Below are 114,127 nucleotides of genomic sequence, written 5' to 3' on the forward strand. Positions count from 1 at the left end.
GCATTACTGCCAAACGCATCCCGACGAGACTCAAACCTCGACCGGAGACTGCCCATGCCTATTCGCCTTCTGCTGCTCAGCCTGTGCCTAAGCCTATTGCTCGATACAGCCACCGTGCGCGCCGCAACCTCGCTGCAGATAACCGACGAAGCCATCGCCACCTATGTGCCGCGCCACGGCCGCATACGCCCGGTGATTGCCGTGCTGGGTGAGAACCGCATGACCGAACTGGTCGACTTTGTGGTGCCCTACGGGATTCTCAAGCGCGCCGATATCGCCGAGGTGCTGGCCGTCGCCCCCGAACCAGGCACCATCAAGATGCTGCCGGCATTAAGCTTTGCCACCGACGCCAGCACGGCCGAGTTCGACGCACGCTATCCGCAGGGCGCCGATTACCTGATCGTCGCGGCGACTCACCACAACGACGATCCGAGCCTGCTCACCTGGATTCGCGCACAGGCGAGCAAGGGCGCGACTGTGCTGGGCATCTGCGATGGCGTATTCAGCCTGACCCACGCCGGCCTGCTCGATGGGCGACGCGCAACCGGGCATTGGTATTCGGCCAGCGAACGCCGTGCACAATTCCCGCAAACCCAATGGCTGGAGCAGCGCCGCTATGTGGTCGATGGCGCGATGATCAGCAGCTCGGGGGTTAGCGCCGCCATGCCGGTATCCCTGGCTTTGGTCGAGGCCATTGCCGGGCAGGCACGGGCGCAGCAGCTGGCTGCTGAACTGGGTTTGCCCGACTGGTCAGCCGCCCACGACAGCCGCCCCTTCACCCTAAACCGCGCCGACTATCTGACCCTGGCCGGCAACTGGCTGGCGTTCTGGGCCCATGAAACCCTGGCCATACCCGTGCATACCGGGGTCGACGAAATCGCCCTGGCCCTGACTGCCGATGCCCAGGCGCGCACCTACCGCTCACAGGTGCTAAGCATCGCTACGGCGCCGCTGGTGACGCGCAGCGGCCTGCGTCTGATCCCTGACCGCGCGCACAGCGAGCCGCGCATGCGCAGCCTTAGCATCGCCAACGGCCCAGCAAGCCATGCCCTGCAGCAGGCTCTGGAAAATATCGCCAACCGGCATGGCCCTGCGACTGCGCGCCTGGTTGCCCTGCAGCTGGAATACCCCAGCCCCTACCTTGGGCCGGTCTCGCCGCCTTGAGCGGCCACAACACTTGAACCAAGCACCCGCTTGGGTGCACCCTTACGGGCATTGCGGAACACAACAACAAGGACCCGCCATGTTCGAAATTACCCGCCACCCCGTGCCCGACGCCGTGCGCCAACGCGCCCACCTGGACAACGACGACTACCTGCGTCTTTACCAGCAGTCGATCGAGCAGCCGGAAATCTTCTGGGCCGAACAGGCCAAGGCCTTCCTCGACTGGAGCAAACCCTGGACCAGCGTGCAGCAGGGTGATCTGCTCAGCGGCCAGGGCTCCTGGTTCAAGGGTGGCCAGCTGAACGTCAGCTACAACTGCATCGACCGCCACCTGGAAAAGCGCGGCGAGCAGATTGCACTGATCTGGGAAGGCGACAACCCCAGCGAATCGGCGCATATCACCTACAAAAAGCTGCACCACAACGTCAGTCGCCTGGCTAACGTGCTGAAAAGCCGTGGGGTGAAAAAGGGCGACCGTGTGTGCATCTATATGCCGATGATCCCCGAGGCCACCTACGCCATGCTGGCCTGCACGCGCATCGGCGCGGTGCATTCGGTGGTGTTCGGCGGTTTCTCCCCGGACGCATTGCGCGACCGCATCCTCGACTCCGACTGCCACACGGTGATTACCGCCGATGAAGGCGTGCGCGGCGGCAAGTACGTGGCGCTCAAGGCCAATGTCGACAAGGCCCTGCAGAGCTGCCCGGCAGTCAGCACGGTGGTGGTGGTCGAACGCACCCAGGGCGAGATCGACTGGGTGGAGGGCCGCGATATCTGGTACCACGAAGCCCTGCGCGACGCCGACGGCGATTGCCCACCGGAGCCGATGGACGCCGAAGACCCGCTGTTTATCCTCTACACCTCCGGCTCCACCGGCAAACCCAAGGGGGTATTGCACAGCACTGGCGGCTATCTGCTGATGGCGGCGATGACCCACAAGTACGTGTTCGACTACCACGAAGGCGATATCTACTGGTGTACCGCCGACGTCGGCTGGGTCACCGGGCACAGCTATATCGTCTACGGTCCGTTGGTCAACGGCGCAACCAGTCTGATCTTCGAAGGCGTGCCCAACTACCCGAGCGCCTCGCGCTTCTGGCAGGTGATCGACAAACACCAGGTGAATATCTTCTACACCGCGCCCACCGCCCTGCGCGCGCTGATGCGTGAAGGCACCGGCCCGGTCGAATGCACCGAGCGCACTAGCCTGCGCCTGCTCGGCAGCGTCGGCGAGCCGATCAACCCGGAAGCCTGGGAGTGGTATTACAACGTGGTCGGTGAGCGCCGCTGCCCGATCGTCGACACCTGGTGGCAGACCGAAACCGGCGCCATCCTGATCACCCCACTACCCGGAGCCACCGACCTCAAACCCGGCTCGGCGACCCGACCGTTCTTCGGCGTACAACCGGTGCTACTGGATGAACAGGGCAAGGAAATAGACGGCCCTGGGTCAGGCGTACTGGCGATCAAGGACAGCTGGCCAAGCCAGATCCGCAGCGTCTACGGCGACCATCAGCGGATGATCGACACCTATCTGAAACCCTACCCCGGTTACTACTTCAGCGGCGACGGCGCGCGCCGCGACGAGGACGGTTACTACTGGATCACCGGCCGGGTGGATGACGTGATCAACGTTTCCGGCCACCGCATCGGCACCGCCGAAGTGGAAAGCGCCCTGGTGCTGCACGACGCCGTCGCCGAAGCCGCCGTGGTCGGTTACTCGCATGACCTCAAAGGCCAGGGCATCTATGCCTTCGTCACACCGATGAACGGCGTGGAAATCAACGATGCGCTGAAGCAAGAACTGCTGGCCCTGGTCGGTAAGGAAATCGGCAGCTTCGCTAAACCCGAGCTGATCCAGTGGACACCGGGCCTGCCGAAGACCCGCTCGGGCAAGATCATGCGGCGCATCCTGCGCAAGATCGCCTGCAACGAGCTTGAAAATATGGGTGACACCTCGACTCTGGCCGACCCGACGGTGGTCGACGGTTTGATCGAGCAGCGCCTGAACCGATAACCGCACGCTAGGATGTAGGGTGTATCGAGGCACGTAGCTGATGCTCTGTTCATCCTCCAAGGGCCCCGCGCGGCGTAGCCCCATCGGGTGGATCGCCAACCGATGGATCGATGAAGCGCGATCCACCCTAAACCAGCAAACGAACCCACCATTCCATGGAATTTCTTCGCCGCCGTATCGAAAGCCAAGTTCTTAGTCTCAGCGGTATAGCCTTGGGGCAAATCGACTTCGAAAAGCCCCAGGACGACCCCGGTCTGTTCGGCCCCGACTCGGTGAGTTGGCAGGTGCATGGCGACTTCACCAGCATGCTGATCGGCGGGATCAGCGCCCTGCTCTTGCAAGCTCTGCATCCACTGGCATTAGCCGGGGTGTGGGATCACTCAAATTTTCGTGAGGACCTGCTTGGCCGCCTGCGTCGCACCGGCCAGTTTATATCTGGCACCACGTACGGCTCGCGTGCCGATGCCGACTGGCTGATCGACAAGGTCAAGACCATTCACCTCAAAGTCACAGGCACCGCCCCGGATGGCCGCACCTATGCCGCCAGTGATCCAGCGCTGCTGACCTGGGTGCATGTGGCCGAGGTGTACAGTTTTCTCCAGGCACACCTGCGTTACCGCAACCCACAACTGAGCGAAGCCGATCAGGACCGCTACTACGCGGAAATCGCCCTGATCGCAGAGCGTCTGGGCGCCACCCAGGTGCCGCGCTCGCGCGCCGAGGTCGCCGCCTACCTGGCAACTGTGCGCCCCGAGCTGCTCTGTGATGAACGCTCGCTGGAGATCCTCCGTATCTTGCTCAACGCCCCCGCACCCAGCACCCTCGCCGCCCCGGCAGCCAAGCTGTTGATGCAGGCTGGCATCGACCTACTACCGGATTGGGCGCAGCAGATGCTCGGCCAGCAGATCAGCCCGGCCAGCAGCCGAATCATCCACGCCGGTGTACACAGCCTGGCCCCGGCGCTGCGCTGGGCGGTACGCGGCGGCGCCATCCACCGTGCGCGCAAACGCCTGAACCTGCCACCACGCTGACCGGCCAGTTCGCAAGCTGGCCGTAAACAAAGCCGCTGTGCCACCATAGCGACCTTTCGCGGCCAGCCGCGCCTGTCACTTGTGAGGATCGCGTTATGCAAGACGTCGTCATCGTTGCCGCCACCCGCACCGCCATCGGCAGCTTCCAGGGTTCACTGGCCAATATCCCGGCACCGGAACTGGGCGCTGCGGTAATCCGCCGCCTGCTGGAACAAACCGGCCTGGACGGCGCGCAGGTCGACGAAGTGATCCTCGGCCAGGTGCTGACTGCAGGCAGCGGGCAGAACCCGGCGCGTCAGGCGGTGATCCTCGCCGGCCTGCCGCACGCCGTGCCAGCGCTGACCCTGAACAAGGTCTGCGGCTCGGGCCTGAAAGCCCTGCACCTCGGTGCCCAGGCAATCCGTTGCGGCGATGCAGAGGTGATCATCGCCGGCGGTATGGAAAACATGAGCCTGGCGCCCTACGTCATGCCCGGCGCGCGCACCGGCCTGCGCATGGGCCACGCCAAGCTGGTCGACACCATGATCACCGACGGCCTGTGGGACGCCTTCAACGATTACCACATGGGCATCACCGCCGAGAACCTGGTCGACAAATACGGCATCAGCCGCGAAGCGCAGGACGCCTTCGCCGCCGCCTCGCAGCAGAAGGCCGTGGCTGCTATCGAGGCCGGGCGCTTCGCTGATGAAATCACCCCGATCATGATTCCCCAGCGCAAAGGCGACCCAGTAGCCTTCGCCACTGACGAGCAGCCTCGTGCCGGCACCACCGCCGAGTCACTGGGCAAGCTCAAGCCCGCATTCAAGAAGGACGGCAGCGTCACCGCCGGCAACGCCTCCAGCCTTAACGACGGTGCCTCTGCAGTGCTGCTGATGAGCGCCGCCAAAGCCCAGGCCCTCGGCCTGCCGGTTCTGGCGAAGATCGCCAGCTACGCCAACGCTGGAGTGGACCCGGCGATCATGGGCATCGGCCCGGTCAGCGCCACCCAGCGTTGCCTGACCAAAGCCGGCTGGAGCATCGCGGACCTGGACCTGATCGAAGCCAACGAAGCCTTCGCCGCGCAAGCCCTGGCGGTCGGCAAGGAGCTGAATTGGGACGCCAGCAAGGTCAACGTCAACGGCGGCGCCATCGCCCTCGGCCACCCGATTGGCGGCTCTGGCTGCCGCGTGCTGGTGACACTGCTGCACGAGATGATCAAGCGCGACGCCAAGAAAGGCCTCGCCACCCTGTGTATCGGCGGCGGCCAGGGCGTGGCACTGGCGATCGAACGGGCCTGATAACACCGCTCAGTTATAGCGACAAAAAAGCCGGCCCCATCAATCAGGGAGCCGGCTTTTTTATTTACCATCGACAGCAATGATGATTGCTATTGACCACCTGCGTTTCTCAAGAGTCGGGCTGCGGCGCAACATTAGCCCCGTAGCCACTTACCCCACTCTTCCGAGGACACCCAGATGAACAAGTACCTGATCGCTTCCCTGCTTGCCGCCAGCCTGACCAGCAATGTTTTCGCCGCAGACGGCGCAGAACGCACCCTGAGCAACCGCATCGCCGCTGATGGTTTTGACCGTACCAGCATCAACCGCATCGCCGAAGATGGTGCAGATCGCACCGGCGGTAACCGCGTAGCCGCTGACGGTGCTGATCGCACTGGCGCTAACCGTATCGCAGCCGACGGCTTTGACCGTACCAGCATCAAGCGTATCGCCGAAGATGGTGCTGATCGTACTGGTGGCAACCGCGTCGCTGCTGATGGCGCTGACCGCACTGGCGGTAACCGTATCGCAGCCGACGGCTTTGACCGTACCAGCATCAACCGTATCGCCGAAGATGGTGCTGACCGTACCGGCATCAACCGCGTCGTCTGACCGAATAACACTCGCAAATTAAAGGGCACCTTAGGGTGCCCTTGCTGTTTTTGCCGAGCCTGCGTCCCGGCAGGTGAATCTTGATAAACTGCGCGCCCTCCTTTTTCGAGTCGCCGCGCATGCACTCTCTCGATCAGGCGCTGCGCGCCGCACTGGATAACCGTCACGACCTGCTGGCCGAGCTACATCAGCAAGGCACCGACTGTTATCGCCTGTTTCATGGCAGCCAAGAAGGCGCCGGCGGCCTGACCGTCGACCGCTACGGCCCGCAACTGCTGGTACAGAGCTTCCACCAGAGCCTGAGCCGTGATGAGCTGCTGCAACTGGCCGAGCAGTGCCAGACCAGCCTCGGCACACAACTGCTGCTGGTGTACAACGACCGCTCCCAGGGCAACTCGCGGATCGAGCGCACTGATGCGGTCTACCAGGCCGAGCCGGCGGCGCTGGAAGACCTGATCGGCCATGAATGGGGCCTCAACTACCGCGTGCGCGGCCGCCATGCTGGGCAAGACCCGTTGCTGTTTCTCGACCTGCGCAACGCCCGCGGCTGGGTCAAAGCGCACAGTGCAGGCAAGTCGGTGCTTAACCTGTTCGCCTACACCTGCGGCGTCGGTTTGAGTGCGGCCGCTGGCGGAGCCAGCGAAGTCGTCAATCTGGACTTTGCCGAAGGCAATCTGGCGGTCGGTCGTGAGAATGGCGCGCTCAATCCGCAGCTGCAACCCATGCAGTTTGTCCAGTCGGACTACTTCCCGGCGATTCGCCAGCTGGCAGGTCTGCCAATCAATGCGCGGCGCGGGCAGAAGCTGCCGCACTATCCGCGCCTTGAGCAACGTCAGTTCGATCTGGTGCTGCTCGATCCACCCGCCTGGGCCAAGAGCGCTTTCGGCACCGTCGATCTGCTGCGCGATTACCAGAGCCTGCTCAAGCCAGCGATCCTCGCCACCGCCGATGATGGTGTACTGATCTGCTGCAACAACCTGGCAAAAGTCGCCATGGCCGATTGGCGCGAACAGGTGTTGCGCTGCGCGGAAAAACTCGGCCGTCCGGTACGCGATTGGCAGGTGCTGCCACCGGCCAGCGACTTCCCCTCGCAGGATGGTCAACCGCCGCTGAAGACCCTGATCCTGCAGTTCTGACGCTCCGCCAGCGTGAAGAAAATCCCCGCGTAGAGCCTCTGCGGAACTGCGCACGCGTGCCATACTCCAAGGCACTTCTCGTCGGGATAGATGACGTTTTTATGCTTAAAGGAATAAAGCGCGCTGCCAGCGCCATTGTTATCGCCGTTGCCCTCTACAGCCTGCTGGGTTTTCTGATTCTGCCCGGTATCGGCCTGCGCATCGCCAACCAGCAGCTTGCGCAATACGCCGAAGTACCCGCCACGCTGCAGCGCCTGCAACTCAACCCGTTCAGCCTGGAGCTCAGCCTCTGGGGTCTGCAGATTGGCGAAGCCGACCAGCAGCAGATCGCCTTCGAACGCCTGTATGCCAACCTGCAACTCGACAGCCTGTGGAGCGGCGTGTTGCACCTGGCCGATATCGAGCTGGACAAGCCGCACAGCGAAGTACTGTTCGGCAAAGACGGTCGGCTTAACCTGACCCAGCTGTTCAAAGTGCCGCCCAGCCCGCAACCTGCGGCCGAAGAACCGGCCGGCGAGCCGTTCCCGCTGCGCATCGCGCGGATCAAGCTGAGCGGCGGCAACGTGCACTTTCAAGACCTGCGCCCCAGCGAGCCAATCGAGTTTATCTACGACGACCTCAACTTCGAGCTGTTCAATCTCAGCACCCTGCCCGACGACAATGCCGACATGAGCCTGGTCGCCACCGGCCCCCAGGGCGGGCGCATCGACTGGACCGGGCGCATCAGCCTGGTACCGATCAGCTCCAGCGGCAGCCTGAAAGTCACCGACGGCAAGCTGAAAGGCGTGTGGCCCTATGTACGCGATGCGCTGCCGCTGGTTCTGGAGGACGGCACCGTCAACCTCAGCAGCGACTACAGCCTGAACCTGGCCAAAGGCACCGAACTGCTGCTGAGCAACACCCAGCTCAGCGTCAGCAGCTTTGCCATCAAGAGCCCGGCGGACAAACCGCTGTTGCGCCTGGAAAGCCTGGATATCAGCGAAACCAGCGTGGACCTGGCCAAGCAACAGGTCATCGTTGGCAAGATTCGGAGTCAGAAGCTGGAAACCTGGGCCGCGCGTGAGGCCGATGGCCAACTCGACTGGCAAAAACTGCTGGCCAGCCAACCTGCTAAACCAGCTCCAGCTCCAGCTCCAGCTCCAGCTCCAAATGAGGGTGGCGCAGGCTCGGCAGCAACAGAACCCGAGCCGCTAAAAGAGCCAAGCGAACCGACCACCGCAGAGCAATCCGCCGACCTGGAAACCGCCACTGCAGGCCAACCGCAAGAGCCCAGCAAACCCTGGCAGGTAATCCTGCGTGACGTGCAATTGCGCGACTATCAGGTGCATCTGGCCGACCGCGCCGGCGGCGCGGAAGTCAAAATCGATCTGGCACCACTCAACCTCGATCTGAGCAACTTCGACAGCCTGGGCACCTCGCCGTTTGCCCTCAAGCTCGACACTGGGGTGAACAAGAGCGGGCAGATCAAGGCCGACGGCCAGGTGCAACTGACCCCGACCACGGCCAAGCTGCAGGTTGCCACCCGCGATATCGACCTGCGTCTGGCGCAGACCTACCTGAGCCCCTTCGTGCGTCTTGAGCTGCGCAGCGGCAAACTCGGCAGCGACCTAGCGGTTGACCTGCAGAGCGTCGAACCGCTGGCCTTCAGCATTGGTGGGCAAGCCGAGATCAACCAACTGCACACCCTCGACACGCTCAAGGACCGCGACTTCCTCAAGTGGCAACAGGTCGTGGTTGAAGGGCTCGATTACCAGCACGGCAAGGGTCTGGCGATTGGCCAGGTCAAACTGCAACAGCCTTACGTGCGCTTTATCATCAACGAAGACCTGACCACCAATATCAACGACCTGCTGGTGCCCCAAGCGGCCGGCGCCACCCCAGCCAAAGCACCGGCCGAGAAGCCGCTGCCGATCCGCATCGGCGGCATCAGTATCAAGGACGGTTCGGCCAACTTTGCCGACTTCAGCCTGCGCCCCAACTTCGCCACCGCGATTGGCCAGCTCAATGGGCAAATCGGCACCCTGGATAACCAGAGCCCGAAAGCTGCCAGCGTTGATATCAAGGGCAAGGTCGACAAGTACGCGCCGGTCAGTATCAAGGGCAAGCTCACCCCGTTCGACCCGATGAACAGCCTGGATATCGCCACCAGCTTCAAGAACGTCGAGCTGACCACCCTCACGCCTTACTCCGGCAAGTTCGCCGGCTTCCGTATCCGCAAGGGCCGGCTCAACCTCGACCTGCACTACCAGATCGAGAAGGGCAACCTCAACGCCGAAAACAAATTGCTGCTCGAAGACCTGCAGCTGGGCGAAAAAGTCGACAGCAAGGACGCTATGGACCTGCCGATTCGCCTGGCCGTGGCCCTGCTCAAGGACACCAAAGGCAATATCGAGATCCAGCTGCCGGTGCAGGGCAACCTCAACAGCCCAGAATTCAGCGTGATGCCGATTGTCTGGCAGACCCTGCGCAACCTGGTACTGCGCGCAGCGCAAGCACCGTTCAAGTTTATCGGCGGCCTGGTCAGCGGTGGCAGCAATGTCGACCTCAGCACCGTGCGCTTCACTGCCGGCGAAATCGAACTCGACGCCGACGCGCAGAAAGCCCTGGATACCCTGGCCAGCGCCCTGAAGGAGCGCCCGACCCTGCGCCTGGAAATCGAAGGCATGAGCGCGCAGAGCAGCGACGGCCCGCCACTGGCGGCGGCACGCCTGGAGCGCGAATACCAGAACACCTGGTACAAGATGCTGCAACGCCGTGGCGATGATGTGCCCGCCGAGGCCAATGAACTGGTGGTGGATGAAGACGACAAAGCGGTGCTGCTCGAAGGCATCTACCGCACCCGCCTCAAGCAACAACCGCCGGCCGAATGGGCCGGACTGAAAGACGACGAACGCAGCGCGAAGATGCGTGAAGCCGTGCTGCAGTCCTGGGCGCAGAGCGAACTGCTGCAGCGTCAGCTGGCCCAGGCACGGGCGGCAGAAATAAAAAGCTATTTGGTCGAGCGCGGCGGCCTGGCCGACGAACGTATTTACCTGCTGGATGTCAACATTGCACAGGCTGACGCCGATGGCCGCGTCGCCACCACCCTGCACCTCGGCAGCGAGTAAGGTCTTCGTCATATGCGCGCTTTAGCTACCACGCTGCTCCTTGCCCTGGCGGGCGCATCGTATCTGGCTCAGGCTGAGACCTTGCGCTGCGGCAGCCAACTGGTAAGCCTGGATGACCGGCGCTTCGAGGTGCTGCAGAAATGTGGTGAGCCGGCCTTCCGCGACCTGGTCGGCTACTCCCTCGGGCCAAACGAACGCCGCGAATATCAGATCGAGGAATGGGTCTACGGCCCCGATAACGGCATGCTCAGCATTCTCACCTTCGAGGGCACGCGCCTGCGCGCCATCGAACGCCGTCGTAGCCGCTAACTAATGAAAGCCCTGATTAGCGCCCTGCTAATACTGGTGCCCGTCTGGGCACAGGCCTCATCAACGCTGCGCTGCGACAGCGGGCTGGTCAGCCTTGATGACACCACCAGCGAGGTCAACAGAAAATGCGGCGAACCACTGAGCCGTGACTTTCTCGGCTACCGCGAAGTACTGGATCAATACGGTTTCTACAATGAAGTCGCGGTCGAAGAGTGGTCCTACGGGCCGCGCAACGGCATGTACCAATTTCTGCGTTTCCAAGGCAACCGATTGATCAAGATCGACAGCAAACGCCGTAACTAGCAACACCCGACACTCCCCCAACCATAAGGACATTGCAGCATGCAACGGATAGCACTCAGCCTCACCCTGTTACTTCTGGCAACCAGCGCCCAGGCCAGTACCCTGCGCTGCGAGAAGGGCATCGCCAGCACTGGCGACCGCACTACAGAGGTCGCCAGCAAATGCGGCGAACCGATTGCCCGCGATATGCTCGGCTACACCCTGGATGCCCACGGCAATAACGAGTTTCTCGTCGAGGAGTGGGTCTATGGTCCGCGTAACGGCATGAACTACTACCTGCGATTCGAAGGCGGCCGACTGAAGAGCGTGGAAAGTAAACGCGGCAGCTAAGCCCTGCCGACCAGCCACTAAAAAGCCCCGCTGGTTATGCCAGCGGGGCTTTTTTACGCCTGATTACAGCTTGCTGCTGAAATCACGCAGCTCGTCCTGAGCCTTTTCCTTGGTCCAGCCGTAGCGTTCTTGCAGCTTGCCGGCCAGGTACTCGCTATGGCCTTCGGCGACATCCAGGTCGTCATCGGTCAGGTTGCCCCAACGCTCCTTGATGCGGCCATTGATTTGCTTCCACTTGCCTTTAATGATGTCAGCATTCATCTGATTATCCTCGTCGTTGAGTGGTTGCCAGGCGAAGTCAGCTCGCCCGGCTCACGTCCTTGGGTTACTCGGCAGTTTTCAGTGCTTCGGCGGAGACAGCGCTCACGCCTTTGATCTCGCCAGCCTTGGCGATGGCCAGATCACGTTCGGCGGAGCTGGCAACAACCCCGGAGAGCGTGACAACGCCCTGGTTGGTTTCGACCTTGATATCGATACCGCTCAAGCTGCTGTCGGCCAGGAAGGTCGACTTCACTTTGCTGGTAATCCAGGTATCGCTTACCGCGTCTTCTGCTTTATCCATGGTTTCACTGGCGGCCAGCAGGGTTGGCTGCACCGTCGGGGTGCCTGCAGCTAGAACCGGCCCGGCGAGCAACAGGCCCAGCGCGGTGGCGGTCATGGCGGTTACGGCGAAATGCTTGATTGGCTTTTTCATAAATAATGCCTCCTGCGTGTACTGAACAATCTGCAGCCTCTACGAGCTGCAGCCTCCCCAGTACCATCGCAAGCGCTATGCCAACTCACATAAAGTATTTTTACTGATAAATATCAATAACTTATAAAAATTCAAAGACAGCCTCCGTCGTGCAATCTGCATGTTGGGGCCCACTGCACAAGGCATATTGCACGACACCTGCGGCACTGCAGAGCGTTCGGTTTTTCGCAGGCAAAAAAAGAGGGCCCCGAAGGGCCCTCTGTTCTGCGCGTAAGCAATCCGGCGATTAAACGCCCGATGCCTTGGCAGCAGCTACATCCTTGATCGACAGCTTGATACGGCCGCGGTTGTCCACGTCCAGTACCAGAACTTCAACTTCCTGACCTTCTTTCAGAATGTCAGTCACTTTCTCAACGCGAGCGTCGCTCAGCATGGAGATGTGCACCAGACCGTCTTTGCCCGGCAGGATGTTAACGAAGGCACCGAAGTCGACGATGCGCTCAACCTTACCGACGTAGATCTTGCCGATCTCGGCTTCCGCGGTGATGCCCAGAACGCGCTGACGCGCCGCCTCGGCCGCTTCCTTGGTTTCGCCGAAGATCTTGATCGAACCGTCGTCTTCGATATCTATCGACGCTTTGGTTTCTTCGCAGATCGCGCGGATGGTTGCACCACCTTTGCCGATCACGTCACGAATCTTGTCCTGGTCGATCTTCATCGCGATCATGGTCGGCGCGTTAGCCGACAGCTCGGTACGCGACTGCGCGATCACCTGGTTCATCTGACCGAGAATGTTCAGGCGTGCTTCCAGAGCCTGATTCAGGGCGATTTCCATGATCTCTTCGGTGATGCCCTGGATCTTGATGTCCATCTGCAGCGCGGTAACGCCATTGGCAGTACCGGCTACTTTGAAGTCCATGTCGCCCAGGTGATCTTCGTCGCCGAGGATGTCGGTCAGCACGGCGAATTTCTCGCCTTCCTTAACCAGACCCATGGCGATACCGGCAACCGGGGCCTTCATCGGCACACCGGCGTCCATCAGGGCTAGGGAAGCACCGCAAACGGAAGCCATCGAGGACGAACCGTTGGACTCGGTGATTTCCGAGACCACACGAATGGTGTACGGGAACACGTCGGCAGCTGGCAGCATGGCGGCAATAGAACGACGGGCCAGACGGCCGTGACCGATTTCGCGGCGGCCAGTGGCGCCCATACGACCACACTCACCGACCGAGTACGGCGGGAAGTTGTAGTGCAGCATAAAGGGGTCTTTACGCTCGCCTTCGAGGGTGTCGAGCAGCTGTGCGTCACGCGCGGTGCCGAGGGTAGCGACTACCAGCGCCTGGGTTTCGCCACGGGTGAACAGCGCCGAACCGTGAGTCTTGTCCAGTACACCGACTTCGATGTTCAGACCACGCACAGTGCGGGTGTCACGGCCGTCGATACGCGGCTTGCCGTTAACGATGTTCTCGCGCACGGTGCGATATTCGATTTCGCCGAAAGCGTCTTTGACTTCGCCAGCAGACGGCTGGCCTTCTTCACCGGAGAGCTTGGCAACGATTTCATTGCGCAGCTCGCCCAGACGGGCATAACGCTCGTGCTTGACGGTGATGGTGTACGCCTGGGAGATCGCCTCGCCGAATTCGCTACGGATAGCGCTCAGCAGTGCAGTGTTCTCAGGCTTAGCGGACCAATCCCAGGTCGGCTTGGCAGCTTCAGCGGCCAGCTCGGTAACAGCCTGGATCACGGCCTGGAATTCGTCGTGGGCGAACAGTACGGCGCCCAGCATCTGGTCTTCGGTCAGCTCTTTGGCTTCCGATTCAACCATCAGCACGGCGTCTTTGGTGCCGGCTACGACCATGTCCAGGCTGGAAGCCTTGAGCTGCTCGTAGGTTGGGTTCAGCAGGTAGCCGGTTTCCGGATGGAAGGCTACGCGCGCGGCACCAATCGGGCCGTTGAACGGAATGCCGGAGATGGCCAGCGCAGCCGAAGTACCGATCATCGCAGCGATGTCCGGATCAGTCTTCTTGCTGGTGGAAACCACGGTGCAGATAACCTGCACTTCGTTCTGGAAACCTTCCGGGAACAGCGGACGGATCGGACGGTCGATCAGGCGCGAGGTCAGGGTTTCTTTTTCGGAAGGACGGGCTTCACGCTTGAAGAAACCGCCAGGGATCTTGCCGGCTGCGTAGGTTTTTTCCTGGTAGTGCACGGACAGCGGGAAAAAGCCTTTGCTTGGGTCGGCAGTCTTGGCGCCGGTTACGGCGACCAGTACGGCAACGTCGTCGTCAACGGTGACCAGCACTGCGCCGGAGGCTTGACGGGCGATACGGCCAGTCTCGAGGGTAACGGTCGATTGACCGAACTGGAACTTCTTAATTACCGGGTTCACGGTGTTTTCCTTCTCTTTGTTGCCCTTGGGGAAAGCGTTTCTTGCAACCGTTCTATCACTGCAACGTGAACAAACGGGTCTTGCAGAATGTGTGGGCGGTTACGGGAATCGGACCCGCTATCGTCCAAAACAGCTAAAGCAGAAAAGCAAAAGCTGGAAGCAGGGGCAAACCCCACTTCCAGCTTCGGCAGTCAGCTACGCGTAAGCATTGCTTAGCGACGCAGACCCAGGCGACCGATCAGGGCGCTGTAACGACTAACATCTTTACCCTTCAGGTAATCCAGCAGCTTACGACGCTGGTTAACCATACGGATCAGGCCACGACGCGAGTGGTGGTCTTTACCGTTGGCCTTGAAGTGGCCTTGCAGCTTGTTGATGTTGGCGGACAGCAGTGCAACTTGCACTTCCGGGCTACCGGTGTCGCCAGCAGCTTGCTGGTAGTCAGTTACGATCTGGGCTTTTTCTTCAACGCTGAGTGCCATGGGGCAATCCTCTCAGTTAGGCAACTGCCGAAACAGTCGCAATAGGCCGGGAATCGCTTCCCGTGTTTTTAAGTGAGGTATGACCGCGCCTATTAACAGCCACCCTCGATACACGCAGACCAGAGCCAAAACCCCCTGCCTGCGCTACGGTCATGCCGACCGAATCAATCGACGCGGCGCTATGCGCCCGTCTTCGCTCACTTCACCGATACCGATAAAGCGACCATTGTGATCTTGCACCCGTACCATGCCGAACTTCGGCGCTTCCGGGGCGCGTACCGGCTGCCCTTGCAGCCAGTAAAACGAACTGTGCTCGGAGAACTGCAGCAGCGGCCAGTGTTGCAAGCCGCTATCGACCGGTTGCAGGAACTGGTCAACCGCTTCGTTGCCACCTTCGCCATGCACCCGCTCCAGCTCTTCGAGCGTTACCGTGCGGCTCAAGTCGAAGGGGCCGGCTTTGGTTCTGCGCAGCTCTGCAACGTGTGCCCCACAGCCCAGCAGGTGGCCGATGTCTTCGACCAAAGTGCGGATATAGGTGCCTTTGCTGCAATCGACCGCCAGGCGCGCTTGCTCCGCCTCGCAGCCCAGTAATTCCAGGCGCGCAATAGTAACAGAACGCGGCTCGCGCTCCACTACTTCACCGGCACGGGCCAGCTTGTAAAGTGGCTGACCGTCGCGCTTGAGCGCCGAGTACATCGGCGGTATCTGGCTGATTTCACCACGAAAACCGGGCAGAACCGCTTCGATATCGGCGCGACCAACGGTCACCGGGCGGCGTTCCAGCACTTCACCTTCGGCATCGGCAGTGGTGGTGGTGACGCCCAGTTGCATCAGGGTTTCGTAGCCTTTGTCAGCATCCAGCAGGTACTGGGAGAACTTGGTCGCCTCGCCAAAGCACAGCGGCAGTACGCCAGTGGCCAGGGGATCAAGGCTGCCGGTGTGCCCGGCCTTCTCGGCATTCAGCAACCAGCGCACCTTCTGCAAGGCGGCGTTGGAGCTAAAGCCCTTGGGCTTATCCAGCAGGATGATGCCATCGACGGCACGACGAATACGTTTGACCTGGGCCACGCGCTTACTCCTTGGCCTCGGGTTCATCACCGTGCTGACGGTCTTCGCTGACTGCACGTTCGATCAAGGCCGACAGCTGCGCACCGCGAATCACGCTTTCGTCGTAATGGAAACGCAGGTTCGGCACGCTGCGCAGCTTCATCGCCTTGCCCAACTGCATACGCAGGAAGCCGCTGGCATCGTTGAGCACCTTGATGCTCTGCACGACGGGATCAACACCCTCTTCCGGCTCGCCACCCATGATAGTGACGAACACCTTGGCATGGCTGGAGTCGCGGCTGACTTCCACCGCCGTGATGGTCACCAGGCCGCCAAGACGCGGGTCTTTGATTTCCAGGCGGATCAACTGCGCCAGTTCGCGCTGTATCTGGTCGCCGATGCGCTGGGCCCGGCTAAATTCTTTGGCCATTTCTACTACCTTCACTCGTCACGCGGCTCAAAAAGCAGCGGACCTAAAAGCGGCAAACGCCCGGCCGCGCAAAAGCGGGGCCGGGCGCTGCATATTGCGACTCGTGCTTAGAACCAGTCTCGGATCAGCTGCGCGTCGGCGATACTGCGTTAAAAATGGCCTCGGAATGCTCATTTACAATTCGTAAACTCCGCTTCCTCAGCCATTTTTGCCTTGTCTCGCTCTAGCTCGCTTGAATCCGAAACAGATTCTTACAGGCTACGAGCCACTTGGACTTTCTCGAACACTTCGATCTTGTCGCCGACCTTGACGTCGTTGTAGCTCTTCACGCCGATACCGCACTCCATGCCGTTACGCACTTCGGAGGCATCGTCTTTGAAGCGACGCAGGGATTCCAGCTCGCCTTCGAAGATCACTACATCGTCGCGCAGTACGCGGATCGGACGGTTACGGAAGACCGTACCCTCGACCACCATACAACCGGCAATTGCACCGAATTTCGGCGAACGGAATACGTCACGCACTTCGGCGATACCCAGAATGTTCTCGCGAACATCGCTGCCGAGCATGCCGGTCAGGGCTTTCTTGACGTCTTCGATAATGTCGTAGATCACGTTGTAGTAACGCATATCCAGACCTTCCTGCTCGACGATCTTGCGCGCGCCGGCATCGGCACGCACGTTGAAGCCGAACAGTACAGCGTTGGAGGCCAGCGCCAGGTTGGCATCGGATTCGGTGATACCACCGACGCCGCCACCGACCACACGCACTTGCACTTCATCGTTACCCAGGCCGCTAAGCGAGCCTTGCAGCGCTTCCAGCGAACCACGGACGTCGGATTTGAGGACGATGTTGAGCGTCTTCTTCTCTTCCTGGCCCATGTTCTCGAAGATGTTTTCCAGCTTGCCGGCATGCGCACGGGCCAGTTTCACTTCGCGGAACTTGCCTTGGCGGAACAGCGCAACTTCACGGGCTTTCTTCTCGTCAGCCAGCACGCTCATGTCGTCGCCAGCATCCGGGGTGCCGTCCAGGCCGAGAATCTCGACTGGAATCGACGGGCCCGCTTCTTTAATCGGCTTGCCGTTCTCATCGAGCATGGCGCGGATACGACCGTAGTTGGAACCGATCAGCACCATGTCGCCTTGACGCAGAGTACCGTCCTGAACCAGCACGGTCGCAACCGGACCGCGGCCTTTATCAAGACGCGATTCAACCACCACACCACGGCCCGGGGCCGATGGAGTAGCTTTCAGTTCGAGGATCTCGGCCTGCAGCAGCACGGCCTCGAGCAGTTCGTCGACACCCGTACCGACTTTCGCCGACACCGAGACGAATGGCGTATCACCGCCCCACTCTTCAGAGGTCACGCCGTGTACCGACAGTTCGCTACGAATGCGATCAAGGTCAGCGCCCGGCTTGTCGATCTTGTTCACCGCAACCACCAGCGGCACGCCAGCAGCCTGAGCATGCTGAACGGCTTCAATGGTCTGCGGCATCACGCCGTCGTCCGCGGCAACCACCAGGATCACGATATCGGTCGCCTTGGCACCACGAGCACGCATCGCGGTAAACGCAGCGTGGCCTGGGGTGTCGAGGAAGGTAACCATGCCGCGTTCGGTTTCTACGTGGTAGGCGCCGATGTGCTGGGTGATACCACCGGCTTCGCCAGCAGCCACCTTGGCGCGACGGATGTAGTCGAGCAGCGAGGTTTTACCGTGGTCAACGTGACCCATAACGGTAACAACCGGCGCACGAGCAAAGGTCTCGCCTTCAAACTTCAGCGATTCAGCCAGGGAGTCTTCCAGAGCCGTGTCGCTGACCAGGATGACCTTGTGGCCCAGTTCCTCAGCAACCAGCTGGGCAGTTTCCTGATCCAGAACCTGGTTGATGGTCGCCGGGGTACCCAGCTTGAACATGAACTTGATGATTTCGGCGGCTTTGACCGACATCTGCTGAGCCAGATCGCCCACAGTGATGGTCTCGCCAATCTTCACTTCACGCACGATCGGCCCCGTCGGGCTCTGGAAGCCGTGAGCATTACGCTTCTTCAGCTTGGCCTTGCCACGACCACCACGACGGAAGCTGTCGCTTTCCTCGTCGATGGAACGCGGTGCGACACGTGGTGCCGGAGCCTTTTCCTTGACGGTCGGACGATGCTGGGTGGTCTTGCGCTCACCACCACGACGGTCGGCATCATCATTGCGCGCCTTGTCTGGACGGCGCGGTTCATCTTTCTTGCGCTCGTCGGCCGCAGGAGCCGCCATTACTGGCAGATCAACCGCTACAATCGGAGCTGCTTCAACTACTGCTTCGCCAGCAGCAGGTGCAGGGCGCTGCGCTTCTTCTGCAGCGCGACGCTTGGCTTCTTCGTCAGCTTTCGCCTTGGCCGCTTCAGCTACAGCGCGCTGCTCAGCCAGCTCACGCTGCTTTTCAGCTTCGATTTCTTCAGCGCTGCGCTTGACGAAGGTTTTCTTCTTGCGCACTTCGACGCTGATGGTCTTGCTGCCGGCAACCCGCAGGGTGCTGGTAGTTTTGCGCTGCAAGGTAATCTTGCGCGGCTCTTCTGTCTTGCTGTCGCCGTGACTGCTCTTGAGATGGGCCAACAGGGCCTGCTTCTCACTGTCGGTCACCGCTTGCTCAGCACTCTTGTGCGGCAAACCTGCCTCACTCATTTGCTGCAGCAGGCGTTCAACCGGCGTATTGACCACTTGGGCCAGTTCTTTAACCGTGACTTGCGTCATGCATTTCTCTCCTCAGGCCGCAACTGCTTACTCGAACCAATGGGCTCGGGCGGCCATGATCAACTTGCCGGCTCGCTCAGCGTCGATACCGTCGATGTCGAGCAGGTCATCAATCGACTGCTCGGCCAGGTCTTCGCGGTTAACAACGCCGCGCACTGCCAGTTCATGCGCAAGCGCCTTATCCATCCCCTCAAGCGAGAGCAAGTCTTCGGCTGGGTGGGCATCTGCCAGCTTTTCCTCGTTGGCGATGGCTTTAGTCAGCAAGCGATCTTTGGCACGGGCGCGGAGCTCGTTGACGATATCCTCGTCAAAGCCATCAATGCTGAGCATTTCTTCCATCGGTACGTAGGCAATTTCTTCAAGGCTGGTGAAGCCCTCTTCGACCAACACCTGGGCCAGTTCTTCGTCGACTTCCAGCTCGTCGATAAAGCGCTGCAGGATGTCGCCTGTTTCAGCTTGCTGCTTGGCCTGGATGTCCGCTTCGGTCATCACGTTCAAGGTCCAGCCAGTCAACTGACTGGCCAAACGCACGTTCTGACCGCCACGACCAATGGCCTGAGCAAGGTTGTCTGCGCCAACGGCGATGTCCATGGCATGGGCATCTTCGTCAACGATGATGGCTGCAACTTCGGCCGGCGACATGGCGTTGATCACGAACTGCGCGGGATTGTCATCCCACAGCACGATATCCACACGCTCACCCGCCAATTCGCCGGAAACTGCTTGCACGCGCGAACCGCGCATGCCGATACAGGCACCCTGCGGGTCGATGCGTTTGTCTTTGGAACGCACGGCCAGCTTGGCGCGCGAACCCGGATCACGGGACGCGCCCATGACTTCGATCAGCTCTTCGGCGATCTCTGGCACTTCGATGCGGAACAGCTCGATGAGCATTTCCGGCGCGGTGCGCGAGAGGATCAGCTGCGGGCCGCGGTTCTCGGTGCGAATTTCCTTGAGCAGGGCGCGCAGGCGCACACCGACACGAAAAGTTTCGCGGGAGATGATGTCTTCGCGCGCCAGCATGGCTTCAGCGTTGTTACCCAGATCAACGATGACGCTGTCACGGGTGACTTTCTTCACGGTGCCGGAGATGATTTCACCCAGGCGCTCGCGGTAAGCCTCGACCACCTGAGCACGCTCAGCTTCGCGGACTTTCTGCACAATCACTTGCTTGGCGGTTTGCGCGGCAATACGACCGAACTCGATGGACTCGATCTTCTCTTCCAGCACGTCACCAACTTTGGCGTTGGCTTCTACTGCACGCGGCATGTCAGTGGTGACCTGGTGTGCAGGATCATCAAAGTCACTTTCTTCAACCACTGTCCAGCAGCGGAATGTTTCGTAGTTGCCGGTCTGACGATTGATCGCCACACGCAACTCGACTTCATCTTCAAAACGCTTCTTGGTAGCCGTGGCCAAAGCCAGCTCCAGCGCCTCAAAAATTACGCTCGCCGGTACGCCCTTTTCGTTGGATACCGACTCAACAACCAGCAGTACTTCTTTGCTCATCGTACGCCTCGCCTTTCGCAATCCATTGGATCCGCGCTATCCGCGCCACTTGCGGGGGATCCGCGTCTCAATCAAACCTGGGGATAATGTTGGCCTTGTCGATCATGTCGATCGGCAACAGGAATTCATGGTCATCCACCTGCACTACCACGTCCTGCTCTTCCACACCGCGCAGAAGGCCCTGGAAGTTGCGTCGACCTTCAAAAGGCGAGCGCAGCTTGATCTTCACTTGCTCACCGGCATGGCTGGCGAACTGTTCAATGGTGAACAGCGGCCGATCCATACCTGGCGAGGACACCTCAAGGGTGTACTCGGCGCTGATCGGGTCCTCGACATCGAGCACACCACTGATCTGCCGACTGACAATTTCACAGTCTTCGATCAGTACGCCGTTAGGCTGTTTATCAATATAAATTCGCAGCAGAGAATGCCGCCCTTGTGACAGGAACTCGACACCCCAACATTGGTAGCCAAGAGCCTCGACTACCGGGGCCACCAAGGCCTGCAACTGTTCTAGCTTGCTCGACACCTGAACCCCTCGCGCATGCTGTAAAAATAAAAAATGGGCGAATCGCCCATCATCAAACCGCCCTCGAAAGGCCGGCAAAGCTGTCGCCCAGCTAGCAAAAAGCCCCTTAAAAGGGGCTCCTCTGCAACTCAATGCGGGGGCTGGTTTTACCCAGCCAGCTTCGGATTAAACACCCGAGGAGCGACCTTGCTGCTCAATCCCACATCAAAGCTGGGGCCGGATTATACGACTGAACCCCAAGCAGGGTCAATCGACACTCCAGCAACAAAAAGGCCCGCATCGAGCGGGCCTTCCTGAAAATTGGTACCGAGGAGGGGACTCGAACCCCTACAGCCTATGGCCACTACCACCTCAAGGTAGCGTGTCTACCAATTCCACCACCTCGGCAAAATCGTTTGTTGCGTACAACCTACTGCGTATTACTGCTGCTCAGGAGCCTGAGGTACGTCCGCCGCTTCGGTAGCCGGCTTAGCTGCATCAAGAACAGGTACATCTTCAACAGCTGGCTTAGCCTGTTGTACTTCCAGGACTGCTGGATCAGGCAAACCGACCTGAGCCATACCATCAGCTTTGTCTTTAGCAAAGAACGCTAAACCCAAGCTAGTCATGAAAAAAGCGGTGGCGAGTATAGCAGTAACGCGACTCAAAAAGGTAGTGGTTCCTTGACTACCGAATACGGTAGAAGAAGCACCCGCACCAAAAGAAGCACCTGCGTCCGCACCTTTACCCTGCTGCAGCAAAACCAGCACAACAACACCGATAGCACCCAGCAGATGAAGAACAACGATAACTGTTTCCAGCATTTCTTTAGCTTCCTGCGGCGCGACAGATCGCACCGAACTCACCCGCATTCAGAGAGGCTCCACCCACAAGCCCCCCATCGATATCCGGCATACCGAACAACTCGGCTGCACTGGCGGCCTTGACACTGCCGCCATAAAGAATTCTTACCTTGCCCGCCAACTCAGGGCTTTTCGCCGCCAACTGTGCGCGAATTGCCGCATGCACTTCCTGCGCCTGCGCAGGCGATGCTGTCAGACCAGTGCCAATGGCCCAAACAGGCTCATAGGCAATAACTGCACGCGCAAACACCTCAACACCCAACGCATCGGTTACCGCAGACAACTGCGCAGCAACCACATCAAGCGTTTGCCCCGCTTCACGCTGAGCCAAGGTTTCGCCGACACACAGCACTGGAAGCAAACCTGAAGACTGCGCCGCCGCAAATTTGCGCGTCACAACCTCATCACTTTCACCCAGCAGCGATCTACGCTCGGAGTGACCAACCAGCACCAGTGCACAGCTCGCGTCATGTAACTGACTTGCGGCTACTTCGCCAGTCAAAGCACCTTGCTGTGCTTCAGTCGCGCAATCTTGCGCACCTACCGCAACAGCCTTGCCTGCAAGACCATCAACCACCTGGCCAAGATGCAAACAAGACGGGAAAACCGCTACATCTACATCAGCAGGCAACACCTGCTGATTGAGACCGTTGATCAGCTCTGCGACGCTGGCGCGGGTACCGTGCATTTTCCAGTTACCAGCAACCATTGGGCGACGCATGCTTTACCTCGTCGGTCAAAGAGGGCGCAGATGTTACCCAACAGCTACCCGACTGGCAAGCCGAATCAAGCACATACATCCGCAACAACTTTAGCCAATTCATCGGCATAGCCGCGCACCTGGCCTTCATCGTCACCCTCGACCATCACACGCACCAATGGCTCGGTGCCGGATTTGCGCAGCAGCACCCGCCCACGCCCAGCCATTTGCTCAGTTACCCGCGCGCTAGCCTGCTGCACAGCAGGATGCTCCAGCGGGTCAACACCACCGGCAAAGCGTACGTTCACCAGCACTTGTGGGCACTTCTGCATACCCAACCGCGCCTCACCCAGAGTTTGCCCACGACGCTTGAGCGCCATCAGCACCTGCAGTGCAGCGATGATCGCATCACCGGTCGTGGTGTGCTGGAAACACACCAGATGGCCGGAGTTCTCCCCGCCCAGCTGCCAGTTGCGCGACAGCAACTCGGCAATCACGTAACGGTCGCCAACCTTGGCGCGGACAAACGGAATGCCCAGATCAGCCAGAGCCAGCTCCAAGCCGAGGTTGCTCATCAGCGTACCGACGACGCCACCTTGCAGCTTGCCGCGCTCCAGCAGATCACGGGCGATGATAAACAGCAGCTCATCACCATCAACTACGGCGCCAGCGTGATCGACCATCAGCACCCGATCCGCATCACCGTCGAAGGCGATACCCAGATCAGCCTGCTGCGCCAGCACTTCAGCCTGCAGCGCTTCGACGTGGGTCGAGCCGCAGTTGTCATTGATATTCAGCCCATTGGGTTGCGCTGAAAGCACAGTGACCTGCGCACCCAACTCGCGGAATACGCTAGGGGCAACCTTGTACGCGGCGCCATGGGCGCAATCGACGACGATTTTCAGCCCGGCAAAGTCGGTGCTGCTCGGCACACTGCTCTTGCAGAACTCGATATAGCGCCCGGCAGCGTCATTAATTCGCGAGACTTTACCCAGCTGCTCGGACTCGACCACGGTCATCGGCTGATCGAGCAACTCTTCGATCATCAGCTCGATTTCGTCCGGCAGCTTGGTGCCCTGCCCGGAGAAGAACTTGATGCCGTTGTCATGATGCGGATTGTGCGAGGCACTGATAACGATCCCAGCCTCGGCATGAAAGGTACGGGTCAGGTAGGCGATGGCCGGCGTCGGCATCGGGCCGAGCAGCATCACATCCGCGCCGGCCGCAGACAAGCCCGCCTCCAAGGCAGACTCGAACATATAACCGGAGATGCGCGTGTCCTTGCCGATCAGAATGCGGCACTTGCCCTGCTTGCGAAACGCCATCCCGGCCGCCCAGCCGAGCTTGAGCATGAACTCCGGGGTAATAGGGAAGTCACCGACACGCCCACGAATACCGTCAGTACCAAAAAATTTTCTACCCATCCCACAATTCCTTCTAACTTATTCGGCCACTTCAACCGCGGCGATCATCCGTACTACATCAACCGTTTGCGCCACATCGTGGACCCGCAGGATATGTGCGCCTTTGCTCAGCGCCAACGCGGCCAAGGCCAGGCTGCCATACAGGCGCTCGCCCACCTCATGCCCCAGCACCTTGCCGATCATACTCTTGCGCGACACCCCGACCAGCAAAGGCCGACCCAACGCATGCAGCGCCTGCAAATGCTTGAACAGCGAAAGATTGTGCTCCAGGGTTTTCGCAAAACCGAAACCCGGGTCAAGAATGACTCGCTCAGCGCCAATCCCTGCCGCCGCACAGGCCGCCAGACGCTCAAGCAGAAACTCGCGCACTTCCGCCACGACATCAGGGTATTGAGGGCTCTGCTGCATGGTGCTTGGTTCACCGCGCATATGCATCAGGCACACCGGCAGGCCGCTATCCGCTGCCGCATCCACAGCGCCGTCGCGCTGCAATGAGCGCACGTCATTAATCAAACCAGCACCCAGCCGCGCAGTTTCGCGAATGACCGCCGGCGTTGAGGTATCCACCGAGATGATCACATCCAGCTCGGCGGCAATAGCCTCGACGATGGGCGCAACCCGCTCCAGCTCCTCAACCGGAGAAACCGCACGAGCACCGGGGCGGGTCGATTCACCACCAACATCAATCAGCGTCGCCCCGGCCTGCAGCATCGCCTCGGCATGACGCAAAGCCGCATCACGCTGGCCATAGCGCCCACCATCGGAGAAGGAGTCGGGAGTGACGTTAAGGATGCCCATCACTTGCGGACGGCTTAAATCAAGAAACCGGCTGCCACAGGGCAGCCGGTCAAAGGTTGGCGCAACAGACATGGAAAACCTTAAAGCTCGGCGGCTGGGCCACCAATTGGTTTTTCTGCGGACTCAGCGACTTCAACTGGCGCGCTCGGCGTGCCGTTGTTGTCGTCACCGCCCTGCCAGCCTTTCGGCTCACGCGGCGCGAGGCCATTCATGATGTCTTCGATTTGCTCGGCATCGATGGTTTCGTACTTCATCAGCGCGTCAGCCATGGCATCGAGCTTGTCGCGGTTTTCCTGCAGCAGGCGCTTGGCGGTGCCGTAGCATTCGTCAATGATGCTGCGCACTTCCTGATCAATCAGCTTGGCGGTATCGGCCGAAACGTTGCTCTGGTTGCTGCCCATGCTGCGACCGAGGAAGACTTCCCCCTCTTCTTCCGCATACATCAGCGGGCCAAGTTTTTCCGACAAGCCCCACTTGGTGACCATGTTCTTGGCCAACTGGGTAGCACGCATGATGTCGTTGGACGCACCGGTGGTGACGCCATCGAAGCCCAGGGTCATTTCTTCGGCGATACGACCACCGAACAACGAGCAGATCTGACTAGTTAGTGCACGCTTGCTCAGGCTGTAACGATCTTCCTCAGGGAGGAACATGGTCACGCCCAGGGCACGACCGCGCGGAATGATCGACACCTTGTAGACCGGGTCATGCTCAGGCACCAGGCGCCCGACAATCGCGTGACCAGCTTCGTGGAAGGCGGTGTTGAGCTTTTCCTTGTCCGACATGACCATGGTTTTGCGCTCGGCGCCCATCATGATCTTGTCTTTGGCCAGTTCGAACTCTTTCATCTCGACCACACGCTTACCGGCACGGGCAGCGAACAGCGAGGCCTCGTTAACCAGGTTGGCCAGGTCGGCACCGGAGAAGCCCGGTGTACCGCGCGCAATCACTGCTGGGGCAACGTCTTCACCCATCGGTACTTTGCGCATGTGCACTTTGAGAATCTGCTCGCGGCCACGAATATCCGGCAAGCCAACCACGACCTGACGGTCGAAACGACCTGGACGCAACAAGGCAGGGTCGAGCACGTCAGGACGGTTGGTGGCGGCGATCACGATGATGCCGTCATTCATTTCGAAGCCATCCATCTCTACCAGCAACTGGTTGAGAGTCTGCTCACGCTCGTCGTGACCACCACCCATGCCAGCGCCACGGTGACGACCCACCGCGTCGATCTCGTCGATAAAGATGATGCACGGCGCGTGCTTCTTGGCCTGCTCGAACATGTCACGCACACGGGATGCACCGACACCGACGAACATCTCGACGAAGTCCGAACCGGAGATGGTGAAGAACGGCACCTTGGCTTCGCCAGCAACTGCCTTGGCCAGCAAGGTTTTACCAGTACCAGGCGAGCCCACCATCAGCACGCCACGCGGGATACGCCCACCGAGACGCTGGAACTTGCCCGGATCACGCAGGAATTCGACCAGCTCGCTGACTTCTTCCTTGGCCTCGTCGCAACCGGCGACGTCAGCGAAGGTGGTCTTGACCTGATCTTCCGAGAGCAGGCGCGCCTTGCTCTTGCCGAAGCTCATCGGTCCGCCCTTGCCGCCCGCACCACCTTGCATCTGGCGCATAAAGAACATGAACACAGCGATGATCACCAGAATCGGGAAGCTGGCGACCAGCAGCTGAGTCCAGATGCTCTGCTGCTCAGGCTGCTTGCCGACGATCTCGACGTTGTTGTCCATCAGGTCCTTGATCAGGCCATTGTCCTGAATCGCCGGACGCACGGTCTCGAACGAGGAACCATCGGTACGGGTACCACTGATGATGAAACCATCCACCGTCACCCGCTTAACGCCGCCATCCTGAACCTGCTGGATAAACTGCGAATAGTTGAGTTTGTTCGACTCAGTGGGGCTGGAAAAATTGTTCATCACCGTCACCAAGACGGCGGCGATGATCAGCCACAGGACTAGATTCTTTGCCATGTCGTTCAATTAGCTACCCTCTGAAGCAGGCCCCGTGTCGAAGCGCGCTTCGCATGACGACCAGTTATGTACCGATCTAACTTACTACACAACGCCCACCCCTGGCAGACGCCGTCTGTAACCCTTTATTTGTTGTGAGACCGCAAAGCCCCACCACAATTCGCCGCAAAGCCTGCAGCCATCAGAGGCCGCGAAAGCCCCGCGCCAGCATATATTGCTCGCGGGAGCGGTCACGCGAGGACAGCGGCTTGCGCATCTGCACCTTGTCGAACAGCTGACGCACCTGTTTGTGGTACAGATCAAAACCTTCGCCCTGGAAGATCTTGATCAGAAAATCCCCACCCGGACGCAACACTCGGGTCGACAAATCCAGCGCCAACTCACACAGGTACATCGCACGCGGCTGATCCGACTCCCTTACTCCACTCATATTGGGGGCCATATCGGAAATCACAAGGTCTACCGGGTGTTCGCCGATGGCTTCGAGAATCTGCGCGAACACCGCGTCGTCGGTGAAGTCGCCCTGGATAAAGGTGACATCAGGGATGCTGTCCATCTCCAGAATATCTGAAGCGATCAAACGCCCCTTGTCACCGATCACCCGACTGGTGACCTGCGACCAGCCGCCAGGCGCGGCCCCCAGATCGACTACAGTGATGCCAGGCCTGAGGATGCGATCCTTCTCCTGAATCTCCAGCAGCTTGTAGCTGGCGCGCGAACGATAGCCATCCTTCTGCGCCATTTTGACGTAGGGGTCGTTGAAATGCTCTTTCAGCCAACCTTGACTGGTCTTGGAACGGGCCACGCAATACCTCGAATGTGCAACGCATGAATATCTGGGCGGCCCCGAAGGCGCTCGGGTAAACTAACCGCCGTTTTTTACCAGATTAAATGCAGGAATCAGATTATGCCGCTCACTCAAGAGCAGAAGAAACAATTCAAATCTATCGGTCACCATTTGAAGCCTGTATTGATCGTGGCTGACAACGGTCTGACCGAAGGTGTGCTGACTGAACTGGAACGCGCACTGAGCGATCATGAACTGATTAAAGTGCAATTACGCATCACTGAGCGTGAAGACCGCCTCGCGGCCATCAATGAACTGTGCAAAGCCGGCAAAGCCGAGCTGGTTCAGGTGATTGGCAAAATGGCGCTGATCTACCGCAAGAACCCGAAAGTGAACAAGAACCTGTCCAACGTTCACCGTCATCACGGCTGATTGATCAGCCGTTGCAAGGCGCGTTCAGCGCCTTTGCAACCCCTACCCCGCTCAATACTGCTGCTTAGAGCCTGTGCCTGAGTTTTTGCGGCACCGGCTGCAAGACCAACAACAACCCGCAAAACGCCATGACCAGGTAACTGAACATCAACCACAGTTCAGTCTCGGGTAGCAGTTGGCGTACCGCGAAGTAACTGCCCGCCATCGCCACCACGACCAGCAGCAACTGCCCGCGGGTATCACGCCACAGGCTTGCCAGGCGCTCAGCGCGAATCAACACCAGCACCTGCAACCCGGCGCACACTGCCGCCTGGCCAATCAGCAATGGCCGCAAGGTATTGCTGATTTCCTCGACCAGCAACGAGGCCAGGCCGATCTTGGTAATTGCCGGCAACAGCAGAAAGTGCAGCAACCAGAGGCCGCCAACCCAAAGCGTCTGAGCCAGCAGCCAACTGATCGCGCCAGCATCACGCGCGCCCGGCTTAGAGATGGCGAACCTCGACAATCTCATACTCCAGCGCGCCGCTCGGCGTCTGCACCACCACCACGTCACCCTCGCTCTTGCCGATCAGGGCACGGGCAATAGGTGAACCGACGGAGATCTTGCGCTGCTTGATGTCCGCCTCGTCCTCGCCGACGATCTGGTAGGTCACGCTTTCATCGGTTTCGCAGTTGGCGATTTCCACGGTGGTGCCGAAAATCACCTTGCCGGTGTGCTCGATGGTGGTGACATCAATGATCACTGCATTCTGCAGACGACCTTCGATATCGCGCACCCGCGCTTCAACCATGCCCTGCTGCTCGCGCGCGGCATGGTATTCGGCGTTCTCCTTAAGGTCACCCAGCTCACGCGCGGTGCCGATATCCTGGCTGAGCTTGGGGCGCACGACCTTGGTCAGGTGCGCCAGCTCCTCTTCCAGGGCGCGCGCGCCCTGGACGGTCATTGGGTATTTGATCATGCCTTGATTCCTGCATGCAGATCCTGCAGCCGGCGCACGGTCTTCTCGGGACCAAACTTCAGCGCCTCACAGATCGCCTGACCCGCCGCAATGGTGGTGGTGCAGTAAATCTTGTGCTGCAGAGCGTTACGACGAATGGAGTAGGAGTCGGCGATGGACTGACGACCTTCGGTGGTGTTGATGATCAGGGTAACTTCGTCATTCTTGATCATGTCGACCACGTGTGGACGGCCTTCGGTGACCTTGTTGACGCGACGCACTGGCAAGCCAGCCGCCTCGATCAACTTGGCGGTACCGGCGGTTGCCACCACTTCAAAGCCCAGCTCGATCAGGTCGCGAGCCACGCCAGCCACCAACGGCTTGTCGTCGTCACGCACACTGATAAAGGCCACGCCGGCGTTCGGCAGCACTTCGCTGGCACCCATCTGCGCTTTAGCAAAAGCCTCACCGAAGGTATCGCCAACGCCCATCACTTCACCGGTGGACTTCATTTCCGGGCCGAGGATCGGGTCGACGCCTGGGAACTTGGCGAACGGGAATACCGCTTCCTTGACGCTGAAATACGGCGGGATGATCTCGGCGTTGTAGCCGGCTTCCGCCAGGGATTTGCCAGCCATGACGCGGGCAGCCACCTTGGCCAGCGAAACGCCGACGCACTTGGAGACGAACGGTACGGTACGCGAGGCGCGCGGATTGACTTCAATCACGAAGATATCCTCGCCCTGCACAGCCATCTGCACGTTCATCAGCCCCACCACATTGAGCTCCAGGGCCATTTTCTTGACCTGGTCACGGATCTCGTCCTGGATGTGCATCGGCAGCGAGTACGGCGGCAGCGAGCAGGCCGAGTCACCGGAGTGCACGCCAGCCTGTTCGATGTGCTGCATGATCGCGCCAATCACCACGGTTTCGCCGTCGCACACCGCATCCACGTCCACTTCAATGGCGCAGTTGAGGAAGTGGTCGAGCAGCACCGGGCTGTCGTTGGAGACTTTTACCGCTTCGCGCATATAACGCTTGAGCTCGTCTTCCTGATAGACGATTTCCATCGCCCGGCCGCCCAGCACATAGGACGGACGCACCACCAGCGGGTAACCGATGGTCTTGGAGTGCGCCAGGGCTTCATCTTCGCTGCGCGCGGTGGCGTTGGCCGGCTGACGCAGACCGAGACGCTGCACCATCTGCTGGAAGCGCTCGCGGTCTTCGGCGCGGTCAATGGCGTCTGGGCTGGTGCCGATGATCGGCACGCCAGCCTCTTCCAGGGCTCGGCAGATCTTCAGCGGGGTCTGCCCGCCGTACTGCACGATCACACCTTTCGGCTGCTCGACGCGGACGATTTCCAGCACGTCTTCCAGGGTTACCGGTTCGAAGTACAGGCGGTCGGAGGTGTCGTAGTCGGTGGAGACGGTTTCCGGGTTGCAGTTGACCATGATGGTCTCGTAACCGTCTTCACGCAGCGCCAGCGCGGCGTGCACGCAGCAGTAGTCGAACTCGATGCCCTGACCGATACGGTTCGGCCCGCCGCCGAGAATCATGATCTTGTCGCGGCTCGACGGATTGGCTTCGCACTCTTCCTCATAGGTCGAGTACATGTAAGCGGTGTCGGTGGCGAATTCGGCGGCGCAGGTGTCGACGCGCTTGTACACCGGCAGCACTTTCAACTTGTGGCGCTGGCTGCGCAGGGTCTTCTCGGTCACGCCCAGCAGCTTGGCCAGGCGAATATCGGAGAAGCCTTTGCGCTTGAGCTTGTACATCGAATCACGGTCGATACTGGACAAGGCCAGGGTCTTGATCCGCTCTTCGTCCTTGATCAGGTCTTCGATCTGCACCAGGAACCATTCATCGATATTGGTCAGCTCGAACACTTCGGCCACGGTCTTACCCGCACGGAAGGCATCGCCGATGTACCAGATGCGGTCAGCGCTTGGCACGGTCAACTCACGGCGCAGCGTGCTTTCGACTTCCGGATCGGCCAGATCCAGCATCGGATCGAGGCCCGAAACACCGACCTCCAGACCGCGCAGGGCTTTCTGCAGGGATTCCTGGAAAGTGCGGCCGATGGCCATGACTTCACCGACCGACTTCATCTGGGTGGTCAGACGGGCGTCGGCTTTCGGGAATTTCTCGAAGGCGAAACGCGGAATCTTGGTCACAACGTAGTCGATGGCCGGCTCGAACGACGCCGGAGTACGCCCGCCGGTGATGTCGTTGGACAGCTCGTCGAGGGTGTAACCCACGGCCAGCTTGGCGGCGATCTTGGCGATTGGGAAGCCGGTGGCCTTGGAGGCCAGCGCCGAGGAGCGCGACACGCGCGGGTTCATCTCGATGACAACCATACGGCCGGTGTTCGGGCAGATGCCGAACTGCACGTTGGAGCCGCCGGTTTCCACACCGATCTCGCGCAGCACCGCAAGCGATGCGTTACGCAGGATCTGGTATTCCTTATCGGTCAGGGTTTGCGCCGGGGCCACGGTAATCGAGTCGCCAGTGTGCACGCCCATCGGGTCGAAGTTTTCGATGGCGCAGACGATGATGCAGTTGTCCTTCTTGTCGCGGACCACCTCCATCTCGTATTCCTTCCAGCCGATCAGCGATTCGTCGATCAGCAGCTCGCTGGTCGGCGACAGATCCAGGCCGCGGGCGCAGATTTCTTCGAATTCTTCACGGTTGTAGGCGATACCGCCGCCAGTGCCGCCCATGGTGAAGGACGGACGGATGATGCAGGGGAAGCCAACCTTCTCCAGCACGCCGTAGGCTTCTTCCATGTTGTGCGCGATGCCGGAAACCGGACAGGCCAGACCGATGTCTTTCATCGCCTTGTCAAAGCGCGAACGGTCTTCGGCCTTGTCGATGGTGTCGGCGTTGGCGCCAATCATCTCGACGCCGAATTTTTCCAGAATGCCGTGCTTTTCCAGGTCCAGCGCGCAGTTCAGCGCGGTCTGGCCACCCATGGTTGGCAGCAGTGCGTCCGGGCGCTCCTTCTCGATGATCTTGGCCACGGTGGACCACTTGATCGGCTCGATGTAGGTGGCGTCCGCCATGGCCGGGTCGGTCATGATGGTGGCCGGGTTGGAGTTGACCAGAATGACGCGGTAGCCCTCTTCCTTCAGCGCTTTACACGCCTGGGCACCGGAATAGTCGAACTCGCAGGCCTGGCCGATAACAATCGGGCCAGCGCCGAGGATCAGGATGCTTTTAATGTCTGTACGTTTTGGCATAGCGGTTACTCGAATCCTTGGGTCGGTCGGCGAGGTTTAGCGGCGCTTGGCCATGGCTTCGATAAAACGGTCGAACAGCGGCGCCACATCGGCTGGGCCGGGGCTCGCTTCGGGGTGCCCCTGGAAGCTGAAGGCGTCCTTGTCGGTGCGTTCGATACCCTGCAGGGAACCGTCGAACAGCGACTTGTGGATGGCGCGCACATTGCTCGGCAGGCTACTTTCATCCACGGCAAAACCGTGGTTCTGGCTGGTGATCATCACCACGCCGGTTTTCAGGTCCTGCACCGGGTGGTTGGCACCGTGGTGGCCGTGGCCCATTTTCAGGGTCTTGGCGCCGGAGGCCAGGGCCAGCAGCTGATGGCCAAGGCAGATGCCGAATACCGGGATATCAGTCTCCAGCACGTCCTTGATCGCCTGGATCGCGTAGTCGCAAGGCTCAGGATCGCCAGGGCCGTTGGACAGGAACACACCGTCGGGATTCAGCGCCAGCACATCGCTAGCAGGCGTCTGCGCCGGCACCACAGTCACGCGGCAACCGCGCTCGACCAGCATACGCAGGATGTTCCACTTAACGCCGTAGTCGTAGGCAACCACGTGATGCGGCAGCTCGCTGGCCGGGATTTGCGGGTGGCTGTCATCCTTCAGGCTCCACACGCTGGAACGCCACTCGTAGCGCTCGGTGCAGCTGACCACCTTGGCCAGATCCATGCCTTTAAGGCCGGGGAAGCTACGGGCCAGTTCCAGGGCTTTTTCTTCGGTGGCGTCATCGCCAACCAGAATGCAGCCATTCTGCGAGCCTTTCTCACGCAGGATGCGGGTCAGGCGGCGGGTATCGATACCGGCGATGGCGACGGTGCCGTTTTCCTTGAGGTATTCATCCAGTGGCTGCTTATTGCGCCAGTTGCTGGAGGTCAGCGGCAGGTCACGGATAATCAGGCCAGCTGCCCATACGCGGTTGGACTCGGCGTCTTCCGGCGTGGTGCCGGTGTTGCCGATGTGCGGATAGGTCAGGGTGACAATCTGCTGGGCATAGGAAGGATCGGTAAGGATTTCCTGATAGCCGGTCATGGCGGTGTTAAAAACCACCTCTCCAATAGTCTGGCCATCGGCACCGATGGCCTCGCCGCGAAAAATACTGCCATCAGCAAGAGCCAAAATGGCAGGTTTAAGGGCTGGCTTACTCAAGAAAACCTCCGAAAATTAAATCGTGAAGCAAACGCAGATTGTAAAAAAGCGGGATGACGTATCGACCGTCACCCCGCTTTTTTATCTGATTCATTCTGCGCAACTTTAGTGGACACACTAAAGCAGAAAGCTTACAGGAAACTGCCTTTTTGGTCCACCGCCAGTTGCGCTTAAGACCCAGGCAAAAAGCACTCCTGCGACAGAATGCCCCAGTTCAACATCAATTCAGCCCCAGAACGTCCTGCATGTCGTACAGACCAGGCTTGCGCTCCTGCAGCCACAACGCCGCGCGCACCGCGCCTTTGGCGAAGGTCATGCGGCTGGATGCCTTGTGGGTGATTTCCACGCGTTCGCCATCGGCGGCGAACAGCACAGTGTGATCGCCGACCACATCACCGGCGCGCACCGTGGCAAAACCGATGGTCTCGCGCTCACGTGCACCGGTCTGGCCTTCACGGCCATAGACGGCGACCTTCTGCAGATCGCGCCCCAGGGCATTGGCCACTACTTCACCCATGCGCAAGGCGGTGCCAGAGGGCGCATCGACCTTGTGACGGTGGTGAGCTTCGATGATTTCGATATCCACATCATCACCCAGCACCCGCGCCGCAGTGTCGAGCAACTTCAGGCACAGATTGACGCCAACACTGAAGTTGGCGGCAAACACGATGGAAATCTGCTTGCCGGCCTCAGCCAGCAGCTGCTTTTCTTCCGAGGAAAAACCGGTGGTGCCGATCACCATGGATTTACCGGCCTGACGGCAGATTTCCAGGTTCTTCAGGGTGACCGATGGATGGGTGAAGTCGATCAGCACATCGAACTGATCAAGCACCGCATTCAGATCGCCGGACAGATTGACGCCAATCTTGCCCTGCGCCACCAGCTCACCGACATCCGCGCCAACCAGGCTGCTGTCGGCACGATCAATCGCCGCGCTCAGGCTTGCGCCATCGACCAACTGCACAGCCTCGATCAGGGTCTTGCCCATGCGCCCGGCGGCGCCCATCACAGCAATACGTTGCATAGCTATCAGCTCCAAGCTGTCGCCACAGGCTGCAGCCGCCGCTCAGCGACCGCGCAGCCTGTCAGCGGGATTTACAGGTCGCCAAAGAAGCGCTTAACGCCTTCGAACCAGCCATTGGCTTWCRGCGAATGCGAGCTGTCGCCTTCCAGGGTTTTGCGGAACTCATCGAGCAATTCGCGCTGACGCTTATCCAGGTGCACCGGGGTTTCCACCGCCACCTTGCACATCAGATCGCCCGCACCACCGCCACGCACGGGCGCGACGCCCTTGCCACGCAAACGGAACATCTTGCCGGTCTGCGTACCTTCCGGGATCTTCAGCTTGACCCGACCATCCAAGGTCGGCACTTCCAGTTCGCCGCCAAGGGCCGCATCAGCAAAGCTGATTGGCACTTCGCAGTACAGGTGCTTACCGTCGCGCTGGAAGATCGCGTGCTCGCGCACATTCACCACCACATACAGGTCGCCCGCCGGGCCGCCCATAGCACCCGCCTCGCCTTCGCCAGACAGACGAATACGGTCGCCGGTATCGACGCCAGCCGGCACTTTTACCGACAGAGTCTTGTGCTCCTCTACCCGGCCATGGCCATGGCAGGAGCCGCACGGGTCGGTGATCATCTTGCCGCTGCCGTGGCAGCGCGGGCAGGTCTGCTGCACCGAGAAGAAGCCCTGCTGCATACGCACCTGGCCAATACCGCCACAGGTGGTACAGGTCACCGGCGTAGTGCCCTTCTTCGCGCCCGAGCCATCGCAAGGTTTGCAATTAACCAAAGTCGGTACGCGAATGGTCACCGTAGTGCCACGCACCGCTTCTTCCAGATCCAGCTCCAGGGTGTAGCGCAAGTCACTGCCGCGCTGTGCGCCGCCCCGCTGACCGCCGCGCCCACCGCCGCCGAAGAAATCACTGAATACATCGCCGAAGATGTCGGAGAAGTTCGCCCCACCCGGGCCGCCACCGCCGCCACCCATTTGCGGGTCGACACCGGCATGCCCGTACTGATCGTAGGCCGAACGTTTGGCCGCATCGGAAAGCACTTCGTAAGCCTCGTTGGCTTCCTTGAACTTCTCTTCGGCGGCTTTATCGTCCGGGTTACGGTCAGGGTGATACTTCATGGCCAGACGGCGGTAGGCTTTTTTCAGCTCCGCTTCGCTGGCGCCGCGCTCGACACCGAGCACCTCGTAAAAATCGCGTTTAGCCATAAGTCTTCAACACCTTTAAATCGTCTACTCCAGACACGCCAACGCGGGAGCAAGCTCCCGCGCGGCGGATCATGCCGAACGCGACTCGCGTCACGCCCGGCCAGAGTGGCATAAGCTTGCGCCTATTTATTTGTTGTCTTTGACCTCTTCGAACTCAGCGTCGACCACGTCGTCGCCTGCGTCCTTGGCTTGCTCAGCACCCGGGGCTTGCGCACCTGGCTGCGGCTGCTCGGCGTACATCTTCTGCGCAAGCGGTGCGGTCACTTCGGACAGCGCGGTCATCTTGGCGTCGATTTCGGCTTTGTCGTCACCCTTGATCGCCACTTCCAGTGCGCTCAATGCGGTTTCGATAGCAGTCTTCTCGTCGGCAGTGGCCTTGTCGCCGGCCTCGGTGATCATCTTGCGGGTGGCGTGCACCAGCTGATCGCCTTGGTTACGTGCGGTCGCCAGCTCTTCGAACTTGCGATCTTCCTCGGCGTTGACTTCGGCATCACGCACCATCTGCTGAATTTCTTCTTCAGACAGACCGGAGTTGGCCTTGATCACGATCGACTGAGTCTTGCCGGTGGCCTTGTCTTTCGCGCCGACGTGCAGAATGCCGTTGGCATCGATATCGAAGGTTACTTCGATCTGCGGTACGCCACGCGGAGCTGGCGGAATCTCGGCCAGGTCGAATTTGCCCAGGGACTTGTTACCGCTGGCTTGCTTGCGCTCGCCCTGCAACACGTGAATGGTCACCGCACCCTGGTTGTCGTCGGCAGTCGAGAATACTTGCGATTTCTTGGTCGGAATCGTGGTGTTTTTCTCGATCAGCGCAGTCATCACGCCGCCCATGGTTTCGATACCCAGGGTCAGCGGCGATACGTCGAGCAGCAGCACGTCTTTCACATCGCCCGACAGTACCGCGCCCTGGATAGCAGCACCCATGGCCACAGCTTCGTCCGGGTTGACGTCTTTACGCGCTTCTTTACCGAAGAAATCGGTCACCAGCTTCTGCACCAGCGGCATGCGGGTCTGACCGCCGACCAGGATCACGTCGTTGATCGCACCGATGTCGATACCGGCGTCTTTCAGCGCGATACGGCAAGGCTCGATAGTGCGCTGCACCAGGTCTTCAACCAGCGACTCCAGCTTGGCGCGGGAAATCTTCACGTTGAGGTGCTTAGGACCGGTGGCGTCTGCAGTGATGTACGGCAGGTTGACGTCGGTCGACTGGCTCGAGGACAGCTCGATCTTGGCTTTCTCTGCGGCTTCTTTCAGGCGCTGCATAGCCAGCGGGTCACCCTTGAGGTTCATGCCGCTTTCTTTCTTGAACTCGTCAACGAGGTAGTCGATCAGACGAATGTCGAAGTCTTCACCACCGAGGAAGGTGTCACCGTTGGTGGCCAACACTTCGAACTGGTGCTCGCCGTCAACTTCAGCGATCTCGATCACCGACACGTCGAAGGTACCGCCACCCAGGTCATAAACGATCACGGTGTGATCGCCCTTGGCCTTGTCCATACCGTACGCCAGAGCGGCTGCGGTCGGCTCGTTGATGATGCGTTTGACGTCCAGGCCAGCGATGCGGCCGGCGTCTTTGGTCGCCTGACGCTGGCTGTCGTTGAAGTAGGCCGGCACGGTGATAACCGCTTCGGTCACTGGCTCGCCGAGGTAGTCTTCGGCGGTCTTCTTCATCTTCTTCAGAATTTCAGCCGAAATTTGCGGCGGCGCCATCTTCTGGCCGTTCACTTCAACCCAGGCGTCACCGTTGTCCGCCTTGGCGATCTTGTACGGCACCATTTGGATGTCTTTCTGCACGACGTCTTCTTCAAAACGACGACCGATCAGACGCTTTACCGCATACAGGGTGTTATGCGGATTGGTCACGGCCTGACGCTTGGCCGACTGGCCGACGAGGATTTCACCGTCGTTGGCATACGCGATGATCGACGGCGTAGTACGCGCGCCTTCAGCGTTTTCGATAACTTTAGCGACACCGTTTTCCAGAACCGAGACGCACGAGTTGGTGGTCCCCAGGTCGATACCAATAATTTTGCCCATCTTCACTCTCCCGAAACTTTGATAATCCCGCCGCTGATCGTTGCCAGCGGCGGTAGCACTAAAACGCTTGACTGTTTAATGGGGGCAGCTCGGCGAATTTCAAGCCTGCTCATCGATCGATGGCGGCGCTTCTACCGGCGCCTTGCTGACCACCACCATGGCGGGGCGCAGCAGACGACCATTGAGCATGTAGCCCTTCTGGAACACTTTGAGCACGCTGTTAGGCTCGACGCTGGTGCTTTCCTGCATCGCCATCGCCTGATGGTGCTCGGCGTTGAACGGCGCGCCATGCGGGTCAATGGCTTCCAACTGGTGACGCTTGAGGGTGTCGCCGAACAGCTTGAGCGTCAGCTCCATGCCCTCACGTACTGCCTTGATCGCCTCATCATCAGGATTCGACAGCTCAAGGCCGCGCTCCAGGCTATCCACCACCGGCAACAGGTCGTTGGCGAATTTCTCCAGAGCGAATTTGTGCGCCTTCTCTACATCCTGCTCGGCGCGGCGACGCACGTTCTGCAGATCGGCAGCCATGCGCAGCGACTGATCCTGCGCAGTGGCCAGTTGCTCTTCCAGCGCTTGCACGCGGGCAACCAGGTCATCGCCCGCAGCCGCTTCGGCAGCTGTTTGTACATCGGGGTTCTGCGTATCCAGGGTCTGTTCGTCAGCCATGCGTCTCTCCTCTTATAAATCCGACGCGAGCCTCAACTCACGTACCTGACCGCTATATGGGGTCAAAAAATCTGGTTTCAAGGACAGCAGACGGATTGTCAGCCCACAAAAAAACACTGTATAAATAACCAGACATGAACTTGGGAGGCCCTCGCCATGCTGGTGCACCTGTCCGTACACAACTACGCCATCGTTGAACACCTTGATCTAGAGCTGGACGCCGGCATGAGCGTGATCAGCGGGGAAACCGGTGCCGGCAAGTCGATCATGCTCGACGCCCTCGGCCTGACCCTGGGTGATCGCGCCGACAGCGGCGTGGTGCGCCCCGGCGCAGACAAGGCGGACATCCTCGCCAGCTTCGACCTGCACGACATCCCCGAAGCCCGCGCCTGGCTGGCCGAGCGTGATCTGGACAATGACGGCCCGTGCATCCTGCGCCGGGTAATCACCGCCGAAGGCCGCTCGCGTGGCTATATCAATGGTTCACCCTGCCCACAAGGCGACCTCAAGGCCCTGGGCGAGCTGCTGATCGACATCCACAGCCAGCATGAGCACCAATCCCTGCTCAAGCCCGACACCCACCGCCGCCTGCTCGACGAATACGCCGGCAGCCAGGAACTGGCGCGCCAGGTGCAGCTCGCCGCACAGCGCTGGAAGCAGACCAAGAACGAGCTGGAACGGGTTTCCAGCATCGGCGACGAACAGCGCGCGCGTCATCAACTGCTCAGCTACCAGCTGGAAGAACTCGACAACCTGGCCCTCGGCGAAGACGAGCTGGACAACCTGGAGCAGGAACACAAGAACCTGACCAACGCGGAAAGCCTGCTCAGCGCCTGCCGCCTGGTGATTGAGCAATGCAGCGAGAACGACGCCGGCAACGTTCTATCAGCCCTGACCAGCAGCCTTAATCGCCTCAGCGCCTTCCAAGGCCAACCCGGCGCATTGAGTGAAGCCACCAACCTGCTGGCCAGCGCGCAAATCCAGGTGGAAGAAGCGGTCGGCGAGCTGAACCGTTTTCTCGACCATTTCGACGCCGACCCCGAACGCTTGCAGCAGATGGAAGAACGCCTGGACGCGATCTACACCCTGGCGCGCAAGCACCGCATCCAACCGACCGAGTTGGGTGCTATGCAACAACAGCTATTCGAGGAGCTGGAAAGCCTTAACGCAGACGATCAGGCCGCCGAACGCCTGAGCGACGAACTGGCCGCCTTCGAACGGCATTACCAGGAAAAAGCAGCGGAACTCAGCACCCTGCGCAACAACGCCGCCAGTCAGCTGGCCAGCGCAGTCGAGCAGGAAATGCAGACCCTGGGCATGCCTGGCGGGCGTTTCAACATCAAGCTGAGCGCCAACAGCAACAGCGAGCCGCACCCCAACGGCCTGGAGCAGCTGGAATTTCTGGTCAGCGCCAACCCTGGCCAGCCGTTGAAGGCCCTGGCCAAGGTCGCCTCGGGCGGCGAGCTATCACGCATCAGCCTGGCGATTCAGGTGATCACCGCACAAACCTCGCGGGTACCGACGTTGGTATTCGATGAAGTCGACGTCGGCATCGGCGGCCCCACCGCCGAAGTGGTCGGCCAGCTACTGCGCCGCCTCGGTGAACGAGGCCAGGTACTCACCGTCACCCACCTGCCGCAAGTTGCCGCGCAAGGCCACCAGCACCTGTTCGTGCACAAGGTGCGCGAAAGCGATGCCACCCGCACCGCAGTCAGCAAACTGAGCCCGGCACAGCGGGTCGAGGAAATCGCGCGCATGCTCGGCGGCGTCGACCTCACCGAAGAATCCCTGGCCCACGCCCGACAGATGGTTGGCAGCGCCCAGGCCTGATTGCCCAGGCCGTAGAAAGCACAAAGGCGACCCGAGGGTCGCCTTTGTTATGCCTGCTGCATCAATCAGGTTTTCTTGCGCACATACAGCACAAGATTGTGATCGACCAGTTCGAAACCGTGTTCTTTGACGATTTCCTTCTGGCGTTTTTCGATCTCGGCATCGAAGAACTCGATCACCTCACCAGAGTCGACACAGACCATATGGTCGTGATGGCCGCTGTCCGCCAATTCGAAGACCGCATGACCGCCATCGAAGTTGTGGCGAACCACCAGGCCTGCCGCTTCGAACTGGGTCAGTACGCGGTACACCGTCGCCAAACCTACGTCGTCACCCGCCTCCATAAGTGCCTTGTAGACATCTTCAGCACTCATGTGACGCTGACCGGCAGAGTCGAGCATTTGCAGTATCTTGACCCGTGGCAGGGTCACTTTCAGGCCAGCCTTGCGTAGTTCGCTATTTTCAACCATGGTCTGCTTTCTCACGGAAGCGGCTTCGCAGCTTCCTTTATTGCGGGTATGATCCGGGGTTATATTGCCCAGCCAAGATAGTGGAAGTCGCCCACCGATGCAAAAAACCAAACTCCTGCTGACCAGCCTCACCCTTACGGGGCTACTCGCACTCGCCGGTTGTTCATTCCCCGGGGTTTATAAAATCGACATCCAACAGGGCAATGTCGTCACGCAGGACATGATAGACCAGTTGCGCCCGGGAATGACCCGCCGGCAAGTGCGGTTTATCATGGGCAACCCCCTGCTCACTGACACCTTTCACGCCAATCGCTGGGATTACCTGTACAGCATCCAGCCGGGCGGCGGTAAGCGCCTGCAGGAACGCGTGAGCGTGAACTTCAACGCCGATGATCAACTGGTTGGCCTGTCTGGCGACTTTATGCCGGGCGTCAGCCGCGACCAGGCCATCCTGGGCGAAGACAGCGGCGTTACCACCCCGCAAGCCACTCAGCAGCCGCAGGTTGAAGAGAAACCCGCTCCAGGCTCGCTGCTTGAGCAGATTCAGCGCGAAGTGGACGACGTGAAAGTCGTGCCGGTGCCAACCCCAGAGCCTCTGGAAAGCACACCGCAGTAACATTTGCTGATAAAAAAGCCCGGACTAGTCCGGGCTTTTTTATACCTGCATCTCTGCAAATCACACTTTCAGCACTTACTGTCCGGCATCTTCTGCCTTGGCTTGCGCCGCTTTGGCCGCACGCTGCTTGCGTACTTCTTTCGGGTCGGCAATCAGCGGACGGTAGATTTCCACCCGCTCACCGTCTTCCAGCACACGCTCGTCGGGCTTGCTCACTGCCTTGCCGAAAATACCCAGCGGACTGTTGTGCAGATCCAGATCGGCAAAGTGCGCCTGCATCCCGGACTGCACCGCCGCCTGCCGCACCGTGGTGCCGTAGGGCAGGCTCAGACGCAGCAGCTTCTGCTTGTCGGCCAGGGCATAGACCACCTCGACCACGATATTCGGCTTATCCATAGAGTTGTTTAGCCCTTTGGCAGAATGCATCGACCAAGGTATTGGTAGCCTGATTGAACAGTGGCCCAAGGGTCGCCCGCACCAGCGGCCCGGCGTAGTCAAAGGTTAGATCCAGGCTGATCTTGCAGGCCTTGTCGCCCAGCGCCTTGAACTCCCAATGCCCATACAGCTGAGTAAACGGCCCCTCGACCAGGGTCAGCTTGATCAACTCGCCCGGCACCAGCGTGTTAGCCGTGACAAAACGCTGACTCAGCCCACCCTTGGCCACCGCAAGGCTGGCGCGCATATGCGTATCGCTTGATTCAAGCACTTCACTGGCCGAACACCAGGGCAGGAACTGCGGGTAACTGGCCACATCATTGACCAGATCAAACAGCGCCCGCGCCGGGTAAGGCAACAGCGCCGAACGCTGAATATGAGTACTCATAACGCAACCACTTGGCTAAACAGGAGGCAGGCGATCATTTGCTCAGCTCTGCGATAAACACGATCAGCACGCCAATCGGCGCGACCACACGAATCAACCAGTACACCACGTTGAACAGCAGCGGGCTTTTCATCGCCAGCTCTTCACGCACCGCCTCACGCTTAAGCACCCAACCGGCGAATATGGCGAATGCCAGGCCGCCGAACGGCAACAGAATACGACTGGTTAGGTAATCGATGGTGTCGAAGAAATTCCGCCCACCCTCTGCGCCCCACTGGAACAGGTGGAAACCATCCTCGCCGAAGACAAAGAACTTCGCTTCAGCCCCCACATTAAAGGACAGCACCGTGCCCATGCCGACCGCCCAGCAGAGGAACGCCAGCACGCTGGTCACCAGCACGCGGCTGCGCTTGCTGCGCTCAACCAGGTAGGCCACCGCCGGCTCCAGCATGGAGATCGACGAGGTCCAGGCCGCGATCAGCACCAGAATAAAGAACAGCGTACCCATCACCTGGCCAAAGGCGATATTGCCGAACGCCACCGGCAGGGTGACAAACATCAGCCCCGGCCCTGCGCCAGGCTCCAGACCACCGGCGAAGACAATCGGAAACAGCGCCATGCCAGCGGTAAGGGCCACCAAGGTATCGAGAATGCCGACAGTGAGAATGGTGCCGCCAATCGAGGCGTTCTTCGGCATATACGAGCCATAAACCATGATCGCGCCCACACCGACGCTCAGGGTAAAGAAGGCATGGCCCATGGCGGCCAGCACACCATCGAGCACGCGGTCCGGCTGGAAATCGAATAGAAAGTGAAAGCCCTGCATAAAGTGCCCGGTGGTCATGCTGTAACCCAGCAGCACCAGTAGCAGCACGAACAGCAGCGGCATCATGATGCGCAGGCTGCGCTCAAGGCCGGCCACCACGCCACGGGCGATGACAAAGCCAGTCAGCAGCATAAACAGCGTATGCCACAGGGTCAGCCGCCAGGGATCAGCCGTCAGCGCACCAAACGCCGCGCCAGCGCCCTCGGCACTCACACCCGCAAACTGCCCGCCGCCCATGCTGAGGATGTAATCCAGCGACCAGCCGGCCACCACGCTGTAAAACGACAGAATCAGCAGCGCGGCAACCATCCCCACCAGCGCAGCCCAGGACCATTTCGGTGAAGCGCCCGACTCGATAGCCAGGGTTTTGAGGGTATTCACCGGGCTCTGCCGGCCGCGCCGACCGATCAGGGTTTCGGCGAGCATGATCGGCAAGCCGACCATAAAGATGCACACCAGGTACATCATCACGAAAGCCCCGCCGCCGTACATGCCGGTCATATAGGGGAACTTCCAGATATTGCCCAGCCCGACGGCCGAACCGGTCGCCGCCAGAATAAACACCCAACGACTGGCCCAGGCGCCGTGTATCGAAACCTTATCGTTCGCCATGCTCGGCTAGCCTGCTCTATTGAAAAAGATCGCGCATTGTCGGGGATTCGCCAGGGCGGCTCAAGCGCAGCCGACGCCGCGCAGCACCAGGCGCCTGGCAAAGCTGATTTTGCCTTGCTGCACACATAGCGCCCGCGCCAGTGACTCCCTATAATGCGCGCCCTATGGCTAAACAAAAGAAACACCCGCAAGGCACCATCGCGCAAAACAAGAAGGCGATGCACGACTACTTCGTCGAATCCAGGTTCGAGGCAGGCTTGGTCCTGGCTGGCTGGGAAGTAAAAAGTCTGCGCGCCGGCAAGGCCCAGTTGGTCGACAGCTATGTGCTGCTGAAGAACGACGAGGCCTGGCTGATGGGCTGCCACATCACCCCACTGACGGCGGCCAGCACCCATGTGATCGCTGACCCGACGCGCACCCGCAAACTGCTGCTGAATAAACGCGAGCTGGACAAGCTGTTCGGCGCCGTCCAGCAAAAAGGCTATGCCTGTGTGGCCATGTCGATTTACTGGAAGGCGCACCTGATCAAGTGCGAGATTGCCCTGGCCAAGGGTAAGAAGGACTTCGACAAACGCCACACCGAGAAAGAACGCGACGCCGACCGCGAAGTGCAGCGCGCTATGCGCAGCAAAGGCAAAGACGAGTAAGAACCTGTTTTTAATCTGCTACGCGTCGGCCCTGCGGCGTTAAAAACAGGCTCGGAATGCTCATGTACGACAGTACACTCCGCTTCCTCGCCTGTTTTTGCCTTGCAGGACTCTAGCTCGCGAGATCGAAAATAGGTTCTAAGCACTGCCTCCAAACAAAACGCCCCGCAATGCGGGGCGTTTTTGTTACTGCGCTCGACTCAGCGCAACTCGCTAAACGCCAGCTTAACGCCCAAGCCCACCAGCACCGCGCCCATCAAGCGATCAAACCAGTGCCCCATGCGCGCAAAACCGGCACGCACCCGCTGGTGGCTGAACAGCTGCGCGACCATACAAAACCACAGCGCCGTGGCCACCGCCAGGTATACGCCATAGCCTGCCTGCACCGGCAGCGGCGTATGCGGGTTGATCACCACGGTAAACAGCGACAGGAAAAACAGCGTGGCCTTGGGGTTCAGGCCATTGGTCACAAAACCGGCGACAAAGGCCGCACGCGGCGTGCGCTCACCCTCACCCAGGCTCAACTCGGCGTCGCTCGGGCTGGCCGGCTTGGCCCGCAGCGCACGGATGCCGATATACAGCAGATAGCCCGCCGCGAGCCACTTCAGAGCGTTGAACAGCACAATCGACTGCGACACGATCAAGCCGATCCCCAGCAGCGAATAGGCCACATGGATAAAAATCCCACAGCCCACACCAATCGCACTGAATATGCCGGCACGCCGCCCGTGCGCGACACTCTCGCGCACCACAATCGCGAAATCCGGGCCAGGGCTGGCCACAGCCAGCAAGTGAATCAGGGCCACAGCTAAAAACTCGGTCCAGTACATGGGGCGGCTCCGCGACGTCGAAATGATTCTGTTAGGCTCGCCACCTTACTCCCCGCCCAAACCCGCAGGATAGATACAGCTGATGAGTAACAGTCACCGCGCCGTCTTTCTCGACCACAGTTCACTCGACCTGGGCGACCTCGACCTGTCCAGCCTGAGCGGCTGCTTTGCTGACCTGCAGCTGTATCCACACAGCACCCAGGCACAAACCATCGAACGCCTGCAGGGCGTGCAGGTGGCGATCAGCAACAAGGTGCCGCTGAATGCCGAGGTGTTCGCCGCCTGCCCGGAGCTGAAGCTGGTGTTGGTGGCCGCCACCGGCACCAACCCGATTGACCTGGCCGCCGCCCGCGCCCATGGCGTCAGCGTGAGTAACTGCCAGGGTTACGGCACACCCTCGGTGGCGCAACACACCCTGATGTTGCTACTGGCGCTGGCCACCCGCCTGCCCGATTACCAACGCGACGTTCGCGCCGGCCACTGGCAACAGGCACAGCAGTTCTGCCTGCTCGATTACCCGATCGTCGAACTGCACGGCAAAACCCTCGGCCTGCTCGGTCATGGTGAACTGGGCGGCGCAGTCGCCAAACTCGCCGAAGCCTTTGGCATGCGCGTGCTGCTCGGCCAGCTACCCGGCCGCCCTGCCCGTGCCGACCGCCTGTCACTGGATGAGTTGCTGCCCCAGGTCGATGCGCTGACCCTGCATTGCCCGCTGAACAGTGACACCCTGAACCTGATCGATGCCCGCGAACTCAGCCTGATGAAGCCCAGCGCCTTTCTGATCAATACCGCCCGCGGCGGCCTGATCAACGAACAGGCCCTGGCCGACGCGCTGCGCGCCGGCCACCTGGGCGGCGCGGCAACCGACGTGCTGACTCAGGAGCCGCCAAAAGACGGCAATCCCTTGCTCGCCGCCGATATTCCAAGACTGATCATCACCCCGCACAGCGCCTGGGGCAGCCGCGAAGCGCGGCAACGCATCGTCAGCCAGCTAAGTGAAAACGCTTTGGCATTCTTCAACGGCGCGCCTATGCGCGTTGTCAGCTAAGCTACGCGACTTTTTTCGAGGAGCGCTTATGGACCCGCGAAGCGAAGTACTGCTGCGCCAAGCCGATCTATTCAACGGCCCGCTGCTGCTTGCCGGTTTGCCGGCGGATGACCTGCTCGGTCGACTCCCTGAAGCCCACGGTTGGAGCTGGCATGCCGGTGAGCACGGGCTGCTGGACGCCCGCTTCAGCAATCGCTGCCACTTTGGCACCCAGCCTGGCGAGCGCGACTTGCACGCAGCTGTGCTGTTTCTGCCGAAATCCCGCGAGCTGACCGAATACCTGCTCAATGCTCTGGCGGCGCGCCTGAATGGCCGTGAGCTGTTTCTCGTGGGTGAAAAGCGCGCCGGTATTGAACGCGCCGCCAAGCAGCTGGCGAGCTTCGGCCATTCACGCAAGCTCGACAGCGCACGGCACTGTCAACTCTGGCAGGTACGGGTTGAGCACAGCCCCGCCACACTGGATCTGCACAGCCTGGCGCAACGCTACGAGCTAGCCCTGGCCGACGGCCCACTGCAGGTACTCAGCCTGCCCGGCGTATTCAGCCATGGCCGCCTGGACGTAGGCAGCGCGCTATTGCTTGAACACCTCGACGGTTTACCCAGCGGGCATATTCTGGATTTCGGCTGCGGGGCCGGCGTGCTCGGCGCAGCGCTGAAGCGCCGCTACCCGGACAGCCAGATCACCTTGCTGGATGTCGACGCCTTTGCCGTCGAAAGCAGCCGCCTGACCCTGACGGCCAATGGCTTGCAGGCTGAGGTCATCAATGGCGACGGCATCGATGCCGCGCCCACCGGTCTGAGCGCGATCCTCAGCAACCCGCCCTTTCACCAGGGCGTACATACCCACTACCAGGCCACCGAGCACCTGCTGCGCCAAGCCAGCCAGCACTTGGCCAGCAAAGGTGAACTGCGCCTGGTCGCCAACAGCTTTCTCAAATACCCGCCGCTGATCGAACAGCACCTCGGCGCCTGCCAGACCCTGGCCGACGCCAAAGGCTTTCGCATCTACCGCGCCAGCAAAGGCTAAACGGGACTTGCCCTATCACGGATGCGCGGGCAGAATGCGCGCGTCCTAGGGGAGTAGTCTCCCGCGAGCGCCAGCTCGCCCGGCACGCGTCAACATACTTGCTCAACAGAGCATGGCGCGTGCGACCCAAGGCCCTCTTAGAGAGGCCTGCGGTTTGACAAGACCTATGACACGCACACCTTACCCGGGGCGGGAAGGCTGTACGTGTCATAGCAATGTCGACCCGCCCCTTTAGGAAAGCCTGATGCTCGAATCCCTGTTTGTCCCCACCTTTATCGTGGCCTTGGCCGAAATCGGCGACAAGACGCAGCTGCTCGCGCTATTGCTGGCTGCACGCTTTCGCAAACCCTGGCCGATCATCTGCGGCATTGTGGTCGCCACCCTGGCCAACCATTTCGCCGCCGGCGCGATTGGCAACTGGGTTGCCAGCTTCTTCTCCCCCGCCACCTTGAGCTGGACGCTCGCCGCCAGCTTTGTTGCCGTAGCGCTGTGGACGTTGATCCCGGACAAACTGGATGACGATGAAAGCTCCAAGTTCAAGCGCTACGGGCCGTTCCTGACGACCTTGATTGCCTTCTTCCTTGCAGAAATGGGCGACAAGACCCAGGTCGCTACGGTGATGCTGGCCGCGCAATACCCGCACTTTATCCTGGTGGTGATCGGCACCACCCTGGGCATGCTGATCGCCAACGTACCAGTGGTACTGGTGGGTAATTTTGCGGCTGAACGCTTGCCACTGACGCTAATTCGCCGCCTGGCCGCCTGCGCCTTTGCCGCACTGGCCGTGTATGCGGGGTACCAAGCACTGAAGTTCAGCGGGCTGATTTGACATCAAGTTGACGCCAGGACACTGGCGTTTCGGCCAATACACCGGCTTCCAGACGGCTGCTACAGTGCGCAACATCCTGCCCACTCAGCCGTCAGGGAGACACCTATGTCACTGGATGATCGGAAAAAGCTGGTACGCCACCATATCGACCTGTCGTGGAACAAAGGCCGCACAGCCCTTGCCGAGCAGCTGCATAGCAAAGACTTTCTCTACAAGAGCTCGTTTATCGGCAGGCCGCTGACCAGCCCGGCATTTGCCCAGATGGTGCAGGACATCCGTCACGCCATGCCGGACCTGCAGGTGGTGGTCGAAGAATGCATCGCTGAGGGCAACAAGGTCGTTACCTGGAGCACCCTGATCGGCACCATCCAGAAGCCCGCGCTCGGCTACCCGCCCAGCGACAAGGTACTGAGCATTTCGGCCATGGCCTTCTGGACCATTACCCCAAGCAATGAAATTCAGGAAATCTGCACCATGTTCGACATGGAAAGCTTCCGCTCGCAACTGGGCCTGGCCACCCAGCCCTTTGCTGCCAAGGCATTGCCCTGAACAAATCACGCTCAACAAAAAGCCCCCAATCGGGGGCTTTTTGTTTACCGCGCTTTAGCGCGCCTGTTCATACAACGGCATCACCTTGGGAATCGCCGCCTGCAGAGAAGCGATTCGGCTGCTCGACGAGGGGTGGGTGCTCATAAACTCAGGCGGTGCACCTTCGCTGGCGGCGGCCATTTTCTGCCACAGGCTGACTGCGGCATTAGGGTTGTAGCCGCCACGGGCGGCCAGTTCCAGGCCGATCAGATCAGCCTCGTTCTCATTGCCACGGCTGTTCGGCAACATCATGCCGTACTGCACGGCTGCATCGGCCAGCGCCAAGCTGTCGGAGCCCAGACCGAGCAAGGCACCCGCGCCTTGTTTCGCCAACTCGACACCATAGGCCTTGGACATCGCTTCACGGCTGTGCTCGCGCAGGGCGTGGGCCATTTCGTGGCCCATGATCGCGGCGATCTCATCGTCGGTGAGCTTCAGCTTTTCGATGATCCCGCTGTAGAAAATGATCTTGCCGCCTGGGCCGCAGTTGGCATTCAGCTCAGGGCTCTTGATCAGGTTGACCTCCCACTGCCACTGCGCCGAATCCGGACGGAACAGCGGGGCATGCTTGATCAGGCGATCGGCAATGGTGCGCAGGCGTTTGGCGTTATTGCTGGTTTTATCCAGCACGCCCTTGCTGGACGCCTCGCCGAGGGTCTGCTGATAAGACTGCGCATACATCTGATTGACCTCTTGGGTCGAGAGCATGCTGAACATGTACTGCTTGCGCTCAACACCTACGGCGCCGCCGCTGGTGGTGTTCACCGCCTGGCATCCCGCCAGCAACAGGGCCGTGCTCAACGCGGCGAGGGGTAACAATTTGGCCATGTTAATACTCCTTATGAAAACTGCGACATCCTAGGCGGCTGAGCAGCGACGGACAACTACAAGCTTGCTCAATGCCCGTAAGCAATCTTTAGTTAGACAGGCGATTAAGGATTTTCTCCCCGGCGGCCGATAAGCAGTCACGGCAACTCTTTCCTGTGTGGAGCTTCCATGAAATTTCGCTCGATCCAGACCACCATTGCCACTCTCGCCGGGGCCAGCATCCTGGCCATCGTCGTAGCCCTGATTCTCTATGCACTGTACGCCAGCGGCCGCAGCCAGGAACTGACCCAGGCGCGCACCCAGGGCCTGCTTGAGCAGGTGATCAAACAACGCCTGAGCGCTCTGGCGTACACACAGACGCTGCAGATCCAGGCCGAGTTGGAATACCCGTTGATGATCACCGCCGAGCTGGCCAACACCAGCCGTCTACTTGGCCTGAAGAGTGAGGACGGCAGTGCCATGCTCTCCATGAGCCGCGAAGAGCTCAACAACCTGGCCCGCGAAATCCTGGTGCAACACCCTAAATTGCTTGGCTCCTATATCGGCTGGGCCGTCAACGGCCTGGATGACAGCGACGCCATCTACGCTGGCATCGGCAATCCGGCGGTTAACGAAAGCGGCCGCTTTATTCCCTGGTGGTACCGCAACGATGACGGCAGCCTGGCCCAGGAGCTACTGACCGACCTGGAGAACGAGAAGCCGCTACCCACCGGCGTACGCGCTGGCGAGTATTACCTATGCCCACGCGATGCGAAGAAGGCCTGCGTGATCGACCCGGCGCCTTATGAAATGGGCGGCAAGATGGTGATGCTGGCGTCGTTCGTCAGCCCAATTCTTATCGACGGCACCTTCAAGGGCATGGTCGGCGCCGATCTGGGCGTCAACTTTATCCAGGACCTGCTGGTCAACGCAGACAATCAGCTGTACGACGGCGCAGGTGAAATGGCGCTGATCTCAAGCCACGGCCGCCTGGTGGCATCCACCCAGGCACCAGACAAACTGGGCAGCCCTGCCACCGAACTGCTGGATGCCAACGAGCTGGAAAACCTCAAGCAGTTGCAACCTGGGCAGATCATCTACGACATCCACCACGAGGCTAATCCAGCCGAGAGCCATATCGAGCTGTTCCTCTCCTTCGGCATAGGTGACACCGACGCGCGCTGGACCCTGATGCTGGTCTTGCCGCTCGACACCGTAATGGCCGAATTGCAGCAATTGCATGGTGACCTCACCAATCAGCGGCAAGCTGACACCCTGAATATGACCCTGGTCGGCCTGCTGATTGCCGCGCTAGGCCTACTGGTGATCTGGCTGGTCAGCCGCGGTATCGCCAAGCCACTGAAGCAGATGGTGAGCATGCTTGACGACATCGCTCAGGGCGAGGGTGATCTGACCCGCCGCCTGGAGGTGAACCGCAGCGACGAACTTGGCGATATCGCCAAGGGCTTCAATACCTTCCTCGGCAAACTGCAAAGCATGATTACCCAGGTGGTCAGCTCGGTGCAGAAGGTCAGCGACTCCTCCGAGCACACCGCTGACATCGCCATCCGCACCAACACCGGTGTGCAGAAACAGCTGGCGGAGATCGAACTGGTCGCCACCGCCGTGCATGAAATGACCGCCACCGCTCAGGACGTGGCACGCAACGCCACCCATGCCGCCGAGGCCGCCAACCATGCGGATCGCGCGGCCAATCAGGGCAAGCAGACGGTGCAGCACACCGCCGAGGCGATTGCCGCCCTGGCGCAGGAAATTGGTCGCGCGGTCACCGTGGTGCAAACCCTGGCCAAGGACAGCGAGAACATCAATGCCATCCTGGTAGCCATTCGCGGGATTGCCGAGCAAACCAACCTGCTCGCGCTCAACGCTGCCATCGAGGCCGCCCGCGCTGGGGAACAGGGCCGTGGTTTTGCCGTGGTGGCCGACGAGGTGCGCAACCTGGCGCAGAAAACCCAGAAGGCCACCGAAGAAATCCAGACCATGATCCAGCAGCTGCAACAGGGCACGCGCGACGTGGTCAAGGTGATGGAGGACAGTCAGGGCAAGACCGAGGTCAGCGTGCAACAGGCCAGCCAAGCCGCCGAGGCGCTGGAATCGATCACTCAGGCGGTATCGGTGATCAACGACATGAACACGCAGATCGCCAGCGCCGCCGAAGAACAAAGCGCGGTGGCCGAAGACATCAACCGCAACGTCACCAATATCGGCCAGGTGGCCAATGAAGTGGCCGGCGGCGCCGACGAAGCCAGCCAGGCCAGTGCCGAACTGACCAAGCTGGCCGAACAGCAGCGTCGGCTGATCAACCAGTTCAGGGTCTGATCTGGCTGCAACAAAAAGGGCGGACTGCCATAACAGTCCGCCCTTTTTCTTGCGCCCTGTTAATGGCCTAGGCCGGCGTCAGGCACTCAGGGGCATCGAGCTTGGGATCATTGATCAGGTTGGCCAGCACCCGCTCGCGCAACGCCGGTTGCGGGCTCGCCAACAAGGCCTGCAACTCGGCCGCCGGAGTATCGGCAGCCAACCAGGCGGCCTGCCCGGCTTCATCGAGAATCAGCGGGCGGCGCTGGCTGGCCGCCGCCTGAGTCACCACCGCCGCGCTCAGGTAAACACAACCCTCTACCGGATAAGCCTCCCACAAGGCGGCGAAATACAGCGGTGTCGTCTCACCGGTGAGCCAATACGGGCGCTTGCGCGCGGTGCCGCGCCATTCATAAAAGCCGTTAGCAGGCAGCAGGCCGCGACGCAGGCGAAACGCCTCCCGAAACATCGGCTGCTCGGCCAGGGTTTCCGCCCGCGCTTGGGCCGGGGTCTTGGTCAGGTCAGTCAACCAGGGCGGGGTCAGCCCCCAACGCGCACGCGTCAGCTGACGCTCGCCCTCGACGTTGCGCAGCAGCAGCACCTGGCTATTGGGCGAAATGCTCCAGTGCGGTAACTGATCAGCGGGAAAACCGGGAATCGCCGCAAATGCAGGCGTCCAACGGAACAGGGCATAACGTCCACACATGGAAAACTCGATAACTCGTGAAGGAAAGGCCGCAGGGCCGACGCGCAGCAGACCATAACCAGGCAATCAGCAGAGCAGCGTACCCTGGAAATTATCCGGCTCATCACTGGGCAGCGGCAGCGCGGCATTGTACGCGGCGATCAGCTGTTGTGCGCTGTGCGCCTGGTCATCCTCAACCATCACCCCGAGCAAGCCACAGGCGGGCAACTCGCCCACAGCGCCAGCCAGGTGCTGCCCGGTGAGGTAGGCGTCGATCCCCTCACTGGCCAACATCCCCAGCAGCAGCTCGCCTTCCATCAGGTCCTGCGGCTCGTAGATTCGCTGCATCAGTCATTCTCCCCACGCACATCCAGGCTCCAGTCCTCACCATCGGTCTGCAGCGAAAACACGATCGGCCGGCAGCACACCGGACAGTCTTCAATGTACTGCTGATCGCCGGCCGACAGGTCCAGCAGCGCCTCAACCTGCTCGCCGCAATAAGGGCATTGGTAGTCCTGGCTTTCCAGCATCGCTGTCTCCTTGTGACTTGGCGTTATAATCGCCGGTCTATAGCTGGCCCTGCAGTCGCGCATTATCCATTGTCCGGCGCGACGACCAGCGCAGTGAGCATCTCCACAGCCAACCACAACAAGAGAGCATGATGGGCGAATTCGATGCCATCCGACCTTACGCCGACGCCGAAGTCCCTGCCGTGCTGGCGCGCCTGCTGGCCGACGATGCGTTTCTCGGCATCCTCACCCAGTTCCGCTTCCCGCGCCTGGCGGCACCTTTAGGCTGGCTGCTTAAACCACTTATAGCCTATCGCCTGCGTCTTGAGTTTCGCGACGTGAGTTCGGTGGCGCAATTGCAGACGCGCATCGAGAGCTATGTTGACCGCAGCATTGAGCAGGCAACCGATGGCGTGAGCTATTCCGGCATCGAACACCTGCAGGCCGGCAACGCCTATCTGTTCCTCGCCAACCACCGCGATATCGTCATGGACCCGGCGTTCGTCAATTACGCGGTGTACCACGCCGGCCTGCCGACGCCGCGCATCGCCATCGGCGACAACCTGCTGCAGAAGCCGTTTGTCAGCGACCTAATGCGCCTGAACAAGAGCTTTATCGTGCACCGATCGATCAGCGGACGGCGCGAGAAGCTGGCGGCCTATCAGCTGCTGTCGGCCTATATCAACCATTCGATCCGCAATGATGGCGAGTCGATCTGGATCGCCCAGGCCGAGGGCCGCGCCAAGGATGGTGATGACCGCACCGATTCGGCGATCCTCAAGATGTTCCATATGAGCCGCAAGGCTGAGCCGTTTGCCGAGGTGATCAGTGCCCTGCGCCTGACCCCGGTATCGATCAGCTACGAGTACGACCCCTGCGACCAGGCCAAGGCCCGTGAGCTGTTTATCCGCGCCAGCAGTGGCAGCTACACCAAGGCTGCAGGCGAGGATGACCAGAGCATCGCCCTCGGCATCACCGGTTACAAAGGCCGCGTGCATGTGCACTTCGGCGCGCCGGTCAGCCAGGGGCTGGAGGACAGCAAGCTGCTGGCGGCGGAAATGGACCGGCAGATTCTCACGGGTTATCGGCTGTTTCCCGTGCACTACCTGGCCTATGCCATGTGGGCTGACCGCGACCCGGAGCTGGCCGTGCCCAGCGCTGCAGAACTGTTCCCCGCAGCAGAGCTCAGTGCGGCGCAGAGCGAATGGCAACAGCGCCTGGCCAACTGCCCGAGTGAGCAGCAGCCCTACCTGATCCTGCAATACGCCAACCCGGTGCGTAACCAGTACCGGATCAAGGCCGGTCTGCCGCTTTAGGCAAAGCGCAGCCCAAAAAAACGGCAGCCATTGGCTGCCGTTTTTTATTGCCGGAGAAACCGAGTTACAGCTGTGTGCTAAGCCAGGACAGCAGCAAGGCCGACGCCAGGCAGGCATAAGCAAAACGGTAGAAAAACTGGTTCAGCCGCAGTGTCGGCTCATCGAAGGCATAGGCCTCATCCGCCAGCTCATTCAGTTGACTGCCCGCCAGCAAGCGGGCCTGCGCACGCTGCTCACGCATGCGGGTAGCCAGTAGCAACCAGGCGCCGGCCAGGGCAAAAAATAGCGCAAGGCCATTAAGCCACTGTCCAGGCTGACCTTCGATCAGCAACCAGAGCGCTTGCAACGACATGCTCAACCTCTACGTCTATAAGGCATGCGGTTAACACCGCGCCTGAATTAGCAGCACACCCGATGCAGTATCGGGCAGTCCAAATACGGCCGCGGAGTCTACCGAAGGTTGCCGCACTCGCGGCTCGATTCCGACGAATCGCAGCTGCTATGACCAAGCGGTCTAAACACTGTCATCTACGTGAGCTATGGTCTAACACTCGTCCCAACGCCTTGGCCAAAAAGGCTTCAAGCACGGTGACAGGTCTTAATCATCCATGGAGGAACGCACCATGCTGCACGCCCAACCGCAAGACCGCGACTACCTGATCGATTCGCTGGATGACGTGGAAGCCGTCATCGACGGGCTGTCTTTCAATGTGCAAGACGACCACTGGCTGGTCTACTGCGCCATGGGCGGCCACGAGCATTACGCCCTGCCTGATGTCGATACGCTGACCGGCATGAGCATGCCCGAGTTCTACAGCGAAGCTGCCTGAACGGCCGCAAAATGCAGATGTAAAAAAGCCCGGAATAGTCCGGGCTTTTTCATGACCGCAGCAAGGTTTACTGCGCGAGCATTTGGCCGATGGTCGGGTCCTTGAAGGCGCGGGTCAAGGCATCGCTCAACACATCGCTGATCAGCTTGGTATTGGTCGCCTGATTCGGCGCCATGCCGAAGCGCTGGTTCAGTGACGCGCCGTAACGGCCGCTGTAACGACGGCTGCTGTTCTGCACATCAACGCGGAAGGTCGCGGTCATGTCAGCCTCAGTCACGTACAGGCCTTCTTTCGGCGACTGGTACTTCAGCTCAGCCAGAGTCAGGGTCAGCTGCGGCGCATTGTAGGCGTTGGCGCTTGGGGTAAAGCCGAGCAGACGTACAGCCGCTTCAGCCTGGGCCTGTAGCTTGGGCAGAACGTCCTGGCCGGTCACGCTGATGGCGCTGGTTTCCGGGTAGAGACCACCACGGGTGCCCAGCACGGGCGAAGGACGACCGTCGGCCACCCGCACCACCACCGGCTGGCCCTGGCCAACGGCGGTCAGTGGGCTATTGAGTTTGGGTTGTGGGCTGAGTTGTTGCGGGCTGTGGGCACAACCCACCAGAGTAAGGCTGGCAACAGCCACCAGACCAAACAGCAGACGATGCAGCATGCTCAACTCTCCATAAATAAGGGGTAGAAGTGGCGCGCAGTATAACCAGCGCAGTAAATGCCTGACAGCGCTAGGACGTTTATCGCGCCAACAGGTTCCCGTAACGCCCTTGTCATGCGCATCAGGCATAAGACTTTAGTCTTCCCTGTTAGTGAGTGACCCGCCATGTTTTCACTGCGCAGCCTGCTCGCCCCACGTCGTCCGATGCGCTCATTTGCCCTGGTTGATGAGCAAGGCATCTGCCGCGCCCTGCGCCAGTCAGCCCAGGCGCCACAAGGCTCTGGCTGGATTGAGGTGCAACACAGCTGCATGAGCTGGCTCAATCGGCCGCTGCCAGCCGGCGTCAGAACCGTCCAGGTCACGCCATGCCTGCGCGTGCGGCAAACGCTGGCGGCCTGACCAGCGGAAGAAGAAAAGTCACACCAGGCGATCAATTTTCCTGCTTTGCCCTTATAATCGCGCCCCGATTATAAGGACGCCTCCTGTTCGGGCCCTGCCGTCACGCTGATGCACCATTCATCGGCCGCGCCCCAGAGAGTCGCCCACTTCGCGCTGCCTTCCGGCTGCCGCTTTTTCCCACTGTGAAATGCCATGCAGTTGCTGCAATGGTCGCTTCACGTCGTGGAAAAAGTTGGCCCAGGCTGACGTGTTTTGAGGTTCACGACTCCAAAAGAGCGTGAAAAAACGGTTTGGAAAACTTCACAAGAGTGTGGCGAAAATGAACGATCTCGCGGTTGGCATCTGCACCCAGAAGCCTGCTTCCTTCAACCCTGAGCGTCTCGCCGACTGCTGATTGGCTGTGTGCATACATAAGCTGACTAACGTCTATTGAGTGCTGGTTTGCGGAGAAGTGGTAATGGCGCAAAACGATTACGAAACAATGGATGTGGTGCTGGTTGGTGCCGGCATCATGAGTGCGACCCTGGCCGTACTGCTGAAGGAACTCGACCCGGCAATCAAGCTGGAAGTGCTCGAGATGATGGCCTCCGGAGCGATTGAAAGCTCCAACCCGTGGAACAACGCGGGCACTGGCCACGCTGGCCTGTGCGAGCTGAACTACACGCCGGAGTCGGCGGACGGTTCGATCGACATCAAGAAGTCGGTGACCATCAACACCCAGTTCGAAGAATCCAAGCAGTTCTGGGCCTACCTGGTTGAGAAAGGCCGCTTCGGTTCGCCTAAGTCGTTTATCAACCCGGTTCCACACCTGAGCTTCGTTCGCGGCCAGAAAGGTATCGACTACCTGAAGAAGCGCTTTGACGCGCTGACCGTGCACCACGCCTTCGCCGAGATGGAATACACCGAAGACCGCGCCACCATGGCCGAGTGGATGCCGCTGATGCTGCCGGGACGCGACCCGAACGAGCCGATTGCCGCCACCCGCGTCATGGCCGGTACCGACGTCAACTTCGGCACCCTGACCAAGCACCTGCTCGACCACCTCGGCCAGCAGGCAGACGCCAAAGTCACCTGCAGCCAGAAGGTTGTCGGCCTCAAGCGTAATGCCGATGGCTGGCGCGTCAGCGTCAAAGATCAGCAGAACGGCAGCAGCCGTGAGATTCAGGCCAAGTTTGTCTTCCTCGGCGCCGGTGGCGCGGCGCTGCCGCTGCTGCAGATGTCCGGCATTCCGGAAGGTAAAGGCTTTGGCGGCTTCCCGGTCAGCGGCCAGTGGCTGCGTTGCGACAACCCGGAAGTGGTCAAACAGCACCAGGCCAAGGTCTACAGCCAGGCCGCGGTCGGCTCGCCGCCAATGTCGGTACCGCATCTGGATACCCGCGTGGTGGATGGCAAGACCTCGCTGCTGTTCGGCCCTTACGCCGGCTTCTCGACCAAGTTCCTGCGTCACGGCTCCTTCCTCGACCTGCCGCTGTCGGTACGCCCGAACAACATCGGCCCGATGCTGGCAGTGGCGCGCGACAACTTCGACCTGACCCGCTACCTGGTCAAGGAAGTGCTGCAGTCCGAAGAACAGCGCCTGGAAACCCTGCGCGGCTTCTACCCGGAAGCCAAAGCCGAAGACTGGCGCCTGGAGATGGCTGGCCAACGCGTGCAGATCATCAAAAAAGACGCGAAGAACGGCGGCATCCTACAGTTCGGCACCGAACTGGTGGCTGCCCAGGACGGCTCCATCGCCGCCCTGCTCGGCGCATCGCCAGGTGCATCGGTTACCGTGTCGATCATGCTTGATCTGATCCAGCGTTGCTTTGGCGCGCAGGTCAAATCAGAGCAGTGGAGCAACAAGCTGAACGAGATCTTCCCAGCCATGGGTGCCGTTCTTGCCAGCGACGCCGAGCGCTACCGCGAAGTGCAATCGCGCTCCGACGCGTTGCTGCAGCTGGAACAAACCGTCAGCGCCTAAAGCGTACGGCAATAAAAAACCGCCTCTCGGGGCGGTTTTTTATTGCCGGCTAAACGCAGCTAGGTCAGGCCGATGCAGCCATAGGGCGGAAACTGAAGTAATGGCGCAGCGCATCGACCATCTCGACATAGTCACCGGGCGGAGCGACCAGGGCGAAGCCGGAGTCATAGCAGCCAGGGCTGACATCCTCGCGGGACCATTGGCACGTGGCGGAGAAATCGATGTAGTGCGGCGCATCGTGCCCGGGGATCTTCAGGCGCATGTCAAAACGCGCGCCCACCAGCAGCGGCAGCTGGCTGATCAGCATCAGCCCGTCCAGGGAGACGTTACCGATATAGCCCATGGGCTTGTCGGTGATGCGGTTGAACACCTTCAGGTAGTAGGGCAACTGATGGCGTTCGATGCTGCGCTGAATATGCTTCGGCATAGTGGCAAATCGCTATAGATGGCCATTGAGTATGGCCTCACTACTGCGCTTAAACCAGTTTCAGGAACAGCGTTCAGACACCCGGCTCTGCAGTTGCTGACGAGCGGTATCGACCTGTTCATCACTGTAATAACTACGCTGCCCATCCGCCTCAGTGCGGTAATAGCTGCGTCCTTCGGGAATCGAGGCCAGTTTTTTGCGCAATTCGCGGCATTCCTCAGCGCGCTTGGCCTGATTTTCCGCCGCGACCGCCGAAGCCTGCGCCTGCTCCTCGCGGCGCGCGTCGTAGAAGCGATTGGTGCGTTCTTCGCGCTCACGGGTCAGTTGGTCACGCTCAACCACCTGCGGTTTGACTTCGACCTTTTCGGCCCCTGCCGCCGCAGGGCGCTGGCCGAAATGCACCTGGCCGTTGGCATCGGTCCAGCGATAGATTTCCGCAGCAGCCAACCCCGGCAATAACAACAGGCACAACAAAACGCGCATGGATTCCCTCCCGTAAAGTCTCAGCTTACTGCCGAGAATAGCCTTCTATGGCCTGTAACGACCAGCGGTCAAGGCTTGACCGGATTGACCTTGACCGCCACATCGACGCTGTCATGCCCCAACTGACGCAGGGTATCCATACGCGCGCGAGCGCGGTAGGCGTATTCGCTGGCCGGGTAATGGGTGGTGATGAACTGATAGGTTTGCATGGCATCGACGAACAGCGCCTGACGCTCCAGGCACTGGCCACGCAGCAGGGAAATTTCCGGCTGCATATTACGCCGCGAGCGGCTGTTGCGTTCGGCCTTGGACAGCGACAGGATCGCCGCCTCACACTCACCACGGTCATAGGCCTCATAGGCACTATTGAGGTGGTGATCAAACGAATAACGGTTGCAACCCGCCACACCCAGCACCAGCAGAACAATAAACAGTATGCGCATAAGCCTCTCCTCCGATGAGCAGTGTATCGACTGCCGGGGAAAATTCTGCAGCAACATATCCTCTGATGGGTAATGCCGCCAGCCACTTGGCCTGCGCCCGCACGCCTGACTAGACTGGCGCGCAACGGCCATTGCGCCCAGGAGCTGTCATGTCGTCGTCTTCTCGCCTGTTAGTGCTGCTGTGTACCGCGCTGTTGAGCGCCTGCTCGCCCACCACCCCGCTGTTTATTGCGCAGATCACCACCAACGAAGTGGTCGAGTACAAGACCCTGAAAAACAACCGCATGCTCGCCGCCATCGAGGATGAAGGCGACTTGCTGACCTACAGCGCCCAGGCCATACGCGATGCCAAGAGTGAACAGGCCGAGCAGCTGTATCTCACGGGCTACCGCGATGAGAAGCTCAGCGATGAGGTGCGCGCCATCTCGCTGTACCAGATCGGTTTGCTCTATATGAACCGCTTCAACGAGCAGCGCGACGACAACAAAGCGCTCAACTACTTCTATCAGGTGCTCAACCAGTTCCCCGCCAGCCGCGCAGCCGAACGGGCCGAGGCGCGAATTGTGATGATCCGCGAGCGCGCAGACGAGCCCGTGCACAAAACCTCACGCGAACTGCTCGCGCACTGGAAGCCCAACCAGCAACTTGATCTGTACAAACCCAGCCTCGACCCGGATATGACCCTGCTGTCACGCCGCGCCGTGCTGAAGAATCGCGTCGCTGAAGCCGAAGAGCTCTACCTGCTGGCCCTGAGCGACCCCGGCATCCCCGCCGATATCAAGGAAAAAGCCCTGTACCAGCTCGGTCTGATGTACCTGGCCCCGGATAACCCCCAGGCCAGCCGCGACAAGGCCATCACCTACCTGCGGCGCCTGCTGGTGCAATACCCCGGCAGCGAGCTAAACAACAAGGCTGCCCGCCATCTGGATCAGGCACTTAATCGCTAGCAGGCCGGGCAAGGTAGTACAGAGGAACAATGACTACAGCGTTGCGGCATAGTAGCCTCGTGCTCAGATGCAACTCAGGAGTCTGTGCATGACCTTTCGCCGCACCAAAATCGTCGCAACCCTCGGCCCATCCAGCAACAGCCCCGAAGTGCTTGAACAGCTGATCATCGCTGGCCTGGATGTCGCCCGCCTGAACTTCTCCCACGGCTCGCCCGATGAGCACAAAGCCCGCGCCAAGCTGGTACGCGAGCTGGCCGCCAAGCATGGTCGCCATGTTGCCCTGCTCGGTGACCTGCAAGGCCCGAAAATCCGCATCGCAAAATTCGCCAACAAGCGCATCGAACTGAAACTCGGTGACCGCTTCACCTTCTCCACCAGCCATCCGCTGACTGCCGGTACGCAAGACATCGTCGGCATCGACTACCCGGATCTGGTCAAGGATTGCGGCGTCGGTGATGAGCTGCTGCTCGACGACGGCCGCGTAGTGATGCGCGTTGTCAGCGCCACCAGCGATGCCCTGCACTGCGAAGTGATCATCGGCGGCCCGCTGTCCGACCACAAAGGCATCAACCGCCGTGGCGGCGGCTTGACTGCGCCGGCCTTGACTGAGAAAGACAAAGCCGACATCAAACTGGCTGCCGAGATGGAGCTGGATTACCTGGCTGTGTCCTTCCCGCGCGATGCCGACGACATGCATTACGCGCGCAAGTTGCGCGACGAAGCCGGCGGCACCGCCTGGCTGGTGGCCAAGATCGAACGCGCCGAAGCCGTGGCCGACGACGAAACCCTCGACGGCCTGATCCGCGCCAGTGACGCGGTGATGGTTGCTCGTGGTGACCTGGGTGTGGAGATCGGCGACGCCGAACTGTGCGGCATCCAGAAGAAAATCATTCTGCACGCCCGTCGCCACAACAAGGCGGTGATCACGGCCACGCAGATGATGGAATCGATGATCCAGAACCCGATGCCGACCCGCGCGGAAGTCTCCGACGTGGCCAACGCCGTGCTCGACTACACCGATGCGGTGATGCTCTCGGCGGAAAGCGCCGCCGGCGCCTACCCGTTGGAAGCGGTGCAGGCCATGGCACGCATTTGCCTGGGCGCGGAAAAGCACCCGACCAGCAAGAAGTCCAGCCACCGTATGGGCACCGAGTTCGAGCGCTGCGACGAAAGCATTGCCCTGGCGGCCATGTACACCGCCAACCACTTCCCGGGCGTCAAGGCGATCATCGCGCTGACCGAAAGTGGCTACACCCCGCTGATCATGTCGCGCATCCGCTCTTCGGTGCCGATCTTCGCCTTCTCTCCGCACCGCGAAACCCAGGCCCGCGCGGCCATGTTCCGCGGCGTCTACACCGTGCCGTTCGACCCAGCCGCCTTGCAACCGGCGGAAGTCAGCCAGGCCGCGGTGGACGAGCTGCTCAAGCGCGGCGTGGTGCAAACCGGTGATTGGGTGATCCTGACCAAGGGCGACAGCTACCACACCATCGGCGGCACCAACACCATGAAGCTGCTTCATGTCGGTGAAGCGCTGGTGTAACTGCTGCACTGCAACGCAAAAGGCCGCTCAATCGAGCGGCCTTTTTGTTGGCTATTTGCCAGTTATCTGTTGAGCCGCCCCTAACAGCTATGCGGTGCATGAACAGCTGTAATACGTAGGGTGGGTTAGGCGCGAACCGGGATTAGGCAAACACCACCGACTTGCAACGCGCCGTAACCCACCATGGCGGCCTACCGGCAAACCGCAATGGTGGGTTACGCGGCGCCCGAATGGCGTGGTGCCGCCCACAACTAACCCCGCGCCACTAACCCACCCTACAAAAGCGGCCTGCAAAACAGTCCTGCTACAGAGCCTTTTTTGTTTGTTTCAGAGCATCAGGCGAACTTGCTGAAGTCCGGCGTGCGCCGCTGCATAAAGGCGGTCAGTGCCTCGATGGCTTCCGGCGAGCGCAGGCGCTGGCCGAACAGCGCGCCCTCCTCTTCAATTACCCGGCGCAGTTGCTCGCGATCCGGCGCGCGCATCAGGCGTTTGCTATCCGCCACTGCAGCCGGTGCCAGTTGCTGAAAGCGCAGGGCCATTTCGCGAGCTTTGGCCAGGGTTGCCGCGCCGCTGTCCAGCGCCTGGTTGGCGATGCCCCAGGTTGCGGCCTGCTCACCGGTAAAGCTCTGCCCGAGCAGCAGCAGCTCAGCAGCGCGAGCGTGGCCAAGCAGACGCGGCAGGATCAGGCTGGAACCGTATTCCGGACACAGACCGAGATTAACGAACGGCATCTTTAACTTGGCATCACGGCTGACATACACCAGGTCGCAGTGCAGCAGCATGGTCGTGCCGATGCCCACCGCCGGGCCGTTGACAGCGGCCACCACCGGTTTGCTGAACTCGAACAGCGCCAGCATAAACTGGAACACTTCGCTGCCCAGCCCGGTGGGCGGTGCCTGAATAAAGTCGGCGACATCATTGCCGCTGGTAAAGCAGCTGTCGCTGCCGGTGATCAGCACGGCACGCACGCTTTTATCCTGATCGGCCTGCGCCAGCACTTCGGCCATGCCGCTGTACATGGCGCGGGTCAGGGCATTTTTCTTGTCGGGGCGGTGCATGCGCAGGGTCAGCAACCCTTGCTCACGCTCAACCAGCAGATGCTCGCTCATCATCAATCCTCACGGCAGGCCACCCGCGCGCTGAAACCTGAACGGCTAGCGCGCGTGGGGCAAAAAGACGTCAGCGAAAACCTGGCTACGCGGTAAACCCGCCAGATACAGGCGGCGCGCAAAGGTTTCGACGCTGTCGGGGTGGCCGCAGAGTAAGGCGATGGTTTGCCGCGATACAAGGCGCAGTTCGGCCAAAGCAGCCGGCAACTCGGCCGCGACAAGCAGCTCGACCTGCACCTGAGGATGGCTGACCGCCAACGCTTGCAAGGGCTCGGCCAGGTAATGCGCAGACGCATCATGGGCCAGGTGAATAACCCGGACCACGCCCTGATGCTCCTGGCGTAGCGCTTCACGCAGCACCCCGTACAGCGGCGCCAGCCCGGTGCCGGCTGCCATCAACCAGAGTGGCCGGGCTTGCCAGTCCGGGTCATAGTGCAGCGCCGCACCGCGCAATTCGCCCAGGCGCAGGCTATCGCCTGGCTGAAACGTCCGCGCCGCCGTGGCAAACGCGCCGCCCTGACGGCAATCGATATGAAACTCCAACCAAGGATCATCGCCCGGCACGCTGGCCAAGGAATATGGCCGGGCAATGCCGTCCTCAGTCCAGAGTTGCAGGTGCTGGCCGGCGCTGTAGCGCAGCGGCCGCTGTGGGGCCAGGCGCAGACGCAGCACATCGCTGCGGAGCCAGTCGCAACTGTGAATAACGGCTGGGGCCGCATCACGCAGCGGGTCGAATACCTCGATCTGCAAGTCCTCGACCACGCGGCACTGGCAGGCCAGGCGCCAGCCCTGCTCGCGCCGTGCAGCGTCCAGGGCCTCGGGTTTGCCATCGAGCAATTCGCCACCCACGCAGCGCACCAGGCAGGCATGGCAACTGCCAGCGCGGCAGCTGTAGGGCACGGCGATGCCGGCAGCCAACAGACTGTCCAGCAGATTACTGGCGGGGGCGACCTCAAGACTGCGTCCCGCGGCCCGCAACTCAGGCATCCACATCCTCCCAGGTCGCCGCGCAACGGTTACGGCCGTCGCGTTTGGCCTGGTACAGCGCCTGGTCGGCACGTTGCAGGGCTTCGTCGAGATCATCGTGCACGGTCAGCAACGTCATGCCGATGGACACGCTCAGGCTGGCCACTTTCACGCCCAGCGGCTCGGCGCGGCTAAAGGCCTCACGCAGGCGCTCGCAGCAGGCGGTGAACTGATCGGCTTCGGTATTGGGCAACAACAACACAAATTCCTCACCGCCGTAGCGGGCTACCACATCACCATCGCGCAGGCAGGCGCGGGCGACGGCGGCGAACGTCTGCAGAACCCGATCCCCAGCGGCGTGGCCATGGATATCATTGATCCGCTTGAAATGATCCAGATCGAGCAACGCCAAACCATGCTGGCGTCCGTTGCGCAGCCCTTCCAGCTCACGACTGGCCAGGCGCAGGAAGTGCCGACGGTTGCACAAACCGGTCAACTCATCCGTGGCGGCCAGATCTTCGAGCTGACGCATCATGCCACGCAGCGTGTCCTGATGCGCCTGCAAGGCAAAACGCCGTTGGCGCATCCGCTGACGCATGGCCTGGGCGTAACTGGCAAACAGACACAGCCAGACCAGCACCACCGCCAGCACGCACGCCTGCATCAGCGCCACACGCGGTTCGCTCAACTGCAGGGTATAGGCTTCATATAGGTTCAGGCCGGCAAAGCCGAAGAAGGCAAACAGCGCGCAACGAGCGAAGACCCGCGGCGGCAACTGGAACACGCCGAACAGCAGAATCAGCAGATAGATCACCAGCATGCTGCCGCGCCCTTCGCTGAACAGCGACAACAGCACGGTCAGCCAGGCCAATGCCACCAGCACCTGGGGTTCAGTCAGGCTGGGGTCGGCTAAACGCAGATTGAAATGGGACAGAAACAACCCGAGAAACACCAGCTGACTCAGTGCGGCCAAGGCGGTGATGGTCAGAGCGGTCAAGGGCGATGCATGAAACAGCCCGGCAAAAACGCCAATCCAGCACAACAGCCCGGTCAGCGCATAGGTTGCCACTGCCATGCCGAAACGTTTCAGCAGCAGGCTTTGCAGAGATCGCTGGGTTACCCGCTGGCTACTTAGGCTCATGGGTTTATGGGCTCCGTCCCATGCTGGCATCTAGCCGCCACTGTACCCCTGTGCTTAGACAATGCCTAGGCCGCTCCCAGGTCATTAGTCGGCTCAAATGGCCGATCAGCGACCATAGTCTGGGGCCGTACAGGTGTCCGCCTGACGGCGTGCGCGGTATACTGCTGCGCCTTTTTATCTTGTGCTTTGGCCTTGTCCTTTGACCTTGATAGCCCTGCGCCGGGCCGTGACCCAGCGCTGTTCGAAGTTCCTGCCCTACTCCTACCTTTACAAAAAGGAGCGCCAAGCATGACCGTGATCAAGCAAGACGACCTGATCCAGAGCGTCGCCGACGCCCTGCAGTTCATCTCCTATTACCACCCCGTGGATTTTATCCAGGCCATGCATGAGGCCTACCTGCGCGAAGAGTCCCCCGCCGCACGCGACTCCATGGCGCAAATCCTGATCAACTCGCGCATGTGCGCCACCGGTCACCGGCCGATCTGCCAGGACACCGGTATCGTCACCGTATTTATCCGCGTCGGCATGGACGTGCGCTGGACCGGTGCCACCATGAGCGTCGACGACATGATCAATGAAGGCGTGCGCCGCGCTTACAACCTGCCGGAAAACGTCCTGCGTGCCTCGATCCTCGCCGACCCAGCTGGCGCGCGGAAGAACACCAAGGACAACACCCCGGCCGTGATCCACTACTCCATCGTTCCTGGCGACAAGGTGGAAGTGGACGTCGCAGCCAAAGGCGGCGGCTCCGAGAACAAGTCGAAGATGGCCATGCTCAACCCGTCCGACTCGATCGTTGACTGGGTTCTGAAAACCGTCCCAGAAATGGGCGCCGGCTGGTGCCCACCGGGCATGCTCGGTATCGGCATCGGCGGCACCGCCGAGAAGGCTGCGGTAATGGCCAAGGAAGTGCTGATGGAGCACATCGACATCCATGAGCTGAAAGCCCGCGGCCCGCAGAACAAGATCGAGGAAATGCGCCTCGAACTGTTCGAAAAAGTTAACCAGCTGGGCATCGGCGCCCAGGGCCTGGGCGGCCTGACCACCGTGCTCGACGTGAAGATCATGGATTACCCGACCCACGCCGCTTCCCTGCCGGTGTGCATGATCCCCAACTGCGCCGCCACCCGTCACGCCCACTTTGTGCTCGACGGCACAGGCCCTGCCGAGCTGGAAGCGCCGGATCTGTCCGCCTACCCGGAAATCGTCTGGGAAGCCGGCCCGAGCGCACGCCGCGTGGATCTCGACACCCTGACCCCAGAAGACGTGCAGAGCTGGAAGCCGGGCGAGACCGTGCTGCTCAACGGCAAGATGCTCACCGGCCGCGACGCTGCGCACAAGCGCATGGTCGACATGCTGAACAAGGGTGAAGAGCTGCCGGTGGACCTCAAAGGCCGCTTTATCTATTACGTCGGCCCAGTTGATCCGGTGCGCGAAGAAGTGGTTGGCCCAGCCGGCCCGACCACCGCCACGCGGATGGACAAATTCACCCGGCAGATCCTCGAAAGCACTGGCCTGCTGGGCATGATCGGTAAATCCGAGCGCGGCCCGATTGCCATCGAAGCGATCAAGGACAACAAGGCCGTGTACCTGATGGCCGTTGGCGGCGCTGCTTACCTGGTCGCCCAGGCGATCAAGAAGTCGCGCGTGGTGGCCTTCGCCGAACTGGGTATGGAAGCCATCTACGAGTTCGACGTGAAAGACATGCCGGTAACCGTGGCGGTCGACACCAAGGGCGAGTCGGTGCATATCACCGGTCCAGCGATCTGGAACAAAAAGATCCACGACAGCCTGGCCGTCGAGATCAAGTAAGCCCTGCTGCAACCCCAACAAACCCGGCCACGTGCCGGGTTTGTTGTTTTTAGCGCTAGCGAACGCAACCTCAGGTTGAGCGGCCAGCAAGGCTGTGAACCACCCGGCAAGCTGCGCATAGATACCAACCATCCATCCCGCAACCCGCCGCCGAGTGAACTCCCCGCGCTCGCTAAGTGTCTGTCTGCTGTCGGCCCGCCGGGTGGATTGCATGGCCATTTGCCCAGCGAGCAGCTGCATAGCGCCACTCCATCCCGATCGCCTAACTGCTCACGGCAATGCGCCTGGCCGACATTTATCGCACCCGCCTGAGGGTTTCGTTCAATCGCCATGTGAAGATTGCCCCATGTCCCTATCTCGCCACCTCCCCACCAGTTTTAGCCCTTTGCACAGTCTCGCCTTCGCTACCTGCCTGCTGGCAAGCGTAAGCGCCCAAGCCGAAGAAAATGCCAGCAGCAACCGCTGGGTCAGCGACAGCCTGAATACCTATGTACGCAGCGGCCCAACCGACGGCTACCGCATCGTCGGCACACTGATCTCCGGGCAAAAGGTCACCCTGCTGCGCACCGACGGCGATTACAGCCAGGTGCGTGGTGATAACGGCAGCGCGGTATGGATTGCCAACCGCGACCTGCAGGACGTGCCCGGCCAGGCCGAGCGCCTGCCGCAGCTGGAACAGAAAGTGGCCGAACTTAGCGCCGAACTGGAAGGCATCAACGACACCTGGAAAACCCGCGTGCAAGGCATGCAGGAAACCCTGGATTCACGCAAAACCCTGATCGACGAACTGCAAACCGCGCGCTCGGCGCTGGACATAGAACTAAGCCAGGCCAACTCCGAACTACGCGCACTGCAAGCGCAACTGGGCGAGGAAAACCAGCAAGTGCTGATGCGCTATATGGCCTACGGCGGCGGCATCGCCGGTGGCGGACTGCTCGCCGGGCTGATCCTGCCGACCATGTTGAGGGTGCGGCGTAAGCGGAATGATCAGTGGGTTTAAGCGCTGGCCAGATAAGCACCTCGGATATCCTAGATAAGGAAGCCACAGTAGCCTGGCCGTCGAGAGCAAGTTATTAGAAATACTGAAGGTAACGAGTTGCTTTCGGAACTCTCAACCGTTGGCCGCAGGAAGAAATCGGCCGATTTTGTTTAAAATCGGCCTCGATAAGCACGACTTAAAAGTTGTCGAATTGGATTTAAATATTCAAATCCGACAAAGACTCTTGGTTCAGATCTCACGTATATACGTACAGAAGAGGGTTTTTCATCGATGATTTTTGGGGAATTCAGGGTGGTTTGACTTTGGCCCTTTGTAGAATATTGAATCAATGCCTTGTCGCACTATTTTTGTCGCTGGAAACTCAGTAGTCATTATGTTGGTAGCGGTATTTAAAATATCAGCACAGCAAGCTACCGTAGCTCCAATATAGTCTTTGTCTTGTTGATTTTCTTCGCCTGAACCTCTGCCGTCTGGCTCGGAGCTTGTGAATAACATCGGCAGCATATGTGCATATTGCGATAGTAGATCCCAAGCTGCATTGAACTGGCCTCTATCTAAACCGGCCAATTCTAATATTTGGTCGCGATTCTGGACCATTAAGTACTTGCCTGATAGACATCCCTTTCTCACCTCTGTATCTAGAGCGAGAAACCAAGGATTAGAGTTGAGCCTTATTCGTAGCTCTTCAATCTCACTAGACCATTGGTCTGCGGCCTCTGTGGCCATAAGGTCGGCCATCATTTTGGCCCGCCTTACACGGTCATTGAGGTACAAAACCAAGAGTTTTGTTACCCATTCATCATTGCAGGATGGGGGAATTACGAGATAGCGAAATAGTAAATATCCCTCCATGATTGCCCTACTTTGACCAGCAGCGCAGGCAAAATCCCAGTTCTCGAAATCCGACGTAACCCAACGCGAACGCGGAACAGCACTGACCAAAGACACAGAATGTCTACAAATGCGCTTGTATATATGCACCGAATAACCGATATGCTTTGCCACATGATCAATCTTAATAGCCTGGCTAACTGCCATCGCTTCACACGTAGCCACGTCCATTTTCTTGAGTGACTGGCTATAGTCGCTTTCGGGGATTTCGCTTTGCTGATCGTGTAATCCGTTAACCATTTACAGCACTCACTATGTTTAACTTTTCCGTCAGTTTTCTTGCACCCTTGAAGGCATCTTAACAACGTATCAATTATTGGCCGAAAGCAACTCTATGCCCTACTCATCCCGCGTCAGCACTTCCAGCAGCTCAATCTCGAAGATCAAATTGGAGTGCGGTTTGATATGCGCGCCGAACTCGCGCTCGCCATAGCCCAGATGCGCGGGTACGAAGAGTTTGCGCTTGCCGCCGACTTTCATGCCCATCAGGCCCTGGTCCCAGCCCTTGATCACGCGGCCGGTGCCGATCACGCACTGGAAGGCTTTGCCGCGATCATAGGAGGAATCGAACTTGCTGCCATCTTCGAGAAATCCGTTGTACTGGGTGGTGATCAGAGCACCTTTGACCACCTCTTTGCCGTCACCCAGCTGAATATCTTCGATCACCAATTCGTTACTCATTAATCACCTCATCTTGCAGGCCTGCTCACGGCCGGGTTTGCAGAAAACTCACTCGCCAGTCGGTTCTAGCACCGTCAGCAACTCAGATAGCCGCGCTTCCAGTTGCGCCAGCTCGGTGGCGGCAATCGGCGCCAGCAGCCGCGCCTCGTTGGCCACATGCGCGGTTACCGCGCGATCGATCAGTTCCAGCCCAGCCGGGGTCAACTGCACCAGCATGCTGCGCGCATCGCTGGGGTTGGCTATACGACTGACCCAGCCTGCGGCTTCCAGTTGCTGCAGCTGCCGGGTCATGGTGCCGGAGGTGACCATCAGGGTCGAGAACAGGGTGGTCGGGGCCAGGCGGTAGGGCTCGCCGGAGCGGCGCAAGGTGGCCAGCACGTCAAATTCCCAGGAGGTCAGGCCAAAGCTGCTGAACAGTTTGTCCAGCTCGCGCCGTAGCAGCGATGCACAGCGGCCAAGGCGGCCGATCACACCCATCGGACTGACATCCAGGTCCGGTCGCTCGCGGTGCCACTGCTGAAGAATTGCATCGACCGCATCCATCTGTCGCTGGACTGCCATTGGCTTACCTCTGGAAATTTATCTTGAACCCAAGACAAGTTGCTATTAGCCTCGCATTTTATCTTGACCACGAGACAAATGCATGGACCGCTCAGCATCGCGTAGCTCCTGGCTGGATGTATTGATCACGGCTTTAGCGCCGGCCATCTGGGGCTCGACCTATATCGTCACCACCGAGATCCTGCCGCCGGACCGGCCGTTTACCGCCGCACTGCTGCGCGCCCTGCCCGCCGGCCTGCTGTTGGTGCTGTACAGCCGCTACCTGCCCCGGCGCAGCGAATGGCCGCGCCTGCTGGTACTGGCGGCGCTGAATATCGGCTTCTTCCAGGCGCTGCTGTTTGTCGCCGCGTACCGCTTGCCGGGCGGTTTGGCGGCGGTGGTTGGGGCGATTCAACCGCTGCTGGTGATGGGCCTGGTGTGGTCGATGGATCAGCAGCGGCCGGCCGCCGTTGCGGTCGCCGCCAGCGTGGTGGGTATCGCCGGGATGGCCGCCCTATTGCTCGCTCCGGGGGCCAGCTGGGACCCGATAGGCATTGCCGCCGCCTTTATCGGCACCGCCTGCATGGCCAGCGGCACGTACCTGACGCGGCGCTGGCGGCCGACTGTGCCGCTCCTGGCCTTTACCGGCTGGCAGTTGCTGATTGGCGGTCTGTTCCTGCTGCCGGTGGCCTGGCTGATCGACCCGCCACTGCCGCAACTAAGCCCGCTGCAGTGGCTGGGCTACGCCTACCTGTCTTTGTTCGGCGCGCTGCTGGCTTATGTGTTGTGGTTTCGCGGTATTGCTCGGCTGGCGCCGGTGGCTGTGTCGTCTCTGGGTTTGCTCAGCCCGCTGGTGGCGGTGCTGCTAGGCTGGGCATTGCTCGGGCAGAGCATTACCGGCGTAGCGCTGCTGGGGTTGATTGCGGTGCTGGGCAGCATCCTGGCAGTGCAATGGGCCGCAGCGGCGAAGCCGGCTGTTGCCGCGCCCCATGTTAAAGTCGCGCGCTGCACAACCACGACGACCCAAGGCGACAACTAGCGATTATGCAAACCCCGGCATTTACTGGCGAACTGGAAGACTGGAACACCCTGAACAGCAGCATCGGCTTCCCCGAGCTGCTGATCGGCAACGGCGCGAGCCTGGCGGTATGGCGTAAGTTCGCCTATTTCTCACTGTTCGATGAGGCCCAGACCACCCGTAATCGCCCGCTTAGCGCGACCGAACTCAGCGTGTTCCGCGCCCTGGATACCAGCAACTTCGAGCAGGTGCTCAGCGCGCTGAAGAACAGCATCCGGGTCAATGCCGCGCTGACCATCAACTCCTCGTCGCCGCGACATCGCTACTTCGCCATCAAGGAAGCGCTGATCCACGCCGTGCGCGCGGTGCATATCCCCTGGAGCCAGATGCAGGCCGCCAGCCTGGCGCGGATCAACAGCGCGCTTAGCCAATATCAGACGGTGTATTCCGGTAATTACGACCTGCTCAACTACTGGGCCGTTATGCAGGCCCCGGAAGCGTTTGAAGATATGTTCCGCGGCGCGGATTCAACCTTCGCCCCCGGCGACTGTCAGCGCCTGGGCAATGCCACGCGCATGCTTTACCTGCACGGCGGCATGCACCTGGTGAAGAATATCGACGGCAGTACGCGCATTCTCAATTCATCGGAAAGCACCCTGCTGGCTAGTTTCGCCATCAACCAGTTGGGCGATATTCCGCTGTTCGTCAATGAAGGCAGCAGCGCGGACAAGCTCAAGGCCATCCGCAGTTCTGACTACTTGTCGTACTGCTACAGCCAGCTGTCGCAGCCCAAGGACAGGCTGTGCATCTTCGGCCACAGCCTGGCGGCGCAGGACCAGCACCTGATCCTGGCCTTACAGCAAGCCGAACTGAAGACCCTGGCGATCTCGATCTACCCGCATAACCCGCTGTTTATCACCCAGCAGAAGCAGCACTACGCCAGCCTGTTCGCCGAGCAAAAGGTGGAGCTGCGCTTCTTCGATGCGCTCAGCCACCCGCTGGGTGACCCTGCGCTGCGCATTCCCACTGGCGTTTAACCCTGGATCGAACGCACCAGACTTAGCTCAGCCGGCGCACGACGCTGGCTAAGGTAACGGGTGCAACTAACACGCAGAAAAGACGCGAAATTCACCACCTCCCCGCGGTAGTCCATAACCTCGTCATACAGCTTGGTGATCAGCTGATTGGTGGTCATGCCATCGACTTCGGCGATCTCACGCAGGATGTCCCAAAACTGGTTTTCCAGACGCAGGGTGGTGACCACGCCTCGGATACGCAGCGAACGGGCGCGGGACTCGTAGAGAATCGGATCGGCTTTGACATACAGCTCGCACATGGCTGCTTACCTCCCTGAATGCGGGGCCTGGCTGGCCCCAGCAGTTTACAGCGTGATCTGCGTACCCAGCAGGCCGAGGAATGCCGCCAGCCAGTTGGGATGCGCCGGCCAGGCCGGAGCAGTGACCAGATTGCCCTGCACATGGGCCTGATCCACGGCGATATCGATATAGCGCCCGCCTGCAAGGGTGACTTCCGGGCCACAGGCCGGGTAAGCGCTGCACTCGCGGCCTTTAAGCACGCCAGCAGCAGCGAGCAATTGCGCACCATGGCAGACCGCTGCAATCGGTTTGCCGGCCTTATCGAAGGCCTGTACCAGCGCCAGCACCTGAGCATTCAGGCGTAGGTACTCCGGGGCGCGGCCACCGGGAATCAACAGGGCGTCGTAGTTTTCAGCTTTGACCTGGGCGAAATCGAAGTTGAGGGCGAAGTTGTGCCCTGGCTTTTCGCTGTAGGTCTGCTCGCCTTCAAAATCGTGGATGGCGGTGCGCACGCTCTGCCCTGCGGTCTTGTCCGGGCACACCGCGTGCACCTGATGACCGACCATCAGCAGTGCCTGAAACGGCACCATCACTTCGTAGTCTTCGACGTAGTCGCCGACCAGCATGAGAATCTTCTTCGCTGCCATGTGTCTGCTCCCTTCAATGAATTGAGAAGCACAGAGTGTTATCCCGATCCGCCCAGCGCGGGTAATAACCCGGTACTACAGGGCAAACGATGGATAGACGGTCAGCGAGGAAATGGAGACAGGCAGCATGTGACTGGGCTTCAGCAAGAAGCCCAGTGCGGTGGCTGGATTATTCCAGCACCTCTTCATCACGCAGCAGCACATAGGTGCAGCCGCTGTCGTCTTCCAGGTAGTCGTGCACGTAGAACATCACGACTTCACCCAGGCCAGGCTGGGCGGCTACGTAGTCGCCGATGTCCACGGTGAAATGGCCCTTGGAGCCCGGTTTGGCTTCGCACTCGATACGCGCATTGACGAACAGCTCAGGCGCGCTGTCGCCGAAATAGTCCTCGCGCTCCGCCGCATCCCAATCGGCCGGAGCCTCAAACGGGCCGCAGAACAGCACCTTGGCATCACCCAGATCCACTTCCTCGGCTTCCGGGTCCTGATCATCGGCGCGGTAGACCGTGCAGTCCTGCGCCTCAGGGTTTTCCAGGATGGCCAGACGGGCCGCCAGTTGTTGCTCAGTATCCATAGGGGGCATAACTATCTCCGAGCGTTTTGGCGTTTATGAGGGCGTCTACAAACTACTGCGCTCGGCCATGCTGCGTTGAAATCAGCCTCAAAATGCTCATGTACAACTCGTACACTGCGCTTTTTCGGCTGATTTCGCCTTGCCTGGCCTTCGCTCGCTACGTTTGTAACCACCCTCTAAGGTCAGGGCAAATAAAACCTGCAGTCATCCTGCAAGTAGGGCTTCGCAGGCTATGGGCTGATGCGGTTGCAGCGCAAGCAATGAAATGCTCGCGGAACAACGCACAAAAGAATTTGCGACTTAATTTGCCGTTAAGCCTGGACACCGAAACTCGCACCCAAGTTCTCAGATGAGGTTCCTGTTATGGAGCTGCCTTGGGTGTATCACGACACTGCACTTGCACAAATTGGCCGCGAGCAGCCGCTCAGTCTCTATCTGGCCAACGCCGCCAGCCCTCGCCGAGCGGGGATTGAAGCCTTTATCGGCGAGCGCTTTGCCGCTCAGCATCAGGCGCGTATCCGTCATTTCATGCCCTGCCTGCTCAGCCTGGAGGACCGCGACGGGCAACTGCTCGGCGCGGTGGGCCTACGCAGCGCCGCCAGTGGCCCGCTGTTTCTTGAGCGCTACCTGCAACAACCGGCCGAACAGGTGATTGGCGCGCAGCAGGTCGTCAATGCGCCGCAGCGCACACAACTGGTGGAGGTCGGCAACCTGGCGGCTGGCAGCCCAGGTGCAGCAAGGCTGCTGATCGTGGCTCTGACCGATCTGCTGGTGGCGCTGGGTTATCGCTGGGTGTGCTTCACCGGCACCCTGGCCCTGCTCAACAGCTTTCAGCGCCTGGGCCTGACGCCTTTGCCGCTGGGGCCGGCCAGCCCCGACTGCATGGGCGATGAACAGGCGGACTGGGGCAGCTACTACGACAACCAGCCGCAGGTGATGGCCGGCGATATCTACGCCGGCCATCAGCGCCTGCTGCAGCTGGGTGCTTACCCACGCCTGGCCCACCAAGCCTTTTATGCCTTGGAGGACATGCCTGATGTGGCCTGCCGCTGAATCATTGTTCAACCGTCTGGCCGCCCTCGGCGATGCCATGGCCCTGCGCGAAGGCGAGCGAGAACTGAGCTACGCCCAACTACTGAGCGAGGTCGCACAACGCAGCACGCAACTGCAGCAACTCGGCGCCCGGCGGGTTGCCCTGGCCCTGGATAACGGCATCGACTGGGTACTCTGGGACCTCGCCGCCCTGCATGCCGGGCTGGTCTGCGTGCCGCTGCCGGGGTTCTTCTCCGACAGCCAGCAGACGCATGTGCTGGACAGCGCCGGTATCGACTGCCTGATCAGCGCCCAGCCCCACTTCGGCTTCGCCCAGGCCACACCTGGCGTGCATCTGCGATCTGTAGTAAAGGCGCCCACCGTACATGCCGACACCTGCAAGATCACTTATACCTCCGGCACCACGGGGCAGCCTAAAGGCGTGTGCCTGGATATCGCCACGCAACTGGCCGTGGCGCAGAGCCTGGTGCAGGCCAGCGCCAGCTGCAAGGTCGAACGCCATCTGTGCGTACTGCCGCTGGCCACCCTTCTGGAGAATATCGCCGGGGTTTATGCACCCTTGTTGGCCGGGGCGCGGATCGAGCTGATGCCCATGGCGCAGATCGGCCTGCTGGGTGCCAGCCAGTTCGACCTGCCGGCTTTTCTCGGCGCCCTGGCCCAGGCACAGCCCAATAGCCTGATTCTGCTGCCGCAGTTGCTGCTGGCCCTGGTCAGCGCCGCCGAACGCGGCCTACAGGTGCCGAGCTGCCTGCGTTTTATCGCCGTCGGCGGTGGCCGCGTCGCCAGCCAGTTGCTGCAGCGCGCCGATGCTCTGGGGCTGCCGGTATTCGAGGGCTACGGCCTGTCGGAGTGCGCCTCGGTGGTGTGCCTGAACACCCCTGAAAGCCGCCGCATCGGCAGCGTCGGCCAGCCACTGCCACACCTGCAGGTGCGCCTGGGTACGGACGACGAAGTGCTGGTCAAAGGCCCGCGCTTGCTCGGCTATCTGGGCGAACCGTCCACCACCGAAGAATGGCTGGGTACCGGCGATCTGGGCCATTTCGACGGCAAATACCTTGTGCTGCACGGGCGCAAAAAGCACCAGTTCATCACCGCCTTCGGCCGCAACGTCAACCCGGAGTGGGTCGAGGCCGAGCTGGTGCAGCAACAGCAGATTGCCCAGGCCTGGCTGCACGGCGAAGCCCTGCCGGGCAACGTTGCCGTGCTGGTGCCGCGCTTCCCGACTACCAGCGACAGCCAACTGGCCGAAGCCGTGGCTACCGCCAACCAATCACTGCCCGACTACGCCCGCGTGCACCACTGGCTGCGCGCCGCGCAGCCTTTCAGCAGCGCCAACCAGCTGGCCACCAGCAACGGTCGCCTGCGCCGCACTGCCCTGCTCGACCACTACCAGCACGCCATCGAGCAATTGATGGCCAATGAATCCTGCTACGGAGATGCCTGATGAGCTTTTACGAAGCCCTGCTTGAACAAACCAGCGCTGAACGCAATTACCTGCTCAGTGCGCCGATCATTGCCCAGGCCATGGCCGGCACCGTCAGCCTGAACAGCTACGTGGCCTTTCTCACCGAGGCCTACCACCACGTTAAACACACCGTGCCCTTGCTGATGGCCTGCGGCGCACGCCTGCCGGAACGGATGGAGTGGTTGCGCGAGGCCATCGCCGAATATATCGACGAGGAGAAGGGCCACCAGGAATGGGTACTCAATGACATCGCCGCCTGCGGCGCGGATAAGGAGGCCGTGCGCAACGGCACGCCCAGGCTGCCCACCGAGCTGATGGTCAGCTACGTCTACGACCGCATCGCCCGACACAACCCGGTGAGTTTCTTCGGCATGGTCAATGTGCTGGAAGGCACCAGCATCGCCCTCGCCACCCAGGTTGCCGGGGTGATTCAGGACAAGCTGCAACTGCCGAACAAGGCCTTCAGCTACCTGAGTTCCCACGGCAGCCTGGACCTGGAACACATCGAATTCTTCAAAAAACTGATGAATCAGCTCGACAACGACGACAAAGCTGCCGTGGTGCACACCGCCAAAGTGGTCTACCGCCTGTATGGCGACATGTTCCGCAGCCTGCCGCTGAGTGCCTGAGGAAAGCCCATGAAAATTTCCGAATGCCGCGCCGTAATCACCGGCGCCAGTGGCGGAATCGGCCAGGCACTGGTCGCCGCCCTGCTCAACGAAGGTGCGCAACTGCTGCTGGTCAGCCGCCAGCCCGATGCCTTGCAGGCACTGGCCCAGGCCCACGCGGGTAAGGTCACGGTAGTGGCTGCCGATATCTGCCAACGCAGCGGCCGTGAGGCGGTGGTCGCTGCTGCGCAGCGCTTCGGCGGCATCAATACGCTGATCAATGCCGCCGGGGTCAATCACTTCGGCCTGCTGGAGCAGCATGACGAAAGCGCCATCGCCGAGCTGATCGCACTCAACGTCACCGCCACCCTGCAGCTGACCCACCGCCTGCTGCCGCTGCTGCGCCAGCAAAAGCGCGCGCTGCTGGTCAACCTCGGCTCGACCTTCGGCTCCATCGGTTACCCCGGTTTCAGCGCCTACTGCGCCAGCAAGTTCGCCCTGCGCGGTTTCTCCGAAGCGCTGCGCCGCGAGCTGGCCGACACCCAGATCAAGGTTCTCTACTTCGCTCCACGCGCCACCCGCACCAGCATGAACGCAGCCAACGTGGTGGCCATGAATGATGAGTTGAACGTCGCCATGGACGACCCGCACAGCGTGGCCCTGCAGCTGCTGGCGGCCATTCGCCGTGAGGAGGAAGAGCGCTACCTGGGCTGGCCGGAACAACTCTTTGTGCGCCTCAACAGCCTGCTGCCGCGCCTGGTCGACCAGGCCCTGCGCAAACAACTGCCGATTATCCAGCGCTTTGCCCGCAGCAAACCCTAAGAGGACACCCCGATGAAGCTTATCCGTACCGCCGCTTGCGCCCTGCTCTGCCTCTCCAGCCTGCCCAGCTTTGCCCTTAGCGAACAGGGCCAGGCCCAACTGCAAACCCTGCAGGACCGTTGGGCCGAGATCAATTACCAGCTGCCCAAGGAACAACGCGAAAAAGCCTTCGCCAGTCTCAGTGAACAGGCGCAAAAAGCCGTCGCCGCCGAGCCGAACGCCGCCGAACTGCAGATCTGGAACGGCATCATCCTCAGCACCTACGCCAGCGCCAAAGGCGGCCTGGGTGCCCTCGGTTTGGTCAAGGAGGCCAAGGCCAGCCTGGAGCAGGGCCTGGCCCTGGACCCCAAGGCGCTGTCCGGCTCGGCCTACACCAGCCTCGGCAGCCTCTACTACCAGGTACCCGGCTGGCCGGTCGGCTTTGGCGATGATGAGAAGGCCGAAGCCATGCTCAAGCAGGCCCTGGCGATCAACCCGGATGGCATCGACCCCAACTACTTCTATGGCGACTACCTGGCCCGCGCCAAACGCTTTGCGGAAGCCAAGGTAGCCCTGGAAAAAGCCCTGCAGGCACCACCACGACCTAATCGCCTGTCCGCAGACGCCGGCCGCAAAGAGGAAATCGCAGCATTACTCAGCAAGGTCAAAGCCGAGCTGGACTAATCTCGCCTACGCGAGCTTGAATAGAAAAAACCGGGAATCACTGCATGCGCATTCTGCTGGTCGAAGACGACAAAGCCCTTGGCGAAGGTATTCGCACCGCCCTCAAGCCCGAGGGTTACACCGTCGACTGGGTGCAGGATGGCAGCAGTGCGCTGCATGCCCTGAGCAGCGAGAGCTTCGAGCTGGCGATTCTCGACCTTGGCCTGCCGCGCATGGACGGTTTGCAGGTGCTCAAGCACCTGCGCGCCGCCGCCAACCCGGTGCCGGTGCTGGTGCTGACCGCCCGCGACTCCACCAGCGACCGTATCGCCGGGCTGGATGCCGGGGCCGATGATTACCTGATCAAACCCTTCGATGTCGCCGAACTCAAGGCGCGCATGCGCGCCCTGCTGCGGCGCAGCTTCAACCGCCCGCAACCGGCGCTGGAATACCGCGGCATCAGCCTCGACCCCGCCAGCCAGGCCGTCAGCTATCAAGGCCAGGCGGTCAATCTGCCACGCAAGGAATTCCTTTTGCTGCACGAACTGCTCGCCCAGCCGGGCCGGGTGATGACCCGCGACAAGCTGCAACAGGCACTCTATGGCTGGGACGAAGAGCTGGAAAGCAACGCCCTGGAAGTGCATGTGCACCATCTGCGCAAAAAATTCTTTCCCGAGCTGATCCGCACCGTGCGCGGCGTCGGCTACCTGGTGGATAAATAACAYGCCGAAGGTGCTGCGCTCGATCCGCGCGCGTTTGCTGGTATTGCTGCTGACTTTGTTGAGCGTTTCCCTGGGGCTGATCAGCCACAAGATTTACCGCGATGCCAGCCATGAAGTGGAAGAGCTGTTCGACGCCCAGCTGGCGCAGACCTCGCGCATGCTCATGGGCCTGGTACGTCACGAGCTGTCCGCCGATTCGCGCCGCGATTTGCAGGCGGCACTGGACGAAGCCCTGCTGCTGAAAAACAGTCCGCGCAACCTCGACGGCCTACTGGGACACGATTACGAGAGCAAGCTGGCCTTCCAGATGCTCGATGACAACGGCGAGCTGGTATTCCAGTCCGCAAGCGCGCCCAAAGGCCTGCTGATGGAGATGATTGCCCAGCTCGGCCTTAACCTGCCGGCCGGCGAGCAACCACTGAGCGAACGCCTCAACCGCTTGGCCAAATACCTTAGCGGTTACCACACCATGACCCTCGGCGAACACCGCTGGCGGGTGTTTGTGCTGCACGACAACGTCGACCATCACTGGGTACTGGTGGGTGAGCGCGAAGACGTGCGCGGCGAGCTGTCCGGCAAGATTGCCCGGCGCACCCTGCAACCGCTGCTGATTGGCCTGCCGCTACTGGCCCTGCTGCTCTGGCTGGCCGTAGGTTTTGGTTTGCGCCCGCTGCAGCGCATGGCCGAATCAATCAAGGCCCGCGCACCGGATAACCTCGCGCCGCTGACCTTCGGCCCGCTGCCGCAGGAACTGGAGCCGATGGGCGCCTCGCTCAACCGCCTGCTGATGCAGGTCAACCAGTTGCTCGATCAGGAAAAGCGCTTTATTGCCGACGCCGCCCATGAACTGCGCACGCCATTGGCGGTGCTGCGCATCCACGCGCAGAACGCCCTGGAAGCTCCCGATCCGCAAGACCGCAACGATGCCCTGCGACAGCTCGGCACAGGCGTCGAACGCGCCACCCGGGTAGTGGCGCAGCTGCTAACCCTGGCGCGACTGGACCCCAACGTGGTGCAACTGGCCATGGGCGAACTGGACCTGCTCGGGTTTGTGCGCAACGAGCTGGCGGAGTTGATTCCACTGGCGTTGGAGCGTCATCAGGAGCTCAATCTGGAGGCCATTGAACCGGCCGATTATCAGCTGCTCGCCGATGGCCCGAGCCTGGGAACGCTGCTGCAGAACCTGATCAGCAATGCCGTGCAGTACACCCCCGATGGCGGGCGCATTCAGGTACAGCTGGAGGCTCAGGCAGATGCCATCGTGCTGCGCGTGCAGGACAGCGGCCCTGGCGTGGATGAAGCGCAGCGGGAAAAACTCTTCGAGCGTTTCTATCGACTTGGCGACGGTCAGGGCGCCGGGCTGGGCCTGTCCATCGTGCTAAGGGTGGTGGAACTGCACCGCGCCACTATCGAACTGGGCGAATCGCCCCTCGGTGGGCTGGACGTCTGCGTGCGCTTGCCGAGAAGCCAAGCACTCCGTAGAAGCCAGCTTGCTGTGGTCCAGCATGCTGGCGATCCTGTGGCCTGATCGCCACCATGCTGGCTCCTACAACACTCGCTGCGTACCCATTAGCGCGGTGAAGGGCCACCCCGGCGCAGGGCGCGCTCTTCACGGCGCGCCTGCTGCTGCACTTCGGCCAGCACTTCCTGCACATAGTCGATATGCCGGTTGGACAGCGCGCGGGCGTCTTCGGCGCGGCCTTCGATAATCGCCTGATAAAGCATGCGGTGCTGTTCGATCAGCATGTCGCGGGTTTCATCACGCTGGGCGTACATACCGCCGATATTGGTCACCACGTTGCGCTTGAGCAGGTCGAACAGCCCGCGAATGGTGTGCAGCAATACGGCGTTGTGGCTAGCTTCAGCAATCGCCAGGTGGAAGTTGGCATCGGCCGCGCCCTCTTCGGCGCGGGTCACCTTGCCGCTGCGGCTGTAGCAATCTTGAAGTGCGGCGAAGGCATCGCTTAGGCGCTGGCGATCCAGTTCGGTGGCGCGCTGCGCGGCATAAAACGCGCAAGAGCCTTCCAGGGTGTGGCGAAACTCAAGCAGATCGCGCTGAGCTTCGGGGTTGCTTTCCAACAGGTGCAGCAGCGGGTCACTGAAAGTCGAGCCGAGGGTTTCCGCCACATAGTTGCCGCCGCCATGCCGACTGACCAGCAGGCCCTTGGCTGCCAGCTTCTGAATCGCTTCACGCAGCGATGGCCGGGATACGCCGAACTGCTCGGCCAGCACCCGCTCCGCCGGCAAGCGTTCGCCGGCCTTGAGCGTGCCTTCGAGGATCATGGTTTCCAGTTGGCTGACGATATCGTCCGACAAACGGCGCTGCCGCACCGAACCTACTTCCATCATCCGCACTCCACTGGTTTGACCACCTGCAATGGGCCTTTGCGGCCCGTTGCCGGCAAGCCTATCGCCGCCTCCTCAGCCCCGCAAGGTGAAGCCTTACTACCAAAGTCGTAAGGCAGCTAATTGACAGGCTGGAGCCCGCACTTTTACCCTGACCGCGCAGCCCTGTAAATTGGTATTACCAATTAACCAAACAAGAACAATTCCAAGAATCCAACGAGGTCTCCCTATGCCGGCTCTATTGCTTATATCCGCCGCAGCGCTACAGCCCGACGCGCACCTGCATTCACCCATGCGCATTGCGCAGCGTTAAGGAGAGACCACCATGTCGACAGGTCTTCTTGCTCTACTGGCTTTTTCCCCGATCCTGCTGGCCGCCGTTTTGCTGATCGGCCTGCGCTGGCCGGCCAAACATGCGATGCCCCTGGTTTACCTGCTCACCGCTGGTGTCGCACTGTTTGCCTGGGACATGAGCTTCAATCGCTTACTCGCCTCCACCTTGCAGGGGTTGCTGATCACCCTGGGCCTGCTGTGGATCATCTTCGGCGCGATTCTGCTGCTTAACACCCTCAAGCATTCCGGCGGCATCACGGCGATTCGCGCAGGCTTTGCCACCATCAGCCCGGACCGGCGCATTCAGGCGATCATCATCGCCTGGCTGTTCGGCTGCTTTATCGAGGGCGCGTCTGGCTTCGGCACACCCGCCGCTATCGCGGCACCATTGCTGGTGGCCATCGGCTTCCCGGCCATGGCTGCAGTGATGCTCGGCATGCTGGTGCAGAGCACACCAGTATCCTTCGGCGCGGTGGGTACACCGATCATCGTCGGGGTCAACACCGGCCTGGATTCGGCCACCATCGGCGCGCAGCTGGCTGAACAGGGTTCATCCTGGGCGCAATTCCTGCAGTTGATCACCAGTGAAGTGGCGATCATCCACGCCATTGTCGGCACCGTGATGCCGCTGGTGATGGTGCTGATGCTGACGCGTTTCTTCGGCACCGAGAAAAGCTGGAAAGCTGGTTTTGAAGTGCTGCCATTTGCGATCTTCGCCGGCCTGGCGTTCACCATTCCTTACGCCTTGACCGGCGTGTTCCTCGGCCCGGAATTTCCATCGCTGGGTGGCGGTTTGATTGGCCTGGCGATTGTCACCAGCGCCGCGCGCATGGGCTTTCTGCTGCCAAAAACCACCTGGGATTTCGCCCCGGCGGATAAATGGCCAACCGAGTGGCTGGGCACCGTGGAGATGAAACTCGACCAGATAACCGCCAAGCCAATGAGCGCCCTGCGCGCCTGGCTGCCCTATGTGCTGGTGGGTGTGCTGCTGGTGATCAGCCGGGTATTCCCCGAGGTCAGCACTGCATTGAAGGCAGTGATGCTGAACTTCCCTGACCTACTCGGCGAAACCGGTATCGGCGCCAACTTCCAACCGCTGTACCTGCCGGGCGGGATTCTGGTGACCGTGGTCATCGCCACCTTCTTCTTCCACGGTATGAAGCTGCGTGACCTCGGTTCGGCGGTCAAGGAATCCTCGGGCGTGCTGCTGAGCGCCGGCTTTGTGCTGCTGTTTACCGTGCCTATGGTGCGCATCCTGATCAACTCCGGGGTTAACGCCGCCGAGCTGTCGAGCATGCCGATCCTGATGGCGCGCTGGGTGGCCGATAGCGTGGGCGGCATCTACCCGCTGCTGGCGCCTAGCGTGGGTGCCCTGGGCGCCTTTATTGCCGGCTCCAACACCGTCAGCAATATGATGTTCAGCCAGTTCCAGTTCGGCGTGGCCAGCAGCCTGGGTATTTCCAGCGCCCTGATAGTCGCGGTACAGGCGATTGGCGCCGCGGCGGGCAACATGGTGGCGATCCACAACGTGGTCGCCGCTTCGGCCACGGTTGGCCTACTGGGCCGCGAAGGCAGCATCCTGCGCAAGACCGTCTGGCCTACCCTGTACTACGTGCTGTTTACCGGCCTGATCGCATTATTCGCGGTGTACGTGCTGGGCGTCAGCGACCCGTTGATGGCGAGCTGATACACGCCTGAATGCGCGCCGCTAGGGCGGCGCGCATTGGCGTTTTGCTACAAACCCTTTTTCCTGCTTGGGTGACTCCATGATCATTTCTGCCTCCACCGACTACCGCGCCGCCGCCCAACGCCGGCTGCCGCCGTTTCTGTTCCACTACATCGACGGCGGCGCCTACGCCGAGCACACGCTTAAACGCAACGTCGCCGACCTGGCGGACATTGCCCTGCGCCAGCGCGTGCTGCGCAACATGTCGGAACTGAGCCTGGAGACCCGCCTGTTCAATGAAACCCTGAGCATGCCGGTGGCCCTGGCCCCGGTCGGCCTGACCGGCATGTACGCCCGCCGTGGTGAAGTGCAGGCCGCCAAGGCCGCCGCTGCCAAGGGAATTCCTTTCACCCTGTCGACCGTTTCGGTGTGTCCGATTGAAGAAGTCGCGCCGGCCATCGACCGGCCGATGTGGTTTCAGCTGTATGTGCTGAAAGACCGCGGCTTTATGAAAAACGCCCTGGAGCGGGCCAAGGCCGCAGGCGTGACCACCCTGGTATTTACCGTGGATATGCCGGTGCCCGGCGCACGTTACCGCGATGCCCACTCCGGCATGAGCGGCCCGAACGCGCCTCTGCGGCGCATGCTGCAAGCCATGACCCACCCGCGCTGGGCCTGGGATGTCGGCCTGCTCGGCAAGCCCCATGACCTCGGCAATATCTCCGCCTACCGGGGCAACCCCACGGGCCTGGCCGACTATATCGGCTGGCTGGGCAACAACTTCGACCCCTCGATCAGCTGGAAGGACCTGGAGTGGATTCGTGAATTCTGGGACGGCCCGATGGTCATCAAGGGCATCCTCGACCCGCAGGATGCCAAGGACGCCGTGAGCTTCGGCGCCGACGGCATCGTCGTCTCCAACCACGGCGGCCGCCAACTCGATGGCGTGATGTCCAGCGCCCGCGCCCTGCCGGCGATTGCCGATGCAGTGAAAGGCCAGCTGGCGATTCTGGCCGACTCCGGCATTCGCACCGGTCTGGACGTGGTGCGCATGATCGCCCTTGGCGCCGACACGGTGATGCTCGGCCGCGCCTTTATCTACGCCCTAGCCGCTGCCGGTGGCGCGGGGGTAAGCAACCTGCTGGAGCTGATCGAGAAGGAAATGCGCGTGGCCATGGTGCTGACCGGGGCCAAATCGATCAGCGAGATCAATGCCGATTCGCTGGTGCGTGAACTGCACCACGCCGCGTCCTGACGCTGCACCTGACGCCGCACCGAACTATGGAGCCTGCATGAGCCTGCCTGCCGCCTTTCTCACCGCCGTCGAGCGCCTGATCCCTGCGGATCGGCGCTTCGACGACCCGCTGTCGACCCTGGCCTTTGGCACCGATGCCAGCTTCTACCGGCTGATCCCCAAGCTGGTAGTGCGCGTCGAAGCGGAGCTGGAAGTGGTCGACCTGCTTAAGCTGGCCAGCAAACATCAAGTGCCGGTGACCTTCCGCGCCGCCGGCACCAGCCTGTCCGGGCAAGCCATCAGCGATTCGGTGCTGATCGTGTTGGGCGATAACTGGAACGGCCGGGAAATCCGTGGCCAGGGCAGCCAGATCCGCCTGCAACCGGGCGTGATCGGCGCCCAGGCAAATGCCGTGCTGGCGCCCTTCCAGCGCAAGATCGGCCCTGACCCGGCGTCGATCAACGCCTGCAAAATCGGCGGCATCGTCGCCAACAACGCCAGCGGCATGTGCTGCGGCACGGCGCAAAACAGCTACCACACCCTGGCCGGCATCCGCCTGGTGCTGGCCGACGGCACGGTGCTGGATACCGAAGACCCGCATAGCGTTACGCGATTTTTCGCCACCCATGCCGACCTGCTGGCACAGCTAAACGAGCTGGGCAAACAGACCCGCGCCAATAGCGCCCTAGCGGCGAAGATCCGCCATAAATACCGCCTGAAAAACACCACCGGCCTGTCGCTTAACGCGCTGGTGGATTTCGACCAGCCGCTGGATATCCTCAGCCACCTATTGGTCGGCTCCGAGGGCACCCTGGGTTTTATCAGCGCGGTGACCTACAACACCGTGCCCGACCACCCGCACAAGGCCAGCGCCTTGCTGGTGTTCCCCGATGTGGAGAGCTGCTGCCGCGCCGTCACCGTGCTCAAGCAGCAGCCGGTATCCGCCGTGGAACTGCTCGACCGCCGCAGCCTGCGTTCGGTACAGGACAAACCCGGCATGCCGGAATGGGTTAAAGGTTTGTCGGATAGCGCCTGCGCGCTGCTGATCGAGTCCCGCGCGGCCAGCCAGAGCCTGCTGCATGAGCAGCTGCAACTCATCATGGCCGCTATCGCCGACTTCCCCCTGGAAAAGCAGGTGGATTTCAGCGAAGACCCGACCGTCTACAACCTGCTGTGGAAGATCCGCAAGGACACCTTCCCCGCCGTCGGCGCGGTGCGCCAGACCGGCACCACAGTGATTATCGAGGACGTAACCTTCCCTATCGAACAGCTCGCCGAGGGCGTCAACCGCCTGCTCGCGCTGTTCGACAAACACGGTTACGACGAAGCGATCATTTTCGGCCACGCCCTGGAAGGCAACCTGCACTTTGTATTTACCCAGGCCTTCGAAACGCCCGAGCAGATCGCCCGCTATTCGGCCTTTATGAATGAAGTGGCGCAACTGGTGGCGGTGGAGTTTGGCGGCTCGCTAAAAGCCGAACACGGCACCGGGCGCAATATGGCGCCCTTCGTCGAGCTGGAATGGGGGGCGGACGCCTACCAGCTGATGTGGCAAATCAAACGCCTGCTCGACCCCCAGGGCATTCTCAACCCGGATGTGATCCTCTCCGAGGATCGCGACATCCACCTGAAAAACCTTAAGCCGCTGCCGGCCGCCGACGAGATAGTCGACAAGTGCATCGAGTGCGGCTTTTGCGAGCCAGTATGCCCGTCCAAAGGACTGACCCTGAGCCCGCGCCAGCGCATCGTGATCTGGCGTGATATTCAGGCGAAAAAGCGCGCCGGCATCGACACCCGTGAGTTGGAAGCGGCCTATCAATACCAGGGCATCGACACCTGCGCCGCTACTGGTTTGTGCGCCCAGCGCTGCCCGGTGGGCATCAACACCGGCGACCTGGTGCGCCAGTTGCGCGCCCGCGACGCCAATAGCCCGCGCAGCGCCGACTGGCTGGCGGATAACTTCCACCGCGCCATGCAGGGCGCGCGCGTGATGCTGCACGTGGCCAATGGCGCCCGCATGCTGATGGGCGCGCCGCTGCTTAGCCGTACCTCGGCGGCGCTGAGCAAGGCCAGTCAAGGCAAACTGCCGCAGTGGACGCCAGCGATGCCGCAACCGCTGCAGCGCTTGCAACTGCCAAAAGCCAATGACGATGCGCGGCCACGGGTGGTCTACCTGGCGGCTTGTGTATCGCGCGCCATGGGTCCGGCGGCCGGCGATAGCGAACAGCTACCACTGCTCGACAAAACCCGCGCACTGCTGGAGAAAGGCGGTTTTCAGGTGGTGTTCCCAGCTGATCTGGACAACCTCTGCTGCGGCCAGCCCTTTGCCTCCAAGGGCTACAGCGAGCAGGCCGAACGCAAGAAGCAGGAGCTGATCGACGCGCTGCTCAAAGCCAGCCGTGGCGGCCTCGACCCGATCTACTGCGACACCAGCCCCTGCACCCTGCGGCTGATGCAGGATGGCCTGGACACCCGACTGAAGCTGCATGACCCGGTGAAATTTATCCGCGAGCAGTTGCTCGACCGCCTGCACATCACCCCACAGGACAAACCCGTGGCCGTGCATGTCACCTGCAGCACCCAGCATCTGGGCGAGGCGCAGGGGCTGATCGATATCGTTAGGCGCTGCACCTCGGAGGTGGTCATCCCCGAAGGCATCCACTGCTGCGGCTTTGCCGGCGACAAGGGCTTTACCACCCCGGAGCTGAACAGCCACGCACTGCGCAGCCTGAAGTCCGCCGTACAATATTGCGAGGAAGGCATCAGCACCAGCCGCACCTGCGAAATCGGCCTGAGCCAACACGGCGGCATTGATTACCACGGGCTGGTGTATCTGCTGGATAGGGTCAGCAGCGCCAAGCCTTGAGTGACCAACGGCCCAGCCACTGAGTGAGGGCTTTCTATACTGAAAGCCCTACCTACATCGCTGGAGCCACGCCATGCACCGTCTTGCCACTTTCCTTGCAACCGCACTCCTCAGCACGTCACTCTGGGCCATGCACTGCCCAGCCGATATGGCCAAGATCGATGGCCTGCTGAAAGCCGACCCTCCGAGCGATGCCACGGTACTCGCGCAAGTGCAACAACTGCGCGCCGAAGGCGAAGCCCTGCACAAGGCCGGTAATCACGGCGAGTCAGTCAAAGTGCTGGGTGAGGCCCTGCAATTGCTCGAAGCCAGCGAATAACCCGAGCAGGCGACGGAACGGCAACGGTTCTGTTTAAAACGCCTGCCCCAGCAGACTAAGCGCCACGCGGCGCACCTGAGCCAGGTCAATCGGCTTGGCCAGACAAGCCTGGGCGCCGCGCTGGCGTGCTTCGGCAAACACCGTCTCATCTGCCGCCGCACTGATCACCAACACCGGCACCGCCTGCAAACGCGGGTTGAGGCGCATGGCATCCAGCACCTGCATGCCGTCGCCATCGGGCAGATCCAGATCAAGCAACAACAGGGTCGGCGTACAGTGCTCCAGCTCAGCCAGCGCGCGCTGTACCGAGCAGGCGCCACGCACGTCGGCAAATTCACGCAAGGCTTCCTGAACCACCTTGAGGCAGGCCGGGTGATCCTCCACACACAGCACCTCGGCCAGTTGCTTGGGCTGCGCCGACATAGACTCCACATCGGCAACTGCCGGTGCTGCCGGTGCCGCCGCACCGGGCAGGTCGATCCAGAAACGGCTGCCCGTACCGGCGCTGCTGCTAAAACCTATTTCGCCAGCCATCAAAGTAGCCAGCTCACGGCACAGCACCAGGCCAATACCCGTGCCGGGAATGCTGGAGTTCTCTCGCCCCAGCCGCTGGAACGGCTGGAACAGATTGGCCTGCTGCTCGGCCGTCAGCCCGGCACCATTGTCTTMGACCCACAGCCGCACACAGTTGGAACGCACCTCATAGCCCATGTGGATCAGGCCCTGCGGGCTGTTGTACTTGATCGCGTTGGACAGCAGATTAAGCACCACCTGGCGCACCCGGCGCATATCCGCCTGCACATACAGGCCCGCATCGGTTTCGGCCAGCACCCGCAACTGCAGCTGACGTTGCTGCACTTCTGGCTGCACCAGCTCGGCGCAGCCGTGCAGCAGTGCGCCGACTTCCACGGGCTGCAATTTGAGCTGCTGGCGGCGGCTCTCGATGCTCGAAAGATCGAGGATGTCGTCAACCAGTGAGGTCAGGTGACGGCTGGCATTGACGATCTCACGGGCGTAATCGGCTTCCAGCTTAGCCTCGGGCTTGTCCTGCGCCTCCATCTCGATCAACTGGCCAAAGCCGTAAATCGCATTAAGCGGCGTGCGCAGCTCGTGGCTCATGCTCGACAGAAAGCGGCTCTTGGCCTGGCTGGCAGCCTGGGCGTCCAGGCTGGCACGACGCAGGTCTTCCTGCACCTGTTTGAGCCGGGTGATATCTACATGGGTACCCGCCACGCGCAGGGCTCGGCCCTCGCTATCGCGCTCCAGCACCTTGCCGCGACTGAGTAACCAGACGTACTCGCCCAACGCATCGGCGTAGCGATATTCCGCCTCGAAACGATCCTCGCCACTGCTGGCGAACAGCTGACGCAGATGACGAATGCGCTCCAGGTCATTGGGGTGCACGTGCTGGTTAAATTCACTGAAGCTCATGTTCGAGTGGGTAAGGCCGAAGCGCCTGAGGAAGCGCTCGCTGAGGGTGATGCTCATCGTCTCAGCCTCGACCTCCCAGAGGCTTTCCGTGGTGCTTTCCAGCACCAACTGGAGAATCCGCTGCGCCTCCACCCGCTGCACTTCACTGGCCTGCAACTGCTCGCCGGTCTGCTGCACCGCCTCCGCCATGCTCACCAGTTCACGGATCTGGCTGCTCGGTGCAGTAGGCTGATAGTTGCCCTGGCCCAGCTCGCGCATCATCCCGACAACCCCATCAATTGGCTGCACCAGTTGCTCGCTCAGGCGCCGCGAGCGCGCCCACATCAAGGCAAAGAACAGCAGGTAGAACAGCACCAGACCGACTATCAACAGATAGCCGATATGCAGGTAGCGCTCAGCCAGGCGGTTGGTCTCGCTGAAGATATGCTCTTCATCCACCACCAGCAGCAGTTGCCAGCCGGTCTGCGGGATCTCGCTCCAGGCGATCAGTTGCTTACGCCCGCCAAGATCAACCTCCTGCACATTGCCCTGCCCCGCTGCCATGGCCTGCAACAACGGCTGCATCTCGGCGCGCTTGGCCAAGTTGAAATCCTCGGGCTTGAGCACCTCGCGGCGCACCGCCTCGGCATAGGAGTATTCAGTCAGCTCGCGCAGGCCGAAATCCTCTTCACCGGCACTCGGCAGGGCCATGATGTTGTGGTCGCGGCTGACCAGCATCGCATAGCCCTGCCAGGGCACATCCAGCTCGCCAATCTCACCGAGCATCTGCCCGACCGTGATATCCAGCCCCACCACACCTTCGAGGAAATCACCGCGATACACCGGCGCCACAGCCGACATCATCCAGCCCATGCCTGCCGGGTCGAGGTAAACATCGGTCCAGGCCACCTTGCGCTCGGGGTTGTGCTTGGCGTCCGCCAGGTAATAGAAGTTGTAATCGGGTATCACCATGTCATGGGGATACTGCTCGGGCGTCATAAAGAAGGGGTAGATGCGGTTGTAACTGTCCCAGGTATTGAAATAGGCCGCTGCTACACGCGGGTTAGCCGCCTGGATCGAACGCATCAACGGGTCGAGCTGCGACAAACGCAGAGCCTTGGCGTGGTCCTGCTGGGCCAGCGGCGTGCTGTTGGCATAAAAGGACGCCGCGCGGCCATCATCACTGCGGCTGTAGAACACGCCGTTTTCAGTCAGCGCATGGCGCTGGCGCTCCAGCGCATCGGGCTCAAACCTTCGGTTATCCAGAGCATTGAGCGCCGCATCACGAAAGATCTGTACCTGCGCCTCCACCGAACGCAGGCGGCCATCAATCACCTGGCCTTCACGCGCCACCGCCGCAGACAGATCATCCAGCGCGCTCTGCTGCAAATGCTCGATCTGCGCATCGCGAATCGCCGCGTTGCTCAGCAGATACACCGTGATCAACACCGACTCGACCAGAATCAGCGGAATCAGGGCACTCTGCACAAAAGCGCGCCAGATCCACTGACGCAAAGGGTAACGCGACGCGCGCGGCATACGAGGGTCTCATCCAAAAGACATAGCGAATGTGCAGGATGCAATCATAGCCGGCAAGCCCCATTAGCGTCCGCCAGGCAATTGCCGGGTCGACGCTGTGGAACCTTTGGCGTAAACTCGCGTCCCAGTACCAGCAACAAAAGTTTCGGGGCCGATTAGGATTCGACGCCGGTAGCGAAGCTCTAGGTGCATGCCGACTTGGTAACAGAAGTCGTAAATCCACTGTTGCAACTTTCTATAGTTGCCAATGACGAAAACTACGAGGGCTACGCTCTCGCTGCGTAAGCGGCGCGACTAGTCCTTCTGGTAGCTTCGGCTCCAGCGATCACTAGGGGATGCCTGTAAACCTGAAGTGATTGTCATGCAGAACAGGATCGCCGCGTAGTACGTTGTGGACAAAGCGGCTAAAACTTACACAACTCGTCCAAAGCACCCTGCCCGTCGGGCGGCTGCGGATTAACTCAATAGACACGGCTAAGCATGTAGTACCGAAAGTGGAGAACTGGCGGACGGGGGTTCAAATCCCCCCGGCTCCACCAAATAAACATCTAAAGACGTCCACGGACGTCTTTTTTTGTGCCTGAAATTCTGTAAGTTCGGTGCTTTAAGCGCCCACCTTCGCGCCTGTTGTTTTTAGACGCAGGTATCTGTATGCCAACCGCAACCGGCACACCCATGCAGCTGCAATCTGATCCGCGCTTCTACTACCTGTCGAACTTTCGCCAAGCCCTGACCTGGCTGCAGGAGCGCTATGCCGATCTGTTGAGCGAGGCCGAGCATGCCTTCGTGCGGCAGTTCTTCGCCATGGACACCCCCGCCCAAGCCCTGCTGGTGCGGATGATAATGCGCAAGGGCAGTCACTTTCGTCTGAGCAAGTTGAGCTATGAGGAAATCGGTTGTGCGCGCCTGGCGGCAACGCCGCTGCTTGAGGCGGGCTGGGTGCGGCATGACGCAGAACTCTCCCTGGAGGAACTGTTCAAGCTGCTGCGCAAGGATGAAGTGCTCCAGCATCTGGCTGGCCACGGCTCACGGAAGTCGCAGAACAAATCCGAGCTGTTGGCGCAACTGACCGAAACTTATGCCGAGCCACGCGCCTTTGCCGCCTGGTGCCCGGGCAGTGAGGAGCAGATTGTCTCCCTGACTATTGATGCCCTGTGCGAGCGTCTGCGCCTGATGTTCTTCGGCAATCTGCGCCAGGACTGGTCCGAATTCGTTCTCGCCGAGCTCGGTATCTTTCGCTATGAGCGCGTGGAGTTGACGCCCGACTCGCGAGCCTTTCGCCACCGTGCGGATGTGGACTGCTATCTGCATTTACAACGCAGCCGCGAGCAGTTCGAGGCTGGCGAGCCGCTTGCAGATGTGCTGCAGCAGATCAGCGCACTGGTCTGCGACACCCCCTTCCTGGCCGCGCGGCGTAACAAGCTGTTATTCCGCATGGGCCAGCAGCTGGAGCGTGAAGCGGATCTGGAAGGTGCGCTGGCGTTCTACACCGACTGCCGTTATGTCGGCGCTCGCCTGCGGCAGATCCGCGTACTGGAGCGCCTGGGCCGCCCCGAACAAGCCTATGAGCTGACGCAGCAGGCCATCCAGGCACCGGAGAATGATGCTGAAATCCAGGCAGTGGAGCGGGCCTTGACTCGGCTGGCGCGCCAGCTTGGGCAAGCGCTGCCCGGCAAGGCCAGACCAATTCCGCCCACACGGATTGATCTGAGCCTGCCAAGGCCTGAGGCGCAAAGCGTCGAGTTCGCCGTCAAAGCTCATCTGCATCAGCCCGACGCGCCGGTGCACTACGTCGAGAACAGCCTGATCTGCAGCCTGTTCGGCCTGCTCTGCTGGCCGGCCATCTTCGCGCCGGTGCCAGGGGCATTTTTCCATCCGTTTCACACCGCTCCGGTTGATCTATTCAGTGCCGACTTCCATACCCAGCGCGAAGCGTTGTTTGCCAGCTGCATGGCGCATATCGACTCGGATGCCTACAAGCAGGTGATCCGCGACAACTACGCGGCCAAATTTGGCATCCAGTCACCCTTTGTATTCTGGGCGGCGCTGGACGAAACCTTGCTGGAGCAAGCGCTTGACTGCCTGCCCGCCGCGCACTTGCGCGCCTGGTTCAAACGCCTGCTGCTGGACATCAAGGCCAACCGCGCCGGCATGCCCGACCTGATCCAGTTCTGGCCGGCCGAGCAGCGCTACCGAATGATTGAAGTCAAAGGCCCGGGCGACCGCCTGCAGGACAACCAGCGGCGCTGGCTGGCCTTCTGCGCTGAGCACGGCATGCCGGTGGATGTGTGTTACGTGCAGTGGGCCGACGCGTGAATTATCAGGTCGCCGTGCGCGCGCTGTGCGAATTTACCGCCAAGGTCGGCGACCTCGACTTGCGCTTTACCCCCTCGCCCACTGCCCAGGAAGGCATGACCGGTCACGCCATCGTGGTGGCCAGACGTGGCCCCAGCTACTACGCCGAATTGCCATTGAGTGGCGCATACCAGGGCTTGCAGGTACGCGGCCGGGCGGACGGTTACGACCCGGATGAAAACCTGCTGGAGGAGATCAAGACTCACAGAGGTGATATCAGCCGTATCCCGGAAAACCATCGCCTGCTGCACTGGGCCCAGGCCAAGGTCTATGGCTGGCTGCTCTGCAGTGAGCGCGACATGCCAGAGATCAATCTGGCAGTGGTCTATTTCAATGTCATCACCCAGCACGAAACCGCCTTCCACCTGACGGCCAGCGCGGACGAACTGCGTGAGTTTTTCGAGATGCACTGCAGCCGCTATATCCGCTGGGCCGAGTACGAGCGCGAGCATCGCCGCCAACGTGATGAAGCCCTGGGGCGGCTGCGCTTTCCCCATGCCGAGTTTCGCAGCGGCCAACGCCAGCTGGCCAACCAGGTCTACCGCGCCGCCCGTGACGGTCATTGCCTGATGGCACAGGCCACCACCGGCATTGGCAAAACCCTCGGCACCCTGTTCCCGCAGCTCAAGGCTTTCCCCGAGCAGCAGCTGGATCGGTTGTTTTTTCTTACTGCAAAAACACCCGGCAGGCGCCTGGCGCTGGATGCATTGGCCACCCTGCGCAGCCAGGAAGAAGCGATGCCGCTGCGGGTGCTGGAGCATGTGGCACGCGATAAAGCCTGCGAGCACCCCGATAAAGCCTGCCATGGCGATTCTTGCCCGTTAGCCAAAGGCTTTTATGACCGTTTGCCTGCCGCCCGCCAGGCCGCACTCGAAGGCCAGTGGCTGAGTCACGAGAGCGTGCGGGCAACCGCCCTGGCGCATCATATCTGTCCTTACTACCTGAGCCAGGAGCTGTGCCGATGGGCCGATGTGGTGGTCTGCGATTACAACTACTACTTCGACATGGGCGGCCTGCTGTATGGCCTCACCCTGCTCAATGAATGGCGCATCACCCTGCTGGTGGACGAAGCCCACAATCTGATCGAGCGGGCGCGCGGCATGTACACCGCCGAGCTCAATCAGCAGCGCTTTGAAGCGGTAAGGCGCATCGCGCCGAGCGTGATGAAAGCCCCGCTGGAACGCATCAGCCGGCACTGGCGGCAGCTGGAGCGCGACCAGGACGTGGCGTATCAGGTGTATCCCACCGCCCCGGACCTGTTCGTCATGGCGCTGCAAAAGGCCGTCAGCACCCTCACCGATCACCTGAGTGAGCAACCGGCTGGCAATGCCAGCGAGCTGCTGCACTTCTACCTCGATGCCATGCTGTTCTGCCGCCTGGCCGAGGCCTTTGGCGCGCACTCGCTGTTCGATATCAGCCGCGACGAGGGCAGTGGCCAATCGGTGTCCACCCTGTGCATCCGTAATATCGTGCCTGCGCCGTTTCTTGCCCCGCGCTTCGACGAGGCGCACAGCTGCACGCTGTTCTCCGCCACCCTGAGCCCGGCGAACTATTACGCCGACCTGCTCGGCCTGCCGGAAGAAACACCCTGGATCGATGTGGAGTCGCCCTTTAGCGCCGAGCAGCTGCACGTTCAGGCCGTCAGCAACCTGTCCACCCGCTACGCCCATCGCGACTACTCGCTGGCGCCCATCGCCGCGCTGATTGCCCGCCAGTACGCGGAAAAACCAGGCAACTACCTGGCCTTCTTCAGCAGTTACACCTACTTGCAGGCGGTGCTACAAGAGCTGCAGATGGCGCACCCGCAAATCCCCGTTTGGCAGCAGTCACGGCAAATGGATGAAAGCGAACGCCAGGCCTTTCTCGACCGGTTCTCCAGCACTGGTCGCGGCATTGGTTTTGCCGTCTTGGGCGGGGCCTTTGGCGAGGGCATCGACCTGCCTGGCGACCGCCTGATCGGTGCCTTTATCGCCACCCTCGGCCTGCCGCAGATCAACCCGGTCAATGAAGAAATCAAACAGCGCATGGAGCTGATGTTCGGCAGCAACAACGGCTACGGCTACACCTACCTCTACCCTGGTTTGCAGAAGGTGGTGCAGGCCGCCGGCCGGGTGATTCGCACAGTGCAGGATCAGGGCGTGGTTTATCTGATTGATGACCGTTTCAACCAGCCGGCGATCCGCAAACTACTGCCCAGCTGGTGGAAGGTCGAACGCTGCCGTTTGCCGTTGAGTAAAGACCCAGTTCTCTAGCACTACGCAGCTCACGGGCAATATGGCTTTAACCAGATGCCCGCATTCGCCATCTGCGCGCTTTACATCTTTTTGCTCAGCGCCAGTACTCAGAAGCGCTCATCCAGTATTGCTGGCAAGGTGAGTTCCTTGACGAAGCTGGTGGAAGACAGGCTCAAGGTCATACGCACTATCTGCACGACATCGTGCACGGGAATCAAATGGCCTTCGCCGCGCTGTTCGGCAAGCGCTCGCGGGGTGTCCAGGGCATCCTCGGTATTCAGATAACCCAGGTTCAGACAGGTCACGCCCAGGCGCTGCTGCCTGTAGCCTTCGCGCAGGGCATCGGCGATACCGCGCAGGGCGAATTTAGAGGCACCGAAGGCAACCTCTGGGCGCCCGCTTTGCGACAAGCCGGAGGTCGAACCGGTCAGGATGATTCTTGGGTTAGCGCTGTTGAGCAGCAGCGGCAGCAGCCGTTTGATCAGCACAATGGTCGAGGTGATGTTACAGCTGATGATTTCCTGCAGCTGGCTATCCTGGTCGGCGAGAAAGTCATACGCCGGATCAAAGGCCAATTCTTCCCAGATGCCCAGGTTGTAGATCAGGGTATCCAGCCCTTCCCCCGCCACAGCCTGCTCGATAATCTGCGCAGCCTTTAGCGACTCGCCAAGATTGGCCTCCACCCAGCGCAGCTCAGCACCGGCCTGGTTTACCAGGCTGTCAGGGCGGTAGCGAGAAACACCAATTAACTGATCCCCAGGCTGCCCCAAGCCCTCAATCAGTGCCCTACCCAAGCCTTTGCTTGCGCCTACCACCATAACTTTCATCGACTGTCTCCTTGGCCTGCATGCTAACTGCGGGTAGCTATGCAAACAGACCAGGCAGCGCTTAGCAATTGAGCGGAGATTGCCGGTGAGGGCAACACGACCAGTCGTTTAAGGTCAGTAGCGGCCGCGGGTCAGTTATCGCACCGCTGCGCTCAGGCCCCTCTATCGCTGGATGATCGGCGCATGCTGCACCATGAGTTCGGCAACCCATTCAATAAACACGCGCAGCTTGATGCTGATATGCCGGTTCGGCGGAAACGCCACGTACAGCGGCATGGGATCGAGGCGCCATTCCTCAAATAGCGGCAGCAACTCACCCTGCGCCACATACGGGGCGGACATATAGGCCGGCAGCCACAGAACCCCCATGCCAGCCAGCCCCGCCGCCAGGTAGGCGTTACCATCGTCGACCGCCAGCACGTAGCGACCCTGGATATGAATACTCTCCCCGGCGCGGTGCATGGCATACGGCAGGGCTTTACCGGTGCGTGCCCAGAGAAAGCCGACGATATGGTGCTGCGAATCTTCCAGCTCGCGCGGGTGCTCAGGCGTGCCGAGGCGTTGCAGGTAGCTGGGCGCTGCATAAACGCCCAGCTGCAGATCGCCAACCCGGCGCGCCATCAGCGATTGATCGGTCAGCTCGCCGCCGCGCACCACGCAGTCAACCTTCTCGCCAATCAGATCGACGATGCGGTCGCTGACGCCCATATCGATCTGGATCTCCGGGTAGCGCGCATGAAACGCCGGCAAGGCAGGCATAAGGATCATTCTGGCCAGCGGGCTGGGCACATCCACCCGCAGTCGGCCGTGGGGTACCGCCGAGGCGCCGGACAGGCTGGTCTCGGCCTCGGCCAGGTCGTCCAGCAGCCTTAACACGCGCTCGTAATAGAGCGCGCCGTCGGCCGTGAGGTTGACCTTGCGCGTGGTGCGGTTGAGCAGCTTGACCCGCAAGCGCGCCTCCAGTTGCTGCACCAGCTGGGTCACGCTGGTTTTGCTTATGTGCAGGGTTTCGGCCGCCTTGGTAAAGCTGCCCGACTCCACCACCCGAGCAAATGCCTGCATCGCATCGAAACGGTCCATTTCCTATCCCAATATCGGCTGGATTATTTGGATTCTACAAACAGTGTTAGCCAGAGTTGCTGGTTTATCGGCCCAACGCAACGTCCTACAGTCGCTTCATCGTTAATAAACCGGGGCGCTACCGCCCCATGATGGAGGTACAGATGAACCAGCGTGATGTGGTATTCCCGCCTGGCCGCCAGGCGCTTTATGAGATCAATCGCTATTCACCGGCGATCCGCAGCAACGGCTTTTTGTTTGTCTCTGGGCAAGTCGGTAGTCGTGAAGACGGCTCTCCCGAACCCGAGTTGGAGGCGCAGGTACGCACCGCATTCACCAACCTGAATGCGATTCTGCACGCTGCCGGCGGCAGCTTTGACGATGTGGTCGACGTGACCGTGTTTATGGTCGACCCGCAGGCGACGTTCGAAAGGATCTGGAAGGTTGTCCCAGAGTTCTGGGGTAACGCGCCGTACCCGACCATAACTGCCGTCGGCGTGACCTGGTTGTATGGCTTCCAGTTCGAGATCAAGGTAATCGCCAAGCTGCCAGAAGCCAGCAACGACTAATGGCAGCGCGGGGCTGGGTGGTGACACTCAGCCTTGGCGATTAGCCTTGCGCTCAGTCAGGTAGGCGATGACCGCCGCCTGGTCGCCGGCAAACTCGATACGCGCCGCCTTGCTTTCGCGCTGGTAGGCGTACATCGGGTCGTAGTATTCGCGCAGCAGCCCGGCAATCCAGTCGCGGTGCAGTGCAACCGCCCCGCTACGCTGTTCATCCAGCGCTGTCTGCATGATGGCCAGCAGACGCTGGTAACGCTCCCCCCCCAGACGCTTCTGGATATTGCTCAGGCTTTGCAGCAGGCGCTCGGCGTAGAGTCGAAAGCCCTCTTCCTCACCGTGCAGGACGATAAACTCGGCGCACAGGTTGACCACGTAATCGCGCAGGATGCGCTCGACGCGGTCCTCGAAAGCATCTTCCAGCCACACCAGCGGGTACTGCTGCATGCCCTGGTACAGCGCCAGCGGCACGGTGCAGCTGCCGACCATGCGCCCTTCGTCTTCCAGCACAAACTGCTCGGTGCCACGGGCGCGCTGCTTGAGCAGGTCAATGGCCAGGCGGTTTTCGAAGTCGATCTGTGCCGGCTGGCCACTGGCGCGTTTGCCGAAGCTGGAGCCACGGTGGTTGGCGTGGCCTTCCAGATCCAGGCTGTTATTCAGCTGCACCAGCACATCGGTTTTACCGGTGCCAGTAAGGCCGCCGAGGATGACGAAATCGCACTCGGCCACCGCCTGCTGAGTGGTTTCCAACAGAAAGCTGCGCATCGCCTTGTAGCCGCCGATCACCCGAGGGTAGTCGATACCGGCTTCGGCCAGCCATTGCTGGGTGATCTGCGAGCGCAGACCACCGCGAAAGCAGTACAGATAGCCGTGCGGATTGGCCTTGGCGAAGGCCGCCCAGGCCGCAACTCGCTCAGCTTTGACCTGACCGCTGACCAGTTGGTGGCCGAGCGCGATGGCGGCGTCCTGGCCATGCTGCTTGTAGCAGGTGCCGACCCGCTGACGCTCGCTGTCATCCATCAGCGGCAGGTTGAGTACACCGGGGAAGGCGCCCTTGCTGAACTCGACCGGGGCGCGGGCGTCCATCATCGGCAGATCATTGAGGAAGATGTCGCGGTAGTTGCTGCTGTTGTCGCGCATCACAGCACCTCGACCGCGTAACGCTGTCGCTCAACCAAACGGCCGATGGGCGCCAGATTCAGGCCCAGCTCGGCGGCCACAGCGAGGAACTCGGCTTCGCCATCAGGGGTAACGGCAATCAGCAAACCGCCGCTGGTCTGCGGGTCGCAGAGCAGATCACGCTGTTCGTCGGTGATTGGCGCGATCTTCTCGCCATAGCTGTCGAAATTGCGCAGGGTGCCGCCTGGCACGCAGCCCTCGGCCAGGTAGTAGTCGACCCCCGGCAGACGCGGCACGGTGGCGTAATCGAGCTGGGCGGTGAGATTGGCACCGTCAGCCATCTCGACCAAATGACCGAGCAGGCCGAAACCGGTGACGTCAGTCATCGCAGTAACCCCGGCCAGCTTGCCGAAGCGCGAGCCGGGCTTGTTCAGGGTGCACATCCAGTCGCGCGCCAGGCCGACATCCTCGGGGCGCAGCTTGGCCTTCTTCTCGGCAGTGGTAAGAATGCCGATGCCCAGCGGTTTAGAGAGATACAGCTGGCAGCCGGCCGTGGCGGTGTCGTTGCGTTTCATATGACGCTTGAGCACCACGCCGGTGACGGCCAAGCCGAAGATCGGCTCTGGGGCGTCGATCGAGTGCCCGCCGGCCAGGGGAATGCCCGCTTCATCACACACCGCGCGGCCGCCGCGAATCACCTCGCGGGCCACTTCCGGCGCCAGCAGGTTGACCGGCCAGCCGAGGATGGCGATGGCCATCAGCGGATCGCCGCCCATGGCGTAGATGTCGCTGATCGCATTGGTGGCGGCGATGCGGCCGAAGTCATAGGGGTCATCGACAATCGGCATAAAGAAGTCGGTGGTCGACACCACCCCGCGCTCGTCGTCCAGGGCATACACCGCCGCATCATCACGCGAGGCATTGCCTACCCACAGCTTGGGGTCGAGGTTCTGCGCGCCGCTGCCGGCGAGGATCACCTCCAGCACTTTCGGCGAAATCTTGCAGCCGCAACCGGCCCCATGGCTGTACTGGGTCAAACGGATCGGCTCGCTCATCGGTCAGGCTCTCGGCAAATCGGAAACAGGCGCGGATTCTAACAGGCCGTTGAAAAATGCAGGCAAGACAAGCCGCCGGGCCAGTAATCAATGCGGCAGACATGGCCGTGTTGACCTGTAACTGGCAAAGCTGGTCTTTAGCGCAGCGGCCCCTATAATCGCGCCACGTCGACTACCCTGACTACGCGCGGTCCGCACAGCTGTTGGACTGCCATTTCGAATTTTTCCGCTATTGAACCGGAGAATCTTCATGCTCAAACGTACCCTGGCGCTCGCCGCCGGCTTTGCCCTGTCCTTATCTGCCAGCCTGACTCAAGCCGCCGAGGTGCTGCGCGTTAGCGCCATTCCGGACGAGGCTCCGACCGAACTGCTGCGCAAATTCAAACCGCTGGGTGCCTACCTGGAACAGCAACTGGGCATGAAGGTCGAGTTCACCCCGGTCGCTGACTACCCGGCCGTGGTCGAGGCTCTGGCCACCGATCGCCTGGACCTGGCGTGGCTAGGCGGTTTCACCTTCGTTCAGGTGCGCCTGAAAACCGGCAACGCCATTCCGCTGGTACAGCGCGAGCAGGATGCGCAGTTCACCAGCAAGTTCATCACCGCTAACCCGGACGTGACTTCCCTGGCCGACCTCAAGGGCAAGACCTTTGCCTTCGGCTCGGTGTCGTCCACCTCCGGCAGCCTGATGCCACGCTATTTTATGCTGCAGGACGGCATCAAACCGGAAAGCCACTTCAGCCGCGTCGGCTACTCCGGTGCACATGATGCGACTGCTGCCTGGGTGCAAGCCGGCAAGGTCGATGGCGGCGTGCTCAACGCCAGCGTGTGGGACAAGCTGGTTGCCAGCGGCAAGGTCGATAGCAACAAGGTCAAAGTGTTCGCCACCACCCCGACTTACTACGACTACAACTGGACCGTGCGCGGCACCCTCGATCCGGCCCTGGCCGAGAAGATCAAAGCCGCCTTCCTCGCCCTCGACCCGTCCAACCCAGAGCACAAGGCGATCCTCGACCTGCAGGCCGCTAGCCGCTTTATCGAAACCTCGCCTGAAAACTACAAGGGCATCGAGGACGCTGCGCGCGCCGCTGACCTGCTGAAATGACCCTGCGCCTCTGCGGCGCCAGCCTCAGCCACGGCAACGGAGTCCACGCCCTGCGCGGTGTGGACTTGCATATCGCCACCGGCGAGCGCGTCGCCATCATCGGTCCTTCCGGGGCCGGCAAGTCGAGCCTGCTCAACCTGCTGGCCACTGCCCTGCAACCGAGTGGCGGCGAGATTCAGGTGCTCGGTGAGCAGCCCTGGCAACTGTCCAGCAGCCAGCGCCAACGCCTGCGTGCACGTATTGGCTTGGTGCATCAGGCGCCGCCACTACCGGCGCGCCAGCGGGTGGTTACCGCCGTGCTGGCCGGCAAGCTCGGTCAGTGGAGTTTGGGCAAGAGCCTGCTGAATCTGCTGCACCCGCTGGATATACCTGGCGCTCGCCGTGAGCTGGCCAAGCTGGACCTGGCCGACAAGCTGTTCGCCCAGTGTCAGCAGCTTTCCGGTGGTCAGCTGCAGCGCGTCGGCATCGCCCGCGTGCTGTACCAGGCGCCGGAACTGCTGCTGGCCGATGAGCCGGTGTCAGCCATGGACCCGGTGCTGGCCGCACACACGCTGAACGTGTTGTGCCGACATGCCGAACAGCATGGCGTCACCCTAGTCGCCAGCCTGCATGCGGTGGAACTGGCCCTGGCACATTTCCCGCGGATTATTGGCCTGCGCGATGGGCAGATTCTCTTCGACCGTCCTGCTGGCGAAGTCGACCAGGCGCAGCTCGACGCGCTGTATGCCAATGAGCAACTGCTCTCACAGCCCGCGCCTAGCGTGACCCTGAGCCTGCAGATCCCGCGATGCTAAACCGCGACAACCGCGACCCGGCCGCTCTGCCACGCCTGCTACTCACCCTGCTGGCGCTGGCGCTGCTGTGGCCGGGTATACAGCTCAGCGAGCTGGACCTGGGCGTGCTGCTGCAAGCCGACAGCCAGAGCGAAATGGGCCGTTTCGTCGGTGCCTTCTGGCCGCCGACCCATGACGCGGACTTCTTGCAGTTACTGCTCGACGCCACCCTGCAAACCCTGGCCATCGCCACCGCCGGCATGGCCCTGGCGCTGCTATTGGCGATTCCAGCCAGTCTGCTGGCCAGCCGCGCGCTATCGCTATCGGCCGCATCCCGTGGCGGTCGACCCAAACCGCTGGCGCAGTTGCTGCGCTGGCCGGTGCGCGGCCTGCTGATCTTCCTGCGCAGCGTGCCGGAAATTGTCTGGGCGCTGCTGTTCGTCCGCGCGGTCGGCCTCGGCCCCACCGCCGGGGTGCTGGCCATCGCCATCACTTACAGCGGCATGCTCGGCAAGGTCTATGCGGAAATCTTCGAGTCGGTCGACCAGCGCCCGGCCCACGCCCTGCTGCAGTCTGGCACCGGTCGGCTGGCGGCGTTCGTCTACGGCATCCTGCCGAATGCCGCAGCGGAGCTGACTTCCTACACGGTGTACCGCTGGGAATGCGCAATCCGCGCCTCGGTGGTGATGGGTTTCGTCGGCGCCGGCGGCCTGGGCCAGCAGATCGACCTGTCGATGCGTATGTTCGCCGGCGGTGAAGTGGCCAGCATGCTGCTGACCTTTCTGTTGCTGGTGTTGCTGGCCGACCAGCTCAGCCGCGTGCTGCGCGGGAGGCTGGCATGAACCGGCTGATCAATCTGTTACTGCTGTGCGGCATCGGCGCAGCGGTGATCGCTTCGTTCGTTTACCTGGGTATCGATCTGGGCGCACTGACCAGTGGTGACAGCCTGGGGCAGATGGCAGGCTATGTGCGGCGCTTTCTCAGCCCGGACCTGAGCGCCGAGCACCTGTCGGCCATCAGCCATGGCGCCCTGGAAACCCTGGCCATGTCGGCCATCGGAACCTTGCTCGCCGCGGTATTCGGCCTGTTGCTGGCCTTGCCCGCCGCAGGGCGCTTTGGCTGGCCGCTGCAGAGCGCCGCACGTTTGCTGCTGAATGCCCTGCGGGCGATTCCCGAACTGGTGTGGGCTGCACTGATGGTACTGGCCGCCGGCCTTGGCCCGAACGCCGGCACCCTGGCCCTGGCCCTGCATACCGCAGGGGTGCTCGGCCGGCTGTTTGCCGAGGCGCTGGAAAACACCCCAACCGCGCCGGCCGAGGCGATTCGCCTACAGGGCGGTAGCCAGGTCGCGGCATTCTGCTACGGCACCCTGCCCAACCTGTGGCCACAGCTGTTGGCCTACTGCCTGTACCGCTGGGAAAACAATATCCGCATGGCCAGCGTGCTTGGTTTCGTCGGTGCCGGCGGCCTAGGACAGATGCTTTATGTCAGCCTTAGCCTGTTTCAGGAGGCCCAGGCCAGTACGGTGATCATCGCCATGTTGCTGCTGGTGTTCGGCGTCGATGCGTTAAGCAGCTGGACTCGGCAGCGCTGGGTGCGGGTGTAGCCTCCAGCGCAGCGCTGCAACCAACCGCAGCGGCCACTGTCCGACTGCCACTCCACACTGGCGCATACTGCGTCGGCCGTTCTTATTTGAGGGAGGCGTCCTTGCCTGCTGCGTTCTTACGTCACCCGCTGCGCTGGGTCGCCCTGCTGATTGGCGGGCTCAGCCTCGCCGCCTCGGTTATCGCCTGCCCCAGCGGGCAGCAGCAGGTCTGTGCCGGGGTGTGCTTCTGTGCACCGATCAGCCAGGCCGACATCGACGTGCTGTATGAAGACGTCAGCCAGATAGCCGCCTCAGGTCTTGAGCAAGGGTTGTTACAGGCGCGTCAGCAGGCGGCAGCCGACGGAACCGAATCTGTGCCTCTGCATATCCGCGCCCAACTGGAGGCCTATTTCGATATAGCGGTGCTCGACTCAGCGCGCTTTAGGGTCGACGACGGCGCGGCACTCAACGCCAGCAATGCCCTGCTGCAAAACCCCGACGTGCAAGCGGTGACGCTGATCGACATCATCGTCTTCCGCAATGCCGCAGACGCGCAGGACAATGTCGCGCTCTGGGCCCACGAACTGCTGCATGTGCAGCAATACCAGCAATGGGGCGTGCGCGAATTCGCCCGGCGCTACACCCGCGACCACGACGCCATCGAAGCACCTGCATACACGCTACAGATTGCGGTCGAGCGCGCACTGCGCGATCAGCTGGCAGGCAAAACCAAATAGCGCTATCGATACGCTTGAGCACCTTGCGGCTACACACAGTCGAGTGAATGCAGGGACACATAACAACGCAGGATTAGATCTGAACAGTCGGCAGGCGGGCGATGCGCAACGGAGCGGGTAGCTCCGTTGCCGCGCCCGCCGGGTAGGCGGACGCAGTGCATCGAAATGCCAGAGGGGAAGAAACGCATCGTACCGGGTGGATAACCCTCCGTTGCCGGATGTACGACGGGCGCTGCAGTGCAGCATCAGACACCTGGGCAAGGTGCCTGGGGGTGGAGCCGGTGTTGCCAACTGCCCAAGCGGCGAGCCGCTTGGGACAGGATGCTCGTAGAACCTGTTAACCGATGGTCATCAGGCTGGCGTTGCCGCCAGCCGCTGCGGTGTTGATGCTCAGGGCGTGTTCAATCAGCAGACGCTCCAGCGGGATATCCGTCTCGCCTTTGTGCAAACCATGCACACCGATGATTGCGCCAGGGCGCTGAGCCGCCAATTGGCAGACTTCGCGCAGCTGATCGGAGTCACCGTGATGCAGGATGGCGTCGAACGCGCTGTCACTTTCGCGCCACTGGCTGAGCACTGTGATGCGTTGCTGCACAGCCTTGGGCAGTGCGGCAAACAGCTCGCGGGTCAGCTCGCTTTCCTGCCACAGCACCTGGCAACCCACAGCCAAAGCCGCTGCCAACTGCACCAGCAGGTCACTGCGTTCATCCGCCAGGCACAGCACGTGCTCACGCGGCAGCAGGCTGTAGCTGTTGCGCTCACCGGTTGGGCCGTTGAGCATCTGCACGGTACCGCTCTGCGCCAGCTCGACATACTGTGCGCTCAGGGCACTCAGGCTCTGCTCATGCTTGGTCGCCCAATCCTGCAGCGCCTGAATCACCTTGGCCTGCTCCGCCGGACGCTGGATTTTGCCATTTTCCTGCTGCAGCTGCTTGGCCACCGCGTCCTGCGGACGGGTCGCCAGCAGGCGGTACATATACAGCGGGCCACCGGCTTTCGGGCCGGTGCCGGACAGGCCTTCGCCGCCGAACGGCTGCACGCCGACCACTGCGCCGACCATATTGCGGTTCACATACAGGTTGCCGACCTTAGCGGTGTTGACTACCTGGGCGATGGTTTCGTCGATACGCGTGTGCACACCGAGGGTCAGGCCATAGCCGCTGTCGTTGATCTGCTGCAGCAATTTGCCCAGATCAGCACGCTGGTAGCGCACCACGTGCAGCACCGGGCCGAAAATCTCGCGCTGCATCTCGTCGAAGCTGTCCAGCTCGATCAGCGTCGGCAGCACAAAGGTGCCGCGCTTGATGTCATCACCCACGGCGCGGGCAGTCTGGAATACCTTGCGACCTTTCTCGCGCATCTTCTCGATGTGCTGGTCGATATTGTCCTTGGCTTCAGCGTCGATCACCGGGCCGATATCAGTGCTCAGGCGCTCCGGGTTGCCCAGGCTGTATTCGGCCATGGCGCCCTTGAGCATGTTGATCACTCGATCCGCCACGTCTTCCTGCACACACAGCACGCGCAGTGCCGAGCAACGCTGGCCGGCGCTGTCGAAGGCCGAGGCCACCACATCGACCACCACCTGTTCAGTGAGCGCCGAGGAGTCGACGATCATGCTGTTGAGGCCGCCAGTTTCGGCGATCAGCGGAATGGTGCGGCCCTGGGCATCCAGGCGACCGGCGAGGTTGCGCTGAATGATCCCGGCTACTTCGGTGGAGCCAGTAAACATCACGCCACGCACCCGCTCGTTGCCGATCAGGCCGGCACCGACGGTTTCGCCACGGCCCGGCAGCAGCTGCACGGCGCCGCTCGGCACACCGGCGTCGAGCAGAATGCGCACGGCCTGCGCGGCGATCAGCGGAGTTTGTTCGGCCGGCTTGGCCAGGACGGTGTTACCGGCAGCCAGGGCGGCGGCAACCTGACCGCTGAAAATCGCCAGCGGGAAGTTCCACGGGCTGATGCACACCACCGGGCCCAGCGGGCGGTGGCTGTCGTTGCTGAAGTGATTACGTGCCTGCGCCGCGTAGTAGCGCAGGAAATCCACCGCCTCGCGCACTTCGGCGATGGCGTTGGCGAAGGTTTTGCCGGATTCACGCACCAGCAAGCCCATCAGCTGCTGCATTTCCGCTTCCATCTGGTCGGCGGCGCGGTCCAGTACGGCGGCGCGCTCGGCCGGCAGGGTCGACTGCCAAATCTGCCCGCTGGATACCGCGCAAAGCACGGCGTTGCGCACATCCTGCTCGCTGGCCTCATGCACATGACCGACGATGTCACGGTGGTCCGCCGGGTTGCGCACCGGCTGTGCGTCGCTCAGCTCAGGCGCTTCGCAACCGAGCAGCGGCATGGCTTTGTAGGCGGTGTTGGTGCTGCTCAGCAGCGCCGAGGACAGCGAACCCAGGCGGTGTTCGTTGGCCAGGTCGATGCCTTCGGAGTTCAAGCGGGCGTCGCCATACAGCGCACGCGGCAGAGCAATGCGCGGGTGTGGCAGGCCAAGGCCGCCTTCCTGCGTGGCCATCTGCTCGACCTGCAGCACCGGATCGAGCACCAGTTCCTTGATCGAGATACTGGTATCGGCAATGCGGTTGACGAACGAGGTGTTCGCGCCGTTTTCCAGCAGACGACGCACCAGATAAGCCAGCAGGGTTTCATGGCTGCCCACCGGGGCGTAGATACGGCACGGACGGTTCAGCTTGCCATCGGCAACCTTGCCCACCACCTGTTCGTACAGCGGCTCACCCATGCCGTGCAGACACTGGAATTCGTACTGACCGGGGTAGTAATTCTGCCCGGCCAGCTGGTAGATGGCCGACAGCGAGTGAGCGTTGTGAGTGGCGAACTGCGGGTAGATGGCTTCCGGCACGGCCAGCAGCTTGCGGGCGCAGGCGATGTAGGAAATATCGGTGTACGGCTTGCGGGTGTACACCGGGTAGCCTTCCAGGCCTTCAACCTGGGCGCGCTTGATCTCGCTGTCCCAGTACGCACCTTTTACCAGACGGATCATCAGGCGATGGCGGCTGCGCTTGGCCAGGTCGATGACGTAGTCGATCACGTACGGGCAGCGCTTCTGGTAAGCCTGGATGACGAAGCCGATGCCGTTCCAGCCGGTCAGGGCCGGGTCGAAGCACAGACGCTCCAGCAGATCGAGAGAGATTTCCAGGCGGTCGGCTTCTTCGGCGTCGATGTTCAGGCCGATGTCGTAGTGCTTGGCCAGCTTGGTCAGGCCCAGCAGGATCGGGTACAGCTCGTCCATCACGCGCTCGTACTGCGCGCGACTGTAGCGCGGGTGCAGTGCCGAGAGCTTGATCGAGATGCCCGGACCTTCGTAGATACCACGGCCGTGAGAGGCCTTGCCGATGGCATGGATGGCCTGCTCGTAGGACGCCAGGTAGCGCTTGGCGTCTTCATCGGTCAGCGCGGCTTCGCCGAGCATGTCGTAGGAATAACGGAAGCCTTTGCTTTCCATATTGGTGGCATTGGCCAGGGCTTCGGCGATGGTTTCGCCGGTCACAAACTGCTCGCCCATCAAACGCATGGACATGTCCACGCCCTTGCGGATCAGCGGCTCGCCGCCTTTGCCGATAATGCGGTTGAGCGAAGTTACCAGGCCGGCTTCGTTGTGCGTGGCCACCAGCTTGCCGGTGATCAACAGGCCCCAGGAGGCTGCGTTGACGAACATCGAGGGGCTGTTACCGAGGTGCTGGCTCCAATTGCCGTTGCTGATCTTGTCGCGGATCAGCGCATCACGGGTGGCCTTGTCCGGAATACGCAGCAGCGCTTCGGCCAGGCACATTAGCGCCACACCTTCCTGCGAAGACAGCGAGAATTCCTGCAGCAAGCCCTGCACCAGGCCCTGGCGGCCACCGGCGTTCTTCTGGTTGCGCAGCTTCTCGGCAATGCCCATGGCCAGCTTGTTGCTCGCCTCGGCCATGTCCTTGGGCAGACGCGCCTGCTCCAGCAGCATTGGTACCGCTTCGGTTTCCGGACGGCGATAAGCGCCGGTAATGGCGGCACGCAGCACTGACTGCGGCAGGATGCTTTCGGCGAAATCGAGGAACACCTGCAGGCCCTGCTCGGTCAAGCTGTCGACCGACTCTTCACCGGCTACTGCCGCCAAGCCGGAATGCTCGGCCGGGGTCAGACCACCCTCGATCTGCTCGAGATAATTGAAAATCGCCTGTTTGATCAGCCAGTGCGGCGTGCGGTCAATCGACTGCGCAGCCTGCTTGAGGCGATCACGGGTTGCATCATCGAGCTTTACGCCAAGGGTAGTGGTAGCCATTGGTTTGTCCTGTATGAGCTGGAGCACGGCAAATAATCGCCGGGAGCAGTTTTGGACGTCGCCCCGCGACGGCCCCGAGGGGTGGCCGCCATGGGTGGCGGGTCACAAAAAATCTGGCGAGAGATTAAACCTCAGAAGGCGCAAGGTGCAACTAGGTGCAACCAAACAAAATCAAGGTTTTCCAAAGCACTCGACAGCCCTATATCGCGAAGTTTTCTGGCGCAAACCCAGTGCTGGCAAGGCTCTAGCGAAAATCGCCTGGCGCACAAGAAAAACGCCCGTTTTAAAAAGTCGCACAGCTTCCGACGACAGGTACAACCCAAACGCCAACGAGGTTGCACTACGACTTTTATTCACGCCTGATCTGAGCAAAGCACAACAGGGCAATATCCGCGCAGTGGCCGACGGAGTGCGCTGACGAGCAGCGCAACCGGCCAACGAAAACTAAACAGGGAGCACGCACAAGCCCGGCGGTAGAACTCAGGCGATGGAGCGGATAGCCGGGCGACACAATGTCGCGCTAAGCTCAGGACGGGATTCACAAGGAGATGACCATGACTGCCAAGGAAGCGCAATTGACCGAGTTGCTCAGCCTGTCCACGCGCACCCTCACCCACCTGACTGCCGCCATCACTGCCATGTCATTCGAACTGCTCAACACCCAGGACAGCGCGGTGAACGCCACTGCGTGCAAGATGATTGAGCGCATGCTGGCGATCAACAACGAACTGGATCAGCAATGGCAATTGCTCGGCCAGCTGGCCGGCACGCAGCCAGAGCCCGGCAATGCACTGGAACAGGTGGTGCTACAGAGCCTGGAAACAACCGAAGACGAGCGCTGATTCACGCCCGTTTAGATATCAGCAAGCAGGCAACTAACCGCCTGGGTTAAGAGGTTGCCATCACCAGGCCACGCAAGCGCGCTTCATTGCTGCGCCACCAGGCCAGCAGCGCGTCACCCGGCATCGGCTTGGCGACAAAGTAGCCCTGCACTTCACCACAACCCAGATCACGCAGCAGCTGCCAGTCCTGCAGGGTCTCCACACCCTCGGCGACCACGCCCAGACCAAGCTTGCTGGCGATATCCAGGGCGCTTTCCAGCAGGATGCGCAAATGCAGACTCTCACTGGCACCATTGACGAAGGCGCGGTCAACCTTCAGCTCGGTGCAGGGCACGCGGGACAGCTGCAACATGCAGGAAAACCCGGTGCCGTAGTCATCCACCGACAGGCCAAAGCCTTTCAGGCGCAGGCGCGCCAGGGTGCCGAGGGTAATACTGAGGTCGGTCATGATCGCGCTTTCGGTGATTTCCAGAATCACGTACTGCGGCTCGATACCACTGGCCGCCACCCGCGCGATGATCTCGTCGGCTAGCTTGGAATCCGCCAGCGAGCGCGCCGACACGTTGAAGGAAAAACTCAGCGGCAGGCCGGCGTCATGCCACTGCCGGCAGTATGCCAGGGACATGTCGAGCATCTGCAGGGTCATGTCCGAGATGTAATGGCTGCGCTCGATCATGTCGACGAACAGCCCCGGCGCCAGCAGGCCATGCACGGGATGCTGCCAACGCACCAATGCCTCCACGCCTTTCAGGCGGCCATTGGCCAGGTTGACCTTGGGTTGGAAGTAGGCAACGAACTCATGCTCACGCAGCGCGCGCTGCACATCCGCTTCAGTCAGCTGCGGCCACAGCGCGCGCGGCGCAGCAAATTGCTCGGCCTGCACCGCCTGCACCGCGAATCGGCTCAGGCTGGCGGCCAGTTGCTCATGGCTGATGGGTTTTTGCAGCACGCCGAGCAGGTGCAAGCCCAGGCTACGGCCCATGCTCTCGACCACATTGAGCAGCACGCTCTCACGCGCACTGGCCACCACCACCGAGTGATTGAGTTCCAGGCGCGCCATCTCGTGCAGCACCTGAACACCGTCCATGCCAGGCATTTCCAGATCCAGCACGATCACCTGGATCTGTGGGTTGGTTTTCATCTGGGCTATCGCGTCGAAGCCATCCACGGCCTGCAGGATGTCCTCGATACCCATTTCACTGCACAGCTCAGCGGTAAACTGGCGTTGCAATTCGCTGTCATCAATCACCAGCACATGCTGGGGAAATCTGTTGACTGCTTCTTCCACCGGCTACCTCCAGCTCATCAGTACGTTCGGGATGTCATCCAGCGCGACCACCTGATCGACACCTCCCAATTTGATTGCTTCTTTCGGCATGCCGAACACCACGCAACTGGCTTCATCCTGGGCGTAGGTTCTGGCCCCCGCCTCGTGCAGCTCCTTCAGGCCACGGGCGCCATCGTCGCCCATGCCGGTCATGATCACGGCCAGCACATTACGCCCGGCCTGCACAGCGGCCGAGCGGAACAACACATCAACAGAAGGACGGTGACGACTGACCAGCGGACCATCCTTGACCTCAACCTGATACTGACCACCACTGCGTTTGACCAACATATGCTTGCCGCCCGGCGCAATCAGCGCCAGGCCCGGCAGTAGCCGGTCGCCGTTCTGCGCCTCACGCACCTCGATGGCACACAGCGAATCCAGGCGTTCGGCAAAGCTGCGGGTGAACTTCTCCGGCATGTGCTGAACGATGGCAATCGCTGGCGCGCTACGCGGCAACTGGCTCAGCACCTGCTCCAGCGCCTGAGTGCCGCCGGTCGAGGTGCCCAACACGACAATCCGCTCACTGGTGCGCTGATTGTGCAGCCCGGCACTCGGCGCACTGACGACCGCATCAACACTGGCTTTCTCCAGTGTAGGCACTGCTGCGCCACGCACCCGAGCTTTTGCCGCCGTGCGGATGGCGGCGAGCATTTCCTGGGCGCTGCCCTGGAGAAAATCACGCAGGCCCATGGTCGGCTTGGTGATCACCTCCACCGCGCCGGCCGACAGCGCCTGCAGGGTAATGTCCGCGCCCTTCTCGGTCAGGGTCGAACAGATCACCACCGGGGTTGGCCGGGTGGCCATGATCTGGCGCAGGAAGGTGATGCCATCCATGCGCGGCATTTCCACATCGAGCAGGATCACGTCCGGCCACACGGTTTTCATCTTCTGCAGGGCCAGCAGCGGGTCCATCGCTGCGCCAACCACTTCGATGTCTTTGTGCGGCGCCAGCAGCTGCTGCATGACCTCACGCATCACCGCCGAGTCATCGACAATCATCACCTTGATAGCCATTACTGCAGCGCCTCAAGCGGTTCAATACTCAACGCCGCGCCACGGCGCACCCAGACTTCACCGCTGGCCAGTTCGAAGCGCAGAAAACGGCAACCCTCACCGCCCAGATCACGCCCGGCCACCTGCACACCCAGCTCATCCATCAGCGTCTCGACAAAGGCAATGTTCTGCGCGCCGATATCGGTGCGCAGGTTGGAGCCAGGCTTGCTCAGGCTGCGCGCACCGCCGAAGAGTTTGACCTGGGCCTGCTCCAGGCGCAGCGCATGTACGCGCATCTGCTGCTTCAGCCAAACCCAGGCATCTACCCCGTAGCGCCCGTCCAGATCCCGCGCGTGCTCGCTGACGCGGCGCAGGCCGGGCAACTGGAAATGACACATTCCGCCCTTGGCGGCCTCGGGGAACCACAGCACGATGGAAACGCAGGGCCCCAGCAGGGTTTCCACGCGCACATCACCACCGCCGAAATACAGCTCGCCGGGTTTGAGAAAGCAGCTGCGGCTCATACCGCCACCTTGCGGTAGATCGACGAGGCGACCATTTCAATCGGCAAGCCGGTGTCATGCAACGCCTCGGAGTGGCCGACCATCAACCAGCCGCCGGGCTTGAGGCGTTGCACCACGTTGTGCAGCACCCGCTGCTTGGTGTCCTGATCGAAATAGATCAGCACGTTGCGCAGCATGATCAGCTCGAATAGCCCCAGCTCAGGCGCCGGCAGGTTGAGATTGCCCTGACGAAACTCGACCCGCTCACGCAGCCCGCGTTCAACCAGAAAGTAACCCTTGTACTGATCCTTGCCTTTGAGGCAGTAGCGTTTGAGGTAATGCGCGGGAATCTTGCTACCGCGCTCCATCAGGTACAGGCCACGCTCGGCGCTCTGCACCACCTGGCGGCTGATATCGGTGCCAAGCACGCTCCAGCCCAGGTGCGGACGCGCCTCGTGCAGCAGCATCGCCAGGGTATAAGCCTCCTCACCGGTGGAGCTGGCTGCACTCCAGGCGCGGAAATCCGCCTGACCGGCACAGGCCGGCAGAATCTTCTGCTGGAGGAAATCGAAGTGCTTGGGCTCGCGAAAGAAATAGGTTTCGTGGGTGGTGATCAGATCAATCGCGATCTCCAGCTCGGCCGTGCCCTGCGCCGAAATCAGGTACTGGTAATAGCGCTGATAGCTGCTCAGCCCCAGCGCCGTCAGGCGTTTGGACAGGCGTCCGCAGATCAGCGGCTTCTTTACCGGTGGCAGCTGAATTCCGACCCGCTCATAGAACAGCGCCTGCAGCTGACGAAACTCCGGCTCGCTCAGCGCAACCTGTGTGCCTGCATTCATTGCCCACCCGCCATCAGCCATAACGCCTCACACTTCGCTCTGTTCAAGGCCGCCCACCAGCTCGGCGAGCTCATCGAGTGACAGCACCTGGGGAATATCCAGCACCACCACAAACTGCTCGTGGTGCTTGAGGATGCCGGCAATAAAATCTGCGCGAATGCGCGCACCAAAGGCCGGGCGGCTTTCCAGTTGATGGCCTTCCACGGCCAGCACTTCGTTGACTGCATCGACGATGATGCCGAGCAGTTGCATGCTGTCGCCCTGCTCGACCTCGACGATTACGATGCAGGTGCGCTTGGCAATCGGCGTGCGCTCACGACCGAAACGTACCGCCAGATCGATCACCGGCACCACCGCGCCGCGCAGGTTGATCACCCCACGCAGGAAGCTCGGCATCAGTGGAATTTCAGTCAGGCCGCCGAACTCGATAATTTCGCGAATATGCTCAATCGGCAGGGCGAACAGCTCCTGGCCCAGGGTCAGGGTCAGAAACTGCTGAGTCAGCGGCGTTTCCACCGGGGCCGCCGCGCGGCCCTGGATATGGGCTGGCAAGGTACTCATGGCAGCCTCCTAGAAGCGGGTAAAGGCCGACTCATCGATCTGATCATCGTGCAGATGACGGCGTACCGGCTGCGTCGGCTTGCTCATGGCCGTCGGCCGGTTTCTGCCGGTCGGGGTGCCGGGCATCTGCCGCGCCGCCACTTCGGCCAGCTGGAAGAACTGAATCATTTCCTGCAGCTGCACGGCCTGGCCGCTCATTTCCTCGGAGGTCGAGGACAGCTCTTCGGAAGCCGAAGCATTCACCTGAGTGATCTGCGCCAGCTGGCCAACCGCCAGGTTGATCTGCTCCAAGCCGGTGTTCTGCTCGCGCGAGGCGGCGGAGATTTCCTGCACCAGATCGGCCGTCTTGCGGATCGACGGCACCATCTGCTCCAGCAGTTGCCCGGCACGTTCGGCCAGGGTCACGCTGTCGCTGGCCACCGAGCCGATTTCCTGCGCGGCCACCTGGCTGCGTTCGGCCAGCTTGCGCACTTCGGCGGCCACCACGGCAAAGCCTTTGCCATGATCACCGGCGCGCGCGGCTTCAATCGCCGCGTTAAGCGCCAACAGGTTGGTCTGGTAGGCGATGTCATCGATGATGCCAATCTTGCCGGCGATCTGGCGCATGGCGTTAACCATCTCGCGCACCGCTGCGCCGCCTTCCACCGCATCCTTGGACGACTGGCTGGCCATGCCGTCGGTGACCTTGGCGTTCTCGCTGTTCTGCGCCACGGTGGCGGCAATTTCTTCCACCGAAGCGCTGGTTTCCTCAACGCTGGCGGCTTGCTCGGAGGCGTTCTGGCTCAGCGCCTGGGCCGAAGCCGCGACCTGCTCGGAGGCCGAAGC

General features: G+C 61.1%; 109 protein-coding genes, 1 tRNA gene, 1 other RNA gene and 1 riboswitch (1 of these 112 cut by a window edge). Of the genes, 51 read left to right on the forward strand and 60 right to left on the reverse strand.

The genetic code is table 11. The features are described 5' to 3' along the window. The first annotated feature begins 54 nt into the window (after positions 1-54). The 10 genes from P3C18_RS09755 to P3C18_RS09800 all read left to right on the forward strand — a co-directional run bounded on the left by P3C18_RS09755 (position 55) and on the right by P3C18_RS09800 (position 11,265). Positions 55-1,164, forward strand: a complete 1,110-nt coding sequence (locus tag P3C18_RS09755) for a DJ-1/PfpI family protein (RefSeq protein ID WP_275961669.1) — start codon at positions 55-57, stop codon at positions 1,162-1,164. Between the two features lie 79 nt (positions 1,165-1,243). Beyond that, positions 1,244-3,181, forward strand: a complete 1,938-nt coding sequence (gene acs / locus P3C18_RS09760) for an acetate--CoA ligase (protein WP_275961670.1) — start codon at positions 1,244-1,246, stop codon at positions 3,179-3,181. Between the two features lie 155 nt (positions 3,182-3,336). Continuing rightward, the gene (locus P3C18_RS09765) at positions 3,337-4,212 is read left to right on the forward strand and encodes an oxygenase MpaB family protein (protein WP_275961671.1); all 876 of its coding nucleotides are present in this window, start codon (positions 3,337-3,339) and stop codon (positions 4,210-4,212) included. Between the two features lie 95 nt (positions 4,213-4,307). Beyond that, positions 4,308-5,489 (forward strand): acetyl-CoA C-acetyltransferase, encoded by a 1,182-nt coding sequence (locus P3C18_RS09770; protein ID WP_275961672.1) that lies wholly within the window; start codon positions 4,308-4,310, stop codon positions 5,487-5,489. 177 nt (positions 5,490-5,666) lie between these two features. Next, positions 5,667-6,080 carry a phage infection protein gene (locus P3C18_RS09775; RefSeq protein ID WP_275961673.1) on the forward strand — a complete coding sequence of 138 codons (414 nt, stop codon included), beginning with the start codon at positions 5,667-5,669 and terminating at the stop codon, positions 6,078-6,080. Between the two features lie 119 nt (positions 6,081-6,199). Beyond that, complete coding sequence (locus tag P3C18_RS09780; protein ID WP_275961674.1) at positions 6,200-7,216, forward strand: class I SAM-dependent methyltransferase; 1,017 nt, start codon at positions 6,200-6,202, stop codon at positions 7,214-7,216. A gap of 101 nt (positions 7,217-7,317) precedes the next feature. After that, complete coding sequence (locus P3C18_RS09785) at positions 7,318-10,323, forward strand: DUF748 domain-containing protein (RefSeq protein WP_275961675.1); 3,006 nt, start codon at positions 7,318-7,320, stop codon at positions 10,321-10,323. A 12-nt stretch (positions 10,324-10,335) separates the two neighbouring features. Beyond that, positions 10,336-10,632 (forward strand): DUF2845 domain-containing protein, encoded by a 297-nt coding sequence (locus tag P3C18_RS09790; protein ID WP_275961676.1) that lies wholly within the window; start codon positions 10,336-10,338, stop codon positions 10,630-10,632. A gap of 3 nt (positions 10,633-10,635) precedes the next feature. After that, entirely contained in the window at positions 10,636-10,935 is a 300-nt protein-coding gene (locus tag P3C18_RS09795; protein WP_275961677.1) for a DUF2845 domain-containing protein, read from the forward strand. 39 nt (positions 10,936-10,974) lie between these two features. Next, positions 10,975-11,265: a DUF2845 domain-containing protein gene (locus P3C18_RS09800; RefSeq protein ID WP_275961678.1), complete on the forward strand. Its 291-nt coding sequence runs from the start codon at positions 10,975-10,977 to the stop codon at positions 11,263-11,265. 63 nt (positions 11,266-11,328) lie between these two features. Here the strand turns inward: P3C18_RS09800 and P3C18_RS09805 are convergent, their stop codons facing one another. The 16 genes from P3C18_RS09805 to rlmE all read right to left on the reverse strand — a co-directional run bounded on the left by P3C18_RS09805 (position 11,329) and on the right by rlmE (position 27,655). Beyond that, the gene (locus tag P3C18_RS09805) at positions 11,329-11,526 is read right to left on the reverse strand and encodes a CsbD family protein (protein WP_257777519.1); all 198 of its coding nucleotides are present in this window, start codon (positions 11,524-11,526) and stop codon (positions 11,329-11,331) included. A 64-nt stretch (positions 11,527-11,590) separates the two neighbouring features. After that, a complete protein-coding gene (locus P3C18_RS09810) occupies positions 11,591-11,959 on the reverse strand; it encodes a BON domain-containing protein (protein ID WP_275961679.1) in 369 nt (122 codons plus the stop codon). Between the two features lie 286 nt (positions 11,960-12,245). Continuing rightward, complete coding sequence (gene pnp, locus P3C18_RS09815; RefSeq protein ID WP_275961680.1) at positions 12,246-14,351, reverse strand: polyribonucleotide nucleotidyltransferase; 2,106 nt, start codon at positions 14,349-14,351, stop codon at positions 12,246-12,248. Positions 14,352-14,563: 212 nt separating this feature from the next. Continuing rightward, positions 14,564-14,833, reverse strand: coding sequence for a 30S ribosomal protein S15 (gene rpsO, locus P3C18_RS09820; protein ID WP_275961681.1), 270 nt, complete (start codon positions 14,831-14,833; stop codon positions 14,564-14,566). Between the two features lie 150 nt (positions 14,834-14,983). Further along, positions 14,984-15,901, reverse strand: a complete 918-nt coding sequence (gene truB, locus P3C18_RS09825; protein WP_275961682.1) for a tRNA pseudouridine(55) synthase TruB — start codon at positions 15,899-15,901, stop codon at positions 14,984-14,986. A gap of 4 nt (positions 15,902-15,905) precedes the next feature. Continuing rightward, a complete protein-coding gene (rbfA, locus tag P3C18_RS09830) occupies positions 15,906-16,310 on the reverse strand; it encodes a 30S ribosome-binding factor RbfA (protein WP_275961683.1) in 405 nt (134 codons plus the stop codon). A 251-nt stretch (positions 16,311-16,561) separates the two neighbouring features. After that, a complete protein-coding gene (infB, locus tag P3C18_RS09835; protein WP_275961684.1) occupies positions 16,562-19,051 on the reverse strand; it encodes a translation initiation factor IF-2 in 2,490 nt (829 codons plus the stop codon). Positions 19,052-19,078: 27 nt separating this feature from the next. Next, positions 19,079-20,560, reverse strand: coding sequence for a transcription termination factor NusA (gene nusA, locus P3C18_RS09840; protein WP_090255980.1), 1,482 nt, complete (start codon positions 20,558-20,560; stop codon positions 19,079-19,081). 67 nt (positions 20,561-20,627) lie between these two features. After that, on the reverse strand, positions 20,628-21,089 hold the full coding sequence (rimP, locus tag P3C18_RS09845; RefSeq protein WP_275961685.1) for a ribosome maturation factor RimP: 462 nt from the start codon (positions 21,087-21,089) through the stop codon (positions 20,628-20,630). Positions 21,090-21,390: 301 nt separating this feature from the next. Next, positions 21,391-21,476 (reverse strand) — tRNA-Leu (locus P3C18_RS09850). A gap of 32 nt (positions 21,477-21,508) precedes the next feature. After that, on the reverse strand, positions 21,509-21,892 hold the full coding sequence (secG, locus tag P3C18_RS09855) for a preprotein translocase subunit SecG (protein WP_275961686.1): 384 nt from the start codon (positions 21,890-21,892) through the stop codon (positions 21,509-21,511). 4 nt (positions 21,893-21,896) lie between these two features. Beyond that, on the reverse strand, positions 21,897-22,652 hold the full coding sequence (gene tpiA / locus P3C18_RS09860; protein WP_275961687.1) for a triose-phosphate isomerase: 756 nt from the start codon (positions 22,650-22,652) through the stop codon (positions 21,897-21,899). Between the two features lie 65 nt (positions 22,653-22,717). Further along, positions 22,718-24,055, reverse strand: a complete 1,338-nt coding sequence (gene glmM, locus P3C18_RS09865; RefSeq protein ID WP_275961688.1) for a phosphoglucosamine mutase — start codon at positions 24,053-24,055, stop codon at positions 22,718-22,720. A gap of 18 nt (positions 24,056-24,073) precedes the next feature. Then, positions 24,074-24,925 (reverse strand): dihydropteroate synthase, encoded by an 852-nt coding sequence (gene folP, locus P3C18_RS09870; RefSeq protein WP_275961689.1) that lies wholly within the window; start codon positions 24,923-24,925, stop codon positions 24,074-24,076. Positions 24,926-24,933: 8 nt separating this feature from the next. After that, entirely contained in the window at positions 24,934-26,850 is a 1,917-nt protein-coding gene (gene ftsH / locus P3C18_RS09875) for an ATP-dependent zinc metalloprotease FtsH (protein WP_275961690.1), read from the reverse strand. Between the two features lie 181 nt (positions 26,851-27,031). After that, complete coding sequence (rlmE, locus tag P3C18_RS09880) at positions 27,032-27,655, reverse strand: 23S rRNA (uridine(2552)-2'-O)-methyltransferase RlmE (protein WP_275961691.1); 624 nt, start codon at positions 27,653-27,655, stop codon at positions 27,032-27,034. A gap of 102 nt (positions 27,656-27,757) precedes the next feature. On the opposite strand from rlmE, the gene yhbY reads away from it, so the two are divergent. Continuing rightward, entirely contained in the window at positions 27,758-28,069 is a 312-nt protein-coding gene (gene yhbY / locus P3C18_RS09885; protein ID WP_275961692.1) for a ribosome assembly RNA-binding protein YhbY, read from the forward strand. A gap of 64 nt (positions 28,070-28,133) precedes the next feature. On the opposite strand, the gene P3C18_RS09890 is transcribed toward yhbY, so the two are convergent. The 8 genes from P3C18_RS09890 to grpE form a co-directional block, all read right to left on the reverse strand. After that, positions 28,134-28,580: a DUF4149 domain-containing protein gene (locus tag P3C18_RS09890; protein WP_275961693.1), complete on the reverse strand. Its 447-nt coding sequence runs from the start codon at positions 28,578-28,580 to the stop codon at positions 28,134-28,136. Further along, a complete protein-coding gene (greA, locus tag P3C18_RS09895) occupies positions 28,552-29,028 on the reverse strand; it encodes a transcription elongation factor GreA (protein ID WP_275961694.1) in 477 nt (158 codons plus the stop codon). Before greA ends, P3C18_RS09890 begins: the two co-directional genes overlap by 29 nt. Then, on the reverse strand, positions 29,025-32,246 hold the full coding sequence (carB, locus tag P3C18_RS09900) for a carbamoyl-phosphate synthase large subunit (RefSeq protein ID WP_275961695.1): 3,222 nt from the start codon (positions 32,244-32,246) through the stop codon (positions 29,025-29,027). Before carB ends, greA begins: the two co-directional genes overlap by 4 nt. A 36-nt stretch (positions 32,247-32,282) precedes the next feature. Then, on the reverse strand, positions 32,283-33,431 hold the full coding sequence (gene carA, locus P3C18_RS09905) for a glutamine-hydrolyzing carbamoyl-phosphate synthase small subunit (protein ID WP_275961696.1): 1,149 nt from the start codon (positions 33,429-33,431) through the stop codon (positions 32,283-32,285). Positions 33,432-33,651: 220 nt separating this feature from the next. Then, the gene (gene dapB / locus P3C18_RS09910; protein ID WP_275961697.1) at positions 33,652-34,455 is read right to left on the reverse strand and encodes a 4-hydroxy-tetrahydrodipicolinate reductase; all 804 of its coding nucleotides are present in this window, start codon (positions 34,453-34,455) and stop codon (positions 33,652-33,654) included. A 71-nt stretch (positions 34,456-34,526) separates the two neighbouring features. Beyond that, positions 34,527-35,654, reverse strand: a complete 1,128-nt coding sequence (gene dnaJ / locus P3C18_RS09915; protein WP_275961698.1) for a molecular chaperone DnaJ — start codon at positions 35,652-35,654, stop codon at positions 34,527-34,529. A gap of 126 nt (positions 35,655-35,780) precedes the next feature. Then, entirely contained in the window at positions 35,781-37,697 is a 1,917-nt protein-coding gene (gene dnaK / locus P3C18_RS09920; protein WP_090255964.1) for a molecular chaperone DnaK, read from the reverse strand. A gap of 99 nt (positions 37,698-37,796) precedes the next feature. Then, on the reverse strand, positions 37,797-38,366 hold the full coding sequence (gene grpE / locus P3C18_RS09925; RefSeq protein WP_160088708.1) for a nucleotide exchange factor GrpE: 570 nt from the start codon (positions 38,364-38,366) through the stop codon (positions 37,797-37,799). Positions 38,367-38,522: 156 nt separating this feature from the next. On the opposite strand from grpE, the gene recN reads away from it, so the two are divergent. Next, entirely contained in the window at positions 38,523-40,196 is a 1,674-nt protein-coding gene (gene recN / locus P3C18_RS09930) for a DNA repair protein RecN (protein ID WP_275961699.1), read from the forward strand. Positions 40,197-40,261: 65 nt separating this feature from the next. Here the strand turns inward: recN and fur are convergent, their stop codons facing one another. Beyond that, on the reverse strand, positions 40,262-40,666 hold the full coding sequence (fur, locus tag P3C18_RS09935; protein WP_136665255.1) for a ferric iron uptake transcriptional regulator: 405 nt from the start codon (positions 40,664-40,666) through the stop codon (positions 40,262-40,264). Between the two features lie 97 nt (positions 40,667-40,763). Between fur and bamE the strand changes: the two genes are divergently transcribed. Next, positions 40,764-41,282: an outer membrane protein assembly factor BamE gene (gene bamE / locus P3C18_RS09940; protein WP_275961700.1), complete on the forward strand. Its 519-nt coding sequence runs from the start codon at positions 40,764-40,766 to the stop codon at positions 41,280-41,282. Positions 41,283-41,357: 75 nt separating this feature from the next. Here bamE and P3C18_RS09945 read toward each other — a convergent pair whose 3' ends face one another. From P3C18_RS09945 to P3C18_RS09955, 3 genes are read right to left on the reverse strand one after another with little or no spacing between them, the layout of a single operon-like run. Then, positions 41,358-41,678: an RnfH family protein gene (locus P3C18_RS09945; RefSeq protein ID WP_275961701.1), complete on the reverse strand. Its 321-nt coding sequence runs from the start codon at positions 41,676-41,678 to the stop codon at positions 41,358-41,360. Beyond that, positions 41,671-42,105 carry a type II toxin-antitoxin system RatA family toxin gene (locus P3C18_RS09950; protein ID WP_275961702.1) on the reverse strand — a complete coding sequence of 145 codons (435 nt, stop codon included), beginning with the start codon at positions 42,103-42,105 and terminating at the stop codon, positions 41,671-41,673. The genes P3C18_RS09945 and P3C18_RS09950 overlap by 8 nt, the downstream gene beginning before the upstream one ends. Before the next feature lie 34 nt (positions 42,106-42,139). Next, positions 42,140-43,543, reverse strand: a complete 1,404-nt coding sequence (locus P3C18_RS09955; protein WP_275961703.1) for a sodium-dependent transporter — start codon at positions 43,541-43,543, stop codon at positions 42,140-42,142. 164 nt (positions 43,544-43,707) lie between these two features. Here P3C18_RS09955 and smpB point away from each other — a divergent pair, with 164 nt between their 5' ends. Beyond that, entirely contained in the window at positions 43,708-44,190 is a 483-nt protein-coding gene (gene smpB / locus P3C18_RS09960; RefSeq protein ID WP_090255207.1) for an SsrA-binding protein SmpB, read from the forward strand. Positions 44,191-44,390: 200 nt separating this feature from the next. Here the strand turns inward: smpB and P3C18_RS09965 are convergent, their stop codons facing one another. Continuing rightward, positions 44,391-45,020, reverse strand: a complete 630-nt coding sequence (locus P3C18_RS09965) for a LysE family transporter (RefSeq protein WP_275961704.1) — start codon at positions 45,018-45,020, stop codon at positions 44,391-44,393. 82 nt (positions 45,021-45,102) lie between these two features. Here P3C18_RS09965 and P3C18_RS09970 point away from each other — a divergent pair, with 82 nt between their 5' ends. The 4 genes from P3C18_RS09970 to P3C18_RS09985 all read left to right on the forward strand — a co-directional run bounded on the left by P3C18_RS09970 (position 45,103) and on the right by P3C18_RS09985 (position 48,473). Then, positions 45,103-46,068 carry a 2-hydroxyacid dehydrogenase gene (locus P3C18_RS09970; RefSeq protein ID WP_275961705.1) on the forward strand — a complete coding sequence of 322 codons (966 nt, stop codon included), beginning with the start codon at positions 45,103-45,105 and terminating at the stop codon, positions 46,066-46,068. A 28-nt stretch (positions 46,069-46,096) separates the two neighbouring features. Beyond that, positions 46,097-47,095: a class I SAM-dependent methyltransferase gene (locus P3C18_RS09975; protein WP_275961706.1), complete on the forward strand. Its 999-nt coding sequence runs from the start codon at positions 46,097-46,099 to the stop codon at positions 47,093-47,095. Between the two features lie 36 nt (positions 47,096-47,131). Further along, positions 47,132-47,263, forward strand: a riboswitch (yybP-ykoY riboswitch). Between the two features lie 76 nt (positions 47,264-47,339). Further along, positions 47,340-47,924, forward strand: coding sequence for a TMEM165/GDT1 family protein (locus P3C18_RS09980; protein ID WP_275961707.1), 585 nt, complete (start codon positions 47,340-47,342; stop codon positions 47,922-47,924). Positions 47,925-48,029: 105 nt separating this feature from the next. Then, the gene (locus P3C18_RS09985) at positions 48,030-48,473 is read left to right on the forward strand and encodes a ketosteroid isomerase-related protein (protein WP_275961708.1); all 444 of its coding nucleotides are present in this window, start codon (positions 48,030-48,032) and stop codon (positions 48,471-48,473) included. Between the two features lie 54 nt (positions 48,474-48,527). Here the strand turns inward: P3C18_RS09985 and P3C18_RS09990 are convergent, their stop codons facing one another. Beyond that, a complete protein-coding gene (locus tag P3C18_RS09990; protein WP_275961709.1) occupies positions 48,528-49,340 on the reverse strand; it encodes a M48 family metallopeptidase in 813 nt (270 codons plus the stop codon). A gap of 168 nt (positions 49,341-49,508) precedes the next feature. Between P3C18_RS09990 and P3C18_RS09995 the strand changes: the two genes are divergently transcribed. After that, positions 49,509-51,659 (forward strand): methyl-accepting chemotaxis protein, encoded by a 2,151-nt coding sequence (locus P3C18_RS09995; RefSeq protein ID WP_275961710.1) that lies wholly within the window; start codon positions 49,509-49,511, stop codon positions 51,657-51,659. A gap of 67 nt (positions 51,660-51,726) precedes the next feature. On the opposite strand, the gene P3C18_RS10000 is transcribed toward P3C18_RS09995, so the two are convergent. The 3 genes from P3C18_RS10000 to P3C18_RS10010 form a co-directional block, all read right to left on the reverse strand. Then, positions 51,727-52,344, reverse strand: a complete 618-nt coding sequence (locus tag P3C18_RS10000; protein ID WP_275961711.1) for an SOS response-associated peptidase — start codon at positions 52,342-52,344, stop codon at positions 51,727-51,729. Between the two features lie 66 nt (positions 52,345-52,410). Beyond that, positions 52,411-52,671, reverse strand: coding sequence for a DUF2007 domain-containing protein (locus tag P3C18_RS10005; RefSeq protein WP_275961712.1), 261 nt, complete (start codon positions 52,669-52,671; stop codon positions 52,411-52,413). Beyond that, positions 52,671-52,853, reverse strand: a complete 183-nt coding sequence (locus tag P3C18_RS10010) for a CPXCG motif-containing cysteine-rich protein (protein ID WP_090375916.1) — start codon at positions 52,851-52,853, stop codon at positions 52,671-52,673. The genes P3C18_RS10005 and P3C18_RS10010 overlap by 1 nt, the downstream gene beginning before the upstream one ends. A 128-nt stretch (positions 52,854-52,981) precedes the next feature. On the opposite strand from P3C18_RS10010, the gene P3C18_RS10015 reads away from it, so the two are divergent. Then, positions 52,982-54,148 (forward strand): 1-acyl-sn-glycerol-3-phosphate acyltransferase, encoded by a 1,167-nt coding sequence (locus P3C18_RS10015; protein WP_275961713.1) that lies wholly within the window; start codon positions 52,982-52,984, stop codon positions 54,146-54,148. 64 nt (positions 54,149-54,212) lie between these two features. Here P3C18_RS10015 and P3C18_RS10020 read toward each other — a convergent pair whose 3' ends face one another. Beyond that, entirely contained in the window at positions 54,213-54,500 is a 288-nt protein-coding gene (locus P3C18_RS10020; RefSeq protein ID WP_275961714.1) for a hypothetical protein, read from the reverse strand. 271 nt (positions 54,501-54,771) lie between these two features. On the opposite strand from P3C18_RS10020, the gene P3C18_RS10025 reads away from it, so the two are divergent. Further along, positions 54,772-54,978 carry a hypothetical protein gene (locus P3C18_RS10025; RefSeq protein WP_275961715.1) on the forward strand — a complete coding sequence of 69 codons (207 nt, stop codon included), beginning with the start codon at positions 54,772-54,774 and terminating at the stop codon, positions 54,976-54,978. Between the two features lie 67 nt (positions 54,979-55,045). On the opposite strand, the gene P3C18_RS10030 is transcribed toward P3C18_RS10025, so the two are convergent. After that, the gene (locus tag P3C18_RS10030) at positions 55,046-55,630 is read right to left on the reverse strand and encodes a YajG family lipoprotein (protein WP_275961716.1); all 585 of its coding nucleotides are present in this window, start codon (positions 55,628-55,630) and stop codon (positions 55,046-55,048) included. 165 nt (positions 55,631-55,795) lie between these two features. On the opposite strand from P3C18_RS10030, the gene P3C18_RS10035 reads away from it, so the two are divergent. Both P3C18_RS10035 and mqo read left to right on the forward strand, forming a co-directional pair. Beyond that, complete coding sequence (locus P3C18_RS10035; protein ID WP_275961717.1) at positions 55,796-56,029, forward strand: hypothetical protein; 234 nt, start codon at positions 55,796-55,798, stop codon at positions 56,027-56,029. A gap of 457 nt (positions 56,030-56,486) precedes the next feature. Further along, entirely contained in the window at positions 56,487-57,989 is a 1,503-nt protein-coding gene (mqo, locus tag P3C18_RS10040) for a malate dehydrogenase (quinone) (RefSeq protein WP_275961718.1), read from the forward strand. A gap of 64 nt (positions 57,990-58,053) precedes the next feature. Here mqo and P3C18_RS10045 read toward each other — a convergent pair whose 3' ends face one another. From P3C18_RS10045 to P3C18_RS10055, 3 genes are all read right to left on the reverse strand, one after another. Continuing rightward, positions 58,054-58,416, reverse strand: a complete 363-nt coding sequence (locus tag P3C18_RS10045; RefSeq protein WP_275961719.1) for a PilZ domain-containing protein — start codon at positions 58,414-58,416, stop codon at positions 58,054-58,056. A gap of 60 nt (positions 58,417-58,476) precedes the next feature. Further along, positions 58,477-58,899 carry a DUF4124 domain-containing protein gene (locus P3C18_RS10050; protein WP_275961720.1) on the reverse strand — a complete coding sequence of 141 codons (423 nt, stop codon included), beginning with the start codon at positions 58,897-58,899 and terminating at the stop codon, positions 58,477-58,479. A gap of 68 nt (positions 58,900-58,967) precedes the next feature. Continuing rightward, a complete protein-coding gene (locus P3C18_RS10055; RefSeq protein ID WP_275961721.1) occupies positions 58,968-59,342 on the reverse strand; it encodes a tetratricopeptide repeat protein in 375 nt (124 codons plus the stop codon). A 149-nt stretch (positions 59,343-59,491) separates the two neighbouring features. Between P3C18_RS10055 and P3C18_RS10060 the strand changes: the two genes are divergently transcribed. Further along, positions 59,492-60,289: a tetratricopeptide repeat protein gene (locus tag P3C18_RS10060; protein WP_275961722.1), complete on the forward strand. Its 798-nt coding sequence runs from the start codon at positions 59,492-59,494 to the stop codon at positions 60,287-60,289. A gap of 88 nt (positions 60,290-60,377) precedes the next feature. Continuing rightward, positions 60,378-61,829, forward strand: a complete 1,452-nt coding sequence (gene pyk / locus P3C18_RS10065; RefSeq protein WP_275961723.1) for a pyruvate kinase — start codon at positions 60,378-60,380, stop codon at positions 61,827-61,829. Between the two features lie 335 nt (positions 61,830-62,164). Here pyk and P3C18_RS10070 read toward each other — a convergent pair whose 3' ends face one another. The 3 genes from P3C18_RS10070 to P3C18_RS10080 are packed head-to-tail and all read right to left on the reverse strand — an operon-like array spanning position 62,165 to position 65,045. After that, the gene (locus P3C18_RS10070; RefSeq protein ID WP_275961724.1) at positions 62,165-62,938 is read right to left on the reverse strand and encodes an enoyl-CoA hydratase; all 774 of its coding nucleotides are present in this window, start codon (positions 62,936-62,938) and stop codon (positions 62,165-62,167) included. Between the two features lie 45 nt (positions 62,939-62,983). Beyond that, the gene (locus P3C18_RS10075) at positions 62,984-63,925 is read right to left on the reverse strand and encodes an iron-sulfur-binding ferredoxin reductase (RefSeq protein WP_275961725.1); all 942 of its coding nucleotides are present in this window, start codon (positions 63,923-63,925) and stop codon (positions 62,984-62,986) included. Then, a complete protein-coding gene (locus P3C18_RS10080) occupies positions 63,918-65,045 on the reverse strand; it encodes a GGDEF domain-containing protein (RefSeq protein ID WP_275961726.1) in 1,128 nt (375 codons plus the stop codon). The genes P3C18_RS10075 and P3C18_RS10080 overlap by 8 nt, the downstream gene beginning before the upstream one ends. A 288-nt stretch (positions 65,046-65,333) precedes the next feature. On the opposite strand from P3C18_RS10080, the gene P3C18_RS10085 reads away from it, so the two are divergent. Both P3C18_RS10085 and P3C18_RS10090 read left to right on the forward strand, forming a co-directional pair. Then, positions 65,334-66,857: a fumarate hydratase gene (locus tag P3C18_RS10085; protein WP_275961727.1), complete on the forward strand. Its 1,524-nt coding sequence runs from the start codon at positions 65,334-65,336 to the stop codon at positions 66,855-66,857. Between the two features lie 346 nt (positions 66,858-67,203). Next, positions 67,204-67,857 (forward strand): TIGR04211 family SH3 domain-containing protein, encoded by a 654-nt coding sequence (locus tag P3C18_RS10090; protein WP_275961728.1) that lies wholly within the window; start codon positions 67,204-67,206, stop codon positions 67,855-67,857. Positions 67,858-68,121: 264 nt separating this feature from the next. Here the strand turns inward: P3C18_RS10090 and P3C18_RS10095 are convergent, their stop codons facing one another. The 3 genes from P3C18_RS10095 to P3C18_RS10105 all read right to left on the reverse strand — a co-directional run bounded on the left by P3C18_RS10095 (position 68,122) and on the right by P3C18_RS10105 (position 69,990). Beyond that, positions 68,122-68,988, reverse strand: coding sequence for a hypothetical protein (locus P3C18_RS10095; protein ID WP_275961729.1), 867 nt, complete (start codon positions 68,986-68,988; stop codon positions 68,122-68,124). Positions 68,989-69,087: 99 nt separating this feature from the next. Beyond that, positions 69,088-69,429, reverse strand: a complete 342-nt coding sequence (locus P3C18_RS10100; protein ID WP_275961730.1) for an FKBP-type peptidyl-prolyl cis-trans isomerase — start codon at positions 69,427-69,429, stop codon at positions 69,088-69,090. A gap of 48 nt (positions 69,430-69,477) precedes the next feature. Then, positions 69,478-69,990, reverse strand: coding sequence for a MarR family transcriptional regulator (locus tag P3C18_RS10105; protein WP_275961731.1), 513 nt, complete (start codon positions 69,988-69,990; stop codon positions 69,478-69,480). 82 nt (positions 69,991-70,072) lie between these two features. Here P3C18_RS10105 and P3C18_RS10110 point away from each other — a divergent pair, with 82 nt between their 5' ends. After that, entirely contained in the window at positions 70,073-71,008 is a 936-nt protein-coding gene (locus P3C18_RS10110) for a DMT family transporter (RefSeq protein ID WP_275961732.1), read from the forward strand. Between the two features lie 5 nt (positions 71,009-71,013). After that, positions 71,014-72,024, forward strand: coding sequence for a DUF4917 family protein (locus P3C18_RS10115; RefSeq protein WP_275961733.1), 1,011 nt, complete (start codon positions 71,014-71,016; stop codon positions 72,022-72,024). Here the strand turns inward: P3C18_RS10115 and P3C18_RS10120 are convergent. The 3 genes from P3C18_RS10120 to P3C18_RS10130 form a co-directional block, all read right to left on the reverse strand. Next, on the reverse strand, positions 72,021-72,323 hold the full coding sequence (locus tag P3C18_RS10120; RefSeq protein ID WP_170048216.1) for a ribbon-helix-helix domain-containing protein: 303 nt from the start codon (positions 72,321-72,323) through the stop codon (positions 72,021-72,023). The two genes, P3C18_RS10115 and P3C18_RS10120, sit on opposite strands and share 4 nt — an antisense overlap. 45 nt (positions 72,324-72,368) lie before the next feature. After that, positions 72,369-72,950, reverse strand: a complete 582-nt coding sequence (locus P3C18_RS10125) for a DJ-1/PfpI family protein (protein WP_160088776.1) — start codon at positions 72,948-72,950, stop codon at positions 72,369-72,371. 169 nt (positions 72,951-73,119) lie between these two features. Beyond that, a complete protein-coding gene (locus tag P3C18_RS10130) occupies positions 73,120-73,533 on the reverse strand; it encodes a hypothetical protein (protein ID WP_275961734.1) in 414 nt (137 codons plus the stop codon). 354 nt (positions 73,534-73,887) lie between these two features. Between P3C18_RS10130 and P3C18_RS10135 the strand changes: the two genes are divergently transcribed. Genes P3C18_RS10135 through P3C18_RS10165 form a run of 7 tightly spaced genes read left to right on the forward strand, consistent with a single transcriptional unit; the run spans position 73,888 to position 80,364 of the window. Next, positions 73,888-74,577: a thermostable hemolysin gene (locus tag P3C18_RS10135; protein ID WP_275961735.1), complete on the forward strand. Its 690-nt coding sequence runs from the start codon at positions 73,888-73,890 to the stop codon at positions 74,575-74,577. Further along, positions 74,561-76,021 (forward strand): AMP-binding protein, encoded by a 1,461-nt coding sequence (locus P3C18_RS10140; protein ID WP_275961736.1) that lies wholly within the window; start codon positions 74,561-74,563, stop codon positions 76,019-76,021. The genes P3C18_RS10135 and P3C18_RS10140 overlap by 17 nt, the downstream gene beginning before the upstream one ends. Beyond that, positions 76,021-76,671 carry an iron-containing redox enzyme family protein gene (locus P3C18_RS10145; protein ID WP_275961737.1) on the forward strand — a complete coding sequence of 217 codons (651 nt, stop codon included), beginning with the start codon at positions 76,021-76,023 and terminating at the stop codon, positions 76,669-76,671. The genes P3C18_RS10140 and P3C18_RS10145 overlap by 1 nt, the downstream gene beginning before the upstream one ends. A gap of 9 nt (positions 76,672-76,680) precedes the next feature. Beyond that, entirely contained in the window at positions 76,681-77,472 is a 792-nt protein-coding gene (locus tag P3C18_RS10150) for an SDR family oxidoreductase (RefSeq protein WP_275961738.1), read from the forward strand. Positions 77,473-77,484: 12 nt separating this feature from the next. Further along, positions 77,485-78,135 carry a hypothetical protein gene (locus P3C18_RS10155; protein WP_275961739.1) on the forward strand — a complete coding sequence of 217 codons (651 nt, stop codon included), beginning with the start codon at positions 77,485-77,487 and terminating at the stop codon, positions 78,133-78,135. Positions 78,136-78,179: 44 nt separating this feature from the next. Next, a complete protein-coding gene (locus P3C18_RS10160; RefSeq protein ID WP_275961740.1) occupies positions 78,180-78,836 on the forward strand; it encodes a response regulator transcription factor in 657 nt (218 codons plus the stop codon). Between the two features lie 13 nt (positions 78,837-78,849). Beyond that, a complete protein-coding gene (locus P3C18_RS10165) occupies positions 78,850-80,364 on the forward strand; it encodes an ATP-binding protein (RefSeq protein WP_275962043.1) in 1,515 nt (504 codons plus the stop codon). A 41-nt stretch (positions 80,365-80,405) separates the two neighbouring features. Here the strand turns inward: P3C18_RS10165 and P3C18_RS10170 are convergent, their stop codons facing one another. Next, entirely contained in the window at positions 80,406-81,182 is a 777-nt protein-coding gene (locus P3C18_RS10170) for an FCD domain-containing protein (protein WP_275961741.1), read from the reverse strand. Between the two features lie 325 nt (positions 81,183-81,507). Here P3C18_RS10170 and P3C18_RS10175 point away from each other — a divergent pair, with 325 nt between their 5' ends. From P3C18_RS10175 to P3C18_RS10190, 4 genes are all read left to right on the forward strand, one after another. Continuing rightward, the gene (locus tag P3C18_RS10175; protein WP_275961742.1) at positions 81,508-83,202 is read left to right on the forward strand and encodes an L-lactate permease; all 1,695 of its coding nucleotides are present in this window, start codon (positions 81,508-81,510) and stop codon (positions 83,200-83,202) included. A 79-nt stretch (positions 83,203-83,281) separates the two neighbouring features. Continuing rightward, on the forward strand, positions 83,282-84,436 hold the full coding sequence (gene lldD / locus P3C18_RS10180; RefSeq protein WP_275961743.1) for an FMN-dependent L-lactate dehydrogenase LldD: 1,155 nt from the start codon (positions 83,282-83,284) through the stop codon (positions 84,434-84,436). A 37-nt stretch (positions 84,437-84,473) separates the two neighbouring features. Beyond that, the gene (locus tag P3C18_RS10185; RefSeq protein ID WP_275961744.1) at positions 84,474-87,281 is read left to right on the forward strand and encodes an FAD-binding and (Fe-S)-binding domain-containing protein; all 2,808 of its coding nucleotides are present in this window, start codon (positions 84,474-84,476) and stop codon (positions 87,279-87,281) included. 73 nt (positions 87,282-87,354) lie between these two features. Further along, positions 87,355-87,600: a hypothetical protein gene (locus P3C18_RS10190; RefSeq protein WP_275961745.1), complete on the forward strand. Its 246-nt coding sequence runs from the start codon at positions 87,355-87,357 to the stop codon at positions 87,598-87,600. 33 nt (positions 87,601-87,633) lie between these two features. On the opposite strand, the gene P3C18_RS10195 is transcribed toward P3C18_RS10190, so the two are convergent. Then, a complete protein-coding gene (locus P3C18_RS10195; RefSeq protein ID WP_275961746.1) occupies positions 87,634-90,549 on the reverse strand; it encodes an ATP-binding protein in 2,916 nt (971 codons plus the stop codon). 147 nt (positions 90,550-90,696) lie between these two features. Between P3C18_RS10195 and ssrA the strand changes: the two genes are divergently transcribed. From ssrA to P3C18_RS10210, 3 genes are all read left to right on the forward strand, one after another. Continuing rightward, positions 90,697-91,088, forward strand: a transfer-messenger RNA (tmRNA) gene (gene ssrA / locus P3C18_RS10200). A gap of 112 nt (positions 91,089-91,200) precedes the next feature. Continuing rightward, on the forward strand, positions 91,201-92,865 hold the full coding sequence (locus P3C18_RS10205; protein ID WP_275961747.1) for a VRR-NUC domain-containing protein: 1,665 nt from the start codon (positions 91,201-91,203) through the stop codon (positions 92,863-92,865). After that, the gene (locus P3C18_RS10210; protein ID WP_275961748.1) at positions 92,862-95,156 is read left to right on the forward strand and encodes an ATP-dependent DNA helicase; all 2,295 of its coding nucleotides are present in this window, start codon (positions 92,862-92,864) and stop codon (positions 95,154-95,156) included. Before P3C18_RS10205 ends, P3C18_RS10210 begins: the two co-directional genes overlap by 4 nt. An 89-nt stretch (positions 95,157-95,245) precedes the next feature. Here P3C18_RS10210 and P3C18_RS10215 read toward each other — a convergent pair whose 3' ends face one another. After that, a complete protein-coding gene (locus tag P3C18_RS10215; RefSeq protein ID WP_275961749.1) occupies positions 95,246-95,965 on the reverse strand; it encodes an SDR family oxidoreductase in 720 nt (239 codons plus the stop codon). A gap of 162 nt (positions 95,966-96,127) precedes the next feature. Continuing rightward, positions 96,128-97,045: a LysR family transcriptional regulator gene (locus P3C18_RS10220; RefSeq protein ID WP_275961750.1), complete on the reverse strand. Its 918-nt coding sequence runs from the start codon at positions 97,043-97,045 to the stop codon at positions 96,128-96,130. Positions 97,046-97,188: 143 nt separating this feature from the next. Here P3C18_RS10220 and P3C18_RS10225 point away from each other — a divergent pair, with 143 nt between their 5' ends. Further along, positions 97,189-97,593: a RidA family protein gene (locus tag P3C18_RS10225; protein WP_275961751.1), complete on the forward strand. Its 405-nt coding sequence runs from the start codon at positions 97,189-97,191 to the stop codon at positions 97,591-97,593. A 27-nt stretch (positions 97,594-97,620) separates the two neighbouring features. Here the strand turns inward: P3C18_RS10225 and mnmH are convergent, their stop codons facing one another. Both mnmH and selD read right to left on the reverse strand, forming a co-directional pair. After that, positions 97,621-98,724 carry a tRNA 2-selenouridine(34) synthase MnmH gene (gene mnmH / locus P3C18_RS10230; protein WP_275961752.1) on the reverse strand — a complete coding sequence of 368 codons (1,104 nt, stop codon included), beginning with the start codon at positions 98,722-98,724 and terminating at the stop codon, positions 97,621-97,623. Beyond that, complete coding sequence (gene selD / locus P3C18_RS10235; protein ID WP_275961753.1) at positions 98,724-99,758, reverse strand: selenide, water dikinase SelD; 1,035 nt, start codon at positions 99,756-99,758, stop codon at positions 98,724-98,726. Before selD ends, mnmH begins: the two co-directional genes overlap by 1 nt. Before the next feature lie 250 nt (positions 99,759-100,008). On the opposite strand from selD, the gene P3C18_RS10240 reads away from it, so the two are divergent. The 5 genes from P3C18_RS10240 (at position 100,009) to P3C18_RS10260 (ending at position 103,955) form a co-directional block, all read left to right on the forward strand. Beyond that, entirely contained in the window at positions 100,009-100,860 is an 852-nt protein-coding gene (locus tag P3C18_RS10240) for a putative selenate ABC transporter substrate-binding protein (RefSeq protein ID WP_275961754.1), read from the forward strand. After that, positions 100,857-101,654: an ATP-binding cassette domain-containing protein gene (locus P3C18_RS10245; RefSeq protein ID WP_275961755.1), complete on the forward strand. Its 798-nt coding sequence runs from the start codon at positions 100,857-100,859 to the stop codon at positions 101,652-101,654. Before P3C18_RS10240 ends, P3C18_RS10245 begins: the two co-directional genes overlap by 4 nt. Beyond that, positions 101,648-102,475, forward strand: a complete 828-nt coding sequence (locus tag P3C18_RS10250; RefSeq protein WP_275961756.1) for an ABC transporter permease subunit — start codon at positions 101,648-101,650, stop codon at positions 102,473-102,475. Before P3C18_RS10245 ends, P3C18_RS10250 begins: the two co-directional genes overlap by 7 nt. Continuing rightward, complete coding sequence (gene phnE / locus P3C18_RS10255; RefSeq protein WP_275961757.1) at positions 102,472-103,239, forward strand: phosphonate ABC transporter, permease protein PhnE; 768 nt, start codon at positions 102,472-102,474, stop codon at positions 103,237-103,239. Before P3C18_RS10250 ends, phnE begins: the two co-directional genes overlap by 4 nt. 128 nt (positions 103,240-103,367) lie before the next feature. Then, complete coding sequence (locus tag P3C18_RS10260; protein ID WP_275962044.1) at positions 103,368-103,955, forward strand: DUF4157 domain-containing protein; 588 nt, start codon at positions 103,368-103,370, stop codon at positions 103,953-103,955. 337 nt (positions 103,956-104,292) lie between these two features. On the opposite strand, the gene putA is transcribed toward P3C18_RS10260, so the two are convergent. Continuing rightward, on the reverse strand, positions 104,293-108,234 hold the full coding sequence (gene putA, locus P3C18_RS10265) for a trifunctional transcriptional regulator/proline dehydrogenase/L-glutamate gamma-semialdehyde dehydrogenase (protein ID WP_275961758.1): 3,942 nt from the start codon (positions 108,232-108,234) through the stop codon (positions 104,293-104,295). A gap of 13 nt (positions 108,235-108,247) precedes the next feature. Here putA and P3C18_RS10270 point away from each other — a divergent pair, with 13 nt between their 5' ends. Both P3C18_RS10270 and P3C18_RS10275 read left to right on the forward strand, forming a co-directional pair. Further along, a complete protein-coding gene (locus tag P3C18_RS10270) occupies positions 108,248-108,652 on the forward strand; it encodes a hypothetical protein (RefSeq protein WP_275961759.1) in 405 nt (134 codons plus the stop codon). A 136-nt stretch (positions 108,653-108,788) separates the two neighbouring features. Further along, positions 108,789-109,076: a hypothetical protein gene (locus P3C18_RS10275; RefSeq protein WP_275961760.1), complete on the forward strand. Its 288-nt coding sequence runs from the start codon at positions 108,789-108,791 to the stop codon at positions 109,074-109,076. A gap of 46 nt (positions 109,077-109,122) precedes the next feature. Here P3C18_RS10275 and P3C18_RS10280 read toward each other — a convergent pair whose 3' ends face one another. The 6 genes in view from P3C18_RS10280 to P3C18_RS10305 are tightly spaced (at most 27 nt apart) and all read right to left on the reverse strand, a layout consistent with a single transcriptional unit that may run on beyond the window. Next, on the reverse strand, positions 109,123-110,364 hold the full coding sequence (locus tag P3C18_RS10280) for an EAL domain-containing response regulator (protein WP_275961761.1): 1,242 nt from the start codon (positions 110,362-110,364) through the stop codon (positions 109,123-109,125). Positions 110,365-110,367: 3 nt separating this feature from the next. After that, on the reverse strand, positions 110,368-111,420 hold the full coding sequence (locus tag P3C18_RS10285; RefSeq protein WP_275961762.1) for a chemotaxis response regulator protein-glutamate methylesterase: 1,053 nt from the start codon (positions 111,418-111,420) through the stop codon (positions 110,368-110,370). Beyond that, positions 111,420-111,923, reverse strand: a complete 504-nt coding sequence (locus tag P3C18_RS10290; protein WP_275961763.1) for a chemotaxis protein CheD — start codon at positions 111,921-111,923, stop codon at positions 111,420-111,422. The genes P3C18_RS10285 and P3C18_RS10290 overlap by 1 nt, the downstream gene beginning before the upstream one ends. Continuing rightward, complete coding sequence (locus tag P3C18_RS10295) at positions 111,920-112,741, reverse strand: protein-glutamate O-methyltransferase CheR (RefSeq protein ID WP_275961764.1); 822 nt, start codon at positions 112,739-112,741, stop codon at positions 111,920-111,922. The genes P3C18_RS10290 and P3C18_RS10295 overlap by 4 nt, the downstream gene beginning before the upstream one ends. 27 nt (positions 112,742-112,768) lie before the next feature. Further along, positions 112,769-113,302, reverse strand: a complete 534-nt coding sequence (locus P3C18_RS10300) for a chemotaxis protein CheW (RefSeq protein WP_275961765.1) — start codon at positions 113,300-113,302, stop codon at positions 112,769-112,771. Between the two features lie 9 nt (positions 113,303-113,311). Further along, positions 113,312-114,127: the final stretch of a methyl-accepting chemotaxis protein gene (locus tag P3C18_RS10305; RefSeq protein WP_275961766.1), read on the reverse strand. Its footprint extends 822 nt past the window's final position; only the last 816 of its 1,638 coding nucleotides appear in the window; the start codon falls outside the window, past its right edge — the gene reads right to left on this strand; it ends in the stop codon at positions 113,312-113,314.

The organism is Pseudomonas sp. 1928-m, from assembly GCF_029269135.1.
In the GTDB taxonomy this organism is placed as follows: Bacteria; Pseudomonadota; Gammaproteobacteria; order Pseudomonadales; family Pseudomonadaceae; genus Aquipseudomonas.

Bases quoted from the DNA above. Each gene is read 5' to 3' on its own strand.
- lldD (WP_275961743.1), top strand. From the start codon at position 83,282: ATGATCATTTCTGCCTCCACCGACTACCGCGCCGCCGCCCAACGCCGG.
- greA (WP_275961694.1), bottom strand. From the start codon at position 29,028: ATGATCAAATACCCAATGACCGTCCAGGGCGCGCGCGCCCTGGAAGAG.
- P3C18_RS10205 (WP_275961747.1), top strand. From the start codon at position 91,201: ATGCCAACCGCAACCGGCACACCCATGCAGCTGCAATCTGATCCGCGC.
- nusA (WP_090255980.1), bottom strand. From the start codon at position 20,560: ATGAGCAAAGAAGTACTGCTGGTTGTTGAGTCGGTATCCAACGAAAAG.
- P3C18_RS10010 (WP_090375916.1), bottom strand. From the start codon at position 52,853: ATGCTGGAAAGCCAGGACTACCAATGCCCTTATTGCGGCGAGCAGGTT.
- P3C18_RS10070 (WP_275961724.1), bottom strand. From the start codon at position 62,938: ATGAGCGAGCATCTGCTGGTTGAGCGTGAGCAAGGGTTGCTGACCCTG.
- grpE (WP_160088708.1), bottom strand. From the start codon at position 38,366: ATGGCTGACGAACAGACCCTGGATACGCAGAACCCCGATGTACAAACA.
- P3C18_RS10055 (WP_275961721.1), bottom strand. From the start codon at position 59,342: ATGCGCATACTGTTTATTGTTCTGCTGGTGCTGGGTGTGGCGGGTTGC.
- P3C18_RS10000 (WP_275961711.1), bottom strand. From the start codon at position 52,344: ATGTGTGGACGTTATGCCCTGTTCCGTTGGACGCCTGCATTTGCGGCG.
- P3C18_RS09975 (WP_275961706.1), top strand. From the start codon at position 46,097: ATGGACCCGCGAAGCGAAGTACTGCTGCGCCAAGCCGATCTATTCAAC.
- ftsH (WP_275961690.1), bottom strand. From the start codon at position 26,850: ATGGCAAAGAATCTAGTCCTGTGGCTGATCATCGCCGCCGTCTTGGTG.
- P3C18_RS10090 (WP_275961728.1), top strand. From the start codon at position 67,204: ATGTCCCTATCTCGCCACCTCCCCACCAGTTTTAGCCCTTTGCACAGT.
- P3C18_RS10190 (WP_275961745.1), top strand. From the start codon at position 87,355: ATGCACCGTCTTGCCACTTTCCTTGCAACCGCACTCCTCAGCACGTCA.
- P3C18_RS10245 (WP_275961755.1), top strand. From the start codon at position 100,857: ATGACCCTGCGCCTCTGCGGCGCCAGCCTCAGCCACGGCAACGGAGTC.
- P3C18_RS10150 (WP_275961738.1), top strand. From the start codon at position 76,681: ATGAAAATTTCCGAATGCCGCGCCGTAATCACCGGCGCCAGTGGCGGA.
- P3C18_RS10050 (WP_275961720.1), bottom strand. From the start codon at position 58,899: ATGCGCGTTTTGTTGTGCCTGTTGTTATTGCCGGGGTTGGCTGCTGCG.
- folP (WP_275961689.1), bottom strand. From the start codon at position 24,925: ATGTCTGTTGCGCCAACCTTTGACCGGCTGCCCTGTGGCAGCCGGTTT.
- P3C18_RS09765 (WP_275961671.1), top strand. From the start codon at position 3,337: ATGGAATTTCTTCGCCGCCGTATCGAAAGCCAAGTTCTTAGTCTCAGC.
- P3C18_RS09995 (WP_275961710.1), top strand. From the start codon at position 49,509: ATGAAATTTCGCTCGATCCAGACCACCATTGCCACTCTCGCCGGGGCC.
- P3C18_RS09780 (WP_275961674.1), top strand. From the start codon at position 6,200: ATGCACTCTCTCGATCAGGCGCTGCGCGCCGCACTGGATAACCGTCAC.
- P3C18_RS09890 (WP_275961693.1), bottom strand. From the start codon at position 28,580: ATGAGATTGTCGAGGTTCGCCATCTCTAAGCCGGGCGCGCGTGATGCT.
- P3C18_RS10135 (WP_275961735.1), top strand. From the start codon at position 73,888: ATGGAGCTGCCTTGGGTGTATCACGACACTGCACTTGCACAAATTGGC.
- P3C18_RS09775 (WP_275961673.1), top strand. From the start codon at position 5,667: ATGAACAAGTACCTGATCGCTTCCCTGCTTGCCGCCAGCCTGACCAGC.
- smpB (WP_090255207.1), top strand. From the start codon at position 43,708: ATGGCTAAACAAAAGAAACACCCGCAAGGCACCATCGCGCAAAACAAG.
- P3C18_RS10175 (WP_275961742.1), top strand. From the start codon at position 81,508: ATGTCGACAGGTCTTCTTGCTCTACTGGCTTTTTCCCCGATCCTGCTG.
- P3C18_RS09785 (WP_275961675.1), top strand. From the start codon at position 7,318: ATGCTTAAAGGAATAAAGCGCGCTGCCAGCGCCATTGTTATCGCCGTT.
- P3C18_RS09965 (WP_275961704.1), bottom strand. From the start codon at position 45,020: ATGTACTGGACCGAGTTTTTAGCTGTGGCCCTGATTCACTTGCTGGCT.
- P3C18_RS10170 (WP_275961741.1), bottom strand. From the start codon at position 81,182: ATGGAAGTAGGTTCGGTGCGGCAGCGCCGTTTGTCGGACGATATCGTC.
- dapB (WP_275961697.1), bottom strand. From the start codon at position 34,455: ATGCAACGTATTGCTGTGATGGGCGCCGCCGGGCGCATGGGCAAGACC.
- tpiA (WP_275961687.1), bottom strand. From the start codon at position 22,652: ATGCGTCGCCCAATGGTTGCTGGTAACTGGAAAATGCACGGTACCCGC.
- yhbY (WP_275961692.1), top strand. From the start codon at position 27,758: ATGCCGCTCACTCAAGAGCAGAAGAAACAATTCAAATCTATCGGTCAC.
- P3C18_RS09810 (WP_275961679.1), bottom strand. From the start codon at position 11,959: ATGAAAAAGCCAATCAAGCATTTCGCCGTAACCGCCATGACCGCCACC.
- P3C18_RS09945 (WP_275961701.1), bottom strand. From the start codon at position 41,678: ATGGATAAGCCGAATATCGTGGTCGAGGTGGTCTATGCCCTGGCCGAC.
- carB (WP_275961695.1), bottom strand. From the start codon at position 32,246: ATGCCAAAACGTACAGACATTAAAAGCATCCTGATCCTCGGCGCTGGC.
- P3C18_RS10080 (WP_275961726.1), bottom strand. From the start codon at position 65,045: ATGAGCCTAAGTAGCCAGCGGGTAACCCAGCGATCTCTGCAAAGCCTG.
- P3C18_RS10130 (WP_275961734.1), bottom strand. From the start codon at position 73,533: ATGCCCCCTATGGATACTGAGCAACAACTGGCGGCCCGTCTGGCCATC.
- P3C18_RS10270 (WP_275961759.1), top strand. From the start codon at position 108,248: ATGAGCTGGAGCACGGCAAATAATCGCCGGGAGCAGTTTTGGACGTCG.
- P3C18_RS10095 (WP_275961729.1), bottom strand. From the start codon at position 68,988: ATGGTTAACGGATTACACGATCAGCAAAGCGAAATCCCCGAAAGCGAC.
- P3C18_RS10145 (WP_275961737.1), top strand. From the start codon at position 76,021: ATGAGCTTTTACGAAGCCCTGCTTGAACAAACCAGCGCTGAACGCAAT.
- P3C18_RS10025 (WP_275961715.1), top strand. From the start codon at position 54,772: ATGCTGCACGCCCAACCGCAAGACCGCGACTACCTGATCGATTCGCTG.
- P3C18_RS09800 (WP_275961678.1), top strand. From the start codon at position 10,975: ATGCAACGGATAGCACTCAGCCTCACCCTGTTACTTCTGGCAACCAGC.
- putA (WP_275961758.1), bottom strand. From the start codon at position 108,234: ATGGCTACCACTACCCTTGGCGTAAAGCTCGATGATGCAACCCGTGAT.
- P3C18_RS10300 (WP_275961765.1), bottom strand. From the start codon at position 113,302: ATGAGTACCTTGCCAGCCCATATCCAGGGCCGCGCGGCGGCCCCGGTG.
- P3C18_RS09955 (WP_275961703.1), bottom strand. From the start codon at position 43,543: ATGGCGAACGATAAGGTTTCGATACACGGCGCCTGGGCCAGTCGTTGG.
- P3C18_RS09985 (WP_275961708.1), top strand. From the start codon at position 48,030: ATGTCACTGGATGATCGGAAAAAGCTGGTACGCCACCATATCGACCTG.
- P3C18_RS10220 (WP_275961750.1), bottom strand. From the start codon at position 97,045: ATGGACCGTTTCGATGCGATGCAGGCATTTGCTCGGGTGGTGGAGTCG.
- P3C18_RS10125 (WP_160088776.1), bottom strand. From the start codon at position 72,950: ATGGCAGCGAAGAAGATTCTCATGCTGGTCGGCGACTACGTCGAAGAC.
- secG (WP_275961686.1), bottom strand. From the start codon at position 21,892: ATGCTGGAAACAGTTATCGTTGTTCTTCATCTGCTGGGTGCTATCGGT.
- phnE (WP_275961757.1), top strand. From the start codon at position 102,472: ATGAACCGGCTGATCAATCTGTTACTGCTGTGCGGCATCGGCGCAGCG.
- P3C18_RS10030 (WP_275961716.1), bottom strand. From the start codon at position 55,630: ATGCTGCATCGTCTGCTGTTTGGTCTGGTGGCTGTTGCCAGCCTTACT.
- dnaK (WP_090255964.1), bottom strand. From the start codon at position 37,697: ATGGGCAAAATTATTGGTATCGACCTGGGGACCACCAACTCGTGCGTC.
- P3C18_RS10015 (WP_275961713.1), top strand. From the start codon at position 52,982: ATGATGGGCGAATTCGATGCCATCCGACCTTACGCCGACGCCGAAGTC.
- P3C18_RS09755 (WP_275961669.1), top strand. From the start codon at position 55: ATGCCTATTCGCCTTCTGCTGCTCAGCCTGTGCCTAAGCCTATTGCTC.
- P3C18_RS09795 (WP_275961677.1), top strand. From the start codon at position 10,636: ATGAAAGCCCTGATTAGCGCCCTGCTAATACTGGTGCCCGTCTGGGCA.
- rbfA (WP_275961683.1), bottom strand. From the start codon at position 16,310: ATGGCCAAAGAATTTAGCCGGGCCCAGCGCATCGGCGACCAGATACAG.
- P3C18_RS09980 (WP_275961707.1), top strand. From the start codon at position 47,340: ATGCTCGAATCCCTGTTTGTCCCCACCTTTATCGTGGCCTTGGCCGAA.
- infB (WP_275961684.1), bottom strand. From the start codon at position 19,051: ATGACGCAAGTCACGGTTAAAGAACTGGCCCAAGTGGTCAATACGCCG.
- P3C18_RS10110 (WP_275961732.1), top strand. From the start codon at position 70,073: ATGGACCGCTCAGCATCGCGTAGCTCCTGGCTGGATGTATTGATCACG.
- P3C18_RS09970 (WP_275961705.1), top strand. From the start codon at position 45,103: ATGAGTAACAGTCACCGCGCCGTCTTTCTCGACCACAGTTCACTCGAC.
- acs (WP_275961670.1), top strand. From the start codon at position 1,244: ATGTTCGAAATTACCCGCCACCCCGTGCCCGACGCCGTGCGCCAACGC.
- mnmH (WP_275961752.1), bottom strand. From the start codon at position 98,724: ATGCGCGACAACAGCAGCAACTACCGCGACATCTTCCTCAATGATCTG.
- recN (WP_275961699.1), top strand. From the start codon at position 38,523: ATGCTGGTGCACCTGTCCGTACACAACTACGCCATCGTTGAACACCTT.
- P3C18_RS10075 (WP_275961725.1), bottom strand. From the start codon at position 63,925: ATGCCTGAGTTGCGGGCCGCGGGACGCAGTCTTGAGGTCGCCCCCGCC.
- P3C18_RS10160 (WP_275961740.1), top strand. From the start codon at position 78,180: ATGCGCATTCTGCTGGTCGAAGACGACAAAGCCCTTGGCGAAGGTATT.
- bamE (WP_275961700.1), top strand. From the start codon at position 40,764: ATGCAAAAAACCAAACTCCTGCTGACCAGCCTCACCCTTACGGGGCTA.
- P3C18_RS10005 (WP_275961712.1), bottom strand. From the start codon at position 52,671: ATGCAGCGAATCTACGAGCCGCAGGACCTGATGGAAGGCGAGCTGCTG.
- P3C18_RS09790 (WP_275961676.1), top strand. From the start codon at position 10,336: ATGCGCGCTTTAGCTACCACGCTGCTCCTTGCCCTGGCGGGCGCATCG.
- P3C18_RS10290 (WP_275961763.1), bottom strand. From the start codon at position 111,923: ATGAGCCGCAGCTGCTTTCTCAAACCCGGCGAGCTGTATTTCGGCGGT.
- P3C18_RS09805 (WP_257777519.1), bottom strand. From the start codon at position 11,526: ATGAATGCTGACATCATTAAAGGCAAGTGGAAGCAAATCAATGGCCGC.
- P3C18_RS10060 (WP_275961722.1), top strand. From the start codon at position 59,492: ATGTCGTCGTCTTCTCGCCTGTTAGTGCTGCTGTGTACCGCGCTGTTG.
- glmM (WP_275961688.1), bottom strand. From the start codon at position 24,055: ATGGGTAGAAAATTTTTTGGTACTGACGGTATTCGTGGGCGTGTCGGT.
- P3C18_RS10285 (WP_275961762.1), bottom strand. From the start codon at position 111,420: ATGGCTATCAAGGTGATGATTGTCGATGACTCGGCGGTGATGCGTGAG.
- P3C18_RS10250 (WP_275961756.1), top strand. From the start codon at position 101,648: ATGCTAAACCGCGACAACCGCGACCCGGCCGCTCTGCCACGCCTGCTA.
- P3C18_RS10295 (WP_275961764.1), bottom strand. From the start codon at position 112,741: ATGAATGCAGGCACACAGGTTGCGCTGAGCGAGCCGGAGTTTCGTCAG.
- P3C18_RS10020 (WP_275961714.1), bottom strand. From the start codon at position 54,500: ATGTCGTTGCAAGCGCTCTGGTTGCTGATCGAAGGTCAGCCTGGACAG.
- rpsO (WP_275961681.1), bottom strand. From the start codon at position 14,833: ATGGCACTCAGCGTTGAAGAAAAAGCCCAGATCGTAACTGACTACCAG.
- P3C18_RS10085 (WP_275961727.1), top strand. From the start codon at position 65,334: ATGACCGTGATCAAGCAAGACGACCTGATCCAGAGCGTCGCCGACGCC.
- selD (WP_275961753.1), bottom strand. From the start codon at position 99,758: ATGAGCGAGCCGATCCGTTTGACCCAGTACAGCCATGGGGCCGGTTGC.
- P3C18_RS10115 (WP_275961733.1), top strand. From the start codon at position 71,014: ATGCAAACCCCGGCATTTACTGGCGAACTGGAAGACTGGAACACCCTG.
- P3C18_RS10035 (WP_275961717.1), top strand. From the start codon at position 55,796: ATGTTTTCACTGCGCAGCCTGCTCGCCCCACGTCGTCCGATGCGCTCA.
- P3C18_RS10140 (WP_275961736.1), top strand. From the start codon at position 74,561: ATGTGGCCTGCCGCTGAATCATTGTTCAACCGTCTGGCCGCCCTCGGC.
- P3C18_RS10215 (WP_275961749.1), bottom strand. From the start codon at position 95,965: ATGAAAGTTATGGTGGTAGGCGCAAGCAAAGGCTTGGGTAGGGCACTG.
- pyk (WP_275961723.1), top strand. From the start codon at position 60,378: ATGACCTTTCGCCGCACCAAAATCGTCGCAACCCTCGGCCCATCCAGC.
- P3C18_RS10105 (WP_275961731.1), bottom strand. From the start codon at position 69,990: ATGGCAGTCCAGCGACAGATGGATGCGGTCGATGCAATTCTTCAGCAG.
- P3C18_RS09950 (WP_275961702.1), bottom strand. From the start codon at position 42,105: ATGAGTACTCATATTCAGCGTTCGGCGCTGTTGCCTTACCCGGCGCGG.
- P3C18_RS09770 (WP_275961672.1), top strand. From the start codon at position 4,308: ATGCAAGACGTCGTCATCGTTGCCGCCACCCGCACCGCCATCGGCAGC.
- P3C18_RS10100 (WP_275961730.1), bottom strand. From the start codon at position 69,429: ATGAGTAACGAATTGGTGATCGAAGATATTCAGCTGGGTGACGGCAAA.
- P3C18_RS10225 (WP_275961751.1), top strand. From the start codon at position 97,189: ATGAACCAGCGTGATGTGGTATTCCCGCCTGGCCGCCAGGCGCTTTAT.
- P3C18_RS10120 (WP_170048216.1), bottom strand. From the start codon at position 72,323: ATGTGCGAGCTGTATGTCAAAGCCGATCCGATTCTCTACGAGTCCCGC.
- mqo (WP_275961718.1), top strand. From the start codon at position 56,487: ATGGCGCAAAACGATTACGAAACAATGGATGTGGTGCTGGTTGGTGCC.
- P3C18_RS10185 (WP_275961744.1), top strand. From the start codon at position 84,474: ATGAGCCTGCCTGCCGCCTTTCTCACCGCCGTCGAGCGCCTGATCCCT.
- P3C18_RS10155 (WP_275961739.1), top strand. From the start codon at position 77,485: ATGAAGCTTATCCGTACCGCCGCTTGCGCCCTGCTCTGCCTCTCCAGC.
- P3C18_RS10045 (WP_275961719.1), bottom strand. From the start codon at position 58,416: ATGCCGAAGCATATTCAGCGCAGCATCGAACGCCATCAGTTGCCCTAC.
- P3C18_RS10240 (WP_275961754.1), top strand. From the start codon at position 100,009: ATGCTCAAACGTACCCTGGCGCTCGCCGCCGGCTTTGCCCTGTCCTTA.
- P3C18_RS10275 (WP_275961760.1), top strand. From the start codon at position 108,789: ATGACTGCCAAGGAAGCGCAATTGACCGAGTTGCTCAGCCTGTCCACG.
- P3C18_RS09990 (WP_275961709.1), bottom strand. From the start codon at position 49,340: ATGGCCAAATTGTTACCCCTCGCCGCGTTGAGCACGGCCCTGTTGCTG.
- fur (WP_136665255.1), bottom strand. From the start codon at position 40,666: ATGGTTGAAAATAGCGAACTACGCAAGGCTGGCCTGAAAGTGACCCTG.